The sequence below is a fragment of the Nocardia transvalensis NBRC 15921 genome (assembly GCF_000308875.1).
Taxonomy (GTDB): Bacteria; Actinomycetota; Actinomycetes; order Mycobacteriales; family Mycobacteriaceae; genus Nocardia; species Nocardia transvalensis.
Genome location: NZ_BAGL01000126.1, coordinates 1 through 114,072, shown reverse-complemented (window position 1 = coordinate 114,072; position 114,072 = coordinate 1). Strand labels below are relative to the sequence as shown.

The 114,072-nt window shown below is 69.6% G+C and carries 105 protein-coding genes and 1 pseudogene (1 of these 106 only partly in view); 51 read left to right on the top strand and 55 right to left on the bottom strand.

Features of this window, described 5'->3' with window-relative positions:
- On the bottom strand, positions 1-547 hold the beginning of the coding sequence (locus ON41_RS35430; RefSeq protein ID WP_040752985.1) for a DNA sulfur modification protein DndB. Its footprint begins 686 nt before the window's first position; the window shows 547 of its 1,233 coding nt (coding positions 1-547); it begins with the start codon at positions 545-547; its stop codon lies beyond the left edge, outside the window.
- A gap of 821 nt (positions 548-1,368) precedes the next feature.
- Between ON41_RS35430 and ON41_RS35425 the strand changes: the two genes are divergently transcribed.
- Positions 1,369-2,313, top strand: coding sequence for a baeRF11 domain-containing protein (locus ON41_RS35425; RefSeq protein ID WP_246829662.1), 945 nt, complete (start codon positions 1,369-1,371; stop codon positions 2,311-2,313).
- A 50-nt stretch (positions 2,314-2,363) separates the two neighbouring features.
- Here ON41_RS35425 and ON41_RS35420 read toward each other — a convergent pair whose 3' ends face one another.
- Positions 2,364-3,722: an NAD(P)/FAD-dependent oxidoreductase gene (locus tag ON41_RS35420; RefSeq protein ID WP_051163208.1), complete on the bottom strand. Its 1,359-nt coding sequence runs from the start codon at positions 3,720-3,722 to the stop codon at positions 2,364-2,366.
- A 161-nt stretch (positions 3,723-3,883) separates the two neighbouring features.
- Here ON41_RS35420 and ON41_RS35415 point away from each other — a divergent pair, with 161 nt between their 5' ends.
- Together ON41_RS35415 and ON41_RS35410 are read left to right on the top strand one after the other, a co-directional pair.
- Positions 3,884-4,540: a TetR/AcrR family transcriptional regulator gene (locus ON41_RS35415; protein ID WP_040752982.1), complete on the top strand. Its 657-nt coding sequence runs from the start codon at positions 3,884-3,886 to the stop codon at positions 4,538-4,540.
- A 169-nt stretch (positions 4,541-4,709) separates the two neighbouring features.
- Positions 4,710-5,675, top strand: coding sequence for an FAS1-like dehydratase domain-containing protein (locus tag ON41_RS35410; RefSeq protein WP_040752981.1), 966 nt, complete (start codon positions 4,710-4,712; stop codon positions 5,673-5,675).
- Here ON41_RS35410 and ON41_RS35405 read toward each other — a convergent pair.
- The 5 genes from ON41_RS35405 to ON41_RS35385 all read right to left on the bottom strand — a co-directional run bounded on the left by ON41_RS35405 (position 5,629) and on the right by ON41_RS35385 (position 11,942).
- A complete protein-coding gene (locus tag ON41_RS35405; protein ID WP_040752979.1) occupies positions 5,629-6,111 on the bottom strand; it encodes a hypothetical protein in 483 nt (160 codons plus the stop codon). The genes ON41_RS35410 and ON41_RS35405 overlap by 47 nt on opposite strands.
- Positions 6,108-7,784, bottom strand: coding sequence for a polyprenyl synthetase family protein (locus ON41_RS35400; protein ID WP_040752977.1), 1,677 nt, complete (start codon positions 7,782-7,784; stop codon positions 6,108-6,110). The genes ON41_RS35405 and ON41_RS35400 overlap by 4 nt, the downstream gene beginning before the upstream one ends.
- The gene (locus ON41_RS35395) at positions 7,774-8,790 is read right to left on the bottom strand and encodes a hypothetical protein (protein WP_040752975.1); all 1,017 of its coding nucleotides are present in this window, start codon (positions 8,788-8,790) and stop codon (positions 7,774-7,776) included. The genes ON41_RS35400 and ON41_RS35395 overlap by 11 nt, the downstream gene beginning before the upstream one ends.
- A gap of 107 nt (positions 8,791-8,897) precedes the next feature.
- Positions 8,898-9,788 (bottom strand): alpha/beta hydrolase family protein, encoded by an 891-nt coding sequence (locus ON41_RS35390; protein WP_040753184.1) that lies wholly within the window; start codon positions 9,786-9,788, stop codon positions 8,898-8,900.
- Positions 9,789-9,830: 42 nt separating this feature from the next.
- Positions 9,831-11,942, bottom strand: a complete 2,112-nt coding sequence (locus ON41_RS35385; RefSeq protein ID WP_040752973.1) for an acyltransferase family protein — start codon at positions 11,940-11,942, stop codon at positions 9,831-9,833.
- Positions 11,943-12,339: 397 nt separating this feature from the next.
- Between ON41_RS35385 and ON41_RS35380 the strand changes: the two genes are divergently transcribed.
- Entirely contained in the window at positions 12,340-13,389 is a 1,050-nt protein-coding gene (locus ON41_RS35380; RefSeq protein ID WP_373281380.1) for an alpha/beta hydrolase, read from the top strand.
- Between the two features lie 174 nt (positions 13,390-13,563).
- On the top strand, positions 13,564-14,823 hold the full coding sequence (locus tag ON41_RS35375) for a cytochrome P450 family protein (RefSeq protein WP_246460858.1): 1,260 nt from the start codon (positions 13,564-13,566) through the stop codon (positions 14,821-14,823).
- Between the two features lie 188 nt (positions 14,824-15,011).
- Here ON41_RS35375 and ON41_RS35370 read toward each other — a convergent pair whose 3' ends face one another.
- The gene (locus ON41_RS35370) at positions 15,012-16,178 is read right to left on the bottom strand and encodes an alpha/beta hydrolase family protein (RefSeq protein WP_246829660.1); all 1,167 of its coding nucleotides are present in this window, start codon (positions 16,176-16,178) and stop codon (positions 15,012-15,014) included.
- A gap of 199 nt (positions 16,179-16,377) precedes the next feature.
- Here ON41_RS35370 and ON41_RS35365 point away from each other — a divergent pair, with 199 nt between their 5' ends.
- Positions 16,378-16,872, top strand: a complete 495-nt coding sequence (locus ON41_RS35365) for a hypothetical protein (protein WP_040752969.1) — start codon at positions 16,378-16,380, stop codon at positions 16,870-16,872.
- Between the two features lie 8 nt (positions 16,873-16,880).
- Here ON41_RS35365 and ON41_RS35360 read toward each other — a convergent pair whose 3' ends face one another.
- Positions 16,881-18,164, bottom strand: coding sequence for a glycosyltransferase 87 family protein (locus tag ON41_RS35360; RefSeq protein WP_246829659.1), 1,284 nt, complete (start codon positions 18,162-18,164; stop codon positions 16,881-16,883).
- A gap of 189 nt (positions 18,165-18,353) precedes the next feature.
- Positions 18,354-18,935 carry a TetR/AcrR family transcriptional regulator gene (locus ON41_RS35355; RefSeq protein ID WP_040752967.1) on the bottom strand — a complete coding sequence of 194 codons (582 nt, stop codon included), beginning with the start codon at positions 18,933-18,935 and terminating at the stop codon, positions 18,354-18,356.
- A gap of 70 nt (positions 18,936-19,005) precedes the next feature.
- On the opposite strand from ON41_RS35355, the gene ON41_RS43560 reads away from it, so the two are divergent.
- From ON41_RS43560 to ON41_RS35320, 7 genes are all read left to right on the top strand, one after another.
- Positions 19,006-19,845, top strand: coding sequence for a class I SAM-dependent methyltransferase (locus ON41_RS43560; protein WP_040752965.1), 840 nt, complete (start codon positions 19,006-19,008; stop codon positions 19,843-19,845).
- Between the two features lie 281 nt (positions 19,846-20,126).
- Complete coding sequence (locus ON41_RS35345) at positions 20,127-21,122, top strand: alpha/beta hydrolase (protein WP_040752963.1); 996 nt, start codon at positions 20,127-20,129, stop codon at positions 21,120-21,122.
- A gap of 2 nt (positions 21,123-21,124) precedes the next feature.
- The gene (locus ON41_RS35340; RefSeq protein WP_040752961.1) at positions 21,125-22,030 is read left to right on the top strand and encodes an SDR family NAD(P)-dependent oxidoreductase; all 906 of its coding nucleotides are present in this window, start codon (positions 21,125-21,127) and stop codon (positions 22,028-22,030) included.
- 1 nt (position 22,031) lies between these two features.
- Entirely contained in the window at positions 22,032-22,952 is a 921-nt protein-coding gene (locus ON41_RS35335) for a ferritin family protein (protein WP_040752960.1), read from the top strand.
- Positions 22,949-24,472, top strand: a complete 1,524-nt coding sequence (locus tag ON41_RS35330) for a flavin-containing monooxygenase (protein WP_040752957.1) — start codon at positions 22,949-22,951, stop codon at positions 24,470-24,472. Before ON41_RS35335 ends, ON41_RS35330 begins: the two co-directional genes overlap by 4 nt.
- Before the next feature lie 23 nt (positions 24,473-24,495).
- The gene (locus tag ON41_RS35325) at positions 24,496-25,338 is read left to right on the top strand and encodes a MerR family transcriptional regulator (RefSeq protein ID WP_306307801.1); all 843 of its coding nucleotides are present in this window, start codon (positions 24,496-24,498) and stop codon (positions 25,336-25,338) included.
- 43 nt (positions 25,339-25,381) lie between these two features.
- Positions 25,382-27,064 carry an ABC-F family ATP-binding cassette domain-containing protein gene (locus tag ON41_RS35320; RefSeq protein WP_040752955.1) on the top strand — a complete coding sequence of 561 codons (1,683 nt, stop codon included), beginning with the start codon at positions 25,382-25,384 and terminating at the stop codon, positions 27,062-27,064.
- A 22-nt stretch (positions 27,065-27,086) separates the two neighbouring features.
- Here the strand turns inward: ON41_RS35320 and ON41_RS40905 are convergent, their stop codons facing one another.
- The 3 genes from ON41_RS40905 to ON41_RS35310 form a co-directional block, all read right to left on the bottom strand.
- Positions 27,087-27,299: a DUF397 domain-containing protein gene (locus ON41_RS40905; protein ID WP_083905857.1), complete on the bottom strand. Its 213-nt coding sequence runs from the start codon at positions 27,297-27,299 to the stop codon at positions 27,087-27,089.
- 33 nt (positions 27,300-27,332) lie between these two features.
- Positions 27,333-27,545: a DUF397 domain-containing protein gene (locus ON41_RS35315; protein ID WP_040752953.1), complete on the bottom strand. Its 213-nt coding sequence runs from the start codon at positions 27,543-27,545 to the stop codon at positions 27,333-27,335.
- A 188-nt stretch (positions 27,546-27,733) separates the two neighbouring features.
- Entirely contained in the window at positions 27,734-29,092 is a 1,359-nt protein-coding gene (locus ON41_RS35310) for an NsdA family TPR-like regulatory protein (protein ID WP_506339401.1), read from the bottom strand.
- A gap of 616 nt (positions 29,093-29,708) precedes the next feature.
- On the opposite strand from ON41_RS35310, the gene ON41_RS35305 reads away from it, so the two are divergent.
- Positions 29,709-29,891, top strand: a complete 183-nt coding sequence (locus tag ON41_RS35305; protein WP_040752949.1) for a hypothetical protein — start codon at positions 29,709-29,711, stop codon at positions 29,889-29,891.
- 100 nt (positions 29,892-29,991) lie between these two features.
- Here the strand turns inward: ON41_RS35305 and ON41_RS43555 are convergent, their stop codons facing one another.
- Positions 29,992-30,852 carry a helix-turn-helix domain-containing protein gene (locus ON41_RS43555; RefSeq protein ID WP_276325767.1) on the bottom strand — a complete coding sequence of 287 codons (861 nt, stop codon included), beginning with the start codon at positions 30,850-30,852 and terminating at the stop codon, positions 29,992-29,994.
- Between the two features lie 120 nt (positions 30,853-30,972).
- Between ON41_RS43555 and ON41_RS35295 the strand changes: the two genes are divergently transcribed.
- From ON41_RS35295 to ON41_RS35275, 5 genes are all read left to right on the top strand, one after another.
- Entirely contained in the window at positions 30,973-31,731 is a 759-nt protein-coding gene (locus tag ON41_RS35295) for an SDR family NAD(P)-dependent oxidoreductase (protein ID WP_040752945.1), read from the top strand.
- A gap of 50 nt (positions 31,732-31,781) precedes the next feature.
- Positions 31,782-32,219, top strand: a complete 438-nt coding sequence (locus ON41_RS35290; RefSeq protein WP_051163206.1) for a nuclear transport factor 2 family protein — start codon at positions 31,782-31,784, stop codon at positions 32,217-32,219.
- 7 nt (positions 32,220-32,226) lie between these two features.
- The gene (locus ON41_RS35285) at positions 32,227-33,219 is read left to right on the top strand and encodes an NAD-dependent epimerase/dehydratase family protein (RefSeq protein WP_040752944.1); all 993 of its coding nucleotides are present in this window, start codon (positions 32,227-32,229) and stop codon (positions 33,217-33,219) included.
- 55 nt (positions 33,220-33,274) lie between these two features.
- A complete protein-coding gene (locus ON41_RS35280; protein ID WP_051163205.1) occupies positions 33,275-33,829 on the top strand; it encodes a nuclear transport factor 2 family protein in 555 nt (184 codons plus the stop codon).
- Between the two features lie 96 nt (positions 33,830-33,925).
- Positions 33,926-34,357 (top strand): uL11 family ribosomal protein, encoded by a 432-nt coding sequence (locus ON41_RS35275; RefSeq protein WP_040752942.1) that lies wholly within the window; start codon positions 33,926-33,928, stop codon positions 34,355-34,357.
- A gap of 33 nt (positions 34,358-34,390) precedes the next feature.
- On the opposite strand, the gene ON41_RS35270 is transcribed toward ON41_RS35275, so the two are convergent.
- The 3 genes from ON41_RS35270 to ON41_RS35260 form a co-directional block, all read right to left on the bottom strand.
- Positions 34,391-35,761, bottom strand: coding sequence for a dihydrolipoyl dehydrogenase family protein (locus ON41_RS35270; protein ID WP_040752940.1), 1,371 nt, complete (start codon positions 35,759-35,761; stop codon positions 34,391-34,393).
- 135 nt (positions 35,762-35,896) lie between these two features.
- Positions 35,897-36,343 (bottom strand): hypothetical protein, encoded by a 447-nt coding sequence (locus ON41_RS35265; RefSeq protein ID WP_040752938.1) that lies wholly within the window; start codon positions 36,341-36,343, stop codon positions 35,897-35,899.
- A 246-nt stretch (positions 36,344-36,589) separates the two neighbouring features.
- Positions 36,590-38,926, bottom strand: a complete 2,337-nt coding sequence (locus ON41_RS35260; RefSeq protein ID WP_040752936.1) for a galactose oxidase-like domain-containing protein — start codon at positions 38,924-38,926, stop codon at positions 36,590-36,592.
- Between the two features lie 348 nt (positions 38,927-39,274).
- Between ON41_RS35260 and ON41_RS35255 the strand changes: the two genes are divergently transcribed.
- On the top strand, positions 39,275-40,501 hold the full coding sequence (locus ON41_RS35255; protein WP_040752934.1) for a cytochrome P450 family protein: 1,227 nt from the start codon (positions 39,275-39,277) through the stop codon (positions 40,499-40,501).
- Between the two features lie 6 nt (positions 40,502-40,507).
- On the opposite strand, the gene ON41_RS35250 is transcribed toward ON41_RS35255, so the two are convergent.
- The gene (locus tag ON41_RS35250) at positions 40,508-41,428 is read right to left on the bottom strand and encodes a LysR family transcriptional regulator (protein WP_246460856.1); all 921 of its coding nucleotides are present in this window, start codon (positions 41,426-41,428) and stop codon (positions 40,508-40,510) included.
- 135 nt (positions 41,429-41,563) lie between these two features.
- On the opposite strand from ON41_RS35250, the gene ON41_RS35245 reads away from it, so the two are divergent.
- The 3 genes from ON41_RS35245 to ON41_RS35235 all read left to right on the top strand — a co-directional run bounded on the left by ON41_RS35245 (position 41,564) and on the right by ON41_RS35235 (position 45,332).
- Positions 41,564-42,952, top strand: coding sequence for an MFS transporter (locus ON41_RS35245; protein WP_051163203.1), 1,389 nt, complete (start codon positions 41,564-41,566; stop codon positions 42,950-42,952).
- Positions 42,949-43,695, top strand: a complete 747-nt coding sequence (locus ON41_RS35240) for a 3-hydroxybutyrate dehydrogenase (RefSeq protein WP_040752932.1) — start codon at positions 42,949-42,951, stop codon at positions 43,693-43,695. Before ON41_RS35245 ends, ON41_RS35240 begins: the two co-directional genes overlap by 4 nt.
- Before the next feature lie 140 nt (positions 43,696-43,835).
- Positions 43,836-45,332: a carboxylesterase/lipase family protein gene (locus ON41_RS35235; protein ID WP_040752931.1), complete on the top strand. Its 1,497-nt coding sequence runs from the start codon at positions 43,836-43,838 to the stop codon at positions 45,330-45,332.
- 24 nt (positions 45,333-45,356) lie between these two features.
- Here ON41_RS35235 and ON41_RS35230 read toward each other — a convergent pair whose 3' ends face one another.
- Positions 45,357-46,883, bottom strand: a complete 1,527-nt coding sequence (locus tag ON41_RS35230) for a bifunctional phosphatase PAP2/diacylglycerol kinase family protein (protein WP_040752929.1) — start codon at positions 46,881-46,883, stop codon at positions 45,357-45,359.
- A gap of 186 nt (positions 46,884-47,069) precedes the next feature.
- On the bottom strand, positions 47,070-47,906 hold the full coding sequence (locus ON41_RS35225; protein ID WP_040752926.1) for an SDR family oxidoreductase: 837 nt from the start codon (positions 47,904-47,906) through the stop codon (positions 47,070-47,072).
- Positions 47,907-47,956: 50 nt separating this feature from the next.
- Here ON41_RS35225 and ON41_RS35220 point away from each other — a divergent pair, with 50 nt between their 5' ends.
- Together ON41_RS35220 and ON41_RS35215 are read left to right on the top strand one after the other, a co-directional pair.
- Positions 47,957-49,615, top strand: coding sequence for an alkaline phosphatase D family protein (locus ON41_RS35220; RefSeq protein WP_040752924.1), 1,659 nt, complete (start codon positions 47,957-47,959; stop codon positions 49,613-49,615).
- Between the two features lie 172 nt (positions 49,616-49,787).
- Positions 49,788-50,147, top strand: coding sequence for a hypothetical protein (locus ON41_RS35215; RefSeq protein ID WP_157185744.1), 360 nt, complete (start codon positions 49,788-49,790; stop codon positions 50,145-50,147).
- A 7-nt stretch (positions 50,148-50,154) separates the two neighbouring features.
- On the opposite strand, the gene ON41_RS35210 is transcribed toward ON41_RS35215, so the two are convergent.
- The gene (locus tag ON41_RS35210; protein ID WP_083905855.1) at positions 50,155-52,398 is read right to left on the bottom strand and encodes a M20/M25/M40 family metallo-hydrolase; all 2,244 of its coding nucleotides are present in this window, start codon (positions 52,396-52,398) and stop codon (positions 50,155-50,157) included.
- A gap of 201 nt (positions 52,399-52,599) precedes the next feature.
- Here ON41_RS35210 and ON41_RS35205 point away from each other — a divergent pair, with 201 nt between their 5' ends.
- Complete coding sequence (locus ON41_RS35205; RefSeq protein ID WP_040752920.1) at positions 52,600-52,950, top strand: hypothetical protein; 351 nt, start codon at positions 52,600-52,602, stop codon at positions 52,948-52,950.
- Between the two features lie 220 nt (positions 52,951-53,170).
- A complete protein-coding gene (locus ON41_RS35200; protein WP_040753164.1) occupies positions 53,171-54,385 on the top strand; it encodes a hypothetical protein in 1,215 nt (404 codons plus the stop codon).
- 6 nt (positions 54,386-54,391) lie between these two features.
- On the opposite strand, the gene ON41_RS35195 is transcribed toward ON41_RS35200, so the two are convergent.
- The 9 genes from ON41_RS35195 to ON41_RS35155 form a co-directional block, all read right to left on the bottom strand.
- The gene (locus tag ON41_RS35195) at positions 54,392-55,438 is read right to left on the bottom strand and encodes a fused (3R)-hydroxyacyl-ACP dehydratase subunits HadA/HadB (protein WP_040752918.1); all 1,047 of its coding nucleotides are present in this window, start codon (positions 55,436-55,438) and stop codon (positions 54,392-54,394) included.
- A gap of 29 nt (positions 55,439-55,467) precedes the next feature.
- Positions 55,468-55,677, bottom strand: coding sequence for a hypothetical protein (locus tag ON41_RS35190; protein WP_040752916.1), 210 nt, complete (start codon positions 55,675-55,677; stop codon positions 55,468-55,470).
- A 190-nt stretch (positions 55,678-55,867) separates the two neighbouring features.
- The gene (locus tag ON41_RS35185) at positions 55,868-57,082 is read right to left on the bottom strand and encodes a NupC/NupG family nucleoside CNT transporter (RefSeq protein WP_040752914.1); all 1,215 of its coding nucleotides are present in this window, start codon (positions 57,080-57,082) and stop codon (positions 55,868-55,870) included.
- Between the two features lie 110 nt (positions 57,083-57,192).
- On the bottom strand, positions 57,193-58,110 hold the full coding sequence (murQ, locus tag ON41_RS35180) for an N-acetylmuramic acid 6-phosphate etherase (protein WP_040752912.1): 918 nt from the start codon (positions 58,108-58,110) through the stop codon (positions 57,193-57,195).
- Positions 58,110-58,982 (bottom strand): MurR/RpiR family transcriptional regulator, encoded by an 873-nt coding sequence (locus tag ON41_RS35175; protein WP_040753163.1) that lies wholly within the window; start codon positions 58,980-58,982, stop codon positions 58,110-58,112. Before ON41_RS35175 ends, murQ begins: the two co-directional genes overlap by 1 nt.
- Positions 58,983-58,986: 4 nt before the next feature.
- Entirely contained in the window at positions 58,987-60,141 is a 1,155-nt protein-coding gene (locus ON41_RS35170) for an anhydro-N-acetylmuramic acid kinase (protein WP_306307800.1), read from the bottom strand.
- 5 nt (positions 60,142-60,146) lie between these two features.
- On the bottom strand, positions 60,147-61,679 hold the full coding sequence (locus ON41_RS35165) for a sodium:solute symporter (protein ID WP_040752908.1): 1,533 nt from the start codon (positions 61,677-61,679) through the stop codon (positions 60,147-60,149).
- 74 nt (positions 61,680-61,753) lie between these two features.
- The gene (locus tag ON41_RS35160) at positions 61,754-62,677 is read right to left on the bottom strand and encodes an N-acetylglucosamine kinase (protein ID WP_083905870.1); all 924 of its coding nucleotides are present in this window, start codon (positions 62,675-62,677) and stop codon (positions 61,754-61,756) included.
- Between the two features lie 95 nt (positions 62,678-62,772).
- Complete coding sequence (locus tag ON41_RS35155) at positions 62,773-63,294, bottom strand: TetR/AcrR family transcriptional regulator (RefSeq protein ID WP_218003603.1); 522 nt, start codon at positions 63,292-63,294, stop codon at positions 62,773-62,775.
- A gap of 144 nt (positions 63,295-63,438) precedes the next feature.
- Here ON41_RS35155 and ON41_RS35150 point away from each other — a divergent pair, with 144 nt between their 5' ends.
- The 3 genes and pseudogenes from ON41_RS35150 to ON41_RS43285 all read left to right on the top strand — a co-directional run.
- Complete coding sequence (locus ON41_RS35150; protein WP_040752906.1) at positions 63,439-64,209, top strand: alpha/beta fold hydrolase; 771 nt, start codon at positions 63,439-63,441, stop codon at positions 64,207-64,209.
- Between the two features lie 54 nt (positions 64,210-64,263).
- Positions 64,264-64,869 carry a dihydrofolate reductase family protein gene (locus ON41_RS35145; protein ID WP_040752904.1) on the top strand — a complete coding sequence of 202 codons (606 nt, stop codon included), beginning with the start codon at positions 64,264-64,266 and terminating at the stop codon, positions 64,867-64,869.
- Positions 64,870-64,882: 13 nt separating this feature from the next.
- A pseudogene (locus ON41_RS43285) lies at positions 64,883-65,002 on the top strand (type 1 glutamine amidotransferase domain-containing protein); the annotation flags it as partial.
- A 17-nt stretch (positions 65,003-65,019) separates the two neighbouring features.
- On the opposite strand, the gene ON41_RS39525 reads toward ON41_RS43285, so the two are convergent.
- Positions 65,020-66,213, bottom strand: a complete 1,194-nt coding sequence (locus ON41_RS39525) for a helix-turn-helix domain-containing protein (RefSeq protein WP_051163197.1) — start codon at positions 66,211-66,213, stop codon at positions 65,020-65,022.
- Between the two features lie 91 nt (positions 66,214-66,304).
- Between ON41_RS39525 and ON41_RS35135 the strand changes: the two genes are divergently transcribed.
- From ON41_RS35135 to ON41_RS35120, 4 genes are all read left to right on the top strand, one after another.
- Complete coding sequence (locus tag ON41_RS35135) at positions 66,305-66,526, top strand: hypothetical protein (protein WP_157185743.1); 222 nt, start codon at positions 66,305-66,307, stop codon at positions 66,524-66,526.
- A 37-nt stretch (positions 66,527-66,563) separates the two neighbouring features.
- Positions 66,564-66,917 carry a hypothetical protein gene (locus ON41_RS35130; RefSeq protein ID WP_040752900.1) on the top strand — a complete coding sequence of 118 codons (354 nt, stop codon included), beginning with the start codon at positions 66,564-66,566 and terminating at the stop codon, positions 66,915-66,917.
- A gap of 114 nt (positions 66,918-67,031) precedes the next feature.
- The gene (locus ON41_RS35125; protein WP_040752898.1) at positions 67,032-68,663 is read left to right on the top strand and encodes a GMC family oxidoreductase; all 1,632 of its coding nucleotides are present in this window, start codon (positions 67,032-67,034) and stop codon (positions 68,661-68,663) included.
- Positions 68,660-70,165, top strand: a complete 1,506-nt coding sequence (locus tag ON41_RS35120) for an aldehyde dehydrogenase family protein (RefSeq protein WP_040752897.1) — start codon at positions 68,660-68,662, stop codon at positions 70,163-70,165. The genes ON41_RS35125 and ON41_RS35120 overlap by 4 nt, the downstream gene beginning before the upstream one ends.
- Before the next feature lie 54 nt (positions 70,166-70,219).
- On the opposite strand, the gene ON41_RS40895 is transcribed toward ON41_RS35120, so the two are convergent.
- Positions 70,220-72,493 carry a DUF8320 family protein gene (locus tag ON41_RS40895; protein ID WP_051163195.1) on the bottom strand — a complete coding sequence of 758 codons (2,274 nt, stop codon included), beginning with the start codon at positions 72,491-72,493 and terminating at the stop codon, positions 70,220-70,222.
- 13 nt (positions 72,494-72,506) lie between these two features.
- Positions 72,507-73,883 carry a cytochrome P450 gene (locus tag ON41_RS35105; protein ID WP_157185742.1) on the bottom strand — a complete coding sequence of 459 codons (1,377 nt, stop codon included), beginning with the start codon at positions 73,881-73,883 and terminating at the stop codon, positions 72,507-72,509.
- 332 nt (positions 73,884-74,215) lie between these two features.
- On the opposite strand from ON41_RS35105, the gene ON41_RS35100 reads away from it, so the two are divergent.
- Positions 74,216-75,664 (top strand): hypothetical protein, encoded by a 1,449-nt coding sequence (locus ON41_RS35100; protein WP_040752892.1) that lies wholly within the window; start codon positions 74,216-74,218, stop codon positions 75,662-75,664.
- The gene (locus ON41_RS35095) at positions 75,661-76,272 is read left to right on the top strand and encodes a TetR/AcrR family transcriptional regulator (protein ID WP_051163193.1); all 612 of its coding nucleotides are present in this window, start codon (positions 75,661-75,663) and stop codon (positions 76,270-76,272) included. Before ON41_RS35100 ends, ON41_RS35095 begins: the two co-directional genes overlap by 4 nt.
- Positions 76,273-76,333: 61 nt before the next feature.
- Here the strand turns inward: ON41_RS35095 and ON41_RS35090 are convergent, their stop codons facing one another.
- On the bottom strand, positions 76,334-76,924 hold the full coding sequence (locus tag ON41_RS35090) for an HdeD family acid-resistance protein (protein WP_040752890.1): 591 nt from the start codon (positions 76,922-76,924) through the stop codon (positions 76,334-76,336).
- An 86-nt stretch (positions 76,925-77,010) separates the two neighbouring features.
- Positions 77,011-78,042, bottom strand: coding sequence for an AraC family transcriptional regulator (locus tag ON41_RS35085; RefSeq protein WP_063710005.1), 1,032 nt, complete (start codon positions 78,040-78,042; stop codon positions 77,011-77,013).
- 482 nt (positions 78,043-78,524) lie between these two features.
- Between ON41_RS35085 and ON41_RS35080 the strand changes: the two genes are divergently transcribed.
- From ON41_RS35080 to ON41_RS35065, 4 genes are all read left to right on the top strand, one after another.
- Positions 78,525-79,823: an aldehyde dehydrogenase family protein gene (locus ON41_RS35080; RefSeq protein WP_051163191.1), complete on the top strand. Its 1,299-nt coding sequence runs from the start codon at positions 78,525-78,527 to the stop codon at positions 79,821-79,823.
- A gap of 103 nt (positions 79,824-79,926) precedes the next feature.
- The gene (locus tag ON41_RS35075) at positions 79,927-80,247 is read left to right on the top strand and encodes a hypothetical protein (protein ID WP_157185741.1); all 321 of its coding nucleotides are present in this window, start codon (positions 79,927-79,929) and stop codon (positions 80,245-80,247) included.
- Positions 80,248-80,425: 178 nt separating this feature from the next.
- Positions 80,426-81,907 (top strand): MFS transporter, encoded by a 1,482-nt coding sequence (locus tag ON41_RS35070; protein ID WP_040752883.1) that lies wholly within the window; start codon positions 80,426-80,428, stop codon positions 81,905-81,907.
- Positions 81,908-81,999: 92 nt separating this feature from the next.
- The gene (locus ON41_RS35065; protein WP_040752881.1) at positions 82,000-82,848 is read left to right on the top strand and encodes an SDR family oxidoreductase; all 849 of its coding nucleotides are present in this window, start codon (positions 82,000-82,002) and stop codon (positions 82,846-82,848) included.
- A gap of 11 nt (positions 82,849-82,859) precedes the next feature.
- Here the strand turns inward: ON41_RS35065 and ON41_RS35060 are convergent, their stop codons facing one another.
- Positions 82,860-83,261, bottom strand: coding sequence for a nuclear transport factor 2 family protein (locus ON41_RS35060; RefSeq protein WP_040752880.1), 402 nt, complete (start codon positions 83,259-83,261; stop codon positions 82,860-82,862).
- Between the two features lie 57 nt (positions 83,262-83,318).
- The gene (locus ON41_RS35055) at positions 83,319-83,690 is read right to left on the bottom strand and encodes an ArsR/SmtB family transcription factor (protein WP_040752878.1); all 372 of its coding nucleotides are present in this window, start codon (positions 83,688-83,690) and stop codon (positions 83,319-83,321) included.
- A gap of 93 nt (positions 83,691-83,783) precedes the next feature.
- Between ON41_RS35055 and ON41_RS35050 the strand changes: the two genes are divergently transcribed.
- The 4 genes from ON41_RS35050 to ON41_RS35035 are packed head-to-tail and all read left to right on the top strand — an operon-like array spanning position 83,784 to position 88,287.
- On the top strand, positions 83,784-84,989 hold the full coding sequence (locus ON41_RS35050; protein ID WP_051163189.1) for an MFS transporter: 1,206 nt from the start codon (positions 83,784-83,786) through the stop codon (positions 84,987-84,989).
- A gap of 43 nt (positions 84,990-85,032) precedes the next feature.
- Positions 85,033-85,896: an LLM class F420-dependent oxidoreductase gene (locus ON41_RS35045; RefSeq protein ID WP_040752875.1), complete on the top strand. Its 864-nt coding sequence runs from the start codon at positions 85,033-85,035 to the stop codon at positions 85,894-85,896.
- Between the two features lie 15 nt (positions 85,897-85,911).
- Complete coding sequence (locus ON41_RS35040) at positions 85,912-87,081, top strand: permease (protein WP_040752873.1); 1,170 nt, start codon at positions 85,912-85,914, stop codon at positions 87,079-87,081.
- A gap of 39 nt (positions 87,082-87,120) precedes the next feature.
- Positions 87,121-88,287, top strand: a complete 1,167-nt coding sequence (locus ON41_RS35035) for a serine hydrolase domain-containing protein (RefSeq protein WP_040752872.1) — start codon at positions 87,121-87,123, stop codon at positions 88,285-88,287.
- Positions 88,288-88,291: 4 nt separating this feature from the next.
- Here the strand turns inward: ON41_RS35035 and ON41_RS35030 are convergent, their stop codons facing one another.
- Entirely contained in the window at positions 88,292-89,035 is a 744-nt protein-coding gene (locus ON41_RS35030; protein ID WP_083905852.1) for a TIGR04282 family arsenosugar biosynthesis glycosyltransferase, read from the bottom strand.
- Positions 89,032-89,697 (bottom strand): glycosyltransferase family 2 protein, encoded by a 666-nt coding sequence (locus ON41_RS35025; RefSeq protein WP_246829658.1) that lies wholly within the window; start codon positions 89,695-89,697, stop codon positions 89,032-89,034. The genes ON41_RS35030 and ON41_RS35025 overlap by 4 nt, the downstream gene beginning before the upstream one ends.
- 123 nt (positions 89,698-89,820) lie before the next feature.
- On the opposite strand from ON41_RS35025, the gene ON41_RS35020 reads away from it, so the two are divergent.
- The 3 genes from ON41_RS35020 to ON41_RS35010 are packed head-to-tail and all read left to right on the top strand — an operon-like array spanning position 89,821 to position 92,967.
- A complete protein-coding gene (locus ON41_RS35020) occupies positions 89,821-91,257 on the top strand; it encodes a hypothetical protein (protein WP_040752870.1) in 1,437 nt (478 codons plus the stop codon).
- A gap of 5 nt (positions 91,258-91,262) precedes the next feature.
- Positions 91,263-91,955, top strand: coding sequence for a response regulator transcription factor (locus tag ON41_RS35015; RefSeq protein ID WP_040752868.1), 693 nt, complete (start codon positions 91,263-91,265; stop codon positions 91,953-91,955).
- The gene (locus ON41_RS35010; protein WP_040752866.1) at positions 91,945-92,967 is read left to right on the top strand and encodes a sensor histidine kinase; all 1,023 of its coding nucleotides are present in this window, start codon (positions 91,945-91,947) and stop codon (positions 92,965-92,967) included. The genes ON41_RS35015 and ON41_RS35010 overlap by 11 nt, the downstream gene beginning before the upstream one ends.
- Before the next feature lie 6 nt (positions 92,968-92,973).
- Here ON41_RS35010 and ON41_RS35005 read toward each other — a convergent pair whose 3' ends face one another.
- Both ON41_RS35005 and ON41_RS35000 read right to left on the bottom strand, forming a co-directional pair.
- Entirely contained in the window at positions 92,974-94,035 is a 1,062-nt protein-coding gene (locus ON41_RS35005) for an NAD-dependent epimerase/dehydratase family protein (RefSeq protein WP_040752864.1), read from the bottom strand.
- A 115-nt stretch (positions 94,036-94,150) separates the two neighbouring features.
- Positions 94,151-94,768 carry a TetR/AcrR family transcriptional regulator gene (locus ON41_RS35000; RefSeq protein WP_040752862.1) on the bottom strand — a complete coding sequence of 206 codons (618 nt, stop codon included), beginning with the start codon at positions 94,766-94,768 and terminating at the stop codon, positions 94,151-94,153.
- Between the two features lie 192 nt (positions 94,769-94,960).
- On the opposite strand from ON41_RS35000, the gene ON41_RS34995 reads away from it, so the two are divergent.
- Positions 94,961-95,875, top strand: a complete 915-nt coding sequence (locus tag ON41_RS34995; protein ID WP_040752860.1) for a quinone oxidoreductase family protein — start codon at positions 94,961-94,963, stop codon at positions 95,873-95,875.
- On the opposite strand, the gene ON41_RS34990 is transcribed toward ON41_RS34995, so the two are convergent.
- The 14 genes from ON41_RS34990 to ON41_RS34925 form a co-directional block, all read right to left on the bottom strand.
- Entirely contained in the window at positions 95,865-96,923 is a 1,059-nt protein-coding gene (locus tag ON41_RS34990; protein ID WP_040752858.1) for an MBL fold metallo-hydrolase, read from the bottom strand. The genes ON41_RS34995 and ON41_RS34990 overlap by 11 nt on opposite strands.
- 165 nt (positions 96,924-97,088) lie before the next feature.
- Positions 97,089-97,490 carry a PaaI family thioesterase gene (locus tag ON41_RS34985; RefSeq protein WP_040752856.1) on the bottom strand — a complete coding sequence of 134 codons (402 nt, stop codon included), beginning with the start codon at positions 97,488-97,490 and terminating at the stop codon, positions 97,089-97,091.
- 35 nt (positions 97,491-97,525) lie between these two features.
- On the bottom strand, positions 97,526-99,676 hold the full coding sequence (locus ON41_RS34980; RefSeq protein ID WP_051163187.1) for an MMPL family transporter: 2,151 nt from the start codon (positions 99,674-99,676) through the stop codon (positions 97,526-97,528).
- On the bottom strand, positions 99,673-100,875 hold the full coding sequence (locus tag ON41_RS34975; protein ID WP_040753140.1) for a hypothetical protein: 1,203 nt from the start codon (positions 100,873-100,875) through the stop codon (positions 99,673-99,675). Before ON41_RS34975 ends, ON41_RS34980 begins: the two co-directional genes overlap by 4 nt.
- Before the next feature lie 22 nt (positions 100,876-100,897).
- Positions 100,898-101,938, bottom strand: coding sequence for an NAD-dependent epimerase/dehydratase family protein (locus ON41_RS34970; RefSeq protein ID WP_051163185.1), 1,041 nt, complete (start codon positions 101,936-101,938; stop codon positions 100,898-100,900).
- Positions 101,938-102,228, bottom strand: a complete 291-nt coding sequence (locus tag ON41_RS34965) for a hypothetical protein (protein WP_040753138.1) — start codon at positions 102,226-102,228, stop codon at positions 101,938-101,940. Before ON41_RS34965 ends, ON41_RS34970 begins: the two co-directional genes overlap by 1 nt.
- Positions 102,225-103,898 (bottom strand): fatty acid CoA ligase family protein, encoded by a 1,674-nt coding sequence (locus tag ON41_RS34960; RefSeq protein WP_040752852.1) that lies wholly within the window; start codon positions 103,896-103,898, stop codon positions 102,225-102,227. The genes ON41_RS34965 and ON41_RS34960 overlap by 4 nt, the downstream gene beginning before the upstream one ends.
- Before the next feature lie 25 nt (positions 103,899-103,923).
- Entirely contained in the window at positions 103,924-104,928 is a 1,005-nt protein-coding gene (locus ON41_RS34955; protein ID WP_083905849.1) for a beta-ketoacyl-[acyl-carrier-protein] synthase family protein, read from the bottom strand.
- Positions 104,929-104,937: 9 nt separating this feature from the next.
- Positions 104,938-105,987 carry a 3-oxoacyl-ACP synthase III family protein gene (locus tag ON41_RS34950; protein ID WP_040752850.1) on the bottom strand — a complete coding sequence of 350 codons (1,050 nt, stop codon included), beginning with the start codon at positions 105,985-105,987 and terminating at the stop codon, positions 104,938-104,940.
- 335 nt (positions 105,988-106,322) lie between these two features.
- Positions 106,323-107,072 carry an SDR family oxidoreductase gene (locus ON41_RS34945; RefSeq protein WP_040752849.1) on the bottom strand — a complete coding sequence of 250 codons (750 nt, stop codon included), beginning with the start codon at positions 107,070-107,072 and terminating at the stop codon, positions 106,323-106,325.
- A 40-nt stretch (positions 107,073-107,112) separates the two neighbouring features.
- Positions 107,113-107,343 carry a DUF397 domain-containing protein gene (locus ON41_RS34940; RefSeq protein WP_040752848.1) on the bottom strand — a complete coding sequence of 77 codons (231 nt, stop codon included), beginning with the start codon at positions 107,341-107,343 and terminating at the stop codon, positions 107,113-107,115.
- A 524-nt stretch (positions 107,344-107,867) separates the two neighbouring features.
- Positions 107,868-108,980, bottom strand: coding sequence for a galactokinase (gene galK, locus ON41_RS34935; RefSeq protein ID WP_246829657.1), 1,113 nt, complete (start codon positions 108,978-108,980; stop codon positions 107,868-107,870).
- Positions 108,977-110,050 carry a galactose-1-phosphate uridylyltransferase gene (gene galT, locus ON41_RS34930; RefSeq protein WP_040753131.1) on the bottom strand — a complete coding sequence of 358 codons (1,074 nt, stop codon included), beginning with the start codon at positions 110,048-110,050 and terminating at the stop codon, positions 108,977-108,979. Before galT ends, galK begins: the two co-directional genes overlap by 4 nt.
- Before the next feature lie 195 nt (positions 110,051-110,245).
- Positions 110,246-110,650, bottom strand: coding sequence for an Rv1352/Rv1906c domain-containing protein (locus ON41_RS34925; RefSeq protein WP_040752846.1), 405 nt, complete (start codon positions 110,648-110,650; stop codon positions 110,246-110,248).
- Positions 110,651-110,860: 210 nt separating this feature from the next.
- On the opposite strand from ON41_RS34925, the gene ON41_RS34920 reads away from it, so the two are divergent.
- The 3 genes from ON41_RS34920 to ON41_RS34910 form a co-directional block, all read left to right on the top strand.
- Complete coding sequence (locus ON41_RS34920; protein ID WP_051163183.1) at positions 110,861-111,430, top strand: sigma-70 family RNA polymerase sigma factor; 570 nt, start codon at positions 110,861-110,863, stop codon at positions 111,428-111,430.
- A gap of 126 nt (positions 111,431-111,556) precedes the next feature.
- Positions 111,557-113,224: an N-acetylmuramoyl-L-alanine amidase gene (locus ON41_RS43910; protein ID WP_063710004.1), complete on the top strand. Its 1,668-nt coding sequence runs from the start codon at positions 111,557-111,559 to the stop codon at positions 113,222-113,224.
- Positions 113,225-113,344: 120 nt separating this feature from the next.
- On the top strand, positions 113,345-114,072 hold a 728-nt coding region (locus ON41_RS34910; RefSeq protein WP_246829656.1), incomplete at its 3' end, for a CobW family GTP-binding protein.

The window sequence follows — 114,072 nt, the reverse complement described above, 5'->3', positions numbered from 1 at the left end:
GCCGGAGGTCGGATTCGACCACGATAAGGACCGCTAGGCTGTCTTCTTCGAACCCGTCCTCCAAGTCGACCAGCCCGGTAATCGCCGATCTGCCGACGCCGTGCCCCTTGATCGCAGCGATGCGATGCTGGCCGTCGGTTACATGGAAGCGCACGCTGTCGTCTATGACCATAAAACCCAAGCGATTCTTGAAGTTTCCACGTGGCACATGCAATGCGGGTAGCTCCCGAGCATTCAAGGTTACCGGCGGCAGAATATAACTATCACTGTTCTCCCGGACATAGCTGTTGATGCTCTTGACGTGGTCAGGCATCAACGGCCGGTTACTCATGCTCGCCGGATCGCCGCCTTTGGCAACAGATTCCGCGACTACCTGACGGGCCAGGAAAGAGAACGGGAACGATGTGGCGATCATGGTGCGACGTCCCTGCTCGAACACTGTGCACGGAAAAACTCGAGCACCCGATGCTGCTGCATCGTCGCCAGCAGCGCGGAGGGCCTCGTCGAGTCCGTTGTGTTCGTTGATTCCCATATTCTTCACTGACATGAGGTTTCCCTTCGGAAGAGGTGTTTAAGGTTGTCGTTGGGTACGCCTGCCGCCGTGACTCCGGCGGTGAGCAACTAGCTTCTGGTTCAACAGTTCTGAGTGATCAGCTGGCGTTCGACCGGCAGTGCGCGTCGACGGCGGCGGTGAGCACGAGGTACGGATACCTGACAGAATTGCGCCAGTTCTCAGCCACGTGGATGCGATTAGAGGTTATTTCCTGTAAGTGCCGCCGTAGCTGTCGACGAGTCCCGTGGTGCAATGTGTGCTGGGATGGATGTCGACGCCGACTAGGTAGGTGCAGTTACTAGGGATGGTGGTAGCGGTTCCGCGTGTACGGTTTCCGCTGAGGCGGGCCCACGGTGGGGAGGGCGTCGGCGAGGGCACAGGTGAGCGGGGCGGAGCCTATGGTTCTGCGATTCATTCTTAGTCCTCATCTGCAATATTTGCGGCAGGAGATTTTTAGCCAGATATTCGTAGCTCGGTAGGGCATTTCGTCCCTGCAGAGCCCCCTAACGGCGTGAGCCTCGGTTGGGCTTCGGACCAGACAATGCGATTGCTATTAGTTCGCTATCGGGGGTGTGGGGGTATCGTCGAAGGCGGTCGGGGCACACCCCGTACAGCGTGGACGGAAGCTCGACGGCACTAGGGTTGGAGGGCAGATGTTGCATACCGACGTACCTACTCGGGGTGAGGTGCGGGGGCTGGTGGGGGAGGGGGATCCGTGGAGTGTGTCGATTTATACGGCTACCGAGGGGGATGAGGCTTCGCCGGATGGTAGCCGGATTGCGTTTTCGAATCAGGTTCGGGAGGCGCTCGAGCGGGTGGGGGATCGGGGGGCTCGGGAGGCTTTGGAGGAGGAGTTCGACGATCTGATCGATGACGAGGACTTCTGGCGGTTTCAGTCGAATACGCTTGTGGTGCTTGCTACTCCGGCTCGGGTGCGGACGTATCGGGTGCCTAATCGGCTGCCCGAGGGGGTGTTCGTGGGGGATCGGTTTCACATCAAGCCGTTGTTGCGGGCGACCACGTTTCCGCAGACGGCGTTCGTGTTGGCGCTGGCGGAGGGGTCGGTGCGGCTGGTCGAGGTCGACGCGGACGGCGGGGCCGAGGAGTTTCGGGTGCCGGGGATGCCGGAGAGTGCGGCCGATCATGCGCGGAAGGCGTCGTTGAGCGGGCGGGCGCCGAAGGGGCGGATTCAGGGGACCGAGGGGCGCAAGTTGCGGGTGCGGCAGTACGCGCGGGCCATCGATCGGCAGCTCAGGGATGTTCTGACCGGGCGGGACGTGCCGTTGATCCTGGCCGCGGCCGAACCGATCGGCTCCCTCTACCGCTCGGTCAACAGCTATCCGACGCTGCTGGCGGAATCACTGCCGGGTAATCCGGAGGAGCTGTCGGATGCCGAGTTGGGCGCGCGGGCGCGGACGGTTCTCGACGAGTACTACGCCGGTGAACTCGCCGATCTGCGCGAGCTGTTCGACCGTCGACGCGGCGAAGGCCGGGCCGCCACCGACCTCTCGGACATCGCGCGCGCCGCGACCTACGGCATGGTCGATACGCTGCTCGCGGATATCGACGTGACCGTGGCGGGTTCCATCTCCGAGGGCGGCGAGGTCACCTTCGCCGACGAATCCGAGGCGGGCGTCCCCGGCGTGGTGGACGAGATCTGCCGCCGCGTCATCCAGGCCGACGGCCGGGTCGTCGCGGTCCGGGCCGACGATATGCCCGACGGCGCCGCCGCCGCGGCAATCCTGCGCTACACGCTGTAGCCGAAAACTCGGTACGGCAACGCTGACGGGTCCGCCGGGGCAGCCGCTGGCTAAGCGGACTCCAGGCTGGCCGATGCGGGCGGTGTGGGCAGCGGCGGCAGTTCGGTGCGCGAAACCTGGTGGCGCTCATGCCATTCGGCTACCGTGTCGCGGACATCGCGCAGGACGTCGTGCAGGGCGTTGTCGTGACCACGATGAAAGAGCGCGCGAGACGCGAAGAGCGCCCGCTGCGGCAGAGTGAGGATGTCCCCGGGGGCGCGCACCCGGGACATGACCTCCATGACCGCGCAGGACAGCGCGGGATCGGTGGCCGCCGCGCGGTACAGCTCGATCTCGAGGGGGGACATCGGCTCGGCCCGGGCGAGGTGGTTCGTCCACTGGTAGACCTCGAGGCAGTCGAGTTCGCGCCGGCGCTCCCAGGCGTAGAGGGCCCGGTCGAGGGCCGCCGGATCGTCGAGCACCGGGGCCACGGCCTCGCCGAGCAGGCGGCCGTAGCGCAGCGCGTCGCGGATTCCCTGCGCGGTCACCGGATCCTTGAAATGTCCCGCGTCGCCGGGCAATGCCCAGCCGGGGCCGGTGGAGCGGCGGAAGTACGAGACGATGTCGACCGCGGATCGGACCCGGCCGCGCAGCGTGCACCCGCCCAATCGTGCTGCGAGACCCGGAATTTCGGCGATCATCGCCCGATACGCCGATTCGGAACGGTCGACCGGCCGCGACACCGGCGGCTGGATCAGGCACAGCAGCAGTCCGTCGTCGCACGGGAACGCGGTGCCGAGCGAGTCTCCCTCGCGCCACTGCGCCGCGGTGTCCCGCCATTCGGCGCGGGTGTCCTCCCAGTACGCGTAGTAGCAGGCCCGGCCGCTCGGGGCCGAACGATACGGGTCGAGCACGCCGACCTGCCGCGCCACCGTGCTACGCCGCCCGTCCGCGCCCACGACCAGCGGAGCCCGGAGTTCGCGGGTGCCCTCGCGGTCGGTGTAGCGAACCCCGGCTACCCGGCCGTTCTGCCACAGCAACTCCGTCACCCGGCACTTCTCGCGCAGGTCCGCGCCGGCGTCCCGGGCGTTGGCCACGAGCGCGGCGTCGAGCCCGGTGCGCCGCACACACATCGCGTAATCGATTCCGTCGTACGCGCTGAACGGCGAGCGCACCTCGACACCGGCCCCGGCCGCGAATCCGATGGGGAGGGCGGGCGCACCGAGCGCGCGCACCCTGCCGAGCGCGCCCAGCGCCTCGACCTCGGCCACGCCCGCGGGCCACAGCAGGTGGGTGGACAGGGTATCGGAGGGGAAGGCGGCGCTGTCCAGCCCGACGACCCGCCGCCCCGCCCGGGCCAGCGTCGTCGCCACAGCCGTTCCGGCGCAACGGGTTCCGACGACGACGGCGTCGGCGTATTCGGTCGGCATGGGGCGCTCCAATGATGGGACAGTGTGATCGGACACTATGTCCTATCAATAGCTTCGAACCTCCGGCCCGGACTGTCAAGCGAGGGCGCGATCCAGCCGGAGGACGGACGGTCCTGCGGCACAATGGGCCGCATGAGCGTGATTCGCGGGATGGCTGTCCGATGCCGTCGCTGACCAGGACACCCAAGCGCGACCAGGCCCGGCGGGACGAACGCCGCGAGGCGGTCGAACTCCGCGTCCTGCGGGCGCTCGACACCCTGCTCGCCGCGGGCACGCCGTTCACCGAACTCGCGGTGCAGCGGATCTCGTCCGAGGCCGGTATCGCACGCTCGACGTTCTACCGGTACTTCCCCGACAAGAGCCGGTTGCTCATCCGGATGGCCGAACTGGCCACCGCGGATCAGTTCCGCGCGGCCGAGGACTGGTGGTCGCAGTCGCACGCCGATGGCGAGGCGGGGGTGGTCGCGGCCATGCGGGCTATGATCGCCGGCTCCCGCAACCATCACATGCTGATGCGCGCCCTGCTGGAGGCCGCGGCCTACGACCCCGATGTCGGCACCTACTGGCAGGGCCGCATGGAAGGTTTCGTCGGCCTCGTCCGGGCCCGGCTCGAGCGCGACGCCGCCTCCGGGCATGTCGATCCCACCCTCGACCTCACCTCGATCGCGATCGTGCTGACCTGCATGGTGGAGCGATCCATCGACTTCCTGCTCACCACGACCACACCGATCGACGACGAGCAGATGGCCCGCTCGCTCGGCCGCGCCATCTGGTCGACCGTGAACAGCGGCGCCCCGGTGCCCGCCGATTCGCCCTGAGCACAATCAGGTATCCCGCCGCATCGTCAATCTTCCAAAACAACGAGCGATCGCTTCGGTGGCGAATCCTTCCGGCCGATAGTAGACGGACGATTTCCTGCGCGGCGTGGCGAGCACTTCTCCAGTAATTCCGGATGCGCGGTCGCCGCGGCAGCGGAGAGGAGTGGCCATGCATCGCGCCGACACGTATTCGGTGACGCCCGAGCTGATCCGGGAATTCAGCCGGACGATCGGCGAAGTCCATTACCCGGTCCTGGTGGCGCCACCGACCTTCGCCATTCTGCCGTGGCTGCACGCCCACCGGACGGCGTTGCGCGCCTTCGGTTTCACCCGCCGGCTGCCGCGCGTCCTGCACACCGGTCAGACCCTGAGTATCGGCAGGCTGATCACCGCCGGTGACGTGCTGACCACGAGCATCCACCTCGATTCGGTGCGCCGCTTCCCCGATTACGACATGCTCACGGTCGGCACCGTCCTCACCGACCACGCCGGGAAGGTCGTCCAGACCGGAACCAGCACGCTGCTCGCGGCGACCGATCCGGCCGTCGCCCGCGCCGCGCCGTCATACCTCGACGGCCGGTTGCGGCCGGGCCCGATCGGGCCGCTCCATCACGGTTCCGCGCTGTCGGGCGCGGCACGCCGAAACCTGGATCCCGCTGTCGATTTCGACGAGATCGAGGTCGGCACGCCGTTACCGCCGCGCTCGATGGTGGTCCGGCAGGAGGACCTGGCGACCTACGCGGAGATGACGGCGAATCTGTTCGAGAGCGGCGGTTCCCGATCCGAGGCCGCGGCGCAGGCGTCGATCGGTACCGCACCCGGAATGTTGCGCCTCGCCTGGCTGGCGCAATTCGTCACCTCGTGGATCGGCGATCCGGGCGCAATCACCGGATATCGCGCCGATTTCAGCCATTTCTGCGGACCGGCATTCCGGAGCAGCGAGATCGAATTCGGCGGGCGGGTGACAGCGGTGGACCGGACGCACCGCACGGGAGTCGTCACCGTCGACGCGCTGTGCCGCGGGCGGCGACTGTTCTCCGGGGCGACGGCACAGGTCAGCTTCCCGCCGCGACCGAGCGGCCCCGGCCTCATCCCCGGGCCGCTCGGTTCTTCGTTCTGGGGGCGCTGCCGATGATCCCGAGGACCACGTCGGTGTAGAGGTGCAGGCCGGGGTCCAGCGGGGGGAGATCGGCGTCGCGGGCGGCGACGGTCGCGGCCGGGCCGCCGGGCAGGCGCGCGTCGGGGTCGACGAGTTGTTGTGCGTCCCTGAGTATTCGGGTGATCTGCGTCCACGACGAGCCCGTCAATACCGTGGGCACGGGTGCGGGCGGTGTGCCGTCGACCATGAAGTCCTCCCACTCCATCAGGTCGAAGAGGAACTGGCCGCCCTTGAACACCGGCCACCGCGAGGCCGTATCGATCAGGCGCGCGGCGCGATTCGGGTGCCGCTGCCGCAGCGCCGCGCCCCGCCGGGCGAGCGTGCACAGGATGGCCCGCAGCCACTCGTTGCCCTCCGTCAGCAGCGCCAGCAGGTCGTCGTCACGGCGCTCGGACTCCTCGGCGCGGGTCACAGCGGTCTCGTCACGACGTAGTTCGCGATCTGCCGCAGCACGCCCTTGCCCTCGTTCTCGGGGAGGAACGCGAGATCGGCCTCGAAGCGCGCCGTTCCGCGCCGCGCGAGGGTATCGGCGACGTCGAGGGCGTACTCGATGGAGCCGTGGCGGTGCATGGTGTGCAGGATCCGCTCGGCGTCGTCTTGGCTCCTGCCGTCGCGTTGGAGTGCCAGTAATTCCCTGAGCCACAGGCGGTCTCGCTCCGGAGCGGTGCGCATGAGGTGGATCAGCATGACGGTGCGCTTACCCTCGAGGAGGTCGCCGAGCGGCTCCTTGCCGTACAGTTCCTCCTCGCCGACGAGGTTCAGCACGTCGTCCTGGATCTGGAAGGCGATCCCGACCCAGCGGAACGCCTCGTTCAGGGCGTCGAGCCGGGCGGGCGCGGTCTCGCCCGCGCACACGGCGCCGAGGCGGCACGGGGAGATGCAGGTGTACCAGCCCGTCTTCTTGGTGCTCATGTCGTAGTAGGCGCGGTCGGCGCGGGGCACCGTGTTGCGGCGGATCCAATCCAGTTCCACGGCTTGCCCTTCGACGGTTTCGCGGCACATGTGCAGCACCTCGTGGATCAGGCCGAGCGTGCGCGCGAGGCCCAGGCTGTCGAGGTTGGCCAGGACGCCGTCGATGGCCAGCAGGTTCAGGCCGTCGCCCGCGTTCACCGCCAGGCCGACGCCGTGCTTCTCGTGCAGGGTCGGCTTGCCCCGGCGGTGGGTCGACTCGTCGGCGATATCGTCGTGGACCAGAAATCCGTTGTGGAACAGCTCGAGTGCGGCCGCCGTCCGCACGGCGTCCTCCGGCCGTCCGCCGAAGGCCGCGCACGCGGCGATGGTGAGCGTCGGCCGCAGGCCCTTGCCCTGGCGGGTCGGATACGACCGCATGAGGTCGTACAGCGCGGCCTTCGGATTTCGCTCGGGGATCAGGCGGTCCATCTCCTCGCCGACGCGATCACGACAGGCACGCATCATCTCGAGCAGATCAGCGTCCCATACCGGCGCGGTTTCCCACCAGCCCGTGCTGGTGTGCCCGTCCCACAGCGACGACGGGCGGCGGTCGGTTGTGCCGAGCGTCAACTCCGTTCTCCCGCTGGGTATTCGGGAGCCGAGATAGTCGAGTGCACGCCAGCCCGTCCGGCGCGGTAGAGCGAGTCCGGACGGGACCGGATCGGGGGGTGCCGGCGCGTGCGTCTCCGTTCCCCACAGCAGGGGCGCCTGCTCGCGATAACGCCGCCAGAGTTCCTGCACCGCACGAATTCCCGCCGCCCGCTGGGACAACAGCCGCAGCGTCCGCCACACCGCCAGCACGTCGTCGCGCCGCCCCCGGACGTCCAGGCTGGCGGGCCTGACCTCGTCGGCCGGGCGACGGGACAGATCGAAGACGAGATTCATGGCTCGCTCGTCGAAATGCACCTCCACGGCGGGGTCGGCGATCCGCCCCGCCGCCACATCGAGACGACTACGCCGCACCCGCAGCACGGCATGGGTGCCGTCCCCGAAGTGCAACTGCACACGGACGCTACCGAGTTCGGCCGCCGCCGCGGCAACGACAGCAGGCGCACGGCCGGCAAGTTCCGCGATCGTCCCGGCCAGCACGCCGACCCCCGTGATCTCCGCAGCCGCCGTCAGGTCAGTCGTCATGGGCGCCCCCGGCGAACTCGACGATCGCTCCCGCAGTGAAGGCGAATTCGGTGCCGTTCACGATTCCCGTGACCGAGCAGGGCCCGAGTACCTCGTGGACGCTGAACGGCAGCAGGCTCGTTTCGGAGGGATTGCAGATGCGGCCTGCGGTTTCGGCCTCGACGGCGATTCGCAGGCGGTCGGGGCCGAGGGCCGCGGTGATCGCGAGACGGCGGGGGACGGGTGCGGCGGGCGGGGTGCCCAGCGTGGCCGCGAGGGGCGGGCAGAGGTGGACGGTGTCGCGGGACAGCAGGCCCGCGACGGCGACATCGAGGCGGCGGCGCGGGAAGTGGCGGATCAGCCGACCGTCGCGCCACAGCATCACCGATCCGGTGGCGGCCTGGTGTGGCGCGCGCGGTTGTATGAGCGTGAAGACGACCGAATAGGGCGGCGGCCCAGGGGATTCGGCGGGGACGTTGGCGAATCCGAAGACCCACCCGCCGAGATCCGGCCACCCCCAGCGGCCCCGGACGCGTTCGTGATAGCCGAGCAGCGTCACACGGGAGCGCGGCGAGCGGTCGGTACCCACCGTTCCGGTCGCGACGATGCCCGGTTCGGACTGCCAGCGCAGATGCTGCCTCGGCCGGAACGGCGCGCACTGCGAGGTGCACGGGCGGCCGGTGCGCCGCAGCGTCAGGTCGATCAGCGGCGTCCCGTCGTGCCCCGCGATCCGCAGCGTCCCCGGCGATCCGGGCGTGCGGAACGACGACCACGGTTCGCCCGAGATGGAAGCGTTGAACTGGCTGGACTGCCAGCCCGTCCGGCGATCGTGCACCAGCAGGATCGACATATCTTGCGGCTGTTCATCTTTCGCCTCCGAGGAGCCGAGCGTGGAGAGGTTCGCGATGACGGAGACCGCGCCGTCGGGAGACCGGAAGGCGTAGTGGAGCCAGCGGCGATCCAACTCGTGGAGTAGCGGTGCCCGCGGAAACGGCCCTGCGGGCCCGAGTGTCGGAGGCAGTCTCATCCCCCCGAATCCTGTTGTGCTGGAGGGTGTTACGCCACCCGTACGACGTCGGGCGAGTTAGGGGTTGCGCGATTCACGGAGACCGGCCGGTGCGGTAGGGGGAGCGGTCAGTGCCTTGCCGTCGCATTGCCGAGGATCGTCGCGCGGGCCGCGGCCCACGCCTGTGAGGCGGGATCGACGAAGTCGCCGTGCCCGACACCCTCCAGGATGCGCAGGTCCGCGGTCGTCCCGGCGCGTCCCGCCGCGGTGATGTAGCGGCGGCTCTGCTCGGGCGCGACGACGCGATCGCGGTCCCCGTGCAGGGCGCTGATCCGGACGCCGAGGGGAATCTGCCCGATGGGAGAAGCGAATTCGTAGCGTCCGGGGACCTCCTCGGGGGTGCCGCCCAGCAGTTTGCGCACGAAGCCGTCGCGCCCGGTGGTGGCCGCGAGCCGCAGATCCAGGACCGCGGCCAGGAGCGTGACGCTGCGGATGCGGATCGGCGGCGCCTCGGTGCGGCCCATGGTGTGGGTGTACCGGCCCGCGACGAGCGCGGCCAGCTGACCACCGGCCGAATGCCCGGCCAGGTGCACGTTCCCCAGATCGAGGCGGTCGCCGGACTGCTGCTGCGCCACGGTCGTGAGGGCCATGAAGGCGTCGTAGGCGTCAGTGAGGGTGGTCGGCCAGCCGCCCATGCCGTTCACGCGCCGGTATTCGATATTCCAGACGGCCACGCCGTCACGCGCGAGCGCCGCCGCCATCGGCGCGGATTCGCTGAGCGTGCGGTTCTGCGACCAGCTGCCGCCGTGGATCAGCACCACCACCGGGTACGGGCCGCGACCCGAGGACGGCAGGTAGAGATCCCCGAATCGATCGTCGGTGGCGCCGTAGGGAATTCGCAGCGGCGCGTCCGGGCTGGCGGGCGCCGGGCTCGGGGCGATCGCGGCCGGCAGGGCCTGCTCGGCGGTTCCGAAGCTGGTGGAGATCGCCACCGCGACGAGCATGACGGCGACGGACATACTTCTCCGCCGCGTGCGCAGATTCCATTCCACCGCCGACCCTCACCACCAGCCGAGAATCGGTTGCAGGCGCTGGTCGAGCGGCCCGGCCAGCGACCGGGAGTAACTGGCGGTCAGGTGGTGCTCGTCGTGGTAGATCATGATGTTGCCCTCGACGACCGCGCAGACGTCCGGTTCGCAGACGGCGTCGGTCATGTCGATCGGGAAGACGTTGGGGAACCGCGCCGCCGGTTCGAGTTCGGGATCCACCGGATCCAGGGCGTCGTCCCGGGGCATGCCACAGCCTCGGCCGGTGCGCCCGTTGGCCAGACAGTCCGGCGCCGCGTAGCGTACGCCGTCGCGGCGCAACCACGGGGTGTCGCGCACGGCGACCACGTTCAGGCCGCGCTCGCCCAGCGCCGCCCAGACGTCGAGGTAGTCCTGGGGCGTCTCGTCGCCGATATCCTCGCGCGGGCGGGTTCCGGTGGTGAAGATCCAATCCGGGCGGTCGGCGCCGAGACGGTCGATCACCTCGCGCGACCAGTCGCGGCAGTCGGGAATCGGCTCGCCCTTGTAGGTGACGTCGTCGGAGAGCGTCAGCGGGCAGCCCATCTTCAGATACACCTGGATGCGGAAGGAACGCCGCTCGGCCAGCACCTGCAGGGCGGGGAGCCAGTGCTCGGCGTGTGAACTGCCGACCAGCGCGAGGGTGCGTGTCGCGGTCTGGTCGCCGTAGGAGCAGGTGACCACATCGCGGGTGTCCCAGTCCGCGATACAGCCGTCGACGGTCGGCGGCGGCACGTCGTTCGGCGCCTCCAGCACCGTCGGGCGCATCTGGGTCTCGGGCACCGGGACCCCCGAGAACAGCGCGTCCGCACCGGGATACAGGAAAGGGTTCAGCTCGCCGATCGCCGCCGGCGGCTTGACGTGGGAGAGCGAGATCTGCCAGCCGATCGCCGACGCGATCACCGCCACCGCGGTCGCGCAGACAAGAACTCCGGAGGTCCGGCGCAGCAGGGTCGACCGGCCGGGCGCGCGGACCGCCCCGCTGCGCATCCGGAGCGGCTCCTCGACCCAGCGCTGGGTGATCCACGCCAGGACCATCGAGACGGCGATGACGGCGAGTCCGTCCGTCAGGCCCGCGTGCGGCCTGCCGGATTCGGCGAGATAGAAGATCAGGATCGGCCAGTGCCACAGGTACAGCGGATACGCGAGGTCGCCGAGGCGGCGCGCGACGCGGCCGGACAGGATCCGGTTGGGCCACGGGCGATCCCCGGGCAGGGCATTGTTCCCCGAGACGATCACCGCGACCGCGGCGACGACCGGCAGCAGCGCGTACGGACCCGGAAAACGGTTGGCGCCGTCCAGGATCAGCCATCCGCACAGCACGACCCCGGCCGTGCCCGCCCAGGCGAGGACGGCGCGCAGCACGCGCGGCGGCGACAGATAGGCGGCCGCGAGCGCGATCCCGGCGCCCGCCAGCAGCTCCCAGGCGCGGGCGAAACTGTCGTAGTAGTTCCAGCCCTGATGCGTGGCGGCCCCCTCCACCGCGTAGCCGAACGACACCACGAGCACCCCGGTCACGACCACCCCGAGGACCGGGCGCAGCAGCGCGGGACGGCCCGCGAGGCGGCTCAGCCAGGCCACGGCGGCGACCGCGATCAGCGCGACGAGATAGAACTGGCCCTGCACGGCCATCGACCACAGGTGCTGCAGCGGGCTCACCGACGGATCGGCGGCCAGATAATCCGACCAGGTCGAGGCCAGCTGCCAGTTCTGGTAGTAGAACAGCGAGGCCAGGGTCTGATCGGCCACATACGACCACTGGGTGTACGGGCGCAGCGTGACCGTCGCGATCACCACCGCGGCCAGCACGACCACCATCGCGGGCAGCAGCCGGCGCGCGGTGCGGCGCAGCGTGAACCACACGCCCACCGAACCGGTGCCCTCGGCGCCGCGTAGTAGCAGGCCGGTGAAGAAGAATCCGGACAGCACCAGGAAGACGTCCACGCCGCCCGACACCCGGCCGAACCAGACGTGGAACACCACGACCAGCGCGATCGCCACGCCCCGCAGCCCGTCCAGGTCCGCCCGGTACGCGGCGGCCGCCTGCCATCCGGGCGCTACCGTGTTGCCGGGACGCACGCGCCGGGTCCCGGCCGCCGTGGCTGCCATCACTCGTCTCACCACGCAGCAGACGTCAGGGCAGCCCTGTGCGACCCGGAGGGGAGCGGAATGCGGGGAGTAACGGGGGCTGGACACGACACGTTCAATTCCTTATCACGGGGGGATACGGGAGTCCACTTGATCGATGTCCGTTATGTCCGGATGTGGCGGTTGTGATCGCGAAACTGAGCGTGTCTGCGCGGATGTTGCCTCCCCGGCCTCGCCGGGCCGTCCCTCTTGTTTCCGGCACGCTTTCGGCCGGAATCCCACGCGCGGATAACGGCCCCCTCTCGGCCCGGCAGTTAACGTAGGGCGGGCGATGTGCGACAGTTGTACGTCCGGTCGGGGCCGGGTGCCTCGAATCAGTGGGGAGTCAGTCGCGTTGTCACCAGCACACACGGTGCGGATTGCCGTGAGCGCAGCCGTCATCGCCATCACGACCGCGCTGTCGGCGGCGGCGGTCGCGGAACCGGTTGCCGCGCCGGTCGATCCGATCACCTCCTCGGGACGGCTGCTGGAATCGCCCGTCGCCCCGAACGGTTCGCGGATCTCCGGGGTCACCGTGCGCGACGGCCGCCACCTCACCCTGTCGGTGCATTCGGCGGCGATGAACAAGGACATCACGGTAGACGTGCAGCGGCCCGCCGACACCTCCGCCCCGCGTCCGGTTCTCTACCTGCTCAACGGTTCCGGCGGCGGCGAGGACATGGACACCTGGGGCACCATGACCGACGCCCTGCGCTTCCTCGACGACAAGAACGCCAATATCGTCCAGCCCATCGGCGGCGCCTGGAGCCTCTACACCGACTGGATCAGGGACGATCCCGTCCTCGGCCGCAACAAGTGGACCACCTTCCTCACCGAGGAACTCCCGCCGCTGGTCGACGCGGCGCTGGGCACCGCCCGCCGCAACGCCATCGTGGGCCTGTCGATGGCGGGTGACTCCGTGCTGGCCCTGGCCATCCGCAAGCCCGACCTGTTCCGCAGCGTGGCCTCCTACAGCGGCTGCGCCCAGACCAGCGACCCGCTCGGGCAGCGCGTGATCAAGACGATGGTCGAGTTCTGGGGGCACGGCGACCCGGCCAATATGTGGGGCCCCGACAACGGCCCGCTGTGGATCGCCAACGATCCGTACGTGCACGCGGAACGGCTGCGCGGCGTGAACCTGTTCATCTCCGCCGGCAACGGCCTGCCCGGACCGCACGACACCCTCGACAGCCCGTTCCTGACCTACGGCGCCACCCGCACTCCGGACACTCTGGCGAATCAGATCCTGCTCGGCGGGCTCATCGAGGCGGGGGTCAACGCCTGCACTCGCAATCTCCAGAATCGCTTGAACGACTTGGGAATTCCCGCGACCTACGACTTCACCGCGACCGGAACCCACTCCTGGGGCTACTGGCAGGACTCGTTCAAACAGTCCTGGCCCGTCCTGGCCGAGGGCCTCGGACTGTGAGTCGCCGTACGCGGCGTGTATGATTCCGCGCTGTTGTTCGAAGTGTGCTGTTGGGCAACTGTTTTGACGTCTGGGGTGGCTGACGTCGCGACGCCAGGGGGATCTGTCAAAAGGGGGTAGCTCGATGGGGCACGTGTCGTCCAGTCGTCCACTGTTCGGAGATCATCTGTGTCCATGTCTCATTCGCGGGAAATGCCACCGCAACCGGCCGAGGACTACCCGCTCCCGCACGGCTCGCCGATCGATACCGAAGGTCCGCGCGTCGCGATGTACACCCAGGAATTCGCCGACGATCCGCACCGCGTCTACGCCGATATGCGACGGCGGTTCGGATCGCTGGTGCCCGTGGAACTCGCGCCCGGGATCGCGGCCACGCTGGTGATCGGCTACCGCACCGCGGTGCAGATCCTCAACGACCCCGCCCACTTTCCCGCCGACCCGCGCAACTGGCAGCGCAAGGTGCCGGAGGACAGCCCGATCCGGCCGATGATGGAATGGCGGCCGAACGCCCTGCGCAGTGCGGGAATCGACCACGACCGCTATCGCTCGGCGAATACCGCGTCGATCGGGGCCGTCGACCGGCACGCCATGCACTCGGTGGTGGAGGACATCGCCGTCCCGCTGATCAACGCCTTCTGCGGTGCGGGACAGGCGGACCTGCTCCAGCAGTACGTCTACCCGCTGGTGTTCCAGACGCTCAACACCATGCTGGGTTGTGACCCCGATATCGGCGAGCAGGTCGCCGCCGGTATGGCCGCCATCTTCGACACCGTCGACGCCGATCGGGGCAACAAGCTGTTGTCCACGGCGCTGCAGGAGCACACCGACCGCAAACGCGCCGCGCCCGGCGACGACATCACCTCGCGCCTGATCGCGCACGCCACCGAGCTGACCGACGAGGAGATGATCCACCAGCTCGTCACCCTCTACGGCGCGGGTATCGAGCCGCAGGTGCACCTGGTCTCGAACACGTTGCTGCTCATGCTGACCGACGACCGCTTCGGCGGCGATATGCTCGGCGGCAGTTTGTCGACGCGGGACGCCCTGGACGAGGTGCTGTTCACCAACCCGCCCCTGGCCAACTACTGCATCTCCTATCCGCGCCAGCCGATCCTCATCGACGGCGTCTGGCTGCCGGCCGACCAGCCGGTGGTGATCAGCATGGCCGCCTGCAACAACGATCCCGCCGTCCACTCCGACACCGTCGCCGGCAACCGCTCGCACCTGGCCTGGAGCGTCGGCCCGCACACCTGCCCGGCCCGCCACCTCGGCTACCAGATCGCCCAGGACGCCATCGACCAGCTCCTGGACGCCCTCCCCGAGGTCCGACTAGCCATCCCCGCCACCGAATTATCCTGGCGCCCCGGCCCTTTCCACCGAGCCCTCTCCTCCCTTCCCGTCCTGTTCCCGCCCTCCCCACCCCTCACCGTCTAACCCGCCCGTCCCGATTTTCCGGCACGCTTTTGGCCGGAATCCCCGGCGGCCGACGAGGTTCCCGGCCAAAAGCGTGCCGGGAAATCGGAAGGGAACGCGCCGCGCGTCAAAATCGGAAGGGAACGCGCCGCGCGTCAAAATCGGAAGGGAACGCGCCGCGCGTCAAAATCGGAAGGGAACGCGCCGCGTCACGGAGCAGGCGGGAGGATCCCGCGGACGAAAGGAAGGGAGTCGGCGAGGGACGGGCGCAGGGTGCCGCTGTGGTCGGTGGGGTAGGTGCGCAGGGTGATCGGCTGGGCGGCGGCCGCCATGGCCGCGGCGACGGCGAGGGTGCCGGGTGCGGGGGACTGGGTGTCGAGGAGGCCCTGCCCGATGAAGACGGGTCGGTCGTAGCCGGTGACCGGGATGCCCATGTGCCCGCTCAGCAGGGCGGGCGCGTTCGGGAGCGCGGCCAGGGGTTTCGCGAACAGGTCGCCGAGGACGACCGGGGGCGCGGCGACCTCGGCGGTGAGATCGGCTTCGCACACCTGCTCCGCCCGGCCCAGCCAGTAGCGGCCCGCGTCGGTCAGGTACGAGTCGATGTTCAACGCCGGGAAGGAGGCGCGCAGCCCGGACAGCGAGAACAGGGCGACGGCGGTCGTCTCGGCCGGCACCGGCACGGGCGGCACGTGCGGACCCAGCGCCAGCACGGCATTCTCCAGCAGGCCGGGAACACCCGTCGCGACCGCGCCGCGATAGTCGAGTCCGGGGCCGCGGCGGGTGGCCTCCCGGGCCGTCCACAGCGCGGCGGCCCCGCCCTGCGACTGGCCGACCACCACCCACCGATTCGACAGCGTGCCCGGAAACGCCCGCACGCCCGCGGTGACGGCGTCGACCACGCTGTACGCAGCGACCATCCCGTTGTCCTTCGGATGTGGTCCCGGCGTGCCGAGGCCGACGTAGTCGCTCGCGACGATCGCGTACCCCGCGCGCAGCCAGGCGCCGAGATAGTCCCAGTCGCGGTCGCGCAGCGCCGGTCCGGCGATGCTGTAGGCACACCGATCGGCGACGCCGACCGTGCCGTGTGCCCACGCGACGACCGGCCAGCCACCGGCGGGCGGCTCTCCGGGCGGGAAGTACACCGCCGCGCTGCTCAGCGCGGGCCGCTCGCCGACGCCCGTCGACCAGTGCACCAGGCGTCGCGCGCCCACCGATCCGGGCAGCGTCGCCTGGGGTGCGAGGTCGCTCACCGAGACCAATTCGCCAGGGCTGCCGGATGTTTCGGCATTCGCGACCGGTACCGCCCAGCCCGCGGCGGCGATCAACGTCCATATCACCGCGGCGATCGCCCCGCGCGCACGTCCGTACCGGATCACGCGGCTCAGAGTAGCCACCCGACGTCCGGCGTTTCACATAATGGGATTCTCGAAAACTACCGATAGACAACCTCTCTGATAGCTGAGAGTATGCCCGCGTCAGACGCGACACGCGCCGGGCTGGTGATCCCATGCGGGTGTGTCGCGAGAAATGGGTCGACGCCGACCTCCGGCAGGAGGCGGACAACGAGGGGGTCCTGTGGCCACGACTGCGCAATTGCGGGCGGTGCTGGCGGTGTTGCAGGCGGGCGCGGATACCGTCGAGCTGCCGCGGGATCCGTCCGTCGAACATGCCGAACTGACCGGTTTGCTACATCGCCTGGTCAGCAACGAGCTGCGGGAGGTGATCGTCGCGGCGCCCCTGGGCGAGACCGGGCGTCGCTGGTCCGCCGCGACCACCGCCGTGCCGGAACCGACCGGCGGCTCGACGCTGTCCGAACAGGCCCAGTTCGACGCGCGCTGGCTGCGGGACCGCATCGCCACGCTGGTCTCGCGCAGCGGTCCCGATCCGGTGCCCGCGCTGCTGGCCGCCGCGGTGCAGGCCGTCGACGCTGCCACGGCATTGCTGGCGCTGGCCCGCGATCCGCACGGCGACGGCAGCGACGGCGCGTGGCAGTCCGTGATCGACGATCTCGCGACGGCCTTCCACCTCGTCAACGACGAGCACAACAGCTTCACCCAGCCCATCCGCTGAGCCCGGGATCAGCGCGCGGGTTCGAGTTCGGTGGTGCGATCCGCGCCGCGCCGCAGGTAGACGTAGGCGGCCGCGAACAGTGCGACCGTCAGCCAGATGTAGGCGTTGTTGTAGAACACGCCGAGGTGAGCCCGGGGCGGCAGGTTGAGCACGCTCGCCCACAGCGGATCGTAGAAGGCCAGCACGCCGCCGGACGCGACCACGAGCGAGACGGCCAGTCCTGCCCACGTCGCCAGGTCACGCCGCCGGATCGCCAGATCGGTCAGGTAGATCAGCAACGGCGCCAGCCAGACCCAGTGATGCACCCAGCTGTAGGGCGACACCGCGGTGGTGGTCAGGCCGCACAGCACCGCCGCCGGTAGCTCGTGTCCGGTGAGCGACAACCTGCGCGCCAGCGCGAGGCACACCACGACGATCCCCACCGCGCCGATCAGCCATAGCACCTGATGGTCGCCGCCGACCCCGACGCTCCGGGCGATCATCCCGCGCAGCGACTCGTTCTGCGGATTGTCCGGGACGCCCACGCGGGTCGGGTCGGCGAACGCGCCGGTCCAGTAGGTCAGCGAATCCTTCGGCATGGCGACCAGACCCACGAGCACCGTCGCGACGAATGCGCCCCCGGCGGTCGCGGCCGCCCGGTACCGGCGCGTGATGAGCAGGTAGATCACGAAGAAGGCGGGTGTCAGTTTGATCCCGGCCGCGATACCCGTCAGCGCGCCCTTCCACCGCGACGAATCGGGCAGCGCCATATCGGCCAGCACGATCAGCAGCAGGAAGATATTGATCTGCCCGAACGCTTCGGTCTCCCGCACCGGCTCGCACCACAGCAGCAGTGCGGCGATCGGCAGGCTCGCCAGCGCCAGCCGCAGATCCCGTCGATAACCCAGCATCGACAGCGCTGCCCACGCCGACCCGGCCAGCATGGCGAAATTGCCCAGCGCACCGGCATACCGGAATACGTCACCCTCGAGCGCGACCAGCGGCGCGAACAACAGCGCGGCGAACGGCGTGTAGACGAATTCCCAGACCCCGCGCGTATTACCGAGCAGCGGGGTGTCGTAGATCGAGACGCCGTCGACCACCCGGTGCCCCGCGATCTGATAGACCTTCAGATCCATCAGATGCATCAGCACCTGCGGCGTCTCGACAACCTGCTTGGCCCAGTACCCCCCGGCGATCGCTCCGAGCGCCGTCAGCGCCCAGAACGCGGCGGCCGGCAGCGGGCGGCGCTGTGGTGGCGCGCTCCGCTCCGAGGACGGCGCCGCCGCGTCCTCGATCGTCGACAACGACACACACCCTCCCAACGCTCGGGCTCCGGACCGGCCCCACGGTAGTAGCCCGGCACTACACCTGCCAGCCGCGGTCCCACCTCCGGCTATGCCACGTCGGTCATTCCCGGCATATGCGACAACGCCACGTTCGGGCCACGCCTCTCTTGTTTCCGGCATGCTCTTGGCCGGAATCCGCCCTCTGGCAGCTGCCTACTGCCCCGTGACGACCGTCGCCACCATCCTCCGGACGGCGCGGCGGTCCGGGGGGCCGGTGGTGCGGTCGGCGAACAGGAGGTGGGCGGCGCCGACGAGGGTGGGGGCGAGGCCGTCGGGGTCGGCGTCGTCGGGGATGCGGCCGAGGTCGCGTTCGGCGGCGAGGTAGGCGGCGATCATGACGGCCGCGTCGGTGAGGGCCGGGATGCCGGCGGGCCACGTGGTGCGTAGTCGCGCGCGGAGTTCGTCGCGGAAGGTCACGAGGGGGACGATCGCCACCGCGACCGATTCGAAGACCGCCGTCAGCGCCCCGCTGAGATTGCCGACGACGGTTCCGGATCCGGCCGACTCGACGAGGGCCGCGGCCAGCGGTTCCATCCGATGCACCCGGTCGAGGACGAATTCGGCCAGGAACGCGTCGAAGTCCTCGAAGTGCCGGTGCAGGACGCCCTTGGCGCAGCCCGCCTCGGTGGTGACCGCCCGGCTGGTCAGCGCGCTGGCGCCGTCCCGGAGCAGGATGCGTTCGGCGGCGTCGAACAGTTGCTCACGCACGTCGCGCAGGGCGACTCCGGTAGGCATGACGGGCGGTTCTCCTTCGCTGTGGGCGAACCCATCGACAAATGGGCACATGCCCACTTAGGGTGGGCGCATGCCCACTCTACCTTCCGAAAGCCCGGCCCCCTCGGATCCCGAGCCGCATCGGCAGCGTCACATCGCGGAGTCGTTCGGTGTGGATGCCGAACGCTACGACCGCGCCCGCCCGCGCTACCCGGACGACCTGATCGACCGCATCGCCACCCGTCCCGGTCTCGATCTCCTCGACGTCGGCTGTGGAACCGGCATCGCCGCCCGGCAACTTCGCGACGCGGGCTGCCGCGTCCTGGGTGTCGAGCCCGACAAGCGCATGGCGGCGCAGGCCCGGCGCACCGGCATCGAGACCGAGGTGGCGACCTTCGAGGACTGGGATCCGGCCGGGCGCGAATTCGACATGGTGACCGCCGCCCAGTCGTGGCACTGGGTCGATCCGGTCGCGGGCGCGATCAAAGCGGCGCGGATCCTGCGACCGGGCGGGCGTCTGGCACTCTTCGCGCACGTGATCGCGCCCCCGCAGCCCATCGCGCTGGCGCAGATGGCCGCGATCCGCCGGTTGATGCCCGATTCGCCGTTCGCCACACAGCAGGGCGACGGATCCCCGGAGCGCGCCGCCGACGTCTACCGCGCCGGAATGACCAAGTTCATCGACGGCATCCGGGAGGCCGGCGGCTTCGGGTCCCCCGAGGAGTGGCGCTTCGACTGGCAGCACTCCTACACCCGCGCCGAATGGCTGGACCTCGCCCCCACCACCGGCGCCCTCACCCGCCTCCCGCAACCCACACTCACGGAGTTGCTGGACGAGGTAGGCGAGGCGATCGACGCCCTCGGCGGAACCTTCACCATGACCTACGTCACCCTCGCCGTCTCCGCCGTGCGGGAACCCGCCGACACCTGACGTTCCCGCCCGCCCCGTCGGCATCGCGCCGTCCGGGAACTCGCCCTCGCGGTCACTGTCGGGCGCGTCGATTCGCCTGAACCGCGAATATCGTCCCGCCCGGCACCCGCCCTCGTGGCCGTTGCGGTGCGCCTCGCACCCATCCGAACCGCTGGCGTCGAGCGCCTAGCTCCCGTTTTCCGGCACGCTTTTGGCCGGAATCCACCCGGTCACAGCCCCATCTACCCGGGATCACGAATGTGCCATTGACAACTGGCACTCTCGTGAATGATGCTTTCGGCATGGCTGAAACAAGGTCAACGGTGACCTCCCCGGCCGTCCCGGCATCGGCCTCCGCGCAGGCCCGGCTCGCGGCGGCGGCATCGGTGCTCGGGGTCCGGCGGATCAACGGGCTGCTGCCCCGCAACCGGGCCGGGATCCTGGCCGGGCGGGGCCTGATCGCCTCGATCATGGCCGCATTCGGGCCCACCCTCCCCGGTACGCACGTCCAGGCGGTGCGGTCGGGCGCGGTCCGTGGCGAATGGGTGCGGGCGGCGGGAGTGCCGCACGGCGATCGCGCGATCTACTACGTGCACGGCAGCGGCTACGTGGTCTGCTCGGCGCGCACCCACCGCGGCCTGGCCTCCCGGCTGTCACGCGCGACCGGCTTGCCGGTCTTCGTCCTCGACTACCGCCTCGCGCCCGAGCACCCGTTCCCGGCGGCCGCCGACGATGTCACGGCCGGCTACCGGTGGCTGCTCGAAAACGGCTACGAGGCAGCGGATCTCGTGATCGGCGGCGATTCCGCGGGCTGCCATCTCGGCCTCGACCTGGTACTCCAGAATCTCGGCTCCGGGACACCCCAGCCCGCCGGGCTGTTCATGTTCTCCCCCCTGATGGACCTCACCCTGGCCCTCGCCGAGCAGCGCGACCGCCGCAGCCCCGACCCGATGGCCCCAGCGCGCACGGGCCGCCGGCTCATCGAGCTGTACACCCGCGACGAGCCGGAATCCTCACCGCGACTGCGTCTCACCCTTCCTCCGGGAGCCGCGCTGCCGCCCCTGTTCGTCCAGGCCAGCGCCGGGGAGATGCTGAGCGACGACGCTCGCCACCTCCGCGATATGGCCGCCGCCGCGGGCGTCCGCTGCGATCTCGAGCTGTGGCCTGGCCGAATTCACGTCTTCCAGGCGCTGCCGCTGCTGGTGCCGGAGGCGGCGCCGGCGCTGCGGCGCACCGCCGATTTCGTCGCGTCCGCACTGGCGGAGGCGAATTCCGTACCGCGAGAACGGGTGAGCTGATCATGTGGATACTCGACAACCTGCGCGTCGCCCTCGCCGGCGGCCGCCGCACCAGCGGCGCCAAGGCGGTGGTCACCGGAGCCGGTAGCGGCATCGGCCGCGCCTTCGCCCTCGAACTCGCCGCTCGCGGGGGAGAGGTGCTGTGCGCCGATATCGACAAGGACCGCGCCGACGAGACCGTCCGGCTCATCCGCCGCATCCACGGCGCGACCGCGTACGCCTTCTTCTGCGACGTGTCCCGGCGCGAGGACGTCGAAAGCCTCGCCCTGCACGCCGAGCTGATCTTCGGCGGCCCGCCCACCCTCGTGATCAACAACGCCGGCGTCGGCATCGGCGGAAAACCGGTGGGCGACATCGGATTCGACGACTGGCAGTGGGCACTCGGCATCAACCTGTGGGGCGTGGTGCACGGCTGCGAGGTCTTCGCGCCCCTGCTGCGCGCGGCCGGGCGCGGCGGCATCGTCAACGTGGCCTCCGCGGCGGGTTTCGCGGCCGCGCCCGGTATGGCGGTCTACAACGTGTCCAAGGCCGGCGTCATGTCGTTGTCGGAAACCCTGTCGGCGGAACTGTCCGGCAGCGGCGTCGCGGTGACCGTGCTGTGCCCGACCTTCGTGCAGACCAACGTCGTCGCCGACGGCCGCATCACCGCGGGCTCGACCCGGCTGGCCGACACCCTCATGCGGCTGACCGGGTTCTCCTCCGACCGGGTCGCGGCCACGACCCTCGACGCCCACGACGCCGGCCGCCTCTACGTGCTGCCGCAGCTGGACGCCCAGGTCGTCTGGCACCTCAAGCGGCACTTTCCAGCCCTCTACACCCACGCCCTCGGCGTGCTGAACCGCGTTCTCCCGCAGGACGATTCGGCGGCCGTCGCACCGGGCGCACGCATCGAGAAGACAGGAGTCTGACATGTCCTTCGATTTCGACGGCATGCTCGGCAAGATCAAGGCCCGGCAGTGGGCCCTCGCCGATATCGACTGGGACGCACCGGGTGCGGAACTCATCGACCCCGAGCTGCACGCCAAGCTGAAGCCGTTCATGGCCGATCTGATGTGGATCGAGAACGTCGGCGCCCGCGGTTTCGCGGCCATGGCGAAGAAGGCGCCGACCGAAACGCTCAAGGAGATCTACCGCTACTTCCACGCCGAGGAACAGCGGCACGCCAATGCCGAACTGGCCCTGATGCGGCGCTGGGGCATGCTCGACGGCGACACCGTTCCCGAGCCGAACATCAACGTGAAGCTCGTGATCGACTTCCTGGACAAGCACTCCGACGAGATGTCGCTGTCGTTCCTGGGCACCGTCATCCCGATGCTGGAGGTGGCGCTCGACGGCGCGCTGATCAAGTTCATCACCGACGAGATCTCCGATCCGGTCGCGCAGGAGGTCTTCAAGAAGATCAATGCCGACGAATCACGCCATCTGGCAACCGATTACGCGGTCATGGAGCTGCTCGGCCACGCCAACGCCCGCAAGCTGCTCATCGATCTGGTCGGCGGCTGGGTGAAGCCGACGTTCCTGGTCGGCGTGCTCAGCTACGTGCCGCTGCTGAACAAGATGCGCGACAACATCGTCGAGATGGGCGTCGACGAGGAGAAGCTGTATGCGGCGATGCGGCGGTTCAAGGCCGTCGGCGAGCGCACCCCGATCGCGAACCGCGTGCCGATGTACCGGATCGTGAAGATGCACAGCGGCTGGGTGATCAACCGCCGCCACCCCTATCACCTGTTCGCCGACGCCATGGTCAAGGTGACCGCGCGCATCCCGGACCGCTTCCTCGGGCCGCAGCCCACGTGGTCGAAGGAACTGACCTACGAGCCGGTCGCATGAGCGCGGGGAACCAGCCGCTGGACGTGGCGATCATCGGCGCCGGGTTCGCAGGCGTCGGTGCGGCGATCCGGCTGCGGCAGAAGGGGATCGGCGACTTCGCGATCTTCGAACGCGGCGACCGGGTGGGCGGCACCTGGCGCGACAACACCTATCCGGGCGCGGCCTGTGACATCCCGTCGCGGCTGTACTCCTACAGCTTCGCGCCGAACCCCGAATGGTCGCAGACCTATTCGGGCAGCGCGGAGATCCTCGGCTACATCGACTCCATGGTCGAGGAGTTCGGGATCGCGCCGCACATCCGGTTCGGGCACACCGTGACGGGCCTGGCGTTCGACGAGGAACAGGGCCTGTGGGACATCACGTTCACCGGCCGCCGCCGAAAGGTGCAGGCGCGCAGCGTGGTTCTGGCCTCCGGTCCGCTGGCCAACGCCGGCCTGCCCGACATCCCGGGCATCGACAGCTACGAGGGTCACAAGATCCACAGCGCCCGCTGGGATCACGACTACGACTTCACCGGTAAGAAGGTGGCCGTCGTCGGCACCGGAGCCAGTGCGGTGCAGATCATTCCGGAGATGGTGCGGCAGGCCGCGTCGGTCAAGGTGTTCCAGCGCACGCCCGGCTGGGTGCTGCCGCGGGTGAACCGGCGGACCAACGGTCTCACCAAACAGCTCTACCGGCAGCTGCCCGTCGCGCAGACGCTGGCTCGCGAGGCGTGGTTCTGGGGTCACGAGTCGGTGGCGCTGGGCGTGGTGTGGAATTCGCCGCTGACCCGGGTGGTGGAGTCGGTCGCCTTGCTGCACTTGCGTTCTCAGGTGCGCGATCCGTGGTTGCGGCGGCAGCTGACCCCGGATTTCCGGGCCGGATGCAAACGCCTGCTGATGAGCAGCGAGTACTACCCGGCGTTGCAGCGTGACAACTGCAAGCTGATCACGTGGCCGATCGCGGGGATCTCGCCGCGGGGCATTCGCACCGCCGAGGGCATCGAGCACCAATTCGACTGCATCGTGTTCGCGACCGGGTTCGAGGTGTCCAAGCAGGGCACGCCGATTCCGGTGACCGGGCGGGACGGCCGCGTGCTGTCGGACGAATGGCGCAGGGGCGCTTACGCTTACAAGAGCGTGACCGTCTCCGGGTATCCGAATCTGTTCCTCACCTTCGGGCCGAACTCCGGTCCCGGGCACAATTCGGCGCTGGTGTACATGGAGGCCCAGATCGAGTACCTGACCGACGCCATCGGCATGATCCTCGACCGCGACCTGCGCATGCTCGAGGTGCGCCGCGAACGGCAGGACCGCTACAACGCCCGGCTGCAACGGCGGCTCACGGCCACCACCTGGAATTCGGGCTGCCGCAGCTGGTATCTGACCGAGGACGGCTTCAACGCCACCATGTACCCCGGTTTCGGCACCCAGTACGCGCGGGAACTCGCGCGCGTCGTCCCGGACGATTACGTCCTGACCCCGCGTGATCCGGCTCTCGCGGCGGGTGTCGGGGACCGGATGACCGTCCCGCTCGGCTAATGTCGACACGAGGCGTACTGCCCATGCCCGCCGTGCTGACGCGCACGCGGGCGTGGGCGTCGCGCGTGGTGGGCATGGGCGAAAGGACGGGCGAGGCAGAGATGGCGGAGTACCGCATCGACGATCTCGCCCGCGCCGCCGGCACCACCAGCCGCAATGTCCGCGCCTATCAGGAGCGGGGGCTGCTGCCGACGCCCACGCGGCGCAGCGGCCGCGCCCTCATCTACGACGACACCCACCTGGCCCGGCTGAAGATCATCGACGCGCTGCTGCAACGTGGATTCACCACCGCGCACATCGCCGACTTCATCACCAGCTGGGAGACCGGGAAGGACCTCACCGAGATCCTGGGCCTGCAACACGCCGTCACCGCAACGTGGGGCACGGCCGAGGAGCCGCTCGAGGTGCCGCGGGAGCTGGTCGACACCTTCCTCGGCGGGGTCGACAACACCCCGGTCGACGGCGATCAGCTGGAGCGGCTGGCCAAGCTGGGCCTGGTCCGGTTGCACGACGAGACGGTGGAGTTCACCCGGCCCGAACTGCTGGAAACCTTTGCGGAACTGAGCAATTACGGGTTCGCGCTGTCGGGGGTCATCGATCTGCACGCCGCGGTCGTGGGCCGGCTCGAGGATATCGCCCGGCTGATGGTGACCGCGGCCAAGGACCACATCGTGGACGAGCACGGCCCCGGCTGGCTGCCCGACTCCGACGCCGAGATCGCCGAGACCACCAAGATGCTCAACCACCTGCGGGATCTGGGTATCAGCGCGGTGCACAGCAGCCTGGACCAGGCACTGGACCGGGTGTTGCAGAGCGAACTCAGCGACTATCTCGCCACGGCGGCAACCAAGCGTCGCGACAGCTGAAACTCGGTTGCGTCCGTCCGTGCCGGTGCGGTTGCCTGGTGCCATGGCGCACATCGATATCGCCGACGTCGACTATTTCCTCCCCGACGGGCGACAGCTGCTCGACGGGGTGGGTTTTCGGCTCGGTGAGGGCGCCAAGGCGGCCTTGATCGGCCCGAACGGGACCGGGAAGACGACGCTGTTCGGGATCATCGCGGGCGATCTGACGCCCGACGGCGGGGCGGTGACGCGGTCGGGGTCGCTGGGGGTGATGCGTCAGTTCATCGGTCAGGTCGACGACGATTCCACCGTGCGTGACCTGCTGGTATCGGTCGCCCCGGAGGCCGTGCGCGTCGCCGCGCGCGCCCTCGACGACGCCGAGAACGCGCTGATCGAGCGGGACGAGGAGCCGGCCCAGCTGGCGTACGCGCACGCCCTGTCCGACTGGGCGGATGTCGGCGGGTACGAGACCGAGGCGTTCTGGGACGACGTGACCACCGCCGCCCTCGGCGTGCCGTTCGACCGGGCCAAGTGGCGTTCGGTGCGCACGCTGAGCGGGGGAGAGCAGAAGCGGCTCGTGCTCGAGGCGCTGTTCGCGGGGCCGGATCGGTTGCTGCTGCTGGACGAGCCGGACAATTATCTGGATGTTCCGGGTAAGCAGTGGCTGGAACGGACGATCGCCGCCTCGGATAAATCGGTGCTGTTCGTGAGCCACGACCGGGAACTGATCGCGAACGCGGCCACCCGCGTCGTGACCCTCGAACCCGGTGCCAGCGGTGCGACGGCGTGGATCCACGGCGGCGGTTTCGAGACGTATCAGCAAGCGCGCGAGGACCGCAATTCGCGGCTGGACGAACTGCGCAGGCGCTGGGACGAGGAGCACGCCAAGCTGAAGGCGCTCGTGCTGCGGTTGCGCGAGAAGTCGAAGTACAACGACGGCATGGCCGCCCGGTATCACGCGGCTCAGACCCGGCTGGGCAAGTTCGAGGAGGCGGGCCCGCCGCAGGCGGTTCCGTTGCGGCAGAACGTCTCCGTGCGTCTGGGCGGCGGGCGGACCGGCAAACGCGCCCTGGTGTGCACGCAACTCGAACTGACCGGCCTGATGCGGCCGTTCGACGCGGAGATCTGGTACGGCGATCGCGTGGCGATACTGGGCGCCAACGGATCCGGGAAATCACACTTCCTCCGCCTGCTCGCGACCGGCGGCACCGACCCCGAGGCCGGTCACCTCCCCGTCCAGGAACTCGCCCTGAACCCGGTGCGGCACAACGGAACCGCCACCCTCGGCGCCCGCGTCCGCCCTGGCTACTTCGCGCAGACCCACGCCCGCCCCGACCTCATCGGCCAGACGCTCCTCGACATCCTCCACCGCGGCAACGAACACCGCGACGGCATGGGCCGCGAGGCCGCCAGCCGCGTCCTCGACCGCTACGGCCTGGCCCGCGCCGCCGAACAACGCTACGACAACCTCTCCGGCGGCCAGCAGGCCCGCCTCCAGATCCTCCTCCTCGAACTCTCCGGCGCCACAATGCTTCTCCTCGACGAACCCACCGACAACCTCGACCTCCACTCCGCCGACTCCCTCGAACAAGCCATCGCCGAGTTCGACGGGACGGTCCTCACGGTCACCCACGACCGCTGGTTCACACGGGGGTTCGACAGGTTTCTGGTGTTCGGGTCGGATGGTGTTGTGTACGAGAGTGATACGCCGGTGTGGGATGAGGGGCGGGTGGAGAGGGTGCGGTGAAGCTGCGTCGGAGAATCTTGGGTTAGATTGCAGAGCTACGGAATTCGCCCTCTTTGACACTCGCGGTGAATGCATCCCATTCACCCGGAGTGAAGACGAGCGCCGGGCTGCCTGGATCCTTGGAGTCGCGTACACCCACGAAACCGTGTCCCAAGAATGCAGCCTCCACGCGTTCTGAGTTCCCAGCGCTGCGACTGCTCTTGAACCAGTGCGTGGTCGGGTCGATTTCGGTCAAGTTAAGAACCCCTTCGTCGGGTCGGGCCTCTAGTTAGCCTGCGGGGCGGTGGAATTCGTCCTTGGTGAGGTTTGCGGTGAAGGTGTCCCATTCGCTGGGGGTGAAGATCAGTGCGGGGGCCTGGGGGTTCTTGGAGTCACGAACGCCCACTGTGCCCTCATCCAGGAATGCGACCTCGACACACTCCCTTCCGCCCTGACTGAGACTGCTCTTGAACCATCTGGCTCTGGATAGATCAGCGTTCATGCTTCTTCCCGATGCGCCGAAGGAGGTTGCATGGACATCATCTCAAGTCGCGGAGTGGATGTCTTGGAATCGTGCAGGCAGCGGAGACGCGCTCAGTAGACGCACAGAACCCCACCTGTAAGCACTTGCGACAGGTCGTGCTGCCTTCTAGGTCAACGGCTGTTCCCGTAGATACCCATCCAGTTCTACTACCGGTGCTGACCTTGCCACCTTGTCATCGAGGCGCGGACGGTTTGGATTCGCTCGGCCAACTGCACGCTGCGGTTCTGCCGGGCGCAGTTGGCTGCGTCCTTCAGGGCGTTGACAGCTTGTTCGGGCTCGTCGGAGTGGACGTAGGTTGTTGCCAGGTAGAGCTTGGAAAAAGCGTTGTCGCGCACCAGTTCTGGATTGTGGAGCTCGAGGGATCTTTCGGCTTGTGCCACCGCGCGGTCCGGTCGGCCCAGATTCAGGTAGCACTGGCTCTCGGTGTGCGGTAGGAAGCCGTCGTCGTAGAAGTACGCCAAGGACGAATCAGAATGGTCCGCTGCTGTTTTGGCCTGATCGTAGGATGTCTGGGTTCGTTCCAAGCTGGCTAGGCAGCTCGTTTCGTCGCCGGCCTTGGCGTGGGCTCGCGCCAATTGGTCGTGGGCGAAGGTGTGGACGAGCGGATCAGCTTGGTCGGTCGTCGCCACGGCAGCCGAGGCGTAGTCGATCGCCAGATTCAGTCGATCCTGTGCCTTCGCAACGTGACTCATCCGGGCAAGGGTGAATGCGACGAGGGCGCTGGCACCGGCCTGGTGTGCTGCTGCTTGGGCCACCTCGAAATAACGCCACGAGTTCGCGAACTGTCGCGCGTCGAGCGACAGCCATCCGGCCAGTCCCGCGAACTTGCTGTACACCGCGAGCAACTGTGGTTGGAGTCGAGAGGGGCATTCTGCCAGCAACGTATGCAGCAGGCGCAGTTGTGCCTGAGCCACGGTCAATATGGCTTGTGCACCCTGCGTATCGTCCTGCCTTCGGCAATAGTCGCAGATTCGGTCGAAGTGCTCGATGAGGGCCGCGTCCACGCGTGGTGGTTGGTCTACAGCCTCGACCAGCCGCTCATGAGCTTCCGTCAGGCCGACCGCGCCGAGCGTGAATCCCGCCATGGAGCCGGTCAGTACCTGCAAGAACGTCTTGCGCTCCACAGAATCCTCTCCTTCCGCACCCAGAGGACTTCCTCCCACGGTAGACGTTTCCGGGCACGATGCGGGGCCGGTATCGCACGGATTTCGTACCGACTGAGCCTCGGCCGGCGGGCGGTCGTGCCGCTCTCGCCAGACAACCTCGCCCTCGGCCAGGATCTGGTCGAATCTGGCTCGGTCATCCGCTGTCGCGCGTTGGGCGAGAGTGGTATCGAGCATCGCTTGGGTAGCCGAACGCGGAAGGACCGAGCCGAGCCCGGTTCGCCAATTGATGACGGTGGAAGGGTCTATTCCCAAGAGGGCCGCAAACTCCCGGACAGATTTGCGCATGGCCTCCTGTAGTGCCACCGCTTCGAACCCGGTCCATTCCCGCCCTCTGACCATCGCCTTACCTAAACTAGTCGTTTGACCTGGGTAAACACGTTCGGTAGGCCAACAGTACCCCACCGCTGGCATGTCGTGCTCGCATCTTTTTGCGGGCAAGGTGGATCCGACGATGCCGAACTGTTCGCGAGATTCCGTGCATGACCGCGGACGCAGCAAACAAGATCTTTCGGAGGGAAGCATGACGTACCCGCGTGAAGCTGAATTTTCTTCCATCCCAGAGGAGTTGGCCTTGCCAGCCAACTTTCCGGGCGTCGGCAGTGAAAGGTGAACGAGGCGTGGGTGCGTGGTGCGTAGCGCAGAGTGTTCTCGCGGTTGTCGGAATCGGAGCCTTCGCGGCACTCGGACTAGGTTGTGTCTGGCCGACCGGCGGATGCCGTCGCCCGCCGCGCGAGCATCGAGCTGTAAGTCACTGTCGGGCAGTGTCTTTCGAATGGCCTGAGGCTTGGAGTTGCGAGGCTCCGACCGAACCCCTTTCGACTGCCGATGCGCACAGGGCGATGCAGATGCACCGCGATCACGACTGCGCTCGTAAGCGCACCGCATTTCACACGCTCGTCGATGCCGGGCGCATCAGACCGGATTCGACTCGCCAACAACAACTTTGGGAGACTTGATGTTCTCGGACGCCATCACCATGCGAATCCGTCTACTCACCGCCCGAGCCAGTCGCTCGGGCTACCACCTCGTTCGGGCCTCCAGCCCGCCCTACTCCTGGACCCTGCTCGATGCCGAAGACGGCGAGGGAATCTACTCGACCCCTGACCTTGATCAGATCGAGTACTGGCTGGATTCCTGACCGAGATCCATTGAGACAGTGGCTGTTCGGCGCGACCTTCACCGCAGTGTTTGCGATCATCGATGCCTGGCTTGGTGAAGGGCGGGTGGTGGAGCGTCTGTCAGGGTTGGGTGCGGTCGGCGATGGTGGCGGCCTTGTGGGCTATGTGGTTGCCGAGGGTTTCGATGCGTTCGGGGGCGAGGGGGGTTAGGGGGTGGAGGGCGATCAGGAGGGCGGCGTGGCCGTGGGCGTTCAACACCGGGGCGGCGATGGCGGCGATCGAGGGGGCTGGGTCGGTGGGGGTTTCGGGGAAGCCGAGGGTGGTGAATTCGGTGCGTAGCTGGTCGAGGGTTTCGCGGATGTTGGGGGGTAGGGCGATTGTGCCGGTGTCGAGGGTGTGGAGGACGCTGGCGGCTTGGCCCAGGGCGGGGGTGGTGGCGTCGACGTCGTAGCCGCGGGTGCGGGCTCGGGTGAGCATGTGGTTGATGCGTTCGATGGTGTCGGCGCTGGTGTGGGGGCTGCGAGCCAGCCATGCTCGGCGGCTCTCGTCGGTGTCCCAGGCGGCGTAGGAGGCACCGAAGGGTGGGGCGTAGGGGATGCGGTCGCCCGGCCAGATTCGTTCTCCGCCAACGAAGTCCGTGATGACGAGGGCCTCGTCGCTGAGCTTCTCGATCACGGAGGCGGGGAAGCCGAACTCCGCGGCCAGCTCGGTCGCCGCGGCGCGGGCGGCTTCGGCGTACGGGCGGGTGCCCACCGCCGCGGCGACGGGGACCAGGCCGGGCCCGAGGGTGTAGGTCTTGGCGGCCGGATCCCGGACGACCCAGCCGCGTTCGGTCAGCGTGTTGAGGATGGCGTGTGTGGTGGCCTGGGTCAGGTTCAGCTCGCGGGCGATCTCGCTGTAGCGCCACCGTGCGCCGGGCCGCGCGAGCAGCTCGATGACCTGTATCACTCGTGCCGTCGGCGCCGAACCCGTCGCAGCCACCCTTGACTCCCTCCACGCGGCGTTCTACCGTCGAATCACTTATTCGACAAGTTATATCGAATATTCGATAAACGCAAGGCGTGACTCCCTCGAGTCCACCGCCGTGAGGAGCGAGAGTCGATGACGGCAACACTGGCGGGCCGGATCGCCGTGATCACGGGTGGAGCGAGCGGGATCGGCGCGGGGATCGCGACGGTCCTGGCCGCGGCCGGGGCGCGGGTCGTGATCGCCGACCGCGACGAAGCCGGCACGCATGCGCAGGTGGAGACGTTGCGGGCGGCCGGTCACGAGGCCGACGCCCTCGAAGTCGAGCTGGGTGAGGAGTCCTCGATCGTGGCCGCGTGCGCCCTCGTCACCGGCAGGTTCGGCACGCCGTGGCTGCTGGTCAACAACGCCGGTGTCCAAGACCGTGAACTACTGACCGAGGCCACCGCCGCCGAATGGGATCGCGTGCAGGCGATCAACGCCCGGGGAACGTTCCTGATGATTCGCGAGACAGCGCGCGCGATGATCGCCGCCGGGGGCGGCGGGCGGATCGTCAACATCGCCTCGGCGGCGCTGGAGGGCATGGCCGTCGCGGGACTGGCCTCCTACACCGCGTCCAAGGGGGCGGTGCGAGCGCTGAGCCGGGCCGCGGCGATGGAACTCGCCGAGCATGCCATCACGGTCAACACCGTCCTGCCGGGCGGGGTGATCACCCCCGGCGCTTTGGGCGCCACCGGACCCGCCCCGAGCGGGCCGGCCGCGCAGCGCATGCCGCCCCTGGGGTTCGTCGAAGCGGGCGAGATCGGGCACGCGGTCGCCTTCTTCGCCGCACCCGCCGCCGCCCGTATCACCGACCAGGCGATCACCGTCGACGGCGGGTTCAGCCTCACCTGATCCCGCCGCCTCCGAATCCCTCACTCCAGCACTACTTTCCGGGAGATGCAATGACCACCACCGATCCGGCGTCGCTGGTCGCGGCCCATGAGCTGTCTCAGGCCAAGGCGCGTTATTGCCTGGCACTGGACACCAAGGACTGGGAGGGGTTCGCCGGGCTGCTGTGCGCCGAGGCCGAATTCGATGTCAGCGACGGTGGCACCGGGGTGGCGCCGATCGTCGGGCGTGAGGCGGTCGTCGAGATGATTCGCACCTCGCTGAGCGGGGCGCGTACCGCTCATCAGGTCCACACTCCGCTGATCGAGATCGACGGTGACACCGCGACGGTGGTGTGGGCGATGCACGACCGTGTGCTGTGGGACAACGGAACCTCGCTGAGCGGGTACGGGCACTACCACGAACGCTGGATTCGCCGCGACAGCGCATGGCAGCTGGCCGCGCTGCGGCTGACTCGGCTGATCGTCGAGTTGTCCCGGCCCGGCGACTGAGATCGCCATGACCGGATCCACGAAGCTCGTCATCGGCGCCAGCGGGTTTCTCGGCAGTCACGTGACCCGGCGCCTGGTCGCCGAGGGCGAGAACGTCCGGGTGATGGTGCGCTCGTCGAGTTCCACTCGCGGCATCGACGATCTGGACGTGCAGCGCTGCTACGGCGACATCTTCGACGACGAGGCACTGGCCGCGGCGATGAACGGCTGTGACGTCGTCTACTACTGCGTGGTCGACGCGCGCATGTGGCTGCGCGACCCGCAGGTCCTGTTCCGCACCAACGTCGAGGGCCTGCGCCATGTACTCGACGCCGCCATCGCCGCCCGGCTGGACAAGTTCGTATTCACCAGCACCACCGGCACTCTGGCGATCAGCGCCGATCGCCCGGTCACCGAGGACGATCCGCACAACTGGGACGGCGGCGGGCCCTATATCGCCTCCCGTATCGCCGCGGAGGACCTGGTGCTCGACTACGCCCGCACCCGGGACCTGCCCGCGGTGGCGATGTGCGTGTCGACCACCTATGGGCCCGCGGACTGGGCGCCCACACCGCACGGGTCGCTGATCGCACGAGTTGCGGCGGGGCGGTTCCCCTTCTACTTCGATTTCGCCGCCGAAGTGGTCGGGATCGAGGACGCCGCACGCGCCATGACCGCGGCCGCACGCCACGGCCGTCCCGGCCATCGCTACATCATCTCCGACCGCTACCTGCACAACCGCGACATCCATCGCCTCGTCGCGGCGGCCGCCGGTGTCGCGCCACCCCGCATCCGGCTGTCGATGCCCGTGTTGCGCGCGGGCGCACGCGGCAACGACATCGCTGCTCGCCTGCTCGGCCGCGACCTGCCCTTCGCCGCGGTCGGGTTGCGTATGGCAGAGCTGATGTCCCCGCTCGACCACAGCAAAGCCGTCACCGAACTGGGCTGGGACCCCGAACCCGTCGAAGGCTCCCTGCGTCGTGCCACGGAGTTCTTCCTGCAACGCCGGCGGGCCCGATGAAGAACCGGCGCGGACGCGCGACCTGACCACAGGGCACTCGACGAGGAGAAGAGATATGTCTGCACACATCAATTGGTCGCTGACCGGGCGGCGCGCGCTCCGCACCGCTGCGGTGATCGGCACCGCGGTCGTGATCGGCGCGGGAGCCTCGGTTGCCGGCGCAGGACCGGCGGAGCCTCCCGGTGTCTACTCCGCGGCCGACACTGCCGCGGAGTTTCAAGCGATCACGCAGCTCAAGACGAACTACTTCGCCGATATCGACGCGAAGAACTGGGCGGCGTTGCGGGAATTGCTGGCACCCGATGTCGTGGTGGACACCACGGGCAGCGCGGGGCCGGTTTTCACTAACAGAGACCAGTTCATCGTGTTCCTGCAACTCACTCTCGGTGCCGCCCAGACCCATCACCAGGGCTTCGATCCGCAGATCGAGGTGATCTCGCCGACCGAGGCCAAGGCTGTCTGGCGGATGGAAGACGTGCTCATCTTCGGCGGCGTCGGCGGGGTACACGGCTACGGCTGGTACCAGGACGAGTACCGGAAGGTCGACGGTGCGTGGGTGGTGACGTACTCCAAGCTCACCCGCTCGCACATCGACCTGGTTCGGCCGTAGAAGGTGACCCCGGCCAAAAGCATGCCGGGGAAGTGATTTGATCCTGCCGGGAATTGGCTTGACCCTTACGTAGCGTCAATCTTTAGCGTCGGGCTCATGTCGAAGAATCCGGTCAAGCAGACGCGAACGGTGACAATGCATTTGGATGCCGGGAACGCCTCGATGGTCGAACTGGGAAAGATGCTGGGACCTACCGGGATTCCGCCGTTCGAGGTCAAGAAGGAGTACGACGCGCTCACCGCTGGCTCTCGCGGGGAGATCGTTCCGGCGGTGGTGACCTTCACCCCTGACCGGACATGGTCGATGCGGTTGAAGACGCCGCCGACCTCGGCGCTGATCCGGGCGGCGCTCGGGGTGTCGCGAGGATCGAGCAGACCGGGGCATGAGGACGGCGGGTTGCTGACGGAGGCCCAGCTACGGGCCGTCGCCGTCCGCAAACTGCCCGATCTGAACACCTCCGATGTCGATATCGCGATGCGGATCGTGGCGGGCACGGCACGCTCGATGGGGGTGCGGATCGCGAGTTGAGGACGGGACCCGTGCGAGGAATGCCGTTGGGGCTCAGCTCAAATCGTCCAAGGCCGACTCTATGGCGCGGTGGAAGGTGGGGTAGGCGTAGATCATCTGGCGGAGGGTTCGGGTGGGGACCTCGGCGTGAACGGCCACGGCCAGAGCGCTGAGGACCTCGCCGCCCACCGGGCCGATGGAGGTGGCCCCGACGAGGATGCCGCAGTCGGCGTCTTCGACCAGTTTGATCAGGCCCTCGTTGCCGGTCTTGTGGATCCAGCCGCGGGTGGAGTTGGCGGCGTCGGTGCTGCCGGTGCGGACGTTCAGGCCCGCCTTGCGTGCCTCTGCCTCCGTCATGCCTACCGCGCCGACCTCGGGATCGGTGAAGGTGACCCGGGGGACCGCGTGGTAGCGCGCCGATTCCGTTGTGTCGCCGAGGATGTCGTTCGCGGCGATACGAGCCTGGTACATCGACATGTGGGTGAAGGCGCCCTTACCGGTGATGTCGCCGATCGCCCACACGCCGTCGGCGGCGCGCAGATGGTCGTCGACCTCGATGCCGCGGGCCGATTCGTCCAATCCCACCGCGCCGACGCCCAGGCCCGCCACGTCGGTGCGGCGGCCGGTCGCGACCAGCAGTTGCCGCGCGTGCAGCGGTTCGCCCTCGCTCAGGTGCACGGTGAACCGGTCGCCGTCGTGCTCGACACGAGTGGTCTGGGCACCCGTACGGATCGTGATCCCTTCGTGGGCAAAGACTTCCGTGATCAGGTCCGCCGCCTCCGGCTCCTCCTTCGGGAGAATGCCGTGGGGTACGAGGACCGTGACCTTCGCGCCGAACCGCGAAAAGATCTGGGCGAACTCCATTCCCACGGGACCACCGCCGAGCACGATCAGCGATTCGGGGGCCGTCGTCGCCGTGACGGCCTCCCGGTTGGTCCAGAAGGGCGTATCCGCCAGGCCCTCGATCGGCGGAACAGCCGGCGCCGTACCGGGATTGAGCACGATCGCGCGCTCGGCGCGGAACACCCGGTCACCGTCGGCGGTGCTGACGGTCACCTCGTGGGGTGCGGTGATGCGGCCCCAGCCGCGCACGAAGCGCCCACCGGCCTTCTCGAACCGCTCGACCGCGACGGTGTCGTCCCAGTTGTCGGTCGCCTCGTCGCGGATCCGGTCGGCCACCGGACGCCAATCCGAACGCACCTCGGCCGCGCCCGCGAGTTCGCCGATCCGGCGGCCCTCGGCCAGCGCGCCCGCCGCGCGCACCATCATCTTGGTGGGCACGCACGCGTAGTACGGGCACTCGCCGCCGACCAACCGGCCCTCGACGCCGACGACCGCCAGCCCCGCGGTGGCCAGCCGCGTCGCGACGTCCTCGCCTCCCGGCCCCATCCCGATCACCACGGCATCCACGGTCTCGATCGACATGCGCTCTCCCTCGGTGTGCGACGTTTCGGCCACAGTCTTCCACTTTTCCCGGCATGCTTTTGGCCGGGATCCATCGTGTGGGGGATTCCGGCCAAAAGCATGCCGGAAAACGGGTGGTCGTGTGTCGGTGGTCTTCTACAGGGACTTGCGTTCGCGGGGCACCAGGAGCGCCAGCAGGGCCATGACCAGGCCGCCGCCGATCAGGTACAGCCCCCACGCGCCGTTCAGGAGGTTGCGGTAGTCGTCGCGCAGTAGGTCGTCGAAGCGCTGATCCAGCCGCCAGGTGGTCACGCCGAGTGCCGCCAGGCCCGCTATGACGCCGAGCCAGCCGAGGGCGCGGGAGCCGAACAGCGCGGCGAGGAGGATGACCGCGGCGATCACCAGGAACAGGAGGGTCAGTGAGGTGTGGATCGAGGCCGCCTGCGCGGAGAGCTGATCGAGTGTCCAGCCGCTGGGGACGCCGTCGCGCAGATCGATGAGCCGCACGTCACGGGCGTCGACCGAGCCGACGAGGGGGCCGAAGGCGCCGACCGCGATCGCGATGGCGCAGGCGAAGAGCACCAGGTGGACGAAAGTGCGCATACTCCACGGTATTGCTCCCTGGACGTGGGATGCGCGAATTTGTCGCAATGATGCCGTTCTGTATGCGGGGGAGCGGGTGGTTTCCGGCCAAAAGCATGCCGGAAACAAGAAGAGGCTGGGCGTGGCGGGGTGAACAAGGAGGGGGTTGGGCGTGGCGGGGTGAACACGGAGGGGGTTGGGCGTGGCGGGGAGGTTGTGTTGGGTGGGCCGAGCGATGCGACGGGCGGTGATATCGCGCAGGCGGCACTACGGCCCGAGCTGGATCCAGCGGCCGGAGGACGGGACGCCCTCGGTGTCGACGACGAAGAGTAGGTACCAGCCTGGTGGGGCCAGGGCGGGGGTGGACGGCATGGTGAGGGTGATTGTGCCGGGGGTGGGGGAAGTGAAGGGGAGGTCGACCAGGCGTTGGTCGTTGTTGCTGGAGTGGGTGCAGGAGGTGGGGTGGATGAGGCAGGCGTCGCGCGGGGCGCCGGTGACGGTGGCGTCCAGGGTGGCGCCGTAGGTGGTGGTCGTGGCGGCGAGTTGCAGGTCGGGGCGGGGGCCGTGGAAGAGGTAGGGCGGCCAGAACACCTCGATGCGGAGTTCCTCGGTTTTGCGCTGCGGGTTGGAGCCGGCGGTGATCACCTTGCCGTCGGGGGTCAGCAGGGCGACCGAGTGGTAGAGGCGGGCGACGCGCTGCTGGGCGGTGTGCATCCAGGATCCGGCGTCCGGATCGAGGATTTCCGCGAAGGGCGGCGCCATATCGGCCATCTCCTCCATCGCCGAACCACCCGTCGCCAGCACCGTCCGATCCGGCAGCAGGACCGCGTTGACGTGCATCCGGGCGTGATGCAGCGGCGGCCCGGCCTCGTACGCCGGGGCGGGCGCGCTCAGATCGGCGATCCGGGTGTCGTCGAGAACCGTTGAGGCCGAGTGCATGTCGTAACCGCCGCCGCCCATGATCATCACCCGCTGGCGCTGGGCGGGCGGCAGGAGCACGCTGGTGGACTGGTTGCGCGCCTCCGGATCGGTGAGGCCCGGCACCACGGTGACCGCGCCCGTCGCCGGATCCCAGATCGTCGGGCGCATACCGTTGTTGCCGCCCATCTGCCCGCCGGTGTAGAAGATCCGCCCGTCGGCGAGCAGCACCAGGTGGCCGTACATCGGGATCGGGCCGGGGACCGGCAGCTGCGACCAGGTCTGCGCGGCGGTGTCGAACAGTTCCGGCGTCTCGGACAGGAAATTGTCGGCGCCCAGGCCCGACGTCACGACCACATTGCCGTCGGGGAGTTTCGCGAGTGTCGGATACCAGCGGCCGAAAGCCATGTCCGGCAGCGCCTTCCAGGCCAGCGTCGCCGGGTCGAAGACGAGCGCGTCGGGGATGCCGTAGAACGGGTCGTAGCGGCCGGTGCCGCCGACCGCCAGCAGCCGCCCGTCCGGCAGCAGGGTCTGGCCGGCGCAGAACAGGTCGATGGGCGTATCCGGCGCGGTCAGTACCGGATTCGGGTAATGCCATACCCGCGTGCGGAATTCGTGCGCGGCGAGCCGGTCGGGATCGTTGCCGGAACCGGCGAAGAACAGGATGTCACCGGTGTGCAGCAGGGCGGCGTGGACGGGATTGATCTCGGTGCCGAAGTCGAGGATGCGCCAGAGCCCTTCGGCGGCAGCGTCGTCCAGATCGGTCGCGAGCGGGGCCACGCGCAGATAGCCCGCGTTGCCGCCCGGCGGATGGTCGACGGTGGCGACCACCAGTTCGGGCGGGCCGCCGGGGGTGGGCCGCACTGCCACGGCGGCGCCCTCGTTGTCGGTGAAGCCCCAGCCCTGGATCGTGGACCAGCGGCTCCAGCCGTCGACGCAGTGTCCGGTGCCGTCCAGCCCCCAGCCGACCGTGTACTGGCCGGCGTTGCCCTGCTGCGGATGGTCGATGGTGAAGACGACCAGTTCGGGCCGGCCGTCGCCGTCGAGGTCGGCGGCGGTGATGCCCGCGCCCTGATTCTCCCAGCCCCACCAGTCCGGAATCGCCACCCACGGTGTCCATTCCGCGATCGCGCCGTCGGCGGTCAGTCCCTTGGCGAGGCGGAACTGCCCCGAATTCTGGCCCGGCGGATTGTCGATGGTGAAAACCACCAGCGTGGGGCGGCCGTCGACGGTGGTGAGGCAGATGTCGGCGCCCTGGTTCTCCCACCCGTACCAGTCCGGAATCTGCTGCCACGGCGTCCAGCCGCCGGTCACGGTGCCGTCCGGCGCGAGGTCGCGGCCGATGCGGAGATAGCCCTGGTTCTGACCGGGCGGGTTGTCGACCACGAGGACCACGAGATCCTGGCGGCCGTTCCCGGAGAGGTCGGCGATCGCGATGCCCGCGCCCTGGTTCTGCCACCCCCACCAGTCGGGAACGGAAAGCCATGGGCCCCAGCCGGTTACGTTTCCGTCGGTGCCGAGGTCGGCGCCCACGCGGTAATAGCCGGAGTTCTGGCCGTCGGGATTGTCGACCCGCAGCACCACCACATCGAGCGAGCCGTCCCCGCCGAGGTCCGCGAGGGCGAGCCCGCAGTCCTGATCATCGCTGGAAGTCCAGTCGGGGATCGGCACGAATTGACCTGCCACACTGCCATTTTGATCTCCCGGGTGATCGTGGTCGAGGGATCGGTGTGATTTGCCTCGATTTGGCCGGAATCCGCGAGAGATCCCGGCCAAAAGCGTGCCGGGATAAGGGAGGTGGCGTGCCGGGACGAGGGAGGTGGCGTGCCGGGACGAGGGAGGTGGCGTGCCGGGATAAGGGAGGTGGTGTGCCGGGACGAGGGAGGTGGAGTGCGGGGGTGAGGGAGGTTGCCGGGGTGAGCTGCGGGGACGGCGCGAGGGCGAGAATTTCGGTAGGTTGGGACGGTCAAGGGGGCGCCGTCGATACGGCGGGGCTGCAGCCGTTCCGATCGCTCGGGAGACAGCGAGGACAGCATGGCCGACACCGATGTCGTGAATCGGATCGAAGAGGTGGGCGACGATTTCCATCAGGACCCGCACCGGTATTACGCCCGCTGGCGTGAACGCGGACCGATTCACCGGGTGCGGTTCCGCGACGGCGTCTCGGGCTGGGTGGTCATCGGGTACGCGGAGGCCCGCGCGGCGCTGACGGATCCGCGTCTGCACAAGAGCGCGGCCGGTATCTACGAGATCTTCAAGGGGCATCGGGATTCGGCGCTCGTGGTCAGCGCGGACGCCCAGGCGCTGTCCACGCACATGCTCAACAGCGATCCGCCGGATCACACGCGGCTGCGCAAGCTGGTGACCAAGGCGTTCACTCCGCGCCGGGTGTCGGCGCTGCGCCCGCGCATCGAGGAGATCACCGCCGCCCTGCTGGACGACATGGAAGGGCGTGCCGAGGTCGATCTGCTGGCGGACTTCGCGAACCCGCTGCCGGTCACCGTGATCTGCGAGTTGCTGGGCGTGCCGTACGAGGATCGCACCGACTTCCAGGCGTGGACGCGGGTGCTGGTGGGGTCGATCGGCGGTGTGGCCGAGCGCAATGTCGCCTCCGCCGAGATGGCCGGGTATCTGCGGGGACTGGTGGACGCCAAGCGGCGCGAGCCGGGCGAGGACCTGCTGTCCGGGCTGGTGCACGCCGGTGAGGACGGCGACCGGCTGTCGGAGTCCGAGCTGGTGGCGATGGTGTTCCTGCTGCTGGTCGCGGGGCACGAGACGACGGTGAACCTCATCGGCAACGGCACGTACGCGTTGCTGCGCAACAGGTCCCAGCTCGACGCCCTCTCCGCCGACCCGTCGGGTGTGCCCGCCGCGATCGAGGAATTCCTGCGGTACGACGGTCCGGTCGGCTGGGCGACCGTGCGCTACACCGAGGATCCGGTGGAGATAGCGGGCGTCGAGATCCCGGGCGGTGAAATCGTCTACGTCGCACTGGCGGCCGCCAATCACGACCCGGCCCGCTACGCCGACCCCGACCATCTCGACCTCGCGGGTGACCCGTCCGGGCACATCGCCTTCGGCTACGGCATTCACTTCTGCGTCGGCGCGCCGTTGGCCCGGCGCGAGGCCGTCACCGCCTTTACTCAACTGCTGCAACGTTTTCCAGATATCCAGCTGGCGGATCAGACGTTTGTCCCGCAGTGGCATCATGGTGCGCTCATTCGTGGGATGGAGGAGCTGCCGGTGCGGCTGCGGGGGTAGGGGAGGTCAGGGGCGGATGCCCAAGAGGGCGTCGTGCTGGTCGGTGACTGTGGTGCGGAGGGCGTCCACGACGGCGGAAACCTCGGGGCGGCGGAGGGTTTCGGGGCGGGTGACGAGCCAGTAGGAGAGGCGGACGGTGGCCGTGTCGGGGAGGACGCGGATCAGGTCGGGGTGGCGGTCGGCCATGAAGCAGGGGAGCAGGCCCAGGCCGGCCGCGGCGCGGGTGGCCTCGACGTGGACGAAGACATTGGTGGAGGAGACGGATTCGCGCATCATGGGGGCGAAGCTCGAGGCCAGGTCCAGATCGTCGACCTGGAGCATGGAGTCGATGAAGTACACCAGGGGATAGCGCGCCAGATCCTCCAGCGTGCGCGGGATGCCCTGTGCGGCAAGGTAGTCGCGGGAGCCGTAGAGGCCGAGGCAGTAGTCGCCCAGGCGCACCGCCTCGGCGCGATGCACCTTCGGCCGCCCGACCACGATCTCGATATCGAGCCCGGACCGCTGCGTCGACGCCCGTCGCGTGGCCGCCACGATCTCCACGGCGACGCGCGGATGGCGGCGCCGCACCCGGGCCGCCGAGGGCGCGGCGATATACGCGCTGAAACCGTCCGTCGCGGAGATGCGCACGACCCCCTCGAGCGCGCGGCTGCCGTCCGCCTCGGTGGCCAGCGACCGGACCGCCGATTCCACCGCCTCCGCCGCGGCGAGCGCCTCCCGCCCGAGTTCGGTGAGCTCCCAGCCGCCCGTGACGCGGGTGAGCACCCGGCCGCCCAGCGCCTGCTCCAGGGCCGCGATGCGCCGCGAGATCGTGGTGTGGTTGATGCCGAGTTCCTCTGCGGCGGTGACGAATCGGCCGGACCGGCCGACCGCGAGCAGGACCAGCAGATCGTCGGCGCTGGGACGCCGATTCGCCGAGTACCCGCTCATTTCTGCATTCTCGCAGATATGCCCTGCGGATCTGGGCATTGCGGTCACCTTCATCTGCACCAATACTCACCGAAGACCTTGAGATGTGGCGGCCATCACATATATACGTGGCCGAGGTCATGAAGGAGCGGTGCGATGAGGGTTTCCAGCACGCCGGGCGGTGGCGGATCGGGCGGAGTGACCGCGGGGCTGCGGCGGGTCGTCGCGGCGTCCATGGCCGGGACGGTCGTCGAGTGGTACGAGTTCTTCCTCTACGGCACGGCCGCCACGCTGGTCTTCAGCAAGGTGTTCTTCCCCGCGAGCGACAGCGATCTGGACGGGATCCTCGCCGCGTTCGTCACCTACGCGGTCGGCTTCGCGGCACGGCCGTTGGGCGGCATCGTCTTCGGGCACTTCGGCGACAAGTACGGTCGCAAGAAGCTGTTGCAGCTCAGCCTGGTGCTGGTGGGCGCCTCGACCTTCCTGATGGGCTGCCTGCCGACCTTCCATCAGGTCGGGTACTGGGCGCCCACGCTGCTGGTGATCCTGCGGTTCGTGCAGGGTTTCGCGGTCGGCGGCGAATGGGGCGGCGCGGTGCTGCTGGTGGCCGAGCACAGCCCGAGCCGCGCCCGCGGATTCTGGGCGAGCTGGCCGCAGGCCGGGGTGCCCGCGGGCAATATGCTCGCGACGGTCGTGCTGCTGGTGATGACCTCCACGCTGTCGGACGCGGCCTTCCTGAGCTGGGGCTGGCGCGTGGCGTTCTGGCTGTCGGCGGTGGTGGTGCTGGTCGGCTACTACGTGCGGACCAAGGTGACCGACGCGCCGATCTTCGCCGCGGCACAGCGCGAGAGGGAACAGGTGCGGCAGACCTCGTTCAGCGTGGCCGAGGTGCTGCGGCGGTATCCGCGCGGGGTGTTCACCGCGATGGGGCTGCGGTTCGGCGAGAACATCATGTACTACCTGGTGGTCACCTTCTCCATCACGTATCTCAAGGTGCACGTGAAGGTGGACACCCAGGTGATCCTGTGGTGGCTGCTGGCCGCGCACGCCGTGCATTTCGTGGTGATCCCGCTGGTCGGGCGGCTCAGCGATCGGATCGGCCGGCGTCCGGTCTACCTGGTGGGCACGCTGGCGACCGCGACGTGGGGCTTCTTCGCGTTCCCGATGATGGACAGCGGGCACAACGTCGTCATCATGGCCGCGGTTGTCATCGGCCTGGTGTTCCATGCGTTCATGTACGCGCCGCAGCCGGCGATCATGGCGGAGATGTTCCCGACCCGGATGCGGTATTCCGGTGTGTCCCTGGGGTATCAGGTGACGTCGATCGTGGCGGGATCGCTGGCGCCGATCATCGCCGTGCGGCTGCTGGACGCCTTCGGGTCCGCGGTGCCGATCGCGTGGTACCTGGCCGCGGCGGCGGGCGTCACGCTGGTCGCCGTCGCCTTCGCCCGCGAGACCAAGGGCGTCGACCTGGAGGCGGTCGACCGCGCGGACCTCGAGCCGCGGCCCGGCGCGGCAGCCACGATGAGGGTGGTTGCCGAATGAGCGATCTGACCGGGCGGACGGCCGTGGTGACCGGCGGCGCGAGCGGTATCGGGGCGGCGTGCGCGCGGGCCCTGGCCGCTCGCGGCGCGGCCGTCACGGTCGCCGATGTGGACGCGGCCGGGGCCGAGACGCTGGCCCGCGAGATCGGCGGGCGGGCCTGGGCGGTGGATCTCCTGGACGTCGACGCCCTGGCGGAGCTGCGGCTGGAGACCGACATTCTGGTCAACAACGCGGGCGTGCAGAGCGTCAGCCCGATCGAGGACTTTCCGCCTGAGCAGTTCCGCCGGATGCTCGCGCTGATGGTGGAGGCGCCGTTCCTCCTCGTGCGGGCCGCGCTGCCGCACATGTACGCGGGCGGATTCGGGCGGATCGTCAATATCTCGTCGGTGCACGGGATCCGGGCCTCGCAGTACAAGGTCGCCTACGTCACCGCCAAGCACGCGCTCGAGGGATTGTCGAAGGTGACGGCGCTCGAGGGCGGGCCGCACGGCGTCACCAGCAACTGCGTGAATCCCGGCTATGTGCGAACACCGTTGGTGGACAAGCAGATCGCGGATCAGGCACGCGCCCACGGCATCGCCGAACAGGAAGTGGTGGAACAGGTCCTGCTCACCGAGAGCGTGATCAAACGCCTCATCGAGCCGGAAGAAGTTGCGGCACTGGTGCACTGGCTGGTGTCCGCCGACGCGGGCATGGTGACGGGCGCGTCCTACGTGATGGACGGGGGCTGGAGCGCCCGGTAGCCATCACCCGCGTGCCTCGCTTGCCTCGCGTATGCCAGTCTGAATGACGTGTCAGCCGCGCCGGCCGGGGCGGACATGTGGGCAATCCCGTGCGAGGAGTCTCGGGGTCGGGCGAGAATCACGGGAACGAAGGAGGTCACATGGAAACGATCGTGTCCGTCTCGGGTGGCAAGGTGCGGGGGCTGGCCGACGGCGGGATCAGCAGCTTCCTGGGTATTCCCTACGCCGCGCCGCCGGTGGGCCCCGCGCGGTTCGAGGCGCCGCAGCCGGTGACCGAATGGTCCGGGGTGCGCGACGCCGTCGAGCTGGGGGCCACCTGCGCGCAGTCGCCGTATCCGGCGCCGATCCACGCGCTGATCGGCAGCGACGGCGTTCCCGGCGACGAGTACCTCAACGTGAACGTCTGGACCCCGGACGCCGGCGGCTCGGGGCTGCCGGTGCTGGTGTGGATCCACGGCGGCGCGTTCGTCCGCGGGTCGAACTCGCAAAAGATCTACGACGGCAGCGCATTCGCGCGCGACGGGGTCGTGGTCGTATCGATCAACTACCGGCTCGGGATCTCCGGATTCGCGGCCGTCCCGGGCGCACCGCTCAATCGTGGCCTGCGCGACCAGATCTTCGCGTTGCACTGGGTGCAGGAGAATGTGGCGGCCTTCGGCGGAGATCCGGGGAATGTGACCGTCTTCGGCGAGTCGGCCGGCGGGATGAGCGTGGTGAACCTGCTCGTCGCCCCGCAGGCGCGCGGGCTGTTCCGGCGCGCGATCGTGCAGAGCGCCAACGGATCCGCCGTCGCCGCGGCCGACGACGCGCGCAAGGTCGCCGAGCAGGTGGCCGCGAAGATCGGCATCGACCCGACGGCCGCGGCCTTCGGCGAACTCGGCCCGGATCAGCTGCGGTCGGCGCAGGACGCGACCGCGCTCGATCTGATGACCGATCCGGATCCCGCCCGGTGGGGCGCCTCGGTCATCACGAACGGGCTCGGCATCCTCAGCTTCTTCCCCGTGATCGACGGCGAGCTGATCCCGGACCGGCCGACGGATATCCTTGCGGCCCACCCGGATCGGACGGTCCCGCTGATCATCGGCTGGACCGCCGAGGAATTCCGGTTCTACACCTTCCCGACCGGAATCGCCGCGGGGATCACCGCCGAGACGCTACCGATCGCGCTGGCGCGGTACGGGCTCGAGCCCGCGGTCGCGGAGCGCTACGCCGCCAATCGCCCGGGTGCGTCCCCCGCCGATGTCTTCGCGGCCGTCGTGACCGACCTGGTGTTCCGTGACGATGCCATGCGCATCGCGGAATACACCGCGGCAGCGGGGAATTCGACCTACGTCTACGAGTTCGCATGGCGCTCCGGCATCCCCGACCTCGGCGCCTCCCACGTCATGGAGGTGCCCTTCGTCTTCGACCAGATCGACGAGGCGCACACCCTGACCGGGCCGAACCCGCCGCAGCGGCTGGCCGACGAGGTGCACCGGGCGTGGGTCCGCTTCGCGACGCACGGCGACCCGGGGTGGTCCGCCTTCGACGCCGCCACGCGTTCGGTGCGGATCTTCGATTCGCCCGAGTCCTATGACGTCGCGGATCCGCGAGCGGACGAACTGCGCGCGTTGCGGCGGGCGCATCCGAACGTGTGAACTGACGGCGCGGCCCGCCCTCGCCTACTGCCTGTGGTGGGGGCGGTCGCGGTCGGCCCAGCGGGGGTTCTGTTCGTCGCGGCGGTAGACGGCTATCTGGCCGGGGACCGAGAAGTGGAGGCGGGTGCCCTCGCCGACGACCTCGCCGTCGGTGGCGACGGCCTGGGGGGAGCGGAGGTGGACGGTCAGGCCCGCGACCATCTGCTCGCCGTAGACCTTGCTGTGGCCGATGGCGGCGAGCAGCAGGGCGCCCGCGGCGCGGGTGCGGGAGAACTTCAGGTCCGCGCGCAGCCAGCGGACGTCCAGCAGACCGGAGTCCAGGCGGGAACGGAACGCGGGGACCGCGCCGGGCGGGTCGTAATACCCGTTGCCCACGAACAGGAACCACACCTCGCGGCTGCGGCCGTCCACGTCGACGCGGATCGGCTCGGCCCGGCGCAGGGTGACCAGCAGGGCCGCGGCGAAGGCGGGCCACTTGCCCCAGCGCTTCTCCCACTTCTCGCGCAGCCGCACCAGATCGGAGTAGGCGCCGATGCTGGCGGTATTGATCCAATACTGGGTGCGGGACTCGCCGCCGCTGCCGTATTCCACGCTCGCGACGTCCACCGAGACCGCCTCTCCGGCGCCGGTGGCGTCCACGACCTCGCGCAGGTCGTAGACGCCGACATCACGGGCGAAGTGGTTGAGGGTGCCGGTGGGGATGACCACCAGCGGCAGATCCTGGTCCAGCGCCACGGTCGCGATCGCCGCGACCGTGCCGTCACCGCCCGCGACGCCCACCGCGGCGGGCCGCTCGGCGCGCTCCGCCAGCACCCGCGTCAGCTGTTCGGCACAGTCGACGCCGGGTTCGGTCCGCAGCACGGTGGCGGCGGGCAGGGCCCGGGCGATGTCGTCGGCCGGGTCGTAGCCGGGATCGCCGGACATCGGATTGACCACCACCACGAGGCCCTTGCCGTCGATCAGCACGGGCACCTCGCGGACCGGGCGGGCCCGCGCCTCGTCGGAGTGCCGGATCGGCCACCACCGCCGCGTGGCCAGCGCGATCCCGCTGCCGAGCGCCGCGCCGACCAGGACGTCGGAGGTCCAGTGCACGCCCGTGTGCACCCGCGAATACGCGACCGTGGCGGCCAGCGGGGCCACCACCCGCGCGCTGCGCGGACTCTCCATCGCGACCGCGGTGGCGAACGCGATCGCCGAGGCGCTGTGCCCCGAGGGGAACGAGGACGACATCGGGCGGCGAATGAGCCGCCGATCCAGCGGGAGCAGTTCGGGCGCCGGCCGCCGTCGCCCGAACACCGCCTTCACCGTATTGGCGCTGACACTGGCGCCGCCGAGCGCGACCACACCGCGCAGCGCGGCCCGCCGGCTCGCCCCCTTGCGGGTGGCCAGCACGGCCGCGATGACCAGCCACAGCACACCGTGATCGGCGGAGCGCGTCAGCCGCAGCATCCCCCGATCGAGTCCCGAGACGGGCAGCATCGCCACGCCCCCACCGACCGCCCGATCGAACCGCCCGACCGGATAGGACTTCCGCCGCAACCACTTCCTCACCAGCCCGAGAGTACCGCCGAGCCGTGGATCGGCCCGCCCCTCCCCGCGAGATGACCTGCCCCACACCCACTTCGGGCACTGCCCCGGCGGCATGTGGCCCGCAGCACCATTTTTCCGGCATGCTTTCGGCCGGAATCCCTGGCGCCCACGATTCTCACCGAGACGTAGCCGGTGGGACATGGCGGCTCAGCGAAAGTCGGCGGCGTGGTCTCGGGCCCATTCGGTGAACGACAGGGCCGGGCGGCCGAGGAGGTCGGGGACCGAGTCGGTGGCGATGTCGGGTGGCGGGTTGGGGACGGTGCCCTCGGAGCGGATGAACATGTCCACGACGAAAGGCGGGAGCTGGGTGAGCAACTCGGCGCGGTAGGTGTCGACGTCGACCTCCTCGAGACGCACGGGTTCGCCCAGCGCGTCGGAGATCGCGGCGACCTGGTCGCGCAGGGTGATCGGACCCGGCCCGAGCACCGAGTGCGCCGCGGACGTACCGGCCTGGTGGAGCAGGGCGTGCGCGGCCACGTCGGAGATGTCGCGTTCGTGCACGGGAGAGGTGGTCGCGTCGGGGAAAGACGTGCGGAACACCCGGTCGGTGCGAATGGACGTCCACCGCAGCGAGTTGGTGGCGAAGTAGCCCGGCCGCACGAACGTGTGCGGCAGGCCGGAGTCCGTCAGGGCCTGCTCGACGGTCGCGTGCCGGACCGCGATCGGATTCTGCTCCGCGTTCGGCTGCACGACGGTGCCGGAGGACAGCAGCGCCACATGCTCCACGCCCGCCGCCACCGCCGCGGCGGCGAACTCCGCGGCCGTTTCCGGATGGGCGTAGAGGAAGACCTTCGTCACGCCCGCCAGCGCGGCGGGCAGGGTCGAGGGATCCGTCAGGTCGGCGCGGACGGCCTCGACGCCGTCGGGGAATCGAGCGGTCTCGGGGTCACGGCTGGAGGCACGGACGGATTCGCCCGACTCGAGCAGCCGGGTCAGGACGCCGCCGCCGACGAAGCCGCGCGCGCCGATCACCAAGGTGGTCACAGTGGTTCTCCTTCCGATCTTCGGCAGGGAGGGCCGCGTTAGTCTGGCATATGGCTCTGTCGCGGCGGCAGCTGATGAGACTCGGGTCCGCGGGGGCGGGCGCGCTGCTGGTCGGGGCCTCGATGGGCGCGAGCGCGAGGTACGCCGCGCCGCGATGGCGGGGGAACGATCCGTTCGCTCTCGGCGTGGCGTCCGGGGATCCGACCGCCGACGGGGTGGTGTTGTGGACTCGGCTCGCACCGGATCCGCTGGCCCCAGACGGGCTCGGCGGGATGGCGCTCGCGCCGGTGACCGTCGACTACGAGGTCGCCGAGGACGAGGGCTTCCGGCGGGTGGCGGCCCGCGGATCGGCGGTCGCGACGCGTGAGTTCGCCCACAGTGTGCATCCGGAGGTGCACGGGCTGGAGCCGGATCGCTGGTACTTCTACCGCTTCCGCGCGGGCTCGGCGATCTCGCCGGTGGGCCGGACCCGCACCGCCCCCGCGCCCGGAACCCCGACCGCGCGAATGCGTTTCGCATTCGCCTCCTGCCAGTCCTGGAGTTCCGGCTACTTCACCGCCTACGAGCACATGAGCGCCGAGGACCTGGATCTGGTCGTGCATCTGGGCGACTACATCTACGAGCGCGCGTGGATGCTGGGCCGGTCGGGCGCGACGATGGACCGCCGGTTCTGGACCGAGGCCGTCGATCTGGCCGGCTACCGGCTGCTCTACGCGCAGAACAAGGCCGAGCCGCCGCTGCGGGCCGCGCACGCCGCCTTCCCGTGGCTGGTCACCATGGACGATCACGAGGTCGACAACAACTGGGCCGGCGATTCGCCCGGGCTGGGCCTCGACATCTACCGGATCCCCGCGCTGTTCCGGCGGCGTCGCGCGGCCGCTTTCCAGGCCATGTACGAGCATCAGCCGCTGCGACTCGCTCAGCTGCCGTCCGGGCCCGCCGTGCATCTGCACCGCCGCTACCGGTTCGGCGATCTCGCGGAGATCACCATGCTCGACACCCGGCAGTATCGGACCCGGCAGGCGTGCGGCGACGGCAGCCTCGTCACCGGATGCGACGACCGGTTCGCGGACGGCCGCACGATACTCGGTGCGCGGCAACGGGAATGGCTGCTCGACGGCCTCACCGGATCACCCGCGCGCTGGCAGATCCTCGGGAACCAGGTGGCGATGGCCCAGTCCGACTACGATCCGGGCCCGGGCGTCGCCGTGGGCACCGACTCGTGGGACGGCTACGTCGCCGACCGCAACGCGGTGCTGGGCGCGGCGGCCGATCGCGGCGTGCGCAACCTCGTCGTCATCACCGGCGACCGGCACGAGAACTACGCCGCCGACCTGCGCGCCGACTACGCCCGGCCGGAATCGCCGGTCGTCGCCACCGAATTCACCGGCACCTCGATCACCACCGGCGGTGACGGCGCCGACCTTCCAGAGCGCGGACGGCAGCTGCTGGCCGCCAACCCGGATCTCAGATTCTTCAACGGACAGCGCGGCTACGTGCGCGTGGAGCTGGATCACCGGCTGTGGCGCAGCGACTTTCGGGTCGTGCCGTATATCCGGACGCCGGGGGCTCCGATCACCACGCGCGCCGGATTCGTTGTGCAGGACGGCATTCCCGGCACGACGGCAGCCTCGCGGCCGGACCCTGTCACAAACCCGGCGCCTGATGCCGCGGCGCCGTCACCGTCCGGTGCGTACCCGCCACGATAACGGCCGATCGAAACCACCGCCGTTCACAAGTACTGCCACCACTGGAAATTCAGCGACTGGGCGAATTCGTCAAGTTACCTGTACCGTCTGCTCACGCCCCCGGACAAGCTGCCACCATCGGTATCGAGGAATGACTGAACTCACCCCAGCCCAACTCGACACGCTCGAGATTTTGGCCGACAGCCCAGCCGCCCACACCGCCGACGAGTTGGCGCGCCTCCTGGATCAACCCGCGTACGCGGTGGAGGACACGCTGGCGTTCCTGCGCCGTCACCGCTATATCGTGCAAACGACCGCGTGGCAGCTCACCGTCGGCGCCACCTACGTACTCGGATCGCACCACCAGCTCACCGAATTCGAGCTGTACGTGCTGCATCAGGTGAAGGAGTCCGGCGGCGCCGGCACCATCGACGACCTGGCCCGCGATTCGGGCATCCCGGTGGACGATATCGCCGACACGGTGCAATGGCTCAACGCCAACGGCTACCTGCAACCCGTGACCGCCTGGCGCCGGGCCTCGGTGCACCACTGACCCGCGCTCACACACCCTTGACGGTCGCGAAGACGGCGGCCGCGCTGTCCTGACGGTAGAAGATGTCCGGCGGCGGATCGGCGAGACCCGAATCGGGAAGCCAGGAGTAGTCGACCACGCGCAGGGCGAGCGGTCCGGCCGGAGCGGTCAGTTCCACGTCGATCCCCTCGGCCGGGGGCGCGGTGAACTGGAAGCCCTGTTTCGGTGCGGGAGTCAGGTCGCGTCCCGCGACACGCAGCGTGTGGATCGGCGTGTCGTAGCGCAGCGCGAGGGCGGTGGCGCCCCGGGTGGACCGCAGGCGCAGCCGTATCGTCCGATGACCGGAATCCGTGGTATCGGACAGGACCTCGGCGACCGGTGCGGAGAGCGGCCGCGCCGGCGCGGGGCCGGCGGCGACGGTCTCGGACCACAGGTCCGCGAATTGTCCTCGTGGAGCCCCCGATTCGACGAACCGCCGCGTCCAGTGATCCGGCGGCTGCCGTGAAATCCACTGTGCCTCCTGGCGGTCCGCGTCCAGCGCGTAGGCCAGCTGCGACATCAGCGGATGCCGGTCGTCGAACCGGTCGACCGCGAGCCCGGCCGCGGCCAGCGCCACCGCGAGAACCAGTGCGGCGGCGGGGATCAGAACCGCGCGACGTTTCGGCCAGGCGTGCGTGAGCGGGAACCACAGCAGCCCGCCCAGCAGCACCACGGACGGAGCGACGAGGAAGGGCGCGCCGGTGATGCCGGTCTGCAACCCCGACCACACCGTGGCGCCGAGGAAGAGTGCCGCGGGCGTCAGGAAGACGGTGAGCACCGGCAGCCGCCACGGCGCGGGAATCGAGAAGGTGAGCGCCACACCGGCCGCGGCGAAGAACCCGGGGACGACGAGCGCCTGGGCGGCAGCGGGGGCCACCGCGGTGAATCCCGCGCCCAGGACCGTCACGCAGCACAGCATGCCGACCGCGGCGGCGGAGGGCCCGAATAGCTTGCGCGCGAGCGTGTACCAGGCGGCGAGCACGGCGACACACAGCACCAGCACCGCCGCGTAATAGCTCTCCGGCCGGTACGGGTCGACGAACAGCGGCCGATACTCCGGCCGGATCGCCACGACCGCCGCCCACAGCCCGTATGTCGCTCCCATCGCCACGGGCAGCGCGAGCAGGGCGGTCGCCGCCGCGCCGAGTACGCGCCGCACGGACGCCTCGCCGTCGCGCCGCAGCGCCCGGACCACCCACCCCGCGGCGATCAGCGCGGCCACCGCGAGAACGGCGATCAGCCACAGCGGCAGCACGATCAGCGTCCCGAACGGCAGCGAGAAGTACGCGCGGTCGTCGTCGGCCCGATTCGCGAGGTCGCGGTCGCCGAAGGCGCGGGACTGCGCGACCGTGTTGTCGCCCAGCTGCTGCACGGTCGCGAGACTCACGTGGGCCGGATCGTCGAATGGATTGTGGTAGTAAGCGTTCCGGCCCGCGTACGCCCAGTCCAGGACGCGCAGGCCGGTGGGGTCGAGGGCGGCGAAATCGGTGTTGCTGCCCGTCTGGGCGCCCGCCAGCGTGGTCGACAGCGAGTCGGTGTCGGGATGCGGGATCCCGGCGACCGTGCGGATCAGATCCCCGTCGGGATGGGTGATCCGCCACAGCAGCGGCGGGCCGCCCGCTCCACGCGCCTCGTGATTGACGACCACCCCGCCGCGCGGATCGGCGTGGCCCGCGTCCGCGAACGCCTCGGCCCCCAGGAGCCCGAGTTCCTCGGCGTCGGTCAGCAGGACGACGAGGTCGTTGCGCGGCGTCGCACCGCTCGCCCGCAGCGCGCGGACGGCCTCCAGGATCGTCGCGACCCCCACGCCGTCGTCGTTCGCGCCGGGGCCCGAGGGCACGGAATCGTAGTGCGCGGCAAGGTAGACGGTCCCGGTCGGAGCGCTGCCGGGCCATCGGGCGACGATATTGCCGACCTGGGCCATGCCCACCACATCGCGCTCCAGCGCGGCGGGATAGCGGCCCACACCCGAGTGAATCTCGGTATCCAGACCGAGTTTTCGCAGGTCGTCGGCGAGCAGGTCGCGGACGCGGTCGTGTTCGGGCGTGCCGGACGGGTGTGGCCGGGACGCGATCGCCTCGACCGTGCGCAGCGCGCGCTCGGCACTGAACTCCCCGGCGGGCGCGGTGGCGGGCCGATGCCCGTGCGGCTGCTGCCCCCACGCGGTGGCCACCACCACGGCCAGGAGAACCGCGAAAGCCAGCACACCGGAAAGTCGTGGTCCCACCCGCATGGTCCGATCCTAAACGCGCACCGCCGGGTGTTCGGGAGATCGGTCCTCGCCGCGGCTGGCCGACATGATCGTGCCGTCCAGTCGGTTATGCGCGGATTTCCGGAATCTGAGAGAACTCAAAGGAACGCCTCAGACTCCGGTCAGCCTTGCTCAGCATTCTGGATGGTGACCACATCATCTCGGGTGAGAGGCAGGTGCACGATGGTCGACATCGAGGTCACGGGTACGACAGTGACGGTGCATGTCCGCGGCGCACACCGCTTCCTGGGGCTGCGCGAGCAGCTCCGCTTCGACCTCACCGATGTCCGGGCCGTCGCGCCGGCCCCGGTGGACAGCCGCCCGCCGTGGATGCGCGCGCCCGGAACCTTCTTCCCCGGCGTGATCGCCGCCGGGACGTTCCGCGGCAAGGGCCGCAAGGAGTTCTGGGACACGCTGTTCGACGGGCGCGCGCTGCAGATCGATCTGTCCGGTGGCGATTTCACGCGACTGGTGATCGATGTCGCGGACCCCGAGGCCGTGCGGCGGATGCTTACCACGGCCGCTGCCGCCTGATAAGGTCCAGCCTCTATCGACACAAAACCGACGAATTGTCCTGCTCGCCACAACGACTCCGATAACCGAACTCGGCGTGTCGCGCCCGCCACGCCGATGAACTATGGATTTCGGCAAATCTACAGTTTCGCGGATGGCGGTCGATCGACTATTAATGTCGTGTGCCGTTCCCACTCGTGATCATCTGTCGGCCATTGCTTCTCACCGGGCGGTGGTCGCGTTGACCCTCGAACGTCCCAACGGAGACGAGGTCGCGCAGCTGGCGAAGCGGGTCGAGCATGCCCGTGGGCGCCTCGCGTACCAGTTCGACCCCGCGCTGACCGACGCCCTCTCCGAAGACGAACTCCTCGCCGAACGTGAGCTCGCCGAGAAGATCCGTGAACAGGAGCGCGACCAACGCTGGAAGAACGTCCAGGCCGCGGCTTCCGCATCGGACCGCGCAAGGCAGACCTCAGAGGCGATCGCGAAGGCCGATATGCGAGATCTGTTGATGGCCCGCAAGGCCGTTGCCGCGCAGCGTCGCGAGTCCAGCCCGCATGCCAAGCTCGCCTCGCTGTACCGGCACCGAGCCTGGTCGCAGCGCGGCCTGGCCGGCGTCGTGGCGGCCGGCATGCTGTGGTCCGCGGTCAACGTGCAGCACAACATCGCGCCCGGTGGCGCGACCGACCCGCTGTTCTGGTTCAGTTACCTGCTCGAGGCCATGATCTCGGTCTGCCTGATCATCATCATGATCGGCACGAACAAGGTCGCCGAGTGGGGCATCTTGGACAGTGCCCGCCAGGTCGCCATGGCCGAGCTCTCGCTGCTGGCGCTGACCGTCGTCCTGAACACCTACCCGTACCTCCGTAGCGGTTCGTGGTACGACGTGGGTGTGCACGCGGTCGCGCCGGTGATGATCGGCGTCTCGCTGCTCATTCACAACGCCGCGAGCCATCGCTACGGGCAGGCCATCGCCCGCGCCACCGAACAGGTGCGGGAACTGCCCGACCCGGCCGAGCAGATCCGCCGCACGCTGCCCACGTTCGTCAGCTTCATCCGCCAGGCCGCGCCGGACACCCGTCCGCCGGTGCCCCAGGCCGCGCTCCCCGGCACCGCCCCCGAGACGAAGTCGGCCGAGAAGTCGGCGAAGTCGACCGGCGACGTGCTGGATCCGGCCGAGGAGCCGGATATCTGGACCCCGAAGACCCCCAGCACCACGGCCACGAGCTACCGGGTCGACGACCTCGGCGACTCGGGCACGAACGGTTCCGCCAAGTCCAAGAAGGTCGCGAGCAAGCCCGCGTCGTCCTCGTCCGACGAGGACCCGCTGAGCGTCTACGACACGGGCCAGTTCCGCATCGCCGAGACCCTGGAGCAGGAACTCGCCGAACTCCGGGCCGAACGCCGCCGCGCCCGCGCCACCAAGCAGCGCAACGGGTTCGACCCGGACGAGTAGTCCCCGTCAGCGGAGCGCGACCACCGCGCTGGCACGGCTGAACAACTTCTGCCCGTTGCCCTTCGCGGTGAGCGCGATCGTCGCGGTCCGCTGCACGGTGTCCACGGTCTTGACCACACCGCCGAATTCGATGGTGCTGGGTGTGCCGGCGGCGACGGGCAGCGTGCCGGAGAAGCGCACGCCGTACCGTGTCAGCGCCGCCGGGTCGCCCAGCCACCCGGTCAGGTATCCCGCGCCCAGGCCCATGGTGAGCATGCCGTGCGCGACGACCGACGGCAGCCCGGCGGCCACGGCGACATCGTCGCTGAAGTGGATCGGGTTGGCGTCGCCGGTGACGCCCGCGAAGTTCGCCAGATCGCCACGGGTCAGGCGGATCGTGCGGGTCGGCAGCTCGTCCCCGGGCGCGAGATCCGCGGCGGTGCAGGCGGTTCGCGGCCGTCGCCCCAGCGGCGTGACCGCGATCGCGTCGCCCGACACCGGGAGCAGGGAGCCCGTACTGTCGAAGTGGCGCGCCTGCCGGTCCGCGGTGCCCAGACCGGACATGATGATCCCGTCCACCATATCGGTCAGATCTGTGCGGACGCCGCCGCCGGTGCGAGCGACCAGCGTGGTGGTCCCGGCCTGCACCGGGACGCCCTGGCGGTCGGTGAGAACGTTCTTCGTGGTGAGCAGGTCGAGATCGCGTACCTGCCGGAAGGATTGGAAGTACACGTCCGCGGTGAGGACGTCCCCGGCGGTCAGCGGCCGGGCGAACTCCAGCATCTGATCGGCCTGAAGTACCTGTCCCAGATCGTATTCGGTGAGGTGGGTGCTGAGGACCTCGTCCTGCGAGCGCATCCACGGCAGGGTCGCGAAGGTCGCGGGAGCGATCAGCGAGTCGAATCCCAGCTCCGCGGCGGCCAGTTCGCTGCGATGCGCCGGATGCGAATCCTGGAGCGCGCGAGCGAATTCGCGAATCTTCTCCCGCCCCACCTCGTAATGATCGGCCAGGCGATAGCGGTGACCGACCAGCCGGCGAGCCTGATCGGCGGGTGCGCGGGTCAGAGTGTCCATACTCCTCCTCGGAACGAATGTGTGTGTGGTCAGCGCGGAACCACGCCGGTCCAGGTGACCGCCGACGGCGGGACGACGGCGGGCGCCTCCCGCTCCTGCGGTAGCGCGCCGACCACGAGGGCGTAGCATCCGGCGGCCACCACCGCCAGGGCCCCGAGGGCCAGCAGGATCTGCACGACGAACGTCCGCTTGCCCGTGTGCGTTTCGCGCGCTGCCAGCGGCCACGACTGCTCGCTCATATATCGGCTCACTCCTCGGGTGTGTCGAGACCCGGGGCGCCGCTGACCCGTCGAACGGAGAAGGTAATCCGGTCGAGGGCCGAAAGACATTCCGCCGCATCGGATTTGTTTCCGGTCACCACCGTCCGCGGGGGCGGTCGGTGACGCGGCCCAACGCGGCGGCCGCCCCGCTACCGGGGGCGCTGCCGCGTCAGCTGAGCAGTCCGACGATCGTGGCGGAGAGGAAGCTGACGAGGGTGGCCGAATACAGCAGGCGCAGGCCGTAGCGAGCGGCCACGAGGCCCTGCTTCTCGTTGAGGCTGCGGACCGCGCCGATGATGATGGCGATGCTGGAGAAGTTCGCGAACGACACCAGATAGGTGGACACGATCGCCATCGAATGCTCCGACAGCCCGCCGTGCCCCTGGCGCAGCTGCTGCATGGCGACGATCTCGTTGGACACCAGCTTCGTGCCCATGAACTTGCCGACGTCGACGGCCTCGTCCCACGGCACGCCGGTCAGCCAGGCCAGCGGGGCGAAGACGTACCCCATGATGTCCTGGAAGGTGGTGCCGTGGAACACCGCCGCGAAGATCCCGTTCACCATGGCCAGCAGCGCGATGAAGCCGATGAGCATGGCCGCGACGGTGAACGCGACGCGGAATCCGAGCAGGATGTACTCGGTCAGCATCTCGAAGAACGACTGCGCCTTGCGGCTGTCCTCGGACTCCGCGGCGAGCAGTTCGGCGTCCTCCTCGGCCGTGACCGTGTACGGGTTGACCAGCGCGGTCACCACGAAGACACCCAGCAGGTTGAGCATGATGGCCGCGATGACGAATCGGGCGTCGATCAACTGCATGTACGCGCCGAGGATGCCCGCCGACACCGTCGACATCGCCGATGCGGCCAGGGTGTACATCCGTTGCGGCGGAATGCGTTCCAGCATGCCGCGCAGCGAGATGAAGACCTCCGACTGCCCGAGGATGACCGCCGCGACGGCATTGAACGATTCGACCTTGCCGAAACCGCTCACCCACGACAGCACCGTGCCGACATACTTGATGATCAGTGGCAGCACCCGGATGTGCTGGAGGATGCCGATCAGCGCCGAGACGAAGACGATCGGCATCAGCACGGAGAACAGGAACGCCGGGCCGCTGTCGCCGCCGACCCGCACCAGATCGCCGAAGACGAACTCGGTGCCCTGCGCCGCGTAGTTCAGGATGTGCTGGAACCCGTCGCGGACGACCCGCACCAGCGCCGTGCCCGCGCCCGTCTTCAGCAGCAGGAACGCGAGGGCGAACTGGACGACCAGCAGCACCGCGACGCGGCCGAGTTTGCCCGCGGCCGCCCGCCGGTCCGAACTCGGCAACCAGGCGAGTAGCAGGAAGACCAGCAGGCCGACCACTCCGATCACGTACTGCACGTATACCTCCGCGTGGTCGCCCGGCCGGGCTATCTACCAGCTATAAGTTGGGGGACAGGCTACCCAGGACCGGGCGGATCGGCGCGGCGAACACCCCGCACCGGTGGGAATCACTCGTCGCCGACGGCTCGCCGCACGAATCCGTCCGTGGCCGCGAGCATCTGGCGGGCGCGATCCGCGTCGACCCCCGCGAGCTGCATGACGATGGCGGTCTTGGCGTGCCCGTCGGCGGCGTCGAGAAGCGATGCGGCGGAGCCGGTGTCGATGCCGGTGGCCTCGGCGACGATCCGGCGCGCGCGGTCGATCAGCTTGGAATTGGACGGGTGCATGTCGACCATGAGGTTGCCGTACACCTTGCCCTCGCGGACCATCACCGCGGTGGTCAGCATGTTGCACACCATCTTCTGCGCCGTGCCCGCCTTCAACCGGGTCGATCCGGTGAGAATCTCGGGGCCGGTGTCGATCTCGATGGCGATATCGGCGTGGCGGCTCAATTCGGCGGGCCGGTTGCACGATACGGCCACCGCCGGGGAGCCGATCGACCGGGCGTAGTCGAGGGCGCCGATCGCGTACGGGGTGCGCCCGCTGGCGGCCAGGGCGACGACCACGTCGGCACCGGTCAGCTCGATGGCGGCCAGGTCGCCTGCGGCGGCTGTGGAGTCGTCCTCCGCGCCCTCGACGGCCGCGGTCAGGGCCCGCCCGCCGCCCGCGATGATCCCGACGACCTCACCGGGATCGGTGCCGAAGGTGGGCGGGCATTCGGCCGCGTCCAGGACGCCGAGCCGGCCGCTGGTGCCCGCCCCGGCGTAGATCAGCCGCCCGCCGTGCGACCGGGCCGCCACGATCGTGGCGACGGCCTGCCCGATCTCCGGAATCGCCTGCGCCACAGCCGTGGCCACGTGCGAATCCTCGTCGTTCATGGTGCGCAGCAGGAGGTCGACCGGCATGATGTCCAGGGTCGTGGTGCGGGGATTGGGTGTTTCGGTGGCTAAGGCGCCGATCTCGTCCGAAGCGCTCTCCTCGTCCACTATCTCTCCTTCGGCCGGCGCGGGACCCGGCGGTCGGCGACCGCGTCGTGCGTGCGATGCAGGGCCTGGGCCGCGTCCGGTGTGCGCTGCAGGACACCGACATACAGCGCGTCCACGATGAGCAGCTGGCTCATCCGGCTCGCCATGGCCGCCGACCGGAAACCGTCTTCGCGCCCGGCCGCCAGCAGGGTGCGCGCGGCCGTCGCCGCCAGCGTCGACCCGGCGCCCGCGGTCACGGCCACCGTGGCGGCTCCCGCGCGGGCGGCGCGGCGCACGGCCTCGACGACGCCGCCGGTCTCCCCGGAGTGCGAGAAGGCCATCGAGACGTCGTCGCCGCCGAGCAGGGCCGCCTGGACCAGCGCGTCGTCCTCGGAAGTGCAGGCGCCGCACCACAGTCCGATCCGGGTGAGCTTCTGCGCCATGTCCATCGCCACCAGGCCCGACGCGCCGATGCCGATCAGCTGGATCCGGCGGGCCTGCGCCAGGCTCTCGGAGACCGCCGCCATCGTCGCGGCGTCGGCGCGTTCGGCGGTGGCGAGCAGTCCCTCGGTCTCGAAAGCGGCGAGTTTGTGCAGCACCTTCGGCGGCGTGTCGTCGGGATCGATATCGGTGGCGAGCACCGGCGTGCGGTCCTCGGTCCCGGTGGCCGCCAGGGCCAGGCGCAGCTGCGGGTAGCCCTCGTAGCCAAGGGTTTTGGCCAGGCGGACGACCGCCGAGGTGCTGGTCTCGGCGCGTTCGGCGAGCTGGTTCACGGTCAGTTGCGCCGTCCCCGCCGGATCGTCGCGGATCACCTGGGCGACCCGGCGGGCGGTCGGGGTGAGTCGGGGGAGTGCCGCCAGCAGGCGGGTGCGGACATCGTCACCGTCGGTCATCGCGTCATCCGTCCAGCGTGAGGTGTCGGGGTGGAGCGGCGGGCGGTGCGACGGAAGGGAATCCGGCCGCACCGGGAGTAAGGGAACCGAGAATCGTAGCCCGCCGTGCGCCGGTGCATGCGGGCTGGTTGCCTGGGAGTTGGTGTGCGGCCAGGAATCCCAGGACCGCGAAGGCGGTGGCCTCCTTGGCCGCCGACGGCAGTCCGAGGTCGTCGGAGACGCGTAGCCGGGCGGTGTCCAGGCGTGCCGCCAATGCCTTCATCAGAGCCGGATTGTGAGTGCCGCCGCCGGAGGCGATCACCTCGGTGGGGGCGAATGGCTCCAGGGCGTCGGCGATGGTGCGGGCGGTCAGCTCGGTCACGGTAGCGACGATATCGCTGGGTCCTAATGCCCGCTTCCACAATACGCGTTCCAGGTACCCGCGGTGGAACAGTTCCTTCCCCGTGGTCTTGGGAGAAGTCGCGCGATAGTAGGGTTCGTCGAGCAACGTATCCAGCAGGTCCGGATCGACGGTTCCGGTTGCCGCCAGCTTGCCGTCGCGGTCGACATGGTCCCGGCCGCCGGTGCACAACTCCACCGCCGCGTCGATCAGGGCGTTGCCGGGGCCGGTGTCGAAGGCGACCGGGGGATCGCCGAGGACGGTCACATTGGCGATGCCGCCGATATTCAGGGCGACCGAGTGTCCGGACCGGCCGGCCAGCCACAGCAGATCGAACAGCGCGACCAGCGGCGCGCCCTGACCGCCGGCCGCGATATCGGCGGAGCGGAAATCGCTGATCACGGGCAGTCCGGTGCGCTCGGCGATCCACGCGGGCCGTCCGATCTGGAGCGAGCCGCGCACGGCGCCCTCCTCGACCCAGTGGTACACGGTCTGCCCGTGCGAGGCCACCAGATCCGCCGCGCCGCGGAAGAATTCGTCGACGGCCGCCGCGGCCGCCGCCGCGAACTCCTGACCGATCAGGGTGTCGAGCCGGCAGACGGTTGCCAGGTCGGTGGCGCCGGGCGGGAGCGCGGCGATCAGGTCGCGGCGCAGTGCGCCGGGGTAGGGGCGGCTGAGCAGGCCCGCGACGCGGACGTGAATCGTGGTGTCGCGCAGGTCGATATCCGCCGCGACCGCGTCGATCGCGTCGTGGGACGTTCCGGACATCAACCCGATCACGCGCACTAGACCACCGCCCGAACGGATTCCGGGGGCGGCGCGGGTTCGGGTGTCGGATGGAACCGGCTGGTGATCCCGCCGACCACGAGGGTGACCGCGACGCCGATCGGCACCAACCACTGTGCGGCGATGCCCTTCCGGCTCGGCGCCCCGGCCACCGTGACGTCGATCTTGACGACGCGGACCACGAAGGTCATCACGAGCACCGTGGCGACGAAGGCCACGATCGCGTCGAATTCGTTGGCGCGCTTGATCAGCCGGCCGAGCAGGAACGCGCCGAGCAGCGCGCCGTAGGTGTAGCCGGCGATCGCCAGCGCCGTCAGGTAGACGTTCCCGGTGGTCGCGCTGAAACCCATGGCGAACAGCGCCATCAGCACCGCCCACACCACCGTCATGAACCGGCCCAGCCGCAGCATGGTGTCATCGGAGATCTCACGGCGGGAGAAGCTGTGGATGATGTCGGCCACGGTCGAATTCGACATCGAGTTCAGCGCCGCCGACAGCGACCCCATGGCCGCGCCGAGGATGCCCGCGACCAGCAGCCCCGAGATCACCACGGGCAGGCCGTGCAGGATGAAGTCGGGATACAGTCCGTCGGAACTCGACAGGCCCAACTGCTTGGGTGTCTTGCCCTCGTTGTAGGACCACAGCAGCGCGCCGACCAGTGAGAAGGCGGCGAACTGCACCGCGATGAACACCCCGGAGGCGACCATCGCCTTCTGGCTGTCGCGCACCGACCGGGTGGCCAGGATGCGCTGCACGATCAGCTGATCCGAGCCGTGCGAGGCCATGGCGAAGATCGCGCCGCCGATGATCGCCGTGGGCAACGCGAAGCTGCTGGTGAGGATGTGTGACAGGCCGAAGTCGGTATCGATGAAATGGAATTTGCCGCCGTGCAGGGCATCGGCCCAGCCGGACGCGCCGACATGGCCGGTCAGGACGCCGATCGCGATGAGCGCCCCGGTGAGATACAGGCCCATCTGCAACGCGTCGGTCCAGATCACCGCCTTGATGCCGCCGAGGTAGGTGTAGACGACCGTCAGCAGCGTCACGACCACGATGATGACGTCGTACCCCATGCTCACGCCGAATTCGCCCAGCAGCAGTTTGATCGGGATGGCCGAGGCGAACAGCCGCACGCCCTCGGCGAGCAGCCGCGTCACCACGAACGTCACCGACGCCACGCCCTGGAGATACCGGCCGAAACGCTGCCGGAGGTACTGGTAGGCGCTGACGAACCCGCCGCGCTTGTACAGCGGGATGAGCGCGACGGCGACGACCGTGCGGCCGATGATGTAGCCGAAGGCCAGCGTGACGTTGCCGAACCCCTGATCGGTGTACGCGCCGCCCGGGATCGAGATCACCGTCAGCACACTGGTTTCGGTGGCCACGACCGAGAAGCACACCGTCCACCACGGCATGCGCCCCTCGCCGACGAAGTAGTCGCCGGCGGAGCGCTGCTTCCCGGACAGCCGCAGGCCGATCCAGGCGATGGTCACCAGGTAGACGACGATGACGGCCACATTGAGTGCGTTCATCGTGAACTCCCGGTGACGCGATAGGCAGACTGCAAATGAGTGTCAGCTCTCAACGGAGTTCCTGTCAATAACTCTCAGACGATCCGTGTGATCAAGGGTTCCAGCGCCGTGGTCGTATCCGTGCCGAGCAGGGCGGCGCCGTCGATGGGCCGTCCGCGCGCGGCTCTGGGCTCTACGACGCCCGCCAGCGCGCGGTTCAGCGGGGTCGACAGCGCCGCGCCGAGTTCGATCAATCCGCCGGTCACCGCATACGGTGCCGGGGTCGGCAGGCCGCTGGTCTTGATCGCGGCGAGGACCGCGCGGGCCAGCGCGTGGCCCGCCGCGCCCATGATGTCCGCGGCCGTCTCGTCGGATTCGGCGCACGCCGCGACGGCCGGTGCGAACTCCGCGGCGAGCAGCGCCGGATTCTCGTGCTGCCCGAACAGCCGCGGCAGCGCGTCGAGCGGCCCGTACCGTTCCGCCGCTGCGACGGCCAGCGCGGTGTCCGGGCCGCGCCCGTCGTGACTGCGCAGCGCGGCCCGCAGCCCCTCGACCCCGATCCACCCGCCACTGCCCTCGTCCCCGAGCAGCGGCCCCCACCCGTCGACACGGGTGAACACGCCCGCCCCGTCGACCGCGGTCACCACCGCCCCCGTCCCCGCCGCCAGCACCACCCCCGGCGTCCCGCCCAGCGCCCCCGCGTGCGCGGTGACGGCATCCGAGGTCACCGCCACCCCCGCCACCCTCCGCATCCCCGCCAGCCGCCGCGCGAGTTCGTCCCGAGCCTCGGGCGCGGACGCCGCCCCCGCCGCCCCCACCGACAGCACGAAATCCGTTGCCGCCCCATCGATCTCCCCGAGCACGCCCTCGATCGCCCGCACCGCCGCCCCCACCCCATCCGCCGAGGCCAGCCCCGGCGCCCCCGGCCCCTCGGCACTGTCCTTCTCGCCTCCGCCGGCCCGAAGCGACGCCCGGCACCGGGTCTTCCCCAGATCCACAGCAAGCACTGCATTGCTCATGACGAGCATCATCGCGAACCCGGCCGGGGTGTAGGTGCGCAACGCCGCCGTTGCGTCTACTTCGTTTCTTCGGCTGGAATCCCCTGATCTTCTGACTAGGTTTCGATGCCTGCCACAACGAGATCGACGATGGCGCGCAGGTATTCGGGCGACGCCGGCTCGCCGCGCAAGAGTATGCGGAACCAGATCGCACCGGCCAACGCGTCCATGATCGTTGCTGGATCGGCCGAGGGGGGTAGTTCGCCACGTTGGATTGCCCGATCGAACAGGGGGCGTTCCCGTTCCAGCCGACCGGCGAAGAAGGCGCGCCCGATCGTGGCCAGCCGCGGCCGGACCGGTGTGGCGGCGAGTACCGCGGCCGCGATGGGCGCGGTCGTTTCATCGGTGAGCAGTCGATGGATCCCTGCCGCTACTGCCGATAGGTCTCCACGCAGGGTTCCGGTATCGGGGATGTCGAAACTCAGCAAGTCGGAATCGTCCAGGGCGGCGGCCAGCAGCGCGTCCTTGGATGGCCACCAGCGATACAGCGTCGTCTTGTTGACGTGCGAGCGCGCTGCGACCTCTTCCATGGTCAGTCCCTCGTAGCCCGCCGCGGACAACAGGTTGAGGGTGGCCACGAAGATCTCCTGTGCCCGTCGCGGGCCGTGTCCGGGCCGCCGTTCCGATCTCTCCACACCGCCCACAGTACAACGCAACGTTGCGTTGCGAATTCGCGAGCCTGCCGTTAGATTGCAACGCAACGTTGTGTTGCAAATTAAGGAATGAGCATGCCCCCACTTCCCATCGTTCTGGTTCATGGCATTCGACTCAGCGCACGCTGCTGGCCTGCGGTTGCCGAACGGGTAGTCGCCGAGCGACCAGTGGCGACGGTCGACCTGCCGGGGCACGGGACCCGTCGTGGCGAACACTTCACTCTGAATGCGGCGATTACCGCGATCCACGACAGCATCGACAGTGTCGGTGGCCGCGCAGTGCTGGTGGGACACTCCCTGGGCGGGTTCGTCAGCACCGCGGCTGCGGCATCGGACCCCGCGCGGGTAGCGGGATTGATCGTCGCCGGGGCCAGCTGCCCGCCCAACCGGATGCTGGCAATGCCCTTCAAAGCCATGCACAAGGCGTTGACGGCTCGCCCCGACGGCGGTGAACGAATCAGCCGCCGAGCCTTCGAGAGGGTCCTGCCCGCCCGGGTGGCGCACGACATCGAACTCGGCGGCATCGCCACCGAAGCAATTCCCGATGTCGTTGCCGCGCTTGGCAATTTCGATCTGACAGGAAGCCTCGCGGCGTATCCCGGGCCGGTCTGGCTCGTGAACGGCGCGCACGATCACTTCCGTATCGGTGAGCGCCGAACACTGACCGCCTGCGAACAAGGCCGGCTACTGGTCATCCCCCGTGCCGGGCACTACTTCCCGCTCGCCCGGCCGGCGGAGTTCTCCGAGCTGATCCTGGACATAGCCGCCGCCTGCCAGAATCGACTCATTTCTCTCGCCGGCCCTGGAAACAGGACTGTGGGCCAGCGGCTCGGCCGATGAGTTTGTGGCTCCCGGGCGGTCGAAGCTCATGACACCCTAGGAAAGGACAGTGCCATGTCGGAGCTTCTCGTCGACTTCATCACCTCCCTCGACGGCTACGGGTCGGGAGAGGGGTGGCCCGGATTCTGGGGTCTCGAGGGCCCGGAGTACCTCGCGTGGCTCGGCGAGCAGCCGGAGACCACCCACCTGATGGGAGCGAACACCTACCGCCTGATGTCTGGCTTCGCCGCCGGCGAGGTCCCCGATGGCCAAGAGGAGTTCCGGCCGGAAGAAGAGGCGTCCGTCGACGGGCTCACCAAAGCGTCCAAGGTGGTGTTCTCCTCCTCACTCGAGGAGCCACTGACGTGGGCCAACTCCACGCTCGTCCGCGACGATGCCATCGAGGCGGTCCGCGCCATGAAATCGAGTGGTTCCGGGCTCCTCACCACCATCGGCAGCCTGAGCCTGTGCCGGTCCCTGCTGCGAGCCGGACTCGTCGACCGATTCCGGGTCGTGATGTTCCCGGTCATCACCGGTGCCACGGGCGCGGAACGTATATACGACGGTTATCCGGACGTCGCCCTCGAGATGATCGACCACCGCACCTTCGACGGCCGCATCCAGCTGGTCGAGTACAAGCCCCGCGTTCTCGAGCATCCCCCGCTCGGCGCCCCTGCGTGACATAGCCTCTCCACAGGCATGGCGTGCCGATCCAGCACGGATGGCGTTGCTCGAAACCACCGCCGCCCCAGACCAAGTCGACGCGGCAGACTACGACGCCATCTACTTCACCGGCTGTGACTGCACCCGCTACGGCCTACAACCGCGAAATCAGGTGAGGACTCCGGCGGCGTAGTCGTCGAGTTGGCGGACTGCGCGGGTTGAGGACCAGGGGTTCAGGTGGGTTCTGGTGTCGGCGTAGACCTGTCGGACTCGGGGGGAGGCGCTGCCGCGAGTTAGGTCTATTGCGTCGCGGGCTGCGGCGCAGGCGCGGTCGACGTCGATTGCGGCCGCTGCCTGTGCCAGGTGGAAATTGGATAGTGCCTGGTCTCGTTTGGCGTGTGCGGGGATGAGGGGGAGTGTGGCTTGGACGGCGTCGGCCGCTGACTGGGACTCTCCGGAGAGGGCGAGGCAGCGTGCGGTTTTCACGCCGGTGGTCCAGCGGGATTGGTAGTAGCAGTAGGACTCGTCCGGGGTGGTCTGTTCGGCATAGTCGTCGGTGACTCGGCCGAGTTGTGTCCAGGCGTCGTGGGTTCTCCCTGTTGCCGCGAAAGCCTGTGCCGCGCAGAGCCGTCGGAAATCGTTGACGCGGCCGTCATGGGAGGGAACGAGGAGCATTGCGTCGGCCAGGTCGGCGCTGCGGGCGTATTGGTGAGTGTTGACGGCCAATTGCGTTCGATGGCAGAGGATTCCGGCCGCGATATCGGTGTCGCCCGCTTCTGCCGCGTGTCGATAAGCCAGCTGGAACATCTCGTCGGCACCCTTGGCGTCACCCTGGTCCCATACCGCCCAGGCGTGGCTGGCGGTGGCTTCGCCTGTCAGTGAATGCAGTTGGCGTCGCAGGCTCGGCGGGCAATCGCGCAGTAGTGTCGCGCAGGTCTTCGCCTGCGCTTCGATGATCGGGCGGGCGGCATTCGAGCCGAGTTTGTCGTCCAACTGCATGGCCGAGTGGACGGTGGTTTTCAAGTGCTCGATCGCATCGGCGGTCACGACGGGTGTGTCCTGCCCGCGCAGGGTCGACATGCCCACCACGGCTGCGGTCGAGGCCAGGAAGTCTCGCCGGTTCACGTCCGGGTCTCCCGTCAGTTCATAGAAGCGCCTCTTCGACCCATGGTCCGCGTTGATCAGAAGCCTGTCCAGGCGCGCTTGGAAACCGGTGCTGACCTTGCCGTCGGGACGGCTCTCCCAGAAGCTCACCGTGCGCTGGGCGCAGGTCAGGTCGTCGGCCAATTGCTGTTGCGTCTTCCGGGTGGCGTCCCGCAGCGCCTTGACATGCCTGCCGGTCCACATCGTCACATCCGCCACGGCACCCCCTGCTGTCCGTTTGCTACCGATTGCTGAAGCCTGCGTGGTCCTTACCTTCCTCCGACTCTGTGACCTGGGCAACATCTATCACGTGCCGGAACCGACAATGCTGCCCGATCAAGCGCATCCGATCCTGATGGTGCACGCGCCGCCCTCGCCGGGACGGCAGTGGACCGTCGCGGAGGCGCACCGGGTGATGCAGGTGCACAAAGAGTGCCCGATCACGCTCTGCCCGGCATTACGGCACGCCAAATCCGTTCTGGTGCAGGCGAACAAGATGGTGCCCGCCGATGCTCCGCACATCGGGACATGACGCCGGGAGATGACGGTCTCCTCGACGTGCCGTTACGGTGGCGGCGATCTTCGTCCGCAATACGGTGCTCCGATGGCGCTGGGACGATGTGCTGATCGACGGCGAACGCGCCGTCCGGGAGATGACGGGCGCCTTCGTCGCCGCCGTCGAGGCGCGGGACCTCGGATATCCGACGCGGATGGGCATCCGCCTGCGTGCGGTGTCGTCGGGGCGGCTGGTGATCGAGGTGCACGACTCGGCCGAAAACGCTAGTGTCATAGCCGATTCCGGACGTCTCGTCACCGAGACGGTCGAGCGGATCAGCGTCCGTTGCGGACAGTACTGCACGGCGGGCCGGACGGTGCTGTGGGCGGAGATCGGGCGTCCGGAAGCCGCCTCGCGATGGGCCTGACCGCTCAGCATGCACGCGAACGGGCAGCGACGAGGCAGCAATCCGGCGAATCGAACGAATACCCCGGTCGTGACGTGAACAATGGGGCCATTGCCGTCTGTAAGGGAGGTCTCGATGACCGATCGGGAGTCGTTCGACTACGTCGTAGTGGGTGCGGGGAGCGCGGGATGCGTGCTCGCGCACCGGCTCACCGAGGATCCATCGGTGTCCGTATTGCTGCTGGAGGCGGGACCGGTCGACGACGCCGATGAGATCCACATCCCCGCGGCGTGGGGCACGCTGCTGCGCACGCGATGGGATTGGCGCTACGAGACGACCCCGCAGAAGCACCTGGGCGGTCGCCGCGCCTACTGGCCCCGGATGAAGGGCCTCGGCGGCTGCTCGTCGATGAACGCCATGATCTACATCCGCGGCAACGCCGTGGACTACGACGGCTGGCGGCGCGACTTCGGCGCGGCCGGTTGGGGTTTCGACGACGTGCTGCCGTATTTCGTGAAATCCGAGACCAATACGGGATTGCAGTCGGTGTACCACGGCACCGCGGGACCGCTGCACGTCGAGAACCCCCGCTACACACACGAACTCACCGACGCCTGGATCGAGGCGGCCGCCGCGGCGGGCCTCCCGCGGACCCACGACTTCAACGGCGCGGCCCAGGACGGCGTCGGCCGCTACCAGGTGACCCACCGCAGGGGCCGCCGCTGGTCGACGGCCGACGGCTACCTGCGCCCGGCCCTGTCGCGCCCGAATCTGACGGTGCGCACCGACGCCCTGGCCACCCGGGTGGTCTTCGACGGCACCCGCGCGATCGGTGTCGGCTACCTGCGGGACGGCGCGGAACAGACCGCCTACGCCGAGGCCGAGGTGCTGCTGTCCGGCGGCGCGATCAATTCCCCGCAGCTGCTGATGCTGTCGGGGATCGGCCCGGCCGCGCACCTGCGGGACACCGGCGTGAAGGTGATCGCCGACGTGCCGGGCGTGGGCGAGAACCTGCACGACCACCCCGTGACGCCGCTGCTGTGGCGCACCCGCGGCACCTCCGATCTCGCGCAGTTCGAGACGCCGCTGCGGTTGGCGCAGTGGCAGGCGTTCGGCCGCGGGCCGCTGGCGTCGAATATCGGTGAGGGCGGTGGTTTCACCCGCCTGCGCTCCGGCGCCACGGCCCCGGACATGCAGTACCACGTCGCCCCGACGGCCTTCTACGACAACGGTTTCCACGAGCCGATCGCCCCGATGTTCACCGCCGGGCCGACCCTCGTCGAGGTGCACAGCCGCGGCCGGCTGCGGTTGCGCTCGACCGATCCGCGGTGGAAGCCGGATATCGATCCGGCCTACCTGTCGGACTCCCGGGACTTCGACATCCTGCTGGCCGGAGCGCGCCAGCTGATCGAGATCGCGAATCAGGCGCCGCTGTCGAAACATCTGGAGCGCCTGCATCTTCCGGATGCCGCCGACGCGGGCGACGAGGACGCGCTGCGCGCCCACGTGGAGCGCTGGACCCAGACCCTGTTCCATCCCGTCGGCACCTGCGCCATGGGCACCGGTGAGACGGCCGTCGTGGATCCGGAGCTGCGCGTGCGCGGCACCGAGAACCTGCGCGTGGTCGACGCCTCGATCATGCCGCGCATCCCGCGCGGCAACACCAACGCACCCACCGTCATGATCGGCGAGAAGGCCGCCGACCTGATTCGCGGCCGTGGCCGGGTGGCGACGGCCGCCGGCGCGGCGAAGGAGAGCAGCCGATGACCACCACCGACTTCGACACCACCACCGCCCAGTCCGAGTTCGAGGTGCGTAATCCGGGCACCGGCGAACTCGTCGGCACCTATCCCGTGCAGACCGAGGCGGACGTCGCCGCCGCCGTCGAGCGTGCCCGCACCGCCTTCGACTGGTGGTCCGGGCTGACCTATGCCGAGCGCGGCGAGCGGCTCACGCGCTTCGCGGGCGTGCTCGCGCGCCGCATGGGCCAGCTGGCCGCGGTGATCCATGACGAGACCGGCAAGCCGCATTCCGACGGCGCTCTCGAGGTGTCGCTGTCGCTCGAACATCTGAAGTGGGCCGGGAAGAACGCGCGAAAGGTGCTGGGCCGCAAGAGCGCTCGCACGAGTCTGCTCACGTTCAACCAGGCGGCCTCGGTCGAGTACAAGCCGCTGGGCGTCATCGGGGTCATCGGCCCGTGGAACTATCCGGTGTTCACCCCGCTCGGATCGATCGTCTACGCGCTGGCCGCCGGCAACGCGGTGGTGTTCAAGCCGAGTGAGTTCAGTCCGGGCGTCGGGCGGTGGCTGGTCGACATGTTCGCCGAGGTCGTGCCGGAACAGCCGGTGCTGCAACTGATCACCGGCGACGGCGGCACCGGGGCCGCGCTGTGCCGGTCCGGCGTCGACAAGATCGCCTTCACCGGATCGACCGCCACGGCCAAACGGGTCATGGCCACCTGCGCCGAAACCCTCACCCCGCTGGTGGCCGAGTGCGGCGGTAAGGATGTGCTGATCGTCGACGCCGACGCCGATCTGAATGTCGCGGCGAATGCCGCGCTCTGGGCGGGCATGGCCAATGCCGGGCAGTCGTGTATCGGCACCGAACGCGTGTACGTGCACCGGCTGGCCTACGAGCAGTTCCTGGAAAAGCTTGTGACACAGGCGAAAGCGGTGCGCGCCGGTATCGACGCGGGTGCGCAGATCGGTCCGGTCACGATGGCGCGGCAGGTCGAGGTCGTTCGCAGTCATATCGAGGACGCGCTCGCCCGGGGCGGCAGCGCGCGCACCGGCGGCCTCGACGGGATCTCCGGCCAGATCGTGCAGCCGACGGTGCTCGTGGACGTGCCGGAGGATTCGCTCGCCGTCACCGAGGAGACCTTCGGTCCCACCCTGACCGTCACGAAGGTCGAGGATATGGACGAGGCGGTGAAGCTGGCGAACGCGAGCCGCTACGGTTTGTCCGCGGTGGTGTACTCGCGGAATCAGGGCCGGGAACTGGCCGGGCGGCTACGTACCGGAATGGTCGGGGTCAACGCGGTATTCAACTTCCCGCAGATCCCGTCGCTCCCGTTCGGTGGCGTCGCGGACTCCGGCTTCGGCCGCATCCACGGCCCCGACGGCCTGCGCGAATTCACCTACGCCCACGCCGTGGCCCGCCAGCGCTTCCAGCCCCTCCTGTCCCTCACCACCTTCGACCGCACCACCGCCACCGACAAACGCGTCGCCAAGGTCATGACCCTTCTCCACGGCAAGAGGAAGTGGAAGTAGGTGCGGTTCGGGTAATGAGGTGATGCTCGCTCGCCAGTGGAAACAGTGTCCGCGTCACCCGTGATCGACCAAGGTTCGGGTTGTCCCGTCGTGGCCTATTTCTATGCGGCGCATCTCGTCCGGGGCGTCCACGAGGATGGTGGCGAGGACGTGGCGGCCGCGGGGGAGGATGCGGACCGTGATGGTTCCCGCGTTGGCCTTGTCCAGTTGCTGGGCCACCTCCTCGAGGACCGTGGCCGTGAGGGCTTCGGGGGCGTCGGCCAGGCCGCCGTCGTCCAGGAGCAGGACCTCGACGCCGCGGCTGCGGGCGCCGCGGGTGGCCGCGACGAGGCCGCCGGTGGTCAGGGTGGGCGCGCGCAGGCTGTCGCGCAGTTCGGCCTCCAGCACGCGCGATTCGTGGCGTTCGGCCTCGGTGAGGCCGTCGCCGGCGGCGATCCGCTCGAGCATGGGGCGCGCCCGCTCGTCGAGCCGCTCCAGTTGGCGGGCCCGCTCCTCGCCCTGCGCCCGCAGGGTCGCCTGTGCCGCCGCGCGCGCCGCCGATTCGTCGGCCAGTTGCCGCAGCGCCCGCAGATTCGAGCGGGCGATGGCCGCCATCAGCGTCCCGGCGACGACGATGATCAACGGCGTCATCGATAGCGCGACACCGCGAACGCCCAGGCCCAGGGCGAATACCGCGACCAGCGTCGCCGCCACGATGCTCGCCGTCGCGTACCCGCTGCGCCCCCGGACGGCCAGAAAACACAGCACCACGGAGAACGCGTAGATCGTCCAGACGAATTCGTGCACCTGCTCCGGCCCGACGTGGTCGTAGGCGAGCGCCGCGGACACGGGCCCGACGGCCGCCACCGCCGCCGCGACCGGCCACGGGAAGGGGTCGGTGTCGATCGCCAGCGTCACCACCGCCGCGACCGCGATCGCCGCGTACGCCACCAGGATTCCGGTCTGATGTCCGGGAATGCTGCGAATATTCGACACCGACATCGAGGCGATCGTGGCCAGCAGGACGGCCGTCACCAGTGCACCCTGCGCGCCCCGCAGACCGAGCAGGCCGCGCAGATCCCAGCGTTCCGGCGGGTGCGCGCCCACCGGCACCTCGGGCCGGGCGTCCGGCTGCTCCTCGTCGACGCTCGGATGCACCCACACCAGCGTGACCGTGGTGCCCTGTCCCGGCGCGGATTCCACGAACGCGGCGCCGCCGGGCAGGTCGGCCATGCGCGCGAGAATGCTGCGCCGCACCCCGAGCCGGTGCACCGGCACCGTCTCCGCGTCGAAACCCGCGCCGTCGTCCCGCATTTCGACCCGCAGCGCTCCCGTGCCGACCGTCACGGTGACCTCGCGGCGCACCCGCCGCCCGATGCCGCCGCCGTGGCGCAGGCTGTTGCGGACCGCCTCGGCCAGCGCCGCCGCGATGGCATCGCCGACATCGGCGGGCACTTGGAGGCGCGCGAATCCGGTGAGCCGTTTGGCGCGAAACGTGATGCCCGGGTTGATCGCCGACACCGTCGCCCGCAATGTCCCGATGGCGCCGAACGCGTCCAGTTCGCCGCCCTCCTCCCCGCTGCGCCGGAATTCGTCGAACCGGCCGAGCGCCCGGTGGGCCAGGCGGCCCAGTGCGGTGGAGTCCCGGCCGCGCGAGGCGTCGAGCAGGGTCGACATCACCTCGTCGTGGATGATCGCGGAAAACCGCGCCCGCTCACGGCTTTTCGCATCCGCCGCCGCGACCTCGGCCGCGTCGCGCTCGGCCCGCACCGACTCCTCGTCGAGCGTGGCGGCGGCGCGGACGACCGTGAACAGGCCCCAGGTGAGCAGGCCCGCGATCCCGAAGTTCCGGGTGAAGTCCAGCACCAGCGGCAGCCAGCGCACGCCGCCCTGAAGCCACCCGTTGGCGAGGGCGCCGCCGCCGACGACCAGCACGAGTACGGCGGTCGCCACCCGCGGCCGCCACACCAGCACGCCCGCCGCGCCCAGAGCCACCGTGCGCAGCAGCCAGAACGGATCGTCGTGCAGGGCGGGATCGCGAATCGCCAACGGCAGCACCACGATCGACAGCAGGATGCCGCCGCACACCGCCCCGCACAGCCCTCGCACCGCGCGCGGCGAGATCGAGAAGGACAGCGCGGCCAGCACTAGGCAGGTCCCGAAGACGGTGGTGAATGCCAGCGGCGTCCACCACCACTCCAGGAACCGCGCCTGCTCCCAGGCCTCCCGGCCCACGGCGGGCCCGAGCAGTACGCCGATCGCACCGATCAGCAGTGCCGCGGAACGTGTGATCCGGTTCGCCGCCGGACCGACCGGCGCACCCGTGGTCTCCCTCGGTGCGGCGGTCACGGCGACGTCCGGATCAGGCCCATGCGGTCGAATCACCCACCTGTGCCGCCTCGCGGGCCTCGTACATCACGTGCACCCGGCCCCGCGGCCGGAGATTGGTTTGCAGATGGGGTCGTGCGTCCCCGTCGAGGACCGTCAGCGTTCCGGAGTTCAGCAGCATCGCCGTGAACAGCTGACCCTCGAGCAGCGCCAGCGCCGATCCGACGCAGACGTGCTTCCCCGCGCCGAACGGCAGGTACGCGTGCCGCGGTAGCTTGCGGTCGGGCGCGAAGCGGTCGGGATCGAAGACCAGCGGCCGCGGGAACCACTGCGGCGAGCGGTGCATCACCCACGGCGCCACGAAGACGACCGTGCCGCGCCGCACGTGATAGTCGCCGACCGTGGTGTCGCGCACCGCCTGCCGCAGGAACGCGGGCGCCGGCGAGTACAGCCGCATGGCCTCCTTGAACACCTGGAGGCAGTACGGTAGATTCGGTAGGTCCTCGGCCGTGGGCGGCCGCCCGCCGAGGACGCGGTCGGTCTCCGCGCGGGCCCGCTCGGCCACCTCCGGATTCCGCGACAGCGCGTACGCGGTCCAGAACTGGGCGTCGGAGGAGGTCTCGATGCCGGAGGCCCATAGGTTGATCGTCTCGTCGACCAGTTGCTCGAAATCCATGGGGCCGTCGGCGTCGCGGGCCTCGACCAGGGCCTGGAGCATGTCGGTGCCGGTGGCCGCGCCGCTGCGGCGGGCCTCGACGAGTTCCCCGACGCGCTCGCGGAGATAGGCGATATCGCGCAGGAAGGTGCGATTGCGCCGGGTCGGGACGAACAGGGGCGCCACGACCGGGCGGCTCAGCAGCCGGATCTCCCAGTCGAAGACGCGCGTGATCGCGGCCAGGGCCTCCTCGTCGTCCGCCAGCGCCTCGCCCGCGAACAGCTCGCCCATGATGTCGTGGGTGAGCCGCTGCATGGAGTCGAGCGCGTCGAACGGGCCCGCCGCCGACCACCGGTCGAGGTGGACGCGAATCTGGGTGGTGATCGCCTCGGCATAGGCGGTCATCCGGCGCGGCGTGAACAGCGGGCCGATCATCCCGCGCTGGCGGTGGTGCAACTCGCCCTCGGAGACGACCAGCCCGTTGCGCAGCGCGGGCCACAGCCCGAGCACCATCGCCCGGGCGCGGCCGAAGTCGGCGGCATTGCCGACCAGTACCTCGTGAATGGGGTCCGGCGCCGCCACCAGCAGCGCGCGGGCGGGCCCGACCCGGAACTCCGTGATCGGCCCGTGCTCGCCCGCCAGCCGTTCCAGGACGGCCAGCGGGTCGCGCATCATCGTCACCATCTCGCCGAACGGGCCGAACCGGCTGCTGTACGGCGCCCGTTTCGGATGTGCGGCACTGCTCTGGTCCATCATCGACAATCCTCCCGTGTTGTCGGTGTTGCACAGCACTACTTCACCCCGAACATGCTGTCGGCCAGCCGATCACACATCCTGTGGATAGGGGAACGGTCGGCCGGCGAGCATGCGAGTGCTGGTCATCTGCCCCCGAGCATTGATCACCGACCAGTCTGACCGCGCGCCGATGCCCTGCGAAGCCCCGAGATGTGGGGGCGCACTGTGAAAACGTGCTGACCTCGCGCCTTGTCGACGGTAGCAGCCTTTCTCCTTCCTCGGCGGCTGTCTCGGAAAAGGAATCGGTGGGCGATGGGCGGCACGTTTAACGCACTTGCGTTACCCTCTCCGGTATGCGTGCGAGTGGGCGATGGGTCGGCCGGCTGGTGGGTGTCGCCATCGTGGTGGGGCTGGCCTGCGGGAGTGCGGGGGCCGGGGAGTTCGGGCCTGCCGCGCCGCCGAACGCGCATCTCGGGCCGATAGGGACGGCGACCATGCACGGGGATGCCGAAGCGTCGGACACGACGCCGAATCCGGGGCCGGGGGCCGGGCCGGTGGCGGCCCGGTTCGTCGAGTTGGGGGCCGCGTGCCCCACCATCTTGATCGGGGCGGACGGGTTGCCTCAGGCGCTGTGCACGTCGATCGCCACGCGGTCGCCGGTCGTGTACCTGCTCGACCCGGCGACCGGTGATCCGCTGGCCACGCTGCCGCTACCGTCGGGCAGCCTGCTCGGCGGCGTGTACGGATATGTCGATGCCGCAGGCGATTTCGTGGTCGCCACCGGTGGGGATTCGATCACCTGGGTCGGGCACGACCGGGCGGTGGACGGGGCTTGGCGGCTGGTCGCTCGGCGCACGGTCTCGGTTGCCGCCGCGGTGACCCAGCCGTGCGGGGGAGCGGGCTGCGATGCCGTCGAATCGCTGGTGCCCGATCGCGACGGCCGGATCTGGTTCGCCACCGATCACGGGAGGACCGGCTATCTGGACCCGGAAACCGGTGCGGTCCAGTCGATTTCGCTGGGTTCGGGTGAGGGTGTCGCGAACAGTATCGCCTCCGCCGCGGAAGGTGTCGCAATCGCCGGTGATCACGCGCTGTATCTGGTGCGAGCAAGTGAATCCGGTGTCCCGCAGGTGGTTTGGAGTCACTACTACGATCGCGGCCCCGCACGCAAGCCGGGCCAGCTGAGCTGGGGGACCGGCGCCACCCCGACCTTCTTCGGCCCCCGCACCGGTTCGGAGTACGTGACGATCACCGACAATGCCACGCCTCAGGAGAACCTGCTGGTCTACGACTCGGCCACCGGCCGGCAGATCTGTTCGGTGGCGGTGCTGCCGCCCGGCCCGAGCGGCACCGAGAACTCGCCGATCGGCTCGGGGAACAGTGTCGTCGTCGCGAGTACGTACGGATACCCGTACCCCGCGGGCACGGCCGGGCCCAGCGATCCGCCCACGGCCGGATTCACCGGCGGCATGACCCGCGTCGACATCGACCCCGCGGGGGCCGGATGCGCGGTGCGATGGACCAATTCCGTTGCTTCCGCGGCCGTTCCGCGTCTGTCGCTGGCCGACGGCGACATCTACACCGTCACCCGGAATCCGGCGTTGCCCGGCGGCACGACCACCCCGGCGGACACGTTCGACTACACCGTGGTCGACCCCGCGACCGGCGAGGTCCGCACCCGGCAGCGGATCGGCGCGAGCGCGGTCGCGGACCCGCTGGAGATGGTCGGCTCGATCGCACCGGACGGCACGCAGTACCAGGGCGCCACCACCGGGCTGTTCCGCATCGCGGCGGCACGGTGACCGCGGCGGCGCCGCAACGCATCCTGGTGGCGGCCGAGCGGCTGTTCGCGGAGTTCGGCATCGACGCGGTATCGCTGCGGCAGATCGCGGCCGCCGCCGGACAGCGCAACACCTCGGCCGTCGCCTACCACTACGGCAGCAAGTATCGGCTCGTCGCGGCGATCTACGCCTGGCGCATGGCCGAGGTCAATGCGCGGCGCACCGAACGGCTCGACGCGCTGCGGCGGTCCGGCCGCGACGGCGATGTGGCCGAACTGGTGGCCGCGCTGATCGATCCGCTGGCCGAAACCCTCGACGCGCGCACCGAACCCGGCTCCTACCTGCGGTTCATGGCCGAGACCATGCGCAACCCGCGCTACGATCCCGCGGCGACCGCGGCCGGTCAGCCGGAGGCCGACAGCGTGCACGCACTGACCGCATGCCTGCGCCGGGCCCTGCCGCGACTGCCGCGCGAGGTGTTCGCCGAACGGTTGCGGCTGGCCTCGATGCTCATGGTGACCGCGCTGGGCGACCGCGAACGCCACCTGGCGGATCCGGGCCGGCACGAGCGGCCGGTCATCGGCGTCGCCGCACTGCGCGACGCCTGTCTGGCGATCCTGACCGGATGACTCCGAAAACGGCTCCGCCCCGGACGAATTCGCCGGGGCGGAGGTGGTGGGCGGCGGGGTGTCACACCTCGGCGGGAGTATGTTTGGCCGCGCTGCGCACCTGGAAGGCGTAGAACCCCTCCACGATGCCCATGATGATCAGCCACCAGCCGGTGACCAGGGTGAGCGTGAGAATCGAGCCGATCGGCCAGACCACCAGCACGATGCCGCCGATCAGCAGCACGACGCCGTAGAAGATCGCCCAGCCGCGCCCCGGCACGCCCTTGGCCACCTCGACGCCGCCGACCAGCACCGCGATGCCGTGGAACAGCCAGCTGATGCCGATCCACAGCGCCAGCAGGACGATCGCGTTGCCGATGTGGCGGAAACTGAAGAACGCCAGGATGAAGGCCAGAATGCCACTGACCAGCGACAGCGCCCGCCACCCGGCACTGACGTGCGGACCGAAGGCCGCGACCAGCTGGAGAATGCCGGATATCAACAGATAGATGCCGAACAGAACGCCGGCGACCACCAGTGTCGGCCCTGGCCAGACCAGGACCAGAATGCCGATGACCACCGACAGGAGTGCGATGAACAGCATGGATTGCCACGCGCCACGGGCCAGTTGATGTAATGGCCCTTCGAAGACTTCTTCGTTAGTTGGTGCCATTGACGCAGAATAAGACCAGTTCGCCTCGTTGAACCGGATTGAGCAGTCTCGAAGTCATCACGGCGGGTCGGGACCCCGGCACACCCCTACACCCGCGCGATGGCCCGCCCGCGGTGCACTCGCGCGAAGTGCCCGGGCGGCTGCCCCTTCCAGGACCGGAACGCCGAGGTGAACGCGGAGACACTGGAGTAGCCGAGCCGGTCGGCCACGTTCTCCACCGTCAGCCCGGCGACGAGTAGCTCCTCGGCGAGCAGGCCGACGGTCTCGTTGCTCAGTTCCCGGAAGGTGGTGCCCTCGTCGGCGAGGCGGCGGCGCAGGGTGCGCACGCTGACATCCAGGTCGGCCGCGATACGGGACTGGTCGGTCACCCCGCCGTGCCGGATGAGTAGCTGCCGCACCCGCCCGCTGACCCCGCCGCGGCTGCGCCGGCGCTGCATGATGTCCGCGCATTGCTGCTCGTAGAAGCGGGCGGTCGCGATATTGGCCTGGGGGAGCGGGACGTCCAGGGTGCTGCGGTGCCAGGCCATGAGGGACCGCGGGGCGCCGAAGGTGATCTTGTCGACGCCGAGCATGGTCGCGAACATCTCGTAGACCGGATGCGGCTCGACGGTGACCTCCACCCGCAGCGTCGGCACCCGCATGGGCACCAGATCCTGCTGGATGGTGGCGATAGCCGAGAAGTCGCGCTCCAGAGTGAAACGGCGCAGATCCGGCGGGACTCCGTTGTCGTCGCGCACCAGCCACAGCTCGTCGCCGTGCTCCACCAGGCCGTGCCGGGCGACGGTGAACCACAGATCGGCGTAGCGGACGCCGATATCGGCCGCGTGGCGCAGCGTCGGACTGCTCATCACGGCGAATCCGAGCACCCCGAACGACGGCGGATGGCACAGCAGCCCGGCCATCAGGCCGAGTCCCGGCTCGTCGTGAACACCCCGGACGACGTTGCGCAACAGGGTGAGTTCCTGATCGAGCGTGATCTCACCGCTCGGATCCTGCAACTGCTGTTCGCGAATGCCGCTGCCCCGCAGAACGTCCGGCATTCGCAGACCGCGCGTGATCGCGTAGTCCGCCAGCAGCGCCACACCGTTGATCGACCGCACCTGCGCAGGCTCGTTCACCTAGGCATCGTCGCAGAGATTTGCGCTCCGGTGGCCCTAATCCGCTGATCTGGGCAAGATCCGTATTTTCTACGCCCCTCTTACCGTCCGCGCGCGGTGCATACGGGCGAAATGTCCGGGCTCCCGGGCCTTCCGGGACCGGAACGACGGGGTGAACGCGGGGACGCCGGAGCGACCTGGTGTTCCCGCGTTCGGATCTCGTGGGTTGCCCCGGGAATCCGGGTGTGCCGCAGGGCATCCGGTGTGGCGGCGAGAGGCCCCGCGCGACGGGATACTCGCCGGTAAGTTTGCTGGAATCGGCCGATATTCGCCGATTTCTGGCCCATTGCGCGCTGGTTGCCGGTGCAAGTTAGCCATACGGTTTCTCACATGCCGCACCGCTATCGGCGCACTTCTCTCCTTTCGGACTTCCGTTTCGTCCCGATGTGCGTACGCGGCCGCGGAGCGATCGTGCCGCGTCCCCACCGTCCGGAGTGAGCCGAATGCTGTCCACCCACCCGAATTCCGCCGGCAACGCCTGGCTCACCGTGACCTCGCCCGGCGACGGCCGAGCGCTGGGCACCCTGCCGATCCACGGCCCGGACCACGTCCGGGCGGTGACGGCCGCGCTGCGCCAGGCCCAGATGTCTTGGCGGGCAATGGGTGTCGTCGGACGCGTGCAGTGGCTCACGCGTTTCCGGGAATGGTTGTCCGACAACAGGGATACGCTGGCCGATCTGCTCGCGTCGGAAACCGGGAAGTCGGTTGCCGCGGCTTTGCGGGAATTCCGCCTCGGCATCGATGCGCTGGACTACCATCGCACCCATGGTGCCGACTTTCTCGGCGCATCCTGGCAGCGGACGCACGGCAACCCGAGCGTCGCGCTCCAGCTCGCGATCACCTACCGCCCGTGTGCGGTGGTCGGTGTCGTGTCCCCGTGGACGTATCCGCTGGCCTCGACCCTTCTCGATGCGGTGCCGGCCCTGATGGCCGGCTCCGCGGTGCTGGTCAAACCCTCGTCGGTGACGCCGCTGACGGTGCGCGCCGCCCTCGCGGGCTGGGCCGCGATCGGTGCGCCGCCGGTGCTGGACCTGGTGGTCGGGCCCGAGGCCGGCCCGGCCGTCGTCGACGCGGTGGATCACGTGTACTTCACCGGCTCGCCCGAGACCGGCAAGGTGGTGGCGCTGCGGGCCGCGGCACGGCTGATCCCGTGCCGGCTCGCGGTCGGCGGCAAGTCCTCCGCGATCGTGCTGCCCGATGCCGATCTCGGCGGCGCAGCGGCGGGCATCGCGCTGGGCGGCCTCGCCGAATCGGGGCAGAACTGTCACAGCGTCGAGCGGGTGTTCGTCGCGGCGCCCGTCTACGACGCGTTCGTCGAGCGGCTGGTCACCGAGGTCGCCGCGTTCGGCGCCGACGATCCCGGCGATATCCGCGTCACGCCGGTGACCTCGGCGGCGCATGTCCGCCACCTCGGCGACCAGGTTCAGGATGCCCTGGCCAAGGGAGCGAGCCTGCGCATCGGCGGCACCGCCGAGGGGCAGGTCTTCGAACCGACGGTGCTCGCCGACGCGGATCCGGCGATGAGCGTGCTCACCCAGCAGACGCTCGGCCCGATCCTGCCGGTGGTCCGGGTCGCCGACGCCGAGGCGGCCCTGATCCCGGCCAACGATCCGTCCGGTCCGTGCGTGAGCGTGTGGACCGGCGACGACGCGGCCGCCCGGTACCTCGCCGGTCGGCTGTTGGCGGCACGGGTGGGCCGCAACGATGTCTCGGTCCACCTCGCGCCGCCGGGGTACGCGTAATACCCACTGCATCAAGGTAATTCGGAATCCATGAGAGAGTCATGAACACCTGTTGCGAATATGTGGACAACGCAGTCACTTCGGCCCCGGGGGAGGTGAAATGATGGGCGGCTGGCAGGTTTTCGCCGCGACCATGGTGATGGTCGGCGTGATGGTGGCCCTGGTGATGAGCGTGCGCCCGCAGCGCCTGCCCACCGGCCGCACCAGCGTCGCCGAGATCCGCCAGCGGTTGCTGGCCGAATCGGTCCCTCCGGCCGTGGCGGTTCCCGCGGCGCTGCCGCACACCGCTCCGGAGCATCCGTTCGCCGTGCCCGAGGCGCATCGCACCATGCAGCAGCACCTGGACTGCACGGTCGCCGATTGCGCTCGCAAGGCCGCGGCCTACGACGCGCTGGTCTCCGCGGGCCGTATCAAGCCTCGCTGACCGGGCCGGTCACCCTGCCCCGCGCGAGCATCCGGCGTGCCGGTTGATTGCGCTTCGGTCTCCGATTGGCAAATGATCTTGTCTGAGGGTGTTTCACTCTCGGATACTCGACATGCTGAACGTTTGCCGCCCCGCTCCGGGGGCTTACCGACCGAGTAAGTGTGGCAGGGAGGCTGGCATGCCGAGTTCGCAAGTCTGGCCCGATCAGGTACGGCGGCTTCGACCCCGCAGGGCGCTGGCGCTGCTGGCCCTCGCCCTGGTCTCCGGTCTGCTGGGAGGCGACGCGGTGATCAACGCGATCGCCGCGCCGCGGGCGGCCGAGTACTTCGGCATGAACTCCGGGACCGCCGTACCGGCCACCTGCACGGGTGCCATGACGCTGGTCGCGTGCGTGCTCGGGACCGGCCTGCTCGGTGATCGGTTCGGGCGGCGGCGAGTGCTGCTCGGTGGCGTCATCGTGGTGGCGATCGGCGCGGTCCTCACCACCTACGCGTCGGGTCCGCTGGTCTTCGTGCTCGGGCGGGCACTGACCGGCGCGGGGCTGGCCGCGAGCTTCGGTATGACGCTGGCGATCCTGCCCGCCCTGTTCGCGGCGGCCGATCTGCCGCGCGTATTCGGGGTGTGGCTGGGCGTGCAGTCGGTGGCTGTCATGGCGGCGAGTGTCATCGGCATCGGGCTGATCGACGGAACGACTTGGCGCACAGGCTATCTCACCGTCGGTCTCCTGGCTGTGCTGTTTCTCGTACCGGCCTGGCTGGCGGTCCCGGATTCGAAGGCGGCCGAGCCGGGCGCGGTCGGCGTGCTCGATCTGCTGCCGGCCGCGGCCGCCGCGGCGGGTCTCGTCGGCGCCCTGAGCGTGGTCGCGGACCGGGGCTGGACCGATCTCTGGGCGCTCGCCGCGATGGTCGGCGCGCTCGGGGTGGTGGCGCTGGTCGTCCGGCGGGAGCTGCGGAATCCGCGACCGGGGTCGCCGCTGCGGTTGTTCGCGTCCCGGCCCTTCCGCGCCGCGTGCCTGACCGGGGTGCTGGCCGGATGCGCCGCGGCGATGGTCGCGGTGCGGGCCCTCGGCGCGATCCAGCACGAGCGCGGCCTGTCGGCGTCCCTGGCGGCGGTGGTGGTGATCCCGTTCTACCTCGGCATGGTGCTCGGCGCGGTCCTCGCGGTGACGGCCCGGGAGCGTGGTGTGCCGGTGCGGCCGATGTACGTCTCCGGGCTGCTGTGCGTCGGGGCGGGTGTGGTGGTTCTGGCGCGCATGGGGGTGGACACGGAGCTGTCCCGGTATTCGCTGATTTTCGCGGTGGTCGGATTCGGCGTCATGTGGGTGCAGAACACGCAGTCGGCGGAACTCATGTCGGCGGTTCCGGCCGACTCCGCCGGCACCGCGGCGGCGGCGAAAACGATTGCCGGACAGCTGGGTTTGACGCTCGGGCTGGGGCTCGGGCTGTCCGCGCCCGTGCCCGCGGGCGGGGCGGGGGCCGCGCATCCGTTCACCGTGGGCCTGGGGGTCACCGCGGCGTTGATGTTCGCCGGCGCCGCGGCCGTGCTCGTCCTGCTGTGGCAGCGCACCCGGGCCCCGCGCGGCACCGCGGAAAGTATCGATACCGCCCGCCTGCTGGGGAGGATTTCCGGGTGGAGGGCGGTCGGCGCGTCGGATATGTGACGCCGCCCGGCCACTCGGTGGATTGATCGGCACGCACTCCGCAGGCTCGAGGGCGCGGGATGGCCCGCAGGAGCCGAATGAAGGAGTGCCCCATGATTGTCGTCACCGGAGCCACCGGGACCGTCGGCCGCGAAGTGGTCGACCAGTTGCTCGCGTCGGGTAACCGGGTGCGAGCGGTCACCCGGCGGCCCGAGGAGGCCGGATTGCCGCCCGAGGCCGAGGTCGTGCGCGCGGATCTGGGCGATCCGGACGATCTCACGAATGTGTTCGCCGGGGCGGAGCGCGTCTTCCTGCTGTCGGCCGGGCCCGACATCCCCAGGCACGACGCGAATGTCGCGAAGGCCGCCGCGCACGCGGGGGTGCGGCATCTGGTGAAGCTGTCCTCCGGACGGGTCGGGGATCCGGCGGCGGGCGACCCGATTCCGGTCTGGCACCGAGCGGGCGAACGCGCGGTCCGGGACAGTGGCCTGGCGTGGACCATGCTGCGCCCCTTGGGTTTCATGAGTAATGCGCTGCACTGGGCGGCATCGATCCGCGCGCACGATACGGTGTCCGCGCCGTACGGGCAAGGCCGGATCGCGGTCGTCGATCCACGCGATATCGCCGCCGTCGCGACAGCGGCGCTGACCGAGCCGGGGCACGAGGGCCGCGTCTACACCCTGAGCGGGCCGCGCGCCCTGTCGCCGGGTGAGCAGACGGAGATCCTGGCCGACGTCCTCGGCCGCCCGCTGTGCTACGCGGAGTCGACGCCGGAGGAGGCGCGCGCCGCGCTGCTCGGCTTCGGCGTCGAGCCCGAAATAGCCGACGCCATCATGGCTTTGCGCGCCACGGCGCTGGAATCCTTCACCTCGGTGGTACATCCGGAGGTCGAAGAAATCACCGGTCGGCCGCCGCGTACGTTCCTCGACTGGGCGCGGGAACACCGCGCGTTGTTCGCATGAGCGTGAACGGCTCAGGGGGCCAACGGTCTCCGCCTCGGCACCACTCGGCGGTGCGCGATGCGCCAGCCGTCGGGGGTGCGGCGGACGATGTCGTCGTAGGTGACGCTGCCGACGGTGCCGTCGGTGGCGACGCCGATTCCCTTGGCGCGCACCAGTACCGTATCGCCGTCGGTCGCGGCGATGATGATGTTGGTGACGTGGTGTCCCACCGGATTCCGGTCACCGAGCTCGATCGCCATATCCCGTAGCGCGGCGAGGCCGTGCACCAGGCCCGCGCCGTACTCGTTCATGTCGTAGACCACATCGTCGGTGAACACCTCGGTCATCCGGTCGAACGCCCCGGCATCGCTGAGATGCCCGTGCAATGCCAGCAGTTCGTGAATCGCCAGCCGGTCCGCGGTCGAGATCGTCATGCCCGCAAGTATGGGGCGAACCCCGCCGCCGACACGCGGCAATCGCGACCACCGCGCTCATTCCGGGGGCGTCCAGGCGGCGACCAGATCGAGGAGTCCGGGAAAGCGCGCCTGCAGATCGTCGATGCGCACCTGGCTGCGGCGCTCCAGCCCGTACTGCCGCTGCCGCAGGACACCGGCCTCGCGCAGCGCGCGGAAGTGATGGGTCAGCGACGATTTCGGGCGCGGTATGCCGAACCAGCCACAGGGATGGTCGAACCCCTCGGCCTCCAGCAGCAAGGTCCTGACGATTCCCATCCGGAGCGGATCGCTGAGCGCGCCCAGGACCGTCTCCAGCCGGATGTCGGCGGGCGCCGGTTCGGGCAGCGGGTCCGGGGCGCCGGGCGGCTCGGGGTGCCGGGCCCAGCGCCGGGTTGCGGTGGTGGCCATGCCGACACTGTACGACTTTTCTCGTAGTGGTGCTACAGTACGACTCTGTTCGTACTTATACGAGAATTCTCGTACTAATCCCGGAGGTTAGTGATGGTCACCCTGCTGTCCCGCCCGGCGGCGTTCACGCCGGTGCGCACCGGACGTATCTGGCTCGCCGCCTGGCCGGTGTTCGCGGTGTTCGTGCTCTCGAACGCGGCCACCCCGCTGTATCCGCTGTGGCAGGCGCGGCTCGGCTTCTCGGCCGGGACCATGACGGTGGTCTTCGCCGGATACATCGTGGGCCTGATCGGCGCGCTGCTGGTCGCGGGCGTGCTGTCCGACCGGATCGGGCGGCGGCCGGTACTGCTGCCGGGGGTGGCGCTGGCGCTGATCGCGTGCGTTCTGTTCGCGACCGCCGGTTCGGTGGCGGCGCTCGGGGTGGCCCGGGTGCTGACCGGTATCGCGGTGGGGGCGACGGTGTCGGCGGGTATGGCGGCGGTCGCCGATGTCGCCGGGCCCGAGCGGCAGGGCTTGGCGGCGCTGGCGGCCTCCACGGCGATGGTGTTCGGCGCGGGGACCGGGCCGCTGCTCGCGGGCGTGCTGTCGCAGCTGCTGCCCGCGCCGACCGTGCTCGTCTTCGCCGTCGAGGCGGTGCTGCTGGTCTCCGCCGGTGTCGTCGTCGCGGGGCTGCCGTCGTCGGTGCCCTCGGCGAAATCCGTTGCCTGGCTGCGAGTTCCGTCCGTTCCGCGAGAGAATCGGGGGCAGCTCGCGGCCGGGGTGGCGGTATTCGGGCCCGGTATCACCGCGACCTCGTTCGTCCTGTCGCTGGGTCCCGTTCTCCTGGCCGGGCTGCTGGGTGCGAGCACTCCGATCGTCGCGGGCGCCATGGCCTTCGCGATGTTCGCCGCGGCGACCGGGGCCCAGTTCGCGGCGCGGGCGCTGGCCGTCCGGACGGTGCTGGTGGCGGGCGCGGTGTCGACCGTAGCGGCGATGCTGGCGCTCGGTGTCGCGGCGGTCGCCGGCTCGCTCGCGGCGCTGATCGCGGCCGCCGTGCTGGCGGGCGCGGGGCAGGGACTCGGGCAGCTCGGCGGGCTGACCCTGCTGTTCACCGCGGTGCCGGACACCCGGCGCGCCGAGGCCAACGCGGCGCTCACCATCGGCGGATACATCCCGGCGGCGGCGCTGCCGGTGGCCGCCGGATACCTCGGGGACGCGATCGGGGTGACGCGCGGCGCGGCGGTATTCGCCCTGGTCGTCGGCGTGCCCGCGCTGGCCGGGATGGTGGCGGCGGTACGGGGGACTAGGGTGAGCGCGTAGGGCGTCGCCCACGTGCGGCCACTTCGTCTCGCGAGAGGAAGCTATGGACCTGAGCCTGCACTACTGGAACTTCACGACACCGGCCGATCCGGCGCGGACCGCCGAATCGATCGGGCGCAGCGCGCGCATCGCCGAGGACGCCGGATTCACCGAGTTCACGGTGATGGACCACTACTTCCAGATGGAGCACCGCGGCACCGCCGAGGAGCCGATGCTGGAGGCGTACACCACGCTCGGCTACGTCGCCGCCCTCACCTCGCGCATGCGGTTGTCGGTGCTGGTCACCGGTGTGATGTACCGGCATCCCGGCCTGCTCGCCAAGATCGTCACCACGCTGGACGTGCTGTCCGGCGGGCGCGGGCAGCTCGGCATCGGGGCCTCCTGGTACGAGCGCGAACAGCGCGGGCTCGGCGTGCCGCTGGTGCCGATGGCGGAGCGGTTCGAGCGCCTCGAGGAGACCGTGCGGATCTGCCTGCAGATGTGGAGCGACGACAACGGCCCCTTCCAGGGCAAGCATTATCAACTGGACGAAACCCTGTGCGTCCCAGCGCCGTTGAGCCGCCCGCGCCCGCCGATCCTGATCGGCGGCGGTGGCGAGCAGAAGACCCTGCTGCTGGTGGCGCGCTATGCCGACGCGTGCAATCTGTTCGCCTCCACCCCCGACGACGTCGCGCACAAGCTGGACGTGCTGCGCCGGCACTGCGCGGCCGAGGGGACCGACTACGACGCCATCCGCAAGACCGCCGTCTACCTCGGCCCGATCGTCGAGGATCCGGACGGATTCCTGAAGGCGGCGGAAAGCTATGCGGCCCTGGGTATCACGCAGTTCGACCTGATGCCCGACGGCGACCCGGTCGACTACACCGAGCGGGTCGCGGCCCTGGCGCCGAGGCTGGCTGAGGTCTGACCGCCCCATGCCGCGATGCACGCGATAGCCCACGCGCTCGCCCTGACCGGGTCGATGGCCTGGGAGATCCTCTGGGCGCTGATCCTCGGATTCACACTGTCCGCCGTCGTGCAGGCGGTGGTGCGCAAGTCGACGGTCGTGCGGCTGCTCGGCGACGACCGGCCGCGCACGCTCGCGCTGGCGTCGGTGCTGGGCGCCGCGTCCTCCTCGTGCTCGTACGCGGCGGTCGCGCTGGCGCGCTCGCTGTTTCGCAAGGGCGCGAACTTCACCGCCGCGATGGCCTTCGAGATCGGCTCCACCAATCTGGTCGTCGAACTCGGCATCATCCTGGCCCTGCTGATGGGCTGGCAGTTCACCGCGGCCGAATTCGTCGGCGGACCGATCATGATCGTTCTGGTGGCGGTGCTGTTCCGGTTGTTCGTGCGGTCCCGGTTGATCGACGCGGCCCGGCGGCAGGCCGACCGGGGCGTGGCCGGATCGATGGAAGGCCATGCGGCCATGGACATGTCGGTGACCGGCGGCGGATCCTTCGTGGCCCGCCTGCTGTCGCCGCGCGGGTTCACCGCGGTCTCGAACGTCTTCGTGATGGAGTGGGCGGCGATCCTGCGCGATCTCGTCATCGGCCTGCTCGTCGCCGGGGCGATCGGCGCGTGGGTGCCGGACTCGTTCTGGCAGAGCTTCTTTCTGACCGAGCACCCCGTGCTGTCGGCGATCTGGGGCCCGATCATCGGGCCGCTGGTGGCGATACTGGCGTTCGTGTGCTCGATCGGCAACGTGCCGCTGGCGGCCGTGCTGTGGAACGGCGGCATCAGCTTCGGCGGTGTCACTGCCTTCCTCTTCGCCGACCTGCTGATCCTGCCGATCCTGAACATCTACCGGAAGTACTACGGCACCCGCATGATGTTGACCATCCTCGGCGCCTTCTACGCGGCCATGGTCGGCGCCGGCTACGCGGTCGAAATCCTCTTCGGCGCAATGGGACTCATCCCGTCGCAGCGCAACGCCATGGTGATGGAGGAGGGCATCCGCTGGAACTACACCACCTGGCTGAACCTGATATTCCTGGCCCTGGCGGCCGTCCTGGTGATCCGCTTCGCCCGCACCGGCGGCCTCCCGATGCTGCGCATGATGGGCGGCGCACCGGAGACAGCGCACGACCACAGCGAACACCCACCCGCGTCCTGAACGGGAATCCCCGGCCCCGGCCCGGTGTTCGAGACAGGCATGACGATCGACGGGACGGTGGAACCGGGATTCGAACCGGTGCGGGACGCGTTCGCCCGGAACTTCGCCGAATACGGCGATATCGGGGCGGCGGTGACGGTCTATCGCGACGGGCGTCCGGTGGTGGACCTGTGGGGCGGTCTGGCCGATCCGGCCACCGACCGGCCGTGGGAACGCGACACACTCCAACTGGTCTACTCCGCGACCAAGGGCGTCACCGCGACCGCCGCGCATCTGCTGGCCCAACGCGGTGAACTCGACCTCGACGCGCCGGTCGCGCGGTATTGGCCGGAGTTCGCCGCCGCGGGCAAGACCGACATCCCGGTGCGCTGGCTGCTGTCGCACCGGTCCGGCGTGGTGGCGCTGGATCGGCCCGTCCCGCTCGACGACGCGCTGGCCTGGGACCCGATGGTCGCGGCGCTGGCCGCGCAGCGGCCGTCGTGGACGCCGGGCACCGCGCACGGCTATCACGGCCGGACCTTCGGCTGGCTGGTGGGCGAGGTGATCCGGCGGGTGTCGGGCCGGTCGCCCGGCCGGTTCGTGGCCGAGGAGATCGCCGGGCCGCTGGGCGTCGACTTCTTCATCGGGCTGCCGGAGGAGGAGCGCGGCCGGGTGAGCCGGCTGGTGTTCGCGCCCAAGCCCGATCTGTCCGCGGTGCCGCTCGACGCGATTCCGGCGGATATGCGCGCGATGGTCGCCGCCTCCCTGGATCCGGAATCCCTGCTCACCCGGGCCTTCGCGGTGACCGATCCGGCCGATCCCGATTTCGATTCGCGCGCGGTGCAGGCCGCGGAGATCCCGTCGAGTAACGGCATCGGGACGGCGCGCGGGCTGGCGCGGCTGTATGCCGCGCTGATCGGCGAGGTCGACGGGATCCGGTTGCTGACCGAGGAGACGGTGGCCGCCGCCGCCCGCGAACAGGCGAACGGCATCGACCGCGTGCTGCTTCTGCCCAACCGCTACGCCTCCGGATACATGCTGCCCACCGAGACCTTCCCGATGAGCGGGCCGTCGGCGTTCGGGCATCCGGGGCGCGGTGGATCGCTGGCCTTCGGCGATCCGCGGCGGGGCATCGCGTTCGGCTATGTCACCAACCACATCGTCGAGGGCGCGCCGGACTTCCGCGCGGCCGATCTGGTCGCGGCGGTGAACGGCGTCCTGGGCTGACCGTTCAGTCCGAGTGGGCGACGCCGACAGTGGTTGTGGCCGTGTCCCATCGGGGCGTTCCGCCGCCCGGGGTGGCGGGTAGGTGATCCGGCCGGAGGCGTTCCAGGGTGCGCGGGAAACGTCCGCGGTACTCCGCGGCCACGGCGAAGGCGTCGGCGACGGTGTCGACATCCGACAGAACCGGGAGGCGGTGGATCCGGCATCCGATGTCGCGCAGCGCCGTTCGGGTGCGTTCGCCGGTGCTGCTGGTGGACATCGGGACGTCGGCCAGGACGCGGGCCGAGCCCGGGTCGGTCAGTCCCAGCGCCCACCAGCCGCCGTCGGCGGCGCGGCCCAGCACGGTGTCGCCGCAGTCGAGCAGCCGTGTGGCGCCGGCGGCGAGCAGGGCAGGGCCGGCCTGCGGGGTGTCCATGCCGATCTGCAGAACCGGGAGGCCGAAGGCGGCGGCGTCGTTGTGCGCGTGGGCCAGTCGTCGTCCGAAGGTGTCGCCGCGCTGCGGGACGAGGGTGAAGTGGGCCAGCTCCGCGGCCAGGTCGTCGGCGCGTTCCGCGCGCTCCAGATCCCCGGTCCACGCGACGACACGGTGCCGGATACCGCTGTGGCGCACGGCGGTCAGGGTGTCGAGCAGGGCGGCCGCCGCGAGTTCGGCCGCCTCGCGCGGCGAGAACGGCGGTGTGAGGCGGGTTTTCGCGAATCCGGCGATCGGGGCCTTGGCGATGACCAGCAGGGTGGCGTCGATGGTTCTCATCGCACGCTCCAGAAGTCGCGGATCGCGCGTGCGGTGCCGGTCACCGATCCGGAGACCTTCGACACCCCGTGCGTGCGCGGCCGGTAGCTGATGTCGCGCTCCACGATTCGCCACCGGGCCCGCGCCGCCCCGATCAGCAGCGCCAGCGGATAGCCCGAACGCGGGTGCAGCGCACCGAGTTCCAGCAGTTGCTCGCGGCGGATGACCCGCATGGCGGCGATATCGTGCACGGGCAGGCCGTGCCTGCGGCGCAGCATCCCGGCGATCACCGCATTGCCCAGCCGGGCGTGCCACGGCCAGGCGCCGGATCCGATCGGCCGTCGCCGCCCGGCCACCATGTCGACGCCGGGTTCCAGGTCGCCGAGCAGGTACGGCAACTCTCCGGCATCCATGGAACCGTCGCCGTCCAGCACGGCGATCACGGGGGTCTCGGCCGCGCACACTCCGGCGTGCACGGCCGAGCCGTATCCCGGAGTCCGCTCGCTGACGACCGTCGCCCCCGCGGCGCGGGCGACCGCGGCCGTGTCGTCGGTGGACGCGTTGTCCACCACGATCACCCGATATCCGGGCGGGACCGCGGCGAGTACGCCGGGCAACGCTCCGGCTTCGTTGTGGCACGGAATCACCACGGTGATGTCGTGTGCGCTGCGTGTATCGGTCACAAGGAGACCGTATGACCCGCGCGCGCGATCCGGGGTCATTGAACCGGTGACAAATGTGTGACGGCGGGGCGCGGACGCGCAGTTGGTGCGTATTCCGGTCGTGCCGCCGCCTAGGGTGAACTCGTGCAGCGTTCGTCCCCTCCCCGTCTCCGCCGGCGTGCCGCTGGCCGTGCCGACCTGCTGTGCGCCGGCGCGGGGGCGGTTCTGGTCGCGGTCGCCTTCGTGGTCCCGCGAATTCGTGGCGAACACTATCGGGATCTCATCTACGCGGCCGCGGCGCCGATCTTCGGCGGGTGGCTGCCGCATGTGGGCTGGGGGACCGGTCCGGCTGTCGCCGTCGCTGTTCTGGTGGTCGGCCTCGGTCCGGTCGCCGTGCGCCGCCTGCCGTGGGGGCGGCTGCTGCTGGTGACCTGGGTGACCGCGATGGCGTGGACGTTCTCGCTGGCGATGATCGATGGGTGGCAGCGCGGATTCGCCGGTCGGCTGACGACCTGGCACGAGTATCTGCACGAGGTGGGCGGGGTCGGCGATATCGGGGTCATGCTGCGCGGGTTCTCGGACCGGATCCTGGACTTCCAGCCCGATTCGTGGACCACGCACACCTCCGGGCATCCTCCCGGAGCGCTGCTGGTCTTCGTGTGGCTGGACCGTATCGGGCTCGGTGGTGGGGCGTGGGCGGGCGCGGCGTGCGTGGTCGTGGGATGCAGTGCGGCCGTGGCGGTCCCGATCGCGCTGAAGGCACTGGGCGCGCCCGATCGCGCCCGCGCGGTGACCCCGTTCCTCGCGCTGGCGCCGGCGGCGATCTGGATCGGAGTATCCGCCGATGCCCTGTTCGCGGGCGTCACGGCCTGGGCGGTCGCGCTGCTCGCCGTCGCGACCCGGCGCGGTACGGGGTGGCCGGTTGTCGCCCTGGTCTCCGGATCGCTGTTCGGATTCGGCCTGTATCTGAACTACGGGCTGGTGTTGATGGTGATCCCCGCCGCTGCCGTACTGCTCGCGCGTGGTCTACGTCCGGCATTGCCCGCCCTGATCGGGGTCGCGCTCGTCGTGGCCGCCTTCACCGCCTCCGGATTTTGGTGGCTCGACGGATACCACCTGGTAATCGAGCGCTACTACCAGGGCATAGCCAGCGTGCGCCCGTACTCCTACTGGGTGTGGGGGAATCTGGCCGCCACTGTGTGCGCGGTGGGGTTGGCGACGGTGGCCGCGGGCCATCGTGTCGCGCGAGGGCTGGGTCTGGGCCGGATGATCCGAGAGGGTCCGGCGACGGGCAACGATGCTGGGCCGGTGAAGATTCGGAGGGCGCTCTCCGTGTATCTCGAGCGGTGGCGAGCGGTCGTCGATCCGGCGGCTCTGCTCGCTACGGCGGGACTGGCCGCGATCGTCGCCGCCGACCTCAGTGGGCTGAGTAAGGCGGAGACGGAACGGATCTGGTTGCCCTTCGACATGTGGCTGCTCGCGGCCACCGCGCTGCTGCCACCGCGCTCGGTACGGTGGTGGCTCGCCGCCCAGGCGGTGGCGGCGCTGTTGCTCAATCACCTGCTACTGACGAGTTGGTAAGTCTCATGCGCATTCTGGTGGCCGACGACGATCCGGTGGTCCGGGAGGTGGTGCGCCGCTACCTCGAGCGGGACGGACTGTCGGTGGTGGAAACCGCCGACGGTCCCGCGACGGCGGAGGTGCTGGCGCGCAACGAGATCGACCTGGCGATCCTGGACGTCATGATGCCGCCGCCGGACGGTATCGAGCTGTGCCGGACGGTGCGTGCCGGCCCGCACTACGATATGCCGATCATCCTGCTCACCGCCCTCGGCGAGGAGGAGGACCGGGTGGTAGGCCTGCGGTCCGGCGCCGACGACTACATCGTGAAACCGTTCAGCCCCCGCGAACTCGCGCTGCGCGTGGCCTCGGTGCTGCGCCGGACGAACCGGCCGGCACCCACGGGCGACGAGGTGCTGCGCAGCGGCGGTATCGAACTCCGCCCCGGTGCGCAATCGGTTCTCGTGGACGGCCGGCGGGTGGAGCTGACCGCTCGCGAATTCGACCTGCTGGCCTTCCTGCTCGCCCATCCGCACCGTGTCTTCGGCCGCACCGAACTGCTGGAACGGGTGTGGGGCTGGTCGTTCGGCGATCAGTCCACCGTCACCGTGCACATCAAGCGCCTGCGCGCCAAACTCGGCGCAGCGCACCGCATCGAGACGATCTGGGGTCGCGGCTACGCCTGGGACCGGCCGGGGGAGGACGACGATGCCGACTGATCTACCGCAGCTGATCGGCTACGCGCTGGCCGGATCGGTGCCGGTGGTGGCGTTGGGCGCCATCGCCATCCGGCTCACCCACAATCGCAGCCTGACCACCAGCATGGTGGTGCTGGTCCTCATCCCCACCCTGGCGGGCCTGGCCGGCGTGGTGGCGGTCAGCGGGATGATGTTCACCGACGAGCTGCGGCGGATCGGGACCGTGCTCGGCGTCGTCACGGTCGTGGCGGTGCCCGCGGCCGTCGTGCTGGGCCGCGTCCAGGCGCGGAAGACGGTGTGGGAGCGACAGATGCGCGAACAGGAGCGCGCCGCCGAACGGTCCCGCCGCGACCTGGTGACGTGGGTCAGCCACGACCTGCGCACCCCGCTGGCCGGGATTCGCGCGATGGGGGAGGCGCTGGTCGACGGGGTGGCCGACCGGCCGGACACCATCGAGCGCTACGCGAATCAGATCGTGCGCGAGACCAATCGGCTCTCGGCGATGGTTGACGATCTGTTCGAGATGTCGAAGATCAACTCCGGCGCCCTCCGATTGCGGGTGGAGCCACTGGATTTCCGCGAGCTGATCGACGAGGTGGCCGCCGCCAACCAGCCCACCGCCGACCGCGCCCGGGTGAGTCTCGCGGCGCGGCAGCCGGATTCGCCGATCGTGGTCTCCGGCAGCGATCGCGCCCTGACCCGGGTGCTGACCAATCTGGTCGCCAATGCCATCGAACACACGCCGTCCGGCGGCCGGATCGATATCTCCGCCGGCGCCTCCGACGGCTGGGCCTGGACGCGCGTGGACGACACCGGTCCGGGGATCGCCGCCGCCGACCTCCCGCGCATCTTCGAGGTCGCCTATCGCGGCACCGCCGCACGTTCCCCGGCGGCGGGCGATATCGGCTCCAACAGCGGTATGGGCCTGGCCATCGCCGCCGGACTGATCGAGGCACACCACGGCACCGTCACCGCCTGCAATCGAGAGGTGGGCTGCCGCTTCGAGATTCGCCTGCCCCTGCTACCTGACTGAGACCGGTCACCGCCACGTCGGGGCGCCGGTACCGGACGCCGCGCGCAGGGGCGCGGTCGCGAATGCGGTGATGCCGTCGGCGGGGTCGACGGCGGCGCGAAAGTCCAGGACCTCGGCGGCCTTCGCGGGGCTCGCGACGATGTGGCGGACATCGCCGGGGCGGTACTCGCCGGTCACCACGGGCGGTTTGCCGTCGGCGGCGCGGGACAGCAGAGTCGCGACGGTGCGGATATCGATCGGGGTGCCGGAGGAGATGTTGAGCGGCACGAAACCCGGCTGCGGGCGATGGATCGCCGCGACATTGGCGGCGGCGATATCGCGGACGTGGACGAAATCGCGCATCTGGCGGCCGTCCTCGAAGACGCGCGGCGCCTCGCCCGCCTCCACGGAGGAGCGGAAGATCGCCGCGACACCGGAATATGGTGTGTCCCGGGGCATTCCGTCTCCGTAGACATTGTGGTATCGCAGCGCCGTCACCGCGCCGCCGGTCGCCGCGGCCCACGCGCAGGCGTAGTTCTCCTGCGCCACCTTGCTCGCCGCGTAGAGGCTGCGCGGCCGCAGCGGGCTGTCCTCATCGATCGGGGCCCAGGTCAGCGGTGCGCCGGTGACCGGATCGCGATGGTCGAACAGGCCCTGGTCGAGATCTTCGCGGCGGCGGGGCGACGGGTCGGCCACCTCGGAATCGGCTGTGCGATACCGGCCTTCGCCGTAGACGACCATCGACGAGGCCAGCACCAGCCGCTCGACCCCTGCTCGCGCCATCGCCGCCAGCAGGACGGCCGTGCCGAGATCGTTGTGGCTGGCGTAGGCGGGGGCGTCGGCGGCGCTGACGCCCGCGCCCACCACGGCCGCCTGATGGCAGACGACATCAACCCCGCGCAGCAGGTCGGCCACCGCCTCGGGGTCGCGGACATCGGCTCGGCGCACGCCGTCGGGGGCCGGGGCGTCGTCGCCGTGCGCGGCGGCCAGCATGAGATCGGCCGGGACCACCTCGTCACCGGAATCGATCAGGGCACGGTGGATATGCGAACCGATGAATCCGGCGGCGCCGGTCAGAAGTACCCGCATCGGCTCAGGTCAGGGGTGTCGCGGTCGGCATCATGCCCCGATCCTTGCCGCTGCGGGCCTACCGTGGGGCGAAACGCGCGGGCGCGTCACCGATCGGTAAGAAAACCGACGGCGGTCAGGCGACCGCGTAGTCGCCGAGGCCCGGTTCGAGCATGCCGAATATCCGGTCGGCCTCCTCGCGGACGGTGGCGGCGATGCGCGTACGCGACATCCCGCGCAGCGTGAGTTCCTGAACTCGCTGGAACAGCAGGCGGTGCGCGGCCCCGAACTGCGCGGCGGCGGCCCGGCGGGTGATGTCGTCGCCGGGCAGGACCTCGGCGAGGGCGATCTCCCGCAGCTCGTGCAGTTCGCGCAGGCGGGTCGTGAGCGTGGGGCTGGCGGTGAGCATGCGGCAGAAGTTCGGACCGGAGAATCCGGCGCGGGCATCGAAACGGGCTGCTGCGGCGTGGAATTCGTTACGTAGCGCGGACAGTGCGGACTCGCCGGTAGCTCGTGTTGCGACGGTGTCGGCGAGCGAGGAGACGAACTCGTGGTGGATGTCGAGCGCCATGTCCTCCTTACGGGGGAAGTAGTTCGTCACGGTCTTCTTCGCCACCCGGGCGGCCACGGCGATGTCGGCAATGGTGGTGGCCTCGAAGCCGTGCGCGATGAACAGGCGGGTGGCGTGATCGGAGATCGACTGGCGGGTCTCGCGCTTCTTGGTCTCCCGCAGTCCCGGTTCTGCTGTGCTCACGGCCGGAAGATTACCACGGTGGTAAATTTCCCATTGACGTACTAAGTAGGCCGAGGCTAATCTTACGTCCGTTGTAAGTTTTATCGGAAGGAGAATGCGCATGCTGCCACGGAATACCTGCTAGGGCGCGTCCCGAGACACCTCGGGCGGGGGCGCTCGGCCCCCGCCCCGGACCACCGAAAGGCGCGATCTGTGCGCAAGATTCGATTCAGCGGCCGACCCGAACTCGTCGAGTGCCCGCTCCCCGAGCCCGGTCCCGGGCAGCTGCTGGTCCGCACCGACCTGGTCGGCGTCCATGTGGGTCTGCTGCGAATGCTGAACTCCGGCACCGCCGCCGACCCGGGCGGTGAGATGGTCGGCACGGTGCTCGCGGCCGGTCCGGACGTCCCGTCGGACTGGGTGGGTAAGCGCGTGGGCGGCGTGGTGTTCGACGGCGTCTACGCCGACCACGTGCTCGCGGTCCCGGCCCTGGTGACCGAGATCCCCGCCGAGGTCGGCGATGCCGACGGGCTGGCCCTGGTGCGCGGCGGGCTGGTGGCGATGGGCGCGGTCCGCGCCGGGCATCGCGCGGCCGGGGAGACGACGCTGATCACCGCCGCGGCCAGCGGCAGCGGACATCTCGCGGTGCAGATCGCGCGGGCGCTCGGCGCGGCCCGCGTGGTCGGTGCGGTCGGCTCGCCGGACAAGGCGGAGTTCGTGCGCGACTGCGGCGCGGACGCGGTGATGTCGTACGCCGAGCCGTGGGACGAGCGATTCGATGTCGTCGTGGACGGCGTCGGCGGCGACCTGGTGCAGCGCGGCGTGGACGCGCTCGCGCCGCACGGCCGGTTCGTGGCCTACAGCGCCGGGGGCGGCAATATCGCGGCCGGGAGCCTGCTGGCGGACCTCAAGACCGTCACGGGATTCTCGGTGGGCCTGCTCGCGCGGACGGAGCCGGACCTCGTCGCGTCCTATCGCCGCGAATTGTGGAAACTGCTGGCGGACGGGCACATCCGGCCGCGCCACGTGGAGTTCCCGTTCGATCGCGTCGAGGCCGCGCTCGAGCTGATCGAGACGCGGCGCAATCGCGGCCGGGTCGTGCTGCGCACCGCCGGCGTCACACCGTGAAGGTCAGCCGGGCCGGTGCGAGGTAGTCGTCGCGATCGGTGAGCATGCGCAGTTCCGGGCGGCGGTCGGCGGGGATGCGGGCCAGCTCCGCCCGTAGCGGCTCCCGGAACGCCTCGCCGCGGGCCGTCATGACGGGCAGCCAGTTGTCGTGGTGGCTCGGCGCGAACACCCTGGGCCGCACCGCCTCGATATAGCTGCGCGGGTCCCGCAGGCCGTTGGTGAACTGGTTGAACCCCTGCACCGCTCCGAGCTGGAGATCGCTGGCGGGCAGGTCGCGCAGGACGTCCAGGACGCCCGGCGCGCGGTCCAGCAGCGGCCCGGACGAATCGTGCCAGGTGAGAGTGAAGTCGCCGGTACGGAATTGGTACAGCAGCGTGCCGCCCTCCGGATCGGCGAGGTGCGTCAGCAGGTGCGCGGTGTCGGCGAGGGCGGGCCGGTGCACGCGGATATCGCAGGGGCACGGGGCCGGTCGCACGGCGGGCGAACCGGACGGACCGCGGTCCCGGCCGGTCGGCGCGGAATGCAGGTGCCGCACGACGGTGACCGCCAAGCCGGGGGCGATCTCCCGCTCGTACCGGTCACCGGGCTCGGAATCCTCGGAACCCAGTGTCACGCAGTCTATTACGGCGTCACTGCCGAGGCTCGCGCGGATGGTGTCGCAATGCTCGGCGGTGCCGTGGACGACCGCACCACTCGCCCGCGCGATCGGACCGGCATCCGCGGCATGATCGAAGTGTCCGTGGCCGATACAGATCGCCGCGGGCCGCAGCGCCGCCACCTCCGTCGGCGTGGTCGGCACGTACCCGGAGGTCGCGCCCCGCGGCACCCAGGCATCGAGCAGCAGCACCGTCCCACCCATCGCCACGGCGAAACTCGCACACCCGAACCACGACACGACCACCCGATCCGCCCGCACGGCCCCGGTCACCGGATCCACGACGTCGTCCCCGAAGAACCGCCGCCGCGCCGCCACCGTCTCCTCGGCCGTCGGCACACTCAATTCGGGCGTTCGCACCCCTGCCCACCACCCCCGCACCCCGTCACCCATCGCAACCTCCGGTCCATCATGACGGTGCCTTCCGGCACCCTGCCCATCCTCGCGCACCCGGCCACCCCCATTCTTCCGGCACGCTTTTGGCCGGAAACCCACGGTTGCGGGGAGGTGGTTCCCGGCCGAAAGCATGCCGGGAAACGAATTTGGGAACGGGGTGGGTCAGAGGACGGCTTGGGTTTGGGTGATCTTGGCTACGAGTTTGGCTGTGGTGTCGTGGATTTCGGTTTCTACGACGATGAGGGTGCGGCCGGTGTGGAGGGGGCGGGACGTGGCGACGGCGTGGCCGGAGCGGACGGCGCGCAGGAAGTTCGTCTTCGATTCGACGGTGGTCGTGCCCTGTTTTCCCGCGGGCAGGTTCAGGTAGGCGCAGACCGCGCCGGTCGCGTCGGCGAGTGCCATCAGGACGCCGCCGTGCAGGGCTCCGCCGAGGGTGCACAGGCTCTCGTCCCAGGCCAGGCGACTGCGCACCACCTCGGGCCCGTGCTCGAGCACTTCGATGCCGAGCTTCTCGGTGAACGGCATGGTCGTGTGGAACAGCTGCGTCCCCTCGGTATCGATCATGGACCGAGCATGCCGGGTGCTGGCGCGCCCGTCGATTACCCGCCGGGTAATGGCCGCTGTGCCGTGGCCGACCGGACCTCCGACTCGGCGACGGTCGCGGCGACCGCCCGCCGCCCGCCGGGCCACCAGTTGACCGGGCCCATGAGTTTCACCAGCGCCGGCACCAGCAGCATCCGGACCAGGGTGGCGTCGACGATCAGCGCGATGATCATGCCGAGCCCGAGGAACCGCATCGGCGTCAGCGGCGACAGTGTGAAGGCCCCGGTGATGAACACGAGAAGCGTTGCGGCGGCGGTGATCACGCGGGCGGTCTTCACGATCCCGATCCGCACCGCGTCCGCCGTATCGGCCCCCTCCCGGTGCGCCTCGGCCATTCGCGACAGCAGAAACACCTCGTAATCGGTGGACAGCCCGAATACCACCGCGATGATGAGCACCATCATCCCCGCCGACAGCGGTCCGACGCTCACCCCCAGCACCCCGGCCAGGTGACCCTGGTAGAAGATCCAGCTCAGCACGCCGAAGGTTGCGGCGAGGCTGAGAAAGGCCATGAGGACGGCCTTCACCGGCAGCACCACCGACCGGAACGCGGCCAGCAGCAGCACCAGCGTCGCCGCGACCATGACGGCGATCATCAGCGGCAGCCGCGACACGATGACGTCCACGCTGTCGACCGTCGCCGCCGACTGCCCGCCGACCTGTAGCGCGATTCCATCCGGAACGTCGAGTTCCCTGATCCGCGTGACGATTTCGGTCGCCGGTTGCGAACGGTCGGGAACATCCAGCGCGGCATGCAGTACGACCCCGTCGGCATCGCGCCCCACCTGCACCACCTGGTGGACGCCCGGAATTCCGCCGATCTCCCGGGTCAGCGCGGTCATGGTGGCATTGCTCGTGGTGCCGTCGCCGCGGACCAGCACGGTCGCCCCGCTGCTGGCACCGGGGAAGTGCGCGGCCAGATCGTCGACGGTGGTGCGTACCTCGTTGCCGGCGGGCAGCGCGGTGTGGTCGATATCGCCGAGCCTGGCTCCCGTCAGCGGCAGCGCCAGCCCGAGCAGCACCGCGGTGATCGCGAGCGCGACCACACCGGGCCGTTTCAGCACGACGTCGACGACGCGGCCCCAGAACCGGGCCGCGCGCCGCTCACCGTGCTCGAAGGCGTCCCCGCGCCAGCTCCACCTCCCGATTCGATCGCCGAGCAGCAGCAATGCCGCGGGCAACACGGTCAGCGAGAGCGCCGCCGCCAGCACCACCGCGGCGATCGCGCCGAAGCCCAGCGAGCGCAGCACCGACTGCGGGAAGACGAACGTCCCCGCGAACGCGCACACCAGCAGCAGCGCCGAGAACAGCACGGTGCGCCCCGCGGTGGCCATGGCGCGGCCGACCGCCTCGCGCACGCCGCGCCCCGCGGCCAGTTCCTCCCGGTATCTGCTCACCACGAACAGCCCGTAATCGATGGCCAGGCCGAGCCCGAGCAGCGAGGCGACGTTCACGGCGAACACGCTCACCTCGGTACACCGCGCGATCACCCCCACCGCGCCCAGGGACCCGAGCACCGCGAGCACGCCGACCAGCACCGGCAGCGCCGCCGCGACGACACCGCCGAAGACGAGCACCAGGATCGCGAGAGTCACCGGCAGCGAGACGGATTCGGCCAGCACCAGATCGTGGCGGGACTGATCGCTGATCTCCTGGGCCAGCGCGCTGTAGCCGGTGAACGTCGTCTCGACGCCTGGAACCCGCAGTGCGGCGGCAATATCCGGATACGTGGAGATGCGCTGGTTGTCGTCGCCGGAGGCATACACCACCGCCAGCGCCTGACGGCCGTCGCCGGAGCGCAGGAAGCCCTGCTTGGGTGGCGCGTTGTTCCAATAGGTTTCGACGCGGTGCGCCAGCAGGCCGGGATCGACACGGGCGGCCGCCTGCTCCACGCGCGGCCCGAGATCCGCGAGCGTCTGCCCGTCCGGGACCGTATAAATGGCGATCACGTCCGGGTTCTGCGGGCCGAGCTGGTGCGCGGCCGCCCGGTCGACCAGCGCCGATTCGCTGCCGGGATCGGTGAATCCGGCGGCGCTCACCCGGCTCTGCAGATCGGCGCCGAACAGCCCGCACAGCACCGCGAATCCGATCGCGGCGACGAGAACGACCACCGGCCGCCCCGCCACCGCACGCGCCCAGGCCGTCATGCCGGTGTCGAATCTCGCTGCGGCAGTTCCTCTTCCAATGTCGAAGCGACCCGGTCGAGCAGCGCCTCCAGCCGGCCCTCGACCCCGCGCCCGTTGCGTGCCGACACCGTCAGCTCGGTGCGCCCGCCCGCCTCGACCATCGCGAACAACAGCGGCATCGCCACGCTGTGCTGCGGCAGCACCCGCACCGAGGTGGGCGAGAAGTCGCCGAAGCGCAGGTCCTCGAGGTCGAAGCGGCCCATGTGGGAGACCGTGGCGGAGGCCAGGTTCCGCCCGTATCGCGAGCCCAGCCAGTTGGTGGTCCGCAGGATCGCGCGGCCTACGGCGGGCGGGACGTTCGCCAGACCGGTCGAGGCCATCTGGTTGAGTTCCCGGCGTTCCCGCAGGCCGATCCGCTTCTCGGCGTTGATCTCCGGCCAGTTCTGGCCGGGAGCTACGTCCAGGAACAGCGGCAGCGCGAGATTCGCGGTGGACCGCAGCTCCGGGTCGTGGCGGCGCAGATCCACCGGCACCATGATGCGCTGGGGCGTCCCGGCTTCCGTCGCCAGCATGCCCGCGATCCGGGCCACGGCCCCAGGTCCGGTGGCGTCGATCGTGCGGTGCCGCAACAGATGCCGTGCCACGCCCGGATCCTGCCGTCCGTGCCCGACGGCCGACCGGAACCGCGGCGCCATCGGGGTCGGGCGGCCGGGGGCGCCCACCCTCCGCACCAGCTCGTGGTCCGCGATCGGATCGGGCAGCGGCAGCGGTTCCCCGCCGCGCAGCACCCGGAACACACTCTTCGCCCACAGCGCCATGCCCATACCGTCCATGACGCCGTGGAATACCCGGAAGACCACGCTCACCGATTCGCCGGTCAGCAGCAGCACCTCGCAGGTGGTCTCCGGATTCGGCCCGATCGGACTGGTCAGCACCGAATCCGCCTCCAGCCGCGGCTCGTTCGCCACATATCCGGAGATCTCGCGCACGGCCGGGGCCACGCCGCCGTCCACCCAGTACCGGCCGTCGCGTACCAGCCGCGCGCCCGGACAGGCATCGGCGGCGATCGCGACGGCCCGGCGCAGTTCGTCGGCGTCGAGCGAGCCCGCGCCGCGGAACTCCATCTGCATGAGGAACGGCGGCGCGAGATCCCGCATGGGGAAGTACATCCGCTCGGTGGGGGAGACGCGGCGACGGAAGGCAGTGTTGGTGGTGGTCATGGTGGACTCCTGGTGCACTCGGTCAGCGCAGGCCGCGGGTGAGTTCGCCGACGCCGCCCACGTCGTCGAGCCAGGCCAGGAATTCGGCCAGCCCGCGGTCGCGGTCGATGATGGGCCGGTACGCGAAATCCCGTGCGGCCGCGCCGGTGTCGTAGGTGGCGGTCCGGGTCAGCAGCGCCACGACGTAGCGCGACAGCGGGGGAGACCAGCGCCGCGCGACCGCCGGGACGCGCCAGACGGTCTCGATGACCGCGACGGCCGCGTCCAGCGCCCGCGGGTCGGGGGTGCGGCTCGGCGCGGGATAGCCCAGTCGGCCCGCGACCTCGGCGAGGAACTTCCACACGTCGGTCCGCTCGGCGTCGGCGAGGAAATACGCTTTGCCGCCGACGGCGTCGGAGGCCGCCGCCTTCAGGCAGGCGTCGACGACATTGTCGACGTGGCACAGCGACGCGTAGACATCGCGCCCGAACGACAGGTCCGGAAGTTTTCCCTCGGCGGTACGGCCGAGCAGCCGCACGATCGGCCCCGAGCGGTCGCCCGCGCCCCAGATCGCCCGCGGGCGCAGCGCACAGGCCGTGAAATCGGTTGTGTCGGCGGATAATACGGCGCGTTCGGCCGCGGCCTTGGTCTCCGAGTAGAGATTCAGGTACCGGCGCGGGTACGGCACCGATTCGTCGATGTCGACCTGATCGCCGCCGTCGCGGTCCATCAGCGCGCTCGGGCTGGAGACGGAGACGAACCGGGACGCGCCCGCCCGCTTCGCCGCCGCCAGCAGCCGCTCGGTGCCGCGCACGTTCTCGTCCCAGAACTGGGCCCGGGTACCGCGCTCGTCCACGCGGGCGGCGCTGTGGAAGACGACGTCGACCCCGGCGACCGCGCGTTCCAGCGAGGCCTCGTCGGTGAGATCGCCGTAGACCACCTCGATGCCGTCGAGATCGTCCACGCCCCGCAGATCGCTGGTCGGCCGGGCCAGGACGGCCACCTTCCGATCGCCGTCGCGCACGAGCCGGCGGGCCAGGGCGCCGCCGAGGAATCCGGACGCGCCGGTCACCAGTGCCTTCATCACATCTCCTGATCCGGGCGGCGCTCGTCCCGCCGGGTACGCCACCAGGTGAGGCCGAATATCTGGGTCATCGCGGCGGTCCGCGCCGGCGACCGGCCGCTGCCCCGGGACGCCCGCAGCGCCACCGGGATCTGCGCGGCGTGGACGACGACGCTGAGGAAGGCGTCGATCCACCACAGCGCCCGCAGCGCCCGGCTGCTCGGCGTCCGGTCGGTGGCCGCGACCACCAGTCCGGCGGCCAGGTACAGCCATCCGAGGATCGGAACGGCCCGCAGCGCGGTCGTTCTCATCGCCGCGCCCCCGTCTGCTCCGCCGCCCACTCCGCCAGCTGCTCGCGGCCGATCTTGGCGTTGTGCCGGATGTCGACCGGGAACGACGGATGGAACAGGAACTCCGAAACCGGTGCGGTGAGGTCGAATTCGGCGCCCCGCGCCTTCAACGCCAGCGCGACGGCGGCCTGGTCGGCGCCCGGCTCCAGCTCGACACACAGCACCGGGCGTTGTGCGCCGCGCTCCCCGATACCCACCAGCGCGGTGCGGGCCACGCCCGGCACCACGGTGAACACCTGCTCGACCTGCACGGTGAACAGAGGGCCGGTCGCGGTGACGACGCGCTGACTCTTGCGGCCGCAGAACCAGATCCGATCCTGTTCGTCGATCCACGCCAGATCGCCGGTGCGATGCCAGATCACGTCGCCGTCGGCGATCTTGCCGGTCGCGTTCGCGGACCGAGGCCAGTAGTAGCGGGTACTCACATTCGGCCCGGCGACCACCAGTTCGCCGATATTCCCGGTCGAATCCAGCTCGCCCGCACGGGCTTCGGCATCGGCCCAGGTCGGGATCGGATCGTCGGTGACGGCCACCACTCGGGCCCGGACGCGGTGCGCGGGCCGGCCGATGCAGGTGCCCTCGCCGCGATGTGCGCGGTCGACCAGGCCGTCTGCCAGCTCACGAGATTCGACGGTCGACATGGGCAGCGCCTCGGTCGACCCGTACCCGGCGAATATCCGCACCTCCGGATCGAGGACCTCGCGCAGTCCGGCGATACACCAGTCCGGCACGGGCGCGCCGCCGGAGTAGATGCTGCGCAGCGTCGGCAGTTCCGTGCCGGAACTCTCCAGATGCCGCAGCAGCGGGATGAGCACGGCGGGGGAGGCGAACATGGTGCGCACCCCGAACCGGACGATCGCGTCCGCGACCTGCGCCGGATCGGTGGATCCGACCTTGCTCGGGATCAGCGGGGGCAGCACGCAGCGCGACCCGAGCAGCAGATCCAGGACGCCCACCAGCGGCAGCGTGATCAGCGACGTGCCGGGCGGCACTCGGTCGCGGGCCGCGTCCACCTGGTCGACCATCGCCGACAGGTTCCCGTGCGTGAGTTCCACGGCCTTCGCCGGGCCGGTGCTCCCGGTGGTGAACGCGATGAGCAGCAGATCGTCATCCGGCGCCGGATCCCGGTGCGGCAGTGGGCCTTCGGGGGTGCGGCCCCAGCCGCGCAGCGTGGCGCCGCCCCAGAACCAGCGCCGCCCCACCGTCACCGGTACCCGCACCCGGCGGAAGTACCGGCGGAACAGCACGCGCGCGGCATGCGCCTGCGGGATGCCGATGAACGCCTCCGCGTCGGCGGCCTGTAGGCAGCGCAGCATCTTTCGCAGCCCCATGCCCGGATCGATGACCACCGGGACCGCGCCGATCTTCAACAGGCCGACCATGATCGCGTACAGCTCGGGGCTGGGCAGCACCAGCACGATGGTGCGGGTGCCGCTGGAAACCCCGGCGGCGCTCAGCCTTTCGGCGATCGCGTCCGACCAGGCATCGAGTTCCCGGTAGGTCAGCGGCCGATACTCGGGCAGGCCCGCGCCGGTCCGGCCGGAGGCGGAGAACACCGCCTCCCGGTCCGGATCCGACGCGACCACGGCACGGAACCGGTCCACCGCCCCCCAGTAGGTACCGGAACTCACGCCGCCGCCCCTCGCCGCGCCCCGCTCATCCCGCCGCCCCGACCGCGGCGGGAGACGGGTGTTGCACTGCGGCGGGAGACGGGTGTGGCACCGCGGCGGAAGACAGGTTCTGCTCTGCGGCGGGAGACGGGTTCCGCTCTCCGGCGGGGAGGCGGTACAGCACCGCGGCGGCCGAGGGGCCGGCACCGGCGGCGACGAACAGGACGCGGGTGTAGCCGGCGAGCGAATCCTCGCGGACCGCATGGTCGTAGGCCAGGGGTAGGGCCGCGGTGTGGGGGTCGCCGGCCTCCAGCTCCGGCAGGCGGACCGCCGCGATGCCGAGCTTGTCGGCCAGGCGCTGCGGGAAGGCGGCGCTCGGCGTGGAGGCGATCACCGCGGTCGCGGCCAGGTCGATGTCGTCCGCCTCGTCGAGCGCGGCGCGCGCCACCTCGAGGGCGACGTCGAGCAGGCGGTCCTCGAAACCGGGCTCGCGTTCCACCGTCATCAGGGTGCGCCCGACGGTGCCCATGGTGGCGACGTCGACGTACGACTCGACCGCCGGCGTGCCGTCGCCGGTGGAGGTGTGCACCCGGCCGAATCCCTCGTCCCGCGCGGTGTTCTCCAGCAGCAGCGCGGCACTCGCTGTGGCATAGGGGAATTCGTCGTCCGCGGCGCCGCGGGCCAGCGACGGATGGGTGTCGCCGGAGACGATGAGCACGTGCTCCGCGCTGCCTGTCGTCAGGACCGACTGCGCCACCTGGACCGCGTTGAGCACGCCGACCGCGCCGTTCATCAGGTCGAACGAGAACGACCGCGAATCGCCGGACCGGTAGTCCAGGCCGATGCCGGCGGACTTCTGGATCAGGGCCGAGACGGCCGGTTCGACCGTGTTGGAGTCGCGGAATACGCCGGCGTTGATCAGGACGCCGACCTGGTCCGGCCGTATCCCGGCCCGCTCCAGGCTGCGGCGCGCAGCCCGCCCGCTGTGGTCGACGATGCTGAACGTATCGGCGTCGCGGCTGATTCCGGTCGATGTGATGCGCACACCCATGGCAAACCCCTAGACCTTCAGAGACGAAATCGTGGTGGACAGGAATCCGCCGACGACGCCGGAGGCGGCGGGCACCATCAGCAGTTTCGATCCGGCCGGGATCTCCTGCCGGCTCAGGTGATCGTGCAGCACGATGAAATGCGAAGTGCTGGAGGTGTTTCCGTACTTGGAGATGACATTGAGGTCCGGCGGCATCGGGGCGCCGAACTCGCGCTCGGCGATGGCGTTCATATACGGAATCGCGGCCGCGCCGAACTGGTGATGGATGACGTAGTCGAAATTCTCGTCGGCGAACGTGGTGCCGCGCCGGTCGTAGAACTCGCGCTGGGCGTCGGTCCACAGCACGAAACGGTCCTCGTTGTGCATCTTGCGGTTGTCGGTGTAGAGCGCGACACCCTGGGACTTCTCGCTCGGCATACCGAGGCACAGGTGCGAGAACTCCGAGGCGGTGACCAACTCGATGTACTCGATCCGGTCGCGTTCATCGACCGAGCGGTCCAGTACCGCGGCCGCCCCGGAATCGCCGACGGTGAGGGAGGCGAATTGCAGATCGTATTTCTCGGTAATTTCCTCTACGGCGGTATCGGCAATCGGCGTGATGGCCTCTCCGCTGACGACCAGACCGTTGCGCACGATTCCGGCGCAAATCATCCGGTCCAGAATGTAGGTGCCCGTAAGCATTCCCGCGCAGGCATTGGAAAGGTCGAATGTGATCGCCTTTCCCGCGCCGATCTTCTTCGCTATCGCCGAGGCGAAGGACGGCTCCATATACATGCGGGTGCCGTTCTTGCTGCGCGTGATGGAGGTGGAGATGATCACCTCCAGCTCCCCGGCTGAGTACTGTGACCTGGACAAACAGTCCTCGGCCGCGTGGACGGCGAAGGTGAAGGAGTCCTCGGGGGCGTCCGTTCCGGTGGCGCGCACTCGTCGTTCGCGCACGCCTGTGATCTTTTCGAGATCGAAGGCCGGCGGCACCTTCAGGCGCGAGAGCAACTCTTCGGTGGTAACGGACTTTTCTGGTAGATATGCGCCGAGTGATTCGAAGCGGGAATGCGACACGTCGCCTCCTGAAAATGGGTGACGAATGCAAGTGAATTAGGAACGAGCAACGATGCTACCCGAGAGTAACTAGTCCGATGCCCAACCGCATCTCGATCATTGGGGGCAACAATCTGCTACGAGTCGTAGAAGTGACTCTGAGTATCGGATAGGGGCTATCTTCTGGCTACCGCGCTGATTCGGGGCGGGTAGGCCGGGGCATGCGGGAACGCCGGATGCGCCGACGGGCGGGCAAACGCCCGGACATCGATGTGATGGTGAACTTTCACATCGGAACGGGCCCCGGATTGTGAGTGACCTCACCGCATGGGGGCATGTCCTATGTGGCTCGCGATTCAGCCGAAGCGCGCCACAATAGTGCGCGGCAACAAGGGGAGCGCGAGACCGAGTGCGCGCCAGGGCCATGCGGGCACCGACGCCCTGACCACCTCACGCTCGATCGCGGCGACCATCGAGGCGACGCCCTTGTCCAGCGGCGCCACCAGCGTGGCGTCACCGGCCCGGGCCGCCATGTCGGTGGCGATGAATCCCGGCTGCACGGTGGTCACGGCGATCGGGTCGGCGCGCAATTCGATCGCCAGCCCCTCGCCGAGTGCGGACAGCCCGGCCTTACTGGCCGAATACGCGGCCTTCTTCCCGGGCAGCCCGCGCACCGCGCTCATCGACGAGATGAGCACGAGATGGCCGGAGTTCTGGGCGCGAAAGATGCGCAGGGCGGCCTCGGCCTGTGCGAGGGCGGAGACGAAATTGGTTGTGGCGGTCGCGATATTCGCGTCGGCGCGGCCGGTGCCCAGCGCCGCGCCCTTGCCCAGGCCGGCATTCACGATGACGCGGTCCAGCCCGCCGAGTTCGTCGTGCAGTTCGTCGAATACGCGCGGCACCGCGGCGTGGTCGTTCACGTCGAGACCGCGCACCGCGACGGTGATGCCGGGATGTGCGGCACGCAATTCGGAACGCAACTGTTCGAGATTGTCGACTCGGCGCGCGCACAGCGCGAGGTCTCGTCCTCGCCGTGCGAATTCGCGAGCCATGCCCGCGCCGAGTCCCGAGCTCGCGCCCGTGATGAGAATCCTGCGCCTGGTCATGCGCCAACCCTAATCGGGCTGCCGCGTGACCGGCTCGCTGTCAGAGTAGATCGTCGAATTCCCCGGCGCCGCACCCGCGAATCCAGGCCGACAGTTCGGCGCGAGTGAACACGAGCGCCCCGTCCTCGGGACGATTGCTGTTGCGCACGGCCACGGTGGAGTCGGGCAGGGGAGCGCATTCGACGCAGTTGCCGTCCGGTCCGCTGAAACTGGACTTGCGCCAACTGCCGGCAGGCAGCCCGGCGATGAGGGCGGCGTCGGATCCGGTCATGATGATTTCCTCCAGAACATGGGTTTCGATGTAAAGGCGGCGACATTGCCATGCGGCGGAGGCCGTAATCGGGTTGTGGCGGCCTCGATCCCCCGGGGCCCGGCCACACCCTGGAACTGAGTAACCATTGGCAGCCGGGCTAATCCCGTCACCACGGTACGTTCCGGATTCGGCGAGCTGTAGAGAATTCGCCGAATTCGCAGATTCACCGCGCGACCGATACACGGCCGTATGGGCTATTTGCCGGGCTCGATTCTCACCGCTGGTATGCCAGGAGGCTGCCCGATCGTTGTTTCCGTCCTGGATTATGTCATCAGAGCTGCGTAGATGCCATCGATGACGGTTGCTGACCGGCGTGCACACCCGGATCTGCCTCGCAGATGCACTCACACCTGTGGTTGCAGTTGCGAGTGCATCATCGCCGGTCGGAATTCGCCGGATTCGCAAAAATTTCGGACTGTGGCGATACAGAATAGGGGTATACCGAAATCCGCAACCGTTGCACAGCCGGTTCGAACGGCCGGTCAGGACACTCGATGCGCGCCCGCCGAGGGCACCGCGACGAAGGTGCGTGGTTCGGCGAACTCTTCGGCACGGAATCGCGCCGCGACCGCCCGGGCGGTCGGTTCGGTGCGGTCGGCCTCGATCAGAGCGATGATGCTGCCGCCGAATCCGCCGCCCACCATCCGGGCGCCGTGCGCACCGGCGGACAGGGCGGCCTCGACCGCGGCGTCGAGCTGGGGCGTGGAGATCTCGAAGTCGTCGCGCAGCGACGCGTGCCCGGCGGTGAGGATCGGTCCGATCGCGCGGGGGTCGCCGCCGCCGCGCAGCGTCTCGGCCACCGTCAGCACCCGGTCGTTCTCGGAGACGATGTGGCGCGCCCGCCGCCGCAGCACCGGGTCGGCGATCCGCTCGACGTCCGCGGTGTCGGTGATCTCGCGCAGGCTGCCGACCCCGAGCGCCGCGGCCGCCCGCTCGCATTCGGTCCGGCGCTTGGCGTACCCGCCGTCGACGAGTTGATGCGGGGTGTTGGTGTCGACGACCAGCAGCGCGAGGCCGGCCGCGGCCAGGTCGAACGGCACCTGCGCGTGCTCGCCCTTGCCGAAGTCGAGGAACAGCGCGTGCCCGGCCGTGCACAGCACCGAGGCGGACTGGTCCAGCGTGCCCGTGGCCGCGCCGACGTAGGAGTTCTCCGCGGCCCTGCCGATATCGATGAGATCGGTATCGGTCACCGGCAGGCCGAACAGGTCGCGCAGTGCGATCGCGACCGAACACTCGACCGCCGCCGAGGACGACAGCCCGGCGCCGACGGGCACCGCGCCGTCCAATTCCAGCTCCACGCCCGGGATCTCGTGCCCGCGCCGGAGATATTCGTGCACGACGCCGAGCGGATACCGCGCCCATCCGGTGACCTCCGAATCCGCGAGGCCCGCTAGGGGTTCGCGGACCGTTTCGCCGGGATGCTGGCGCGAGGTCACCCGGACGTATCCGCCGGTGGCGGCCGCCGCCGCGCACGTGACGACCTGGGGGAGGGCGATCGGCAGGGCGTAGCCGTCGTTGTAGTCGGTGTGCTCGCCTATGATGTTGACCCGCCCGGGCGCGGCCCAGACGCCCTGTGGCAGCGGCTGTTCGGTCACGGTGCCACCTCTCGCAGTTCGGCCGCCACGGTCTCCGGCGTGGTGTCGCTGATGAAGACGTTCATCCCGGACTCCGAACCGGCCAGGTACTTCAATTTCCCGGGCGCCCGGCGAATCGAGAAGAGCTGCATGTGCAACCACCAATCCTCGCGCGGCGCATCGGCTCTCGGCGTCGGGGCCTGATTCCAGGCCGCGATATAGGGCATCGGGGTGTCGAACCGGCGGGCGAACCGGCCCAGCACATCGAGATACAGCGCCGCGAAGGCGTCGCGCTGCGCGTCGTCGAGGTCGGGGATGTCGGCGACCCGCCGGTGCGGATACAGCTGTACCTCGTAGGGCCAGCGCGCGAACGGCGGGACGAAGGCCGTCCACTCGTCGTTGGCGGTCACCACTCGCACCCCGGCCGCGCGCTCGGCGGCCAGCAGATCGCCGAACAGGTTGCCGCCGTGCGACTTCCGGTACCGGCCGACGTTCTCCGAGATCTTGGCCACGCGCGGGGTCACGAACGGGTAGGCGTAGATCTGCCCGTGTGGATGGGAGAGCGTCACGCCGATCTCCTCGCCGTGATTCTCGAAGCAGAACACCTGCTCGATGCCGTCGAGCGCGCCGAGTTCGGCGCTGCGGTGGGCCCAGGTGTCCAGCACCAGGCGGGCCCGCGGCTCATCGAGGTCGGCGAACGACGAATCGTGAACGCTGGTGAAGCACACCACTTCACAGCGTCCGTAGCCGTCGCGCAGCGGTGTCAGGGGCGAACCCTCCACGGTCGCGGGGAAATCGGCGTGCCCGGTCGAGAGCGACGGGAACCGATTCTCGAAAACCGCGACCTGGTAGTCGGATTCGGGGACCTCGGTGGCGCGCTCCGGCGTCGACGGGCACAGCGGGCACAGGTCGGCCGGCGGCAGGAAGGTGCGGGTCTGCCGGTGCGAGGCGATCACCACCCACTCGCCCAGCAGCGGATCGAAGCGCCGCTGGGAGTGGGTGTGGGTGCGGGGCAGGTCGCGCGTGTCGGTCGCGGTGCGCGGGACGCCCGGATCGGCGTCGAAGTACAGGATCTCCCGGCCGTCGGCCAGTGTCCGGCGCGTGGTGATCACCGCGCCGCCCGGCGGGTGCGCGAGGCGGGCGTGCGATCGGGTGGCGGCAACGCCATGACAACCTCCGATGGATGCGCGACGGACTCAGCCGGACAGTACACCGGATCAGTGTGAGCGCTCACATCGGGGGCGCGGCGCCTCGCGGCGGCGCGAGTCGCGCGCCGCCGCGAAGGGTCAGAATTCGCTGCCGAACGAACCGCCGGGACCGTAGGAACCGGTCGGCGGCGGTGCGGGCATCATCACCCAGGGGCCGCCACAGTTGGTGGCGGAGAAGGCGACATCGCCCGGCTTGATCAGCACCCGGACCGGAGTCGAATGGGTGAGATCGCTGGCGGTGATGTCCTGGTTCGGGTCGGCCTCGGCGGCGTCGGGAACCTTCTTCAGCCGCTGCCAGTAGCAGGCATGGACCGGATCGTTCGATCCCGGCGCCTGATAGATGCCGGGCAGGATGTCGACCCCGACCCGGTACAGCCCGTCTCCGGGCATGCTCGTCGCCGGATCCGCGGCAGCGGTTCCGGATCCGAGTACGGTTACGGCGGACGCCACGGCGCCCGCGATCGCAAACGTGCGTCCACGCACGGCGTTCCTCCTCGAGTTCACGTGCGGGCCGCCGATCGGTCCGGACAGCCCCGGAAGTTCCCCGTGTCTTCCGGGGGTCCGGTCTATCAGAGTTCTGTGCGCCGTTTGGCCGAATTGATGAAATTTCGTGATCCGGCACAGCGGGCGATTCGCCGGAAATTGGTGTGCGCGAGGCGATGCCTTCCGCGGTCTTCTCGCGATATTCCTGACATGAGTGGTCTCCGGCCCGTCCCCCGCCACCGCGACACCGCCTGCGGCCCGCGGTGCGCGCGACTGTGTACCGAATCCGGGCTCGCCGCGGTGGTCGCCACCGACCAGGGGTTATTGCATTGGCGTGCGCTGCGGCGGCTCGGCGACGCCGGCCTGGCCGAGCACGCGGTGCAGGAGACGCTGCTGCGCGGCTGGCGCGGCTGCGCCACCTACGACCCCGGCAAGGGCAGCGTCCGCACCTGGCTGCTGTCGATCGAGCGGAACGTGCTCACCGATATCGGCCGTATGCGGGCGGTGCGGCCGGTCGAGGCCAGCTGGGACGACTTCGAGGACGTCGCCGACGCGCGGTGGGTCCGGCCGGATTTCGCCGACACGCTGGCCGACGGGCTACTGGTCGCGGAACTGCTGGAGCGGCTGCCCGATCCGCAGCGACACGCCGTGGTCCAGGTGATCCTGCGCGATCGCGCTTACCAGGATGTTGCTGACGACCTGGGAGTCCCGGTGGGGACGGTGAAGACACGCGTGCATTACGCGCTGCGGTCACTGCGTCAGCTGCCACGATCGGCATGACAATGCCAGTAACGGTTCGGTAACTGTACTTGCTTCATGGGACCTGCGTTGCCAGAGTGAACCACTGGGTTTGGTGTTACTAGTGGGAAGGGAGGGGCGACCCCGATCCGGGTGCGCCGTCCGCACATGAAGCCAAGCATCGTCAAGGCCGGTCTCTGCCTCGCCGTCACGGCCGCGGCCCTCGCTCCATCCGCCGGGATCCTCCCGGCGGTCGCTGTCGCCGCCCCGCCCGACCAGGACATGTCGACGAAACTGGCCGGTAAGACGGTGTTCCTCGATCCGGGACATCAGGGTGGCGAGCACGCACAGGACATCAGCCGCCAGGTGAACGACGGCCGGGGCGGCACCAAGGAATGCCAGACGACGGGTATGACGACCCTCAACGGGGTCCCCGAGCACACCGTCACCTGGAATGTGTCGCAGCTGGTCAAGCAGTCGCTGGAGGCGATGGGCGCCACCGTGGTGCTCAGCCGCCAGGACGACACCGGCTGGGGTGGTTGCGTCGACGAGCGCGCGGCCGCGGCCAACCGGTCGGGCGCCGATGTCGCGATCAGCATCCACGCCGACGGCGGACCCGCGTCCGGCAGCGGATTCCATCTGATCGTTCCGCAGCTGCCGGTTCCGGATGTCAAGGCGAATCTCGTGCAGTCGAGTGCGGGGATGGCCGCGACCAAGGTCGTGCGGGACGCCTACCTGCAGGCCGGTTTCCCGGCCGCCACCTACAACGGGGCGGTGGACGGGTTGCAGACCCGCTCCGATATCGCCGGCCCGGCGCTGACCCAGGTGCCGGACGTGTTCCTGGAAATGGGCAACGGGGTCAATACCGACGACGCCGCGCTGCTGGAGTCCCGCGAGGGCCAGCTCAAGCACGCGGTCGCCATCGCCACCGGCCTGACCGGTTATCTGCTCGGCTACGGTGACACGCCGCCGCCGTCGGGTTCGGCGGGCGGCCAGGCGGCCTCGCATCCCGTGCCGGGGCAGTCGGAGCAGGGTTCGCCCGGACAAGCAGTCCCCGCGCAGTCCGCGCCCGGACAGCCTGCGCCGGATCAGGTTCCGCCCGGTCAATCCGCTCGGCAGAATGCCGTGCCCAGCCGGGCAGTGCCGGCGCAGGTCGTACCCGATCAGGCGTCTCCGGAGCAGGTCGTTCCCGGCCAGACGTCTCCGGGGCAGTCCGTGCCGGGGCAGGCATCCCCGGGATCTGTGCCGGGGCAGGCGTCGCCGAATCAGTCTGTCCCCGGTCAGACATCTCCGGGTCAGTCCGTTCCCGGCCAGACGTCTCCGGGACAGTCCGTTCCCGGTCAGGCCGGGACGGGGCAGTCGACCCCGGGCGGGTCCGGGCAGTCCTCGACATCTCCGGGGGCGTCCGCGCCGAGTGGTTACACGCCCGGTGCGCCGAATGTGTACACCGCGCCGGACGCCTATACCCCCGGTGCGCCGAACTCCGGGAACTCGGGAACGCCGGGGGCCTACTCGCAGGGGACGTCGCCCGGCGGGCAGTCGCAGCAGGGCACCGAGTCCACCCCGGACACGTCGGCCAGCGGCCTGGTGACCACCGCCATGCAGCTGCTCCTGCCGCTCGCCAAGTCGCTGGGTATGGAGGATGCGACGGTCAACTCGCAGCTGATCAACCTGGCCTACACGCTGGCCTCCACCCTGCTCGGCCCGGGCGGTTCGAGTTCGCCGAACTCCCAGAGCGAGCCGGCGACACCCGGTACGCAGAATTCACCCGGTGCGCAGAACACCCCGGGTACCCAGAACAACCTGGGCACCCGTAGTACCCCGTCCACTCGCTAACTCGTCAGCCGATACCTGCGCACCCGTCGCCCGTGGCGGGTGCGCAGGTCGTTTCGGGGTGTGGCGCGCCACTCGCGTCGGCGCGCAGGAGGCGGGCGGGGTCCCGCTAGCATGGCCGGAATGCGTGCCGAGGACGAGTTGGGCCGGATGGACCGGCGCATTCCCGTACTGATCGTGGCGGGGTATCTGGGGGCCGGGAAGACGACGCTGCTCAACGCTCTGCTGCGGCAGCGGGAGACGCGGATCGGCGTGGTGGTCAACGACTTCGGGGCCGTCAATATCGATGCCATGCTGGTGGCCGGGCAGGTCGACGCGATGGTGTCGCTCGGCAACGGGTGCGTGTGCTGCGCGGTCGACGTCTCCGAGCTGGACGATCTGTTCGCGCGGCTGGCGGAACCGCGCAATCGCATCGATGTGATCGTGGTGGAGGCCAGCGGCCTGGCCGAACCGAGCAATCTCATCCGCATGGTGGTCGGCAGCGACAATCCGCGCATCCGGTACGGCGGCCTGGTCGAGGTCGTCGACGCGGAGCATTTCGACGACAGCCGCGCCCGGCATCCCGAACTGGCGACGCATCTGCGGCTGGCCGATCTGATCGTGCTGAACAAGGCCGACCGGGTGCCCGCCGACCGCCTGGACCGGCTGCGCGCGGAGATCGCCGAGCTGGTGGGCGGTGCGCCGGTGTACGCCACCACCCACGGCCGTATCGACCCGCATCTGCTGTTCGACCCGCCGCGTTCGCGATCGCCTCTGGTCGCCGAGCAGCTCAGCTTCGACGAGCTGCTCGCCGACGATCACGACCACCACGACGGCGACGGCCACCACCACCTGCACGACGACTACGACAG

What these genes read in the sequence shown, in the direction of transcription:
- ON41_RS35305 (WP_040752949.1), top strand. Translation starts at nt 29,709, where the DNA reads ATGTTCTCGGACGCCATCACCATGCGAATCCGTCTACTCACCGCCCGA.
- ON41_RS35160 (WP_083905870.1), bottom strand. Translation starts at nt 62,677, where the DNA reads ATGAGCAATGCAGTGCTTGCTGTGGATCTGGGGAAGACCCGGTGCCGG.
- ON41_RS35150 (WP_040752906.1), top strand. Translation starts at nt 63,439, where the DNA reads ATGAGCATGCCCCCACTTCCCATCGTTCTGGTTCATGGCATTCGACTC.
- ON41_RS35415 (WP_040752982.1), top strand. Translation starts at nt 3,884, where the DNA reads ATGCCGTCGCTGACCAGGACACCCAAGCGCGACCAGGCCCGGCGGGAC.
- ON41_RS34980 (WP_051163187.1), bottom strand. Translation starts at nt 99,676, where the DNA reads ATGACGGCCTGGGCGCGTGCGGTGGCGGGGCGGCCGGTGGTCGTTCTC.
- ON41_RS35080 (WP_051163191.1), top strand. Translation starts at nt 78,525, where the DNA reads ATGCTGTCCACCCACCCGAATTCCGCCGGCAACGCCTGGCTCACCGTG.
- ON41_RS35120 (WP_040752897.1), top strand. Translation starts at nt 68,660, where the DNA reads ATGACCACCACCGACTTCGACACCACCACCGCCCAGTCCGAGTTCGAG.
- ON41_RS34920 (WP_051163183.1), top strand. Translation starts at nt 110,861, where the DNA reads ATGAGTGGTCTCCGGCCCGTCCCCCGCCACCGCGACACCGCCTGCGGC.
- ON41_RS35145 (WP_040752904.1), top strand. Translation starts at nt 64,264, where the DNA reads ATGTCGGAGCTTCTCGTCGACTTCATCACCTCCCTCGACGGCTACGGG.
- ON41_RS35035 (WP_040752872.1), top strand. Translation starts at nt 87,121, where the DNA reads ATGACGATCGACGGGACGGTGGAACCGGGATTCGAACCGGTGCGGGAC.
- ON41_RS35400 (WP_040752977.1), bottom strand. Translation starts at nt 7,784, where the DNA reads ATGACGACTGACCTGACGGCGGCTGCGGAGATCACGGGGGTCGGCGTG.
- ON41_RS35175 (WP_040753163.1), bottom strand. Translation starts at nt 58,982, where the DNA reads ATGACCGACGGTGACGATGTCCGCACCCGCCTGCTGGCGGCACTCCCC.
- ON41_RS35325 (WP_306307801.1), top strand. Translation starts at nt 24,496, where the DNA reads ATGCCCGCCGTGCTGACGCGCACGCGGGCGTGGGCGTCGCGCGTGGTG.
- ON41_RS35330 (WP_040752957.1), top strand. Translation starts at nt 22,949, where the DNA reads ATGAGCGCGGGGAACCAGCCGCTGGACGTGGCGATCATCGGCGCCGGG.
- ON41_RS35420 (WP_051163208.1), bottom strand. Translation starts at nt 3,722, where the DNA reads ATGCCGACCGAATACGCCGACGCCGTCGTCGTCGGAACCCGTTGCGCC.
- ON41_RS35320 (WP_040752955.1), top strand. Translation starts at nt 25,382, where the DNA reads ATGGCGCACATCGATATCGCCGACGTCGACTATTTCCTCCCCGACGGG.
- ON41_RS35220 (WP_040752924.1), top strand. Translation starts at nt 47,957, where the DNA reads ATGGCTCTGTCGCGGCGGCAGCTGATGAGACTCGGGTCCGCGGGGGCG.
- ON41_RS35030 (WP_083905852.1), bottom strand. Translation starts at nt 89,035, where the DNA reads ATGAGAACCATCGACGCCACCCTGCTGGTCATCGCCAAGGCCCCGATC.
- ON41_RS35375 (WP_246460858.1), top strand. Translation starts at nt 13,564, where the DNA reads ATGTCTCATTCGCGGGAAATGCCACCGCAACCGGCCGAGGACTACCCG.
- ON41_RS35390 (WP_040753184.1), bottom strand. Translation starts at nt 9,788, where the DNA reads ATGTCCGTCGCCGTCATGCTCGTCGCGGTGGCGATCTCCACCAGCTTC.
- ON41_RS35345 (WP_040752963.1), top strand. Translation starts at nt 20,127, where the DNA reads ATGGCTGAAACAAGGTCAACGGTGACCTCCCCGGCCGTCCCGGCATCG.
- ON41_RS34955 (WP_083905849.1), bottom strand. Translation starts at nt 104,928, where the DNA reads ATGGGTGTGCGCATCACATCGACCGGAATCAGCCGCGACGCCGATACG.
- ON41_RS35310 (WP_506339401.1), bottom strand. Translation starts at nt 29,092, where the DNA reads ATGGTCAGAGGGCGGGAATGGACCGGGTTCGAAGCGGTGGCACTACAG.
- ON41_RS35210 (WP_083905855.1), bottom strand. Translation starts at nt 52,398, where the DNA reads ATGCGGGTGGGACCACGACTTTCCGGTGTGCTGGCTTTCGCGGTTCTC.
- ON41_RS35100 (WP_040752892.1), top strand. Translation starts at nt 74,216, where the DNA reads ATGCGTGCGAGTGGGCGATGGGTCGGCCGGCTGGTGGGTGTCGCCATC.
- ON41_RS35045 (WP_040752875.1), top strand. Translation starts at nt 85,033, where the DNA reads ATGGACCTGAGCCTGCACTACTGGAACTTCACGACACCGGCCGATCCG.
- ON41_RS35315 (WP_040752953.1), bottom strand. Translation starts at nt 27,545, where the DNA reads ATGAACGCTGATCTATCCAGAGCCAGATGGTTCAAGAGCAGTCTCAGT.
- ON41_RS35235 (WP_040752931.1), top strand. Translation starts at nt 43,836, where the DNA reads ATGGAAACGATCGTGTCCGTCTCGGGTGGCAAGGTGCGGGGGCTGGCC.
- ON41_RS35190 (WP_040752916.1), bottom strand. Translation starts at nt 55,677, where the DNA reads ATGAGCGAGCAGTCGTGGCCGCTGGCAGCGCGCGAAACGCACACGGGC.
- ON41_RS35395 (WP_040752975.1), bottom strand. Translation starts at nt 8,790, where the DNA reads ATGAGACTGCCTCCGACACTCGGGCCCGCAGGGCCGTTTCCGCGGGCA.
- ON41_RS35410 (WP_040752981.1), top strand. Translation starts at nt 4,710, where the DNA reads ATGCATCGCGCCGACACGTATTCGGTGACGCCCGAGCTGATCCGGGAA.
- ON41_RS35290 (WP_051163206.1), top strand. Translation starts at nt 31,782, where the DNA reads ATGACCACCACCGATCCGGCGTCGCTGGTCGCGGCCCATGAGCTGTCT.
- ON41_RS35075 (WP_157185741.1), top strand. Translation starts at nt 79,927, where the DNA reads ATGGGCGGCTGGCAGGTTTTCGCCGCGACCATGGTGATGGTCGGCGTG.
- ON41_RS34970 (WP_051163185.1), bottom strand. Translation starts at nt 101,938, where the DNA reads ATGAAGGCACTGGTGACCGGCGCGTCCGGATTCCTCGGCGGCGCCCTG.
- ON41_RS35125 (WP_040752898.1), top strand. Translation starts at nt 67,032, where the DNA reads ATGACCGATCGGGAGTCGTTCGACTACGTCGTAGTGGGTGCGGGGAGC.
- ON41_RS35090 (WP_040752890.1), bottom strand. Translation starts at nt 76,924, where the DNA reads ATGGCACCAACTAACGAAGAAGTCTTCGAAGGGCCATTACATCAACTG.
- ON41_RS35165 (WP_040752908.1), bottom strand. Translation starts at nt 61,679, where the DNA reads ATGAACGCACTCAATGTGGCCGTCATCGTCGTCTACCTGGTGACCATC.
- ON41_RS35060 (WP_040752880.1), bottom strand. Translation starts at nt 83,261, where the DNA reads ATGACGATCTCGACCGCGGACCGGCTGGCGATTCACGAACTGCTGGCA.
- ON41_RS34975 (WP_040753140.1), bottom strand. Translation starts at nt 100,875, where the DNA reads ATGACCACCACCAACACTGCCTTCCGTCGCCGCGTCTCCCCCACCGAG.
- ON41_RS35255 (WP_040752934.1), top strand. Translation starts at nt 39,275, where the DNA reads ATGGCCGACACCGATGTCGTGAATCGGATCGAAGAGGTGGGCGACGAT.
- ON41_RS35340 (WP_040752961.1), top strand. Translation starts at nt 21,125, where the DNA reads ATGTGGATACTCGACAACCTGCGCGTCGCCCTCGCCGGCGGCCGCCGC.
- ON41_RS35355 (WP_040752967.1), bottom strand. Translation starts at nt 18,935, where the DNA reads ATGCCTACCGGAGTCGCCCTGCGCGACGTGCGTGAGCAACTGTTCGAC.
- ON41_RS34965 (WP_040753138.1), bottom strand. Translation starts at nt 102,228, where the DNA reads ATGAGAACGACCGCGCTGCGGGCCGTTCCGATCCTCGGATGGCTGTAC.
- ON41_RS43560 (WP_040752965.1), top strand. Translation starts at nt 19,006, where the DNA reads ATGCCCACTCTACCTTCCGAAAGCCCGGCCCCCTCGGATCCCGAGCCG.
- ON41_RS35275 (WP_040752942.1), top strand. Translation starts at nt 33,926, where the DNA reads ATGTCGAAGAATCCGGTCAAGCAGACGCGAACGGTGACAATGCATTTG.
- ON41_RS35195 (WP_040752918.1), bottom strand. Translation starts at nt 55,438, where the DNA reads ATGGACACTCTGACCCGCGCACCCGCCGATCAGGCTCGCCGGCTGGTC.
- ON41_RS35250 (WP_246460856.1), bottom strand. Translation starts at nt 41,428, where the DNA reads ATGAGCGGGTACTCGGCGAATCGGCGTCCCAGCGCCGACGATCTGCTG.
- ON41_RS35105 (WP_157185742.1), bottom strand. Translation starts at nt 73,883, where the DNA reads ATGATGGACCAGAGCAGTGCCGCACATCCGAAACGGGCGCCGTACAGC.
- ON41_RS35240 (WP_040752932.1), top strand. Translation starts at nt 42,949, where the DNA reads ATGAGCGATCTGACCGGGCGGACGGCCGTGGTGACCGGCGGCGCGAGC.
- ON41_RS35280 (WP_051163205.1), top strand. Translation starts at nt 33,275, where the DNA reads ATGTCTGCACACATCAATTGGTCGCTGACCGGGCGGCGCGCGCTCCGC.
- ON41_RS35015 (WP_040752868.1), top strand. Translation starts at nt 91,263, where the DNA reads ATGCGCATTCTGGTGGCCGACGACGATCCGGTGGTCCGGGAGGTGGTG.
- ON41_RS35040 (WP_040752873.1), top strand. Translation starts at nt 85,912, where the DNA reads ATGCACGCGATAGCCCACGCGCTCGCCCTGACCGGGTCGATGGCCTGG.
- ON41_RS35265 (WP_040752938.1), bottom strand. Translation starts at nt 36,343, where the DNA reads ATGCGCACTTTCGTCCACCTGGTGCTCTTCGCCTGCGCCATCGCGATC.
- ON41_RS35245 (WP_051163203.1), top strand. Translation starts at nt 41,564, where the DNA reads ATGAGGGTTTCCAGCACGCCGGGCGGTGGCGGATCGGGCGGAGTGACC.
- ON41_RS35205 (WP_040752920.1), top strand. Translation starts at nt 52,600, where the DNA reads ATGGTCGACATCGAGGTCACGGGTACGACAGTGACGGTGCATGTCCGC.
- ON41_RS34945 (WP_040752849.1), bottom strand. Translation starts at nt 107,072, where the DNA reads ATGACCAGGCGCAGGATTCTCATCACGGGCGCGAGCTCGGGACTCGGC.
- ON41_RS35065 (WP_040752881.1), top strand. Translation starts at nt 82,000, where the DNA reads ATGATTGTCGTCACCGGAGCCACCGGGACCGTCGGCCGCGAAGTGGTC.
- ON41_RS35285 (WP_040752944.1), top strand. Translation starts at nt 32,227, where the DNA reads ATGACCGGATCCACGAAGCTCGTCATCGGCGCCAGCGGGTTTCTCGGC.
- ON41_RS35010 (WP_040752866.1), top strand. Translation starts at nt 91,945, where the DNA reads ATGCCGACTGATCTACCGCAGCTGATCGGCTACGCGCTGGCCGGATCG.
- ON41_RS35385 (WP_040752973.1), bottom strand. Translation starts at nt 11,942, where the DNA reads ATGGCAGCCACGGCGGCCGGGACCCGGCGCGTGCGTCCCGGCAACACG.
- ON41_RS34990 (WP_040752858.1), bottom strand. Translation starts at nt 96,923, where the DNA reads ATGGGTGACGGGGTGCGGGGGTGGTGGGCAGGGGTGCGAACGCCCGAA.
- ON41_RS35005 (WP_040752864.1), bottom strand. Translation starts at nt 94,035, where the DNA reads ATGCGGGTACTTCTGACCGGCGCCGCCGGATTCATCGGTTCGCATATC.
- ON41_RS35050 (WP_051163189.1), top strand. Translation starts at nt 83,784, where the DNA reads ATGGTCACCCTGCTGTCCCGCCCGGCGGCGTTCACGCCGGTGCGCACC.
- ON41_RS35295 (WP_040752945.1), top strand. Translation starts at nt 30,973, where the DNA reads ATGACGGCAACACTGGCGGGCCGGATCGCCGTGATCACGGGTGGAGCG.
- ON41_RS35055 (WP_040752878.1), bottom strand. Translation starts at nt 83,690, where the DNA reads ATGGCCACCACCGCAACCCGGCGCTGGGCCCGGCACCCCGAGCCGCCC.
- ON41_RS35070 (WP_040752883.1), top strand. Translation starts at nt 80,426, where the DNA reads ATGCCGAGTTCGCAAGTCTGGCCCGATCAGGTACGGCGGCTTCGACCC.
- ON41_RS34940 (WP_040752848.1), bottom strand. Translation starts at nt 107,343, where the DNA reads ATGACCGGATCCGACGCCGCCCTCATCGCCGGGCTGCCTGCCGGCAGT.
- ON41_RS34985 (WP_040752856.1), bottom strand. Translation starts at nt 97,490, where the DNA reads ATGATCGATACCGAGGGGACGCAGCTGTTCCACACGACCATGCCGTTC.
- ON41_RS43910 (WP_063710004.1), top strand. Translation starts at nt 111,557, where the DNA reads ATGAAGCCAAGCATCGTCAAGGCCGGTCTCTGCCTCGCCGTCACGGCC.
- ON41_RS35270 (WP_040752940.1), bottom strand. Translation starts at nt 35,761, where the DNA reads ATGTCGATCGAGACCGTGGATGCCGTGGTGATCGGGATGGGGCCGGGA.
- ON41_RS35335 (WP_040752960.1), top strand. Translation starts at nt 22,032, where the DNA reads ATGTCCTTCGATTTCGACGGCATGCTCGGCAAGATCAAGGCCCGGCAG.